The sequence below is a fragment of the Microbacterium halotolerans genome (assembly GCF_003569805.1).
In the GTDB taxonomy this organism is placed as follows: Bacteria; Actinomycetota; Actinomycetes; order Actinomycetales; family Microbacteriaceae; genus Microbacterium; species Microbacterium halotolerans.
Window position 1 is genome coordinate 471800 of sequence record NZ_KZ984052.1, and the last position, 115343, is coordinate 587142.

The following is a 115343-nucleotide window of genomic DNA, read 5'->3' on the forward strand; positions in this document are numbered from 1 at the left end:
GGTCACGGCCGGTGCCCGCTCGAAGCACGTACCCCGCCTGTGGCCGGACTACGGTGCCTTCTGCGCCTTCCTCGATCCCGACCGCAACAGCACCGAGGCCCGTTCATAAGCTGCCGAGTGCGCGCTGAAGTCCCGCACACCAACCGTTCGGTCGGGTGAAGCCCGGTCAGTCCGTTCGTTCCTGTGCGAGGTGGAGGGCGAGCGCGGTGCGGTCGCGCTGACCGAGTTTGCGCAGCAGTGTGGAGACGACGTTCTTCACGGTGCCGTGCGCCAGGTGCAGCTCGTCTGCGATCTCGACGTTGGGCAGGCCGCGCGCGACGAGGTCGGCGACTGCCCGTTCCGACTCGTTGAGCGCGGCGAGCGGCTTCGCTGAGGGCGTGGGAGACAGCGCCGCTCGCGCGACGCGAGGGTCGAGCACGAGCCCTCCGGCGGTCACCTGACGGATCGCGTCAGCGAGGCCGTCGGTGGAGACGTCCTTGAGCAGGAATCCCGCCGCACCTGCATCGAGCAGGTCGCGCACGGTTCGTGCGTCGTCGAAGGTGGTGAGGACGAGCACCGGCAGGCCGGGGTGGTCGACGATGCAGCGGCGCACCAGGCCGAGCCCGTCGAGTGTCGGCATCCGCGCATCGGCGAGAACGACGTCCGGAGCGACCTCGGGGATCATCGCGAGCGCCCGCAGCCCGTGCTCAGCTTCACCGACGACCTCGATGGTCGCATCGGTCTCCAGCACCATCCGAAGCCCGCGGCGCAGAAGCTCCTGGTCGTCCACGACGAGCACCCGAATGCGATTCATGCTGCGCCACCGGCAGATGACAGCGCCGCGGTGGCCGTTTCCGACGGCAGCGCGATCGCGAGCCGGAATCCTTCGAGTGTTGACGCGGTGGTCAACCGCCCGCCGAGGGCTTCCGCACGGGAGCGCAGCGACCGCAGTCCGAACCCCTCCGCCACGGCGGCGCCGACCGAGCCGCTCCCGCCGTCGTCCGCGATCACGGCGTCCACCCCGTCGGGCGCGACGGCCACGTGCAGTCGGACGACCGTCGCTCGGCTGTGCCGCACCACGTTGGTCAGTCCTTCCTGCACGAATCGCAGCAGCAGCAGCGACTGCTCGTGTGGCAGCGGCATGTCTTCGCCCTCGACTGTCACCGTGATGTCGATGCCGGTCCCGCGGAACGCCTCGGCTACCGCACCGAACGCTTCCGCATCGCCGAGTGCGGAGAGCTCCACCGGATGCATCGCGCGCACCAGACGGCGCATCGCATCGAGCGACTCTCCGACGATGCTCCTCGCGCGGGTGACCTCCGCCCGTGCCGCATCCGGCTCGTCGACACGGGAGACGTAGTCGAGCGAGAGACCGATCGCGGTGAGCCGATGACCGAGGTCGTCGTGCAGCTCCCGCGCCGTGCGCTCCCGTTCCTGTGCCAGCACGAGGTCTCGGTCGCTCTGCAGCCGTCTCTGCAGCTCGTCGTTGACCGCATCCAGCTGCACCAGCGCATCCTGCAGCGCGTCGCCCACACGAAGGCTGTCGCGCAGCACCACCGCGACGGCCGCCGCGATCCCGGCCAGGAGCGCAGCGCTGATCGCTTCGATGAAGATGGTCTCGGGAGGGCTTCCGGCACTCAGATGAAGCATGAGGACGAGGACGCCCAGCCCCGCGGCGTAGGCCCACAGCACGATGCCGGCGGTGAAGGTGACGCCCAGCACGAGACAGGCCGTCCAGATGATGCCGTAGTAGAGCATGCCGTTGCCAAGCGCGATCGTCACCGTCGCGAACGCGACGAACGCGACGGCGGCGATCCGGGATACCTGCGCCGAGCGGCGCCACATCACCCACGCGACGATGGCGGCGACGATCAGGACGGCGATCACAGCGCTCACACCCGGGGGCCTGACGGGAGCCGAGTACAGCGCCATCAACGCCGGCCCCGCGATGCCGATGCCAGCGGCGAGATCGAGCAGTCCGGTGCGAAGTGACGGGCCGCTGAGCATGAGTACCAGCGTATGCACGATCGGCGGGGATCACACGTGACTGCAGTCACGAAGCTCGCCCGGATCCGGTGGCCGCGGTCACCTCCGGCGATGACCGCAGCCCGGCGCGCACGGCCGCGTCGTTTCCGTAGCGTCCCGGTATGACGTCCTCTGCTTCCTCCGCCTTCCGCACCGAGCCTGCGCCGCCGCCCAGGCTCGGCACCGGACCGCTCGGCATGACACTGCGAATCATCATCGCGGTTGGGGTGCTCGCGGTCGCCAACATCATCGGCGGATTCCTGCCGAGCGTGTTTCTGCTCATCCCCGGTGCACTCGATCTGCTCTCCGGTTCATCGCCGTGGGGGTTCGCGGCCGCGTTCGTGCAGCAGGCGCTCGTCCTTGCCTTCGTGATCTTCGCCGTGTGGGCGTGGATGCGATGGGTGGAACGCCGGTCGCTTCGAGATGCAGGGTGGCGCTGGGGCCGCCGGTCGGTCCTCTGGTTGCTCCTCGGCATCGTCATCGCGGCGACCAGTCTCCTTGCTGTGACGATCGTGCTGCCCGCCACCGGATCCGTGCCTGATTCCCCCGCCATGTTCGGTGAGCCCGGCGCCGCGCCGTTGACGATCGCCCTGCTGATCGTGTACTACGTCGGGCTCGCCTTCCTGCAGCAGAGCATCCCGGAGGAACTGCTGTTCCGCGGCTGGCTGCTGTGGCGGCTTCGTCATCGGCCCGTCGTCGCCGTCGTCGTCACCGCACTCGCGTTCACCGTCATCCATCTCGTCTCCAGCGGCGGCCAGCAGTCCGCGTGGGAGCACGTGCTCTACCTCGCGTTGCCCTTCGGCTTCGCCGTGCTCGCGACGGGCATGCTGCTGTGGACGGGTTCGCTGTGGGCAGCGGTCGGCGTGCACGGCGGGTTCCACATCGGCAACTACATCGCGGCTTCGGTCCTGGCACCCGTCGACGCGGCCACGTCGTGGCTCGCCGTCGGCGGAGTCCAGACGGCTATCGGTCTGGTGCTCGTGGTCACCGCCCTCCGCCGCGGCCGGACCATTCTCGACGCACGCGACTGACGGCGACGCTGGAGGCCGTCTTAACGCTGGTGCCGGTACCGATGCACTCCGCCGAGTCATCCGGACGTGCGTGACGCACGGGCTGAGACAATGGTCGTCGTGACGACATCCCCGCACGAGTTCGATCTCGCCTCCATCGGCGATCGGCTCGTCGTCTCGGGCGCCCGCGCCGAACTCGAACACGCGGCGGCCACAGGTGCCATGGTCGTCACCGCTCCGCCCGGCACGGGAAAGACAACTTTCGTGCCGGCGCTGGTGGCGAATGTCCTCGCGCCGCGCGCATCCGGCCGCGTCATCGTCACGCAGCCGCGCCGAGTCGCCGTGCGTGCCGCCGCGCGACGGCTCGCTGAGCTCGACGGCACACCGCTCGGCGGTGCCGCCGGGTTCTCGGTGCGCGGTGAGAGCATCGTCGGCGCGGACACACGTGTGGAGATGGTCACGCCCGGCGTACTGCTGCGGCGTCTGCTCGCCGACCCAGCGCTCGACGGGGTCGCTGCCGTGGTGCTCGACGAGGTGCACGAGCGGTCCGTCGACGGCGATCTGCTGCTCGGCATGCTCGCCGAGGTGCGTGAGCTGCGCGAAGATCTGGTGCTGATCGCCATGTCGGCGACGCTCGACGCCGACGCTGTGGCCTCGGTCATCACACCGGATGGCTCAGCGCCGATCGTCGACATCCCGTCCCCACTGCATCCGCTCGCCGTCGACTACGCCCCGCACTCAACGCCGCGCATGGATACGCGCGGTGTGACGCGGGACTTCCTCGATCACGTCGCAGCGGTTGCGGTCGCCGGTCAGGCGGATGCCGACGCTGACGCGCTCGTCTTCGTTCCGTCGGCACGCGACGTCGACGAGGTGGTGCGCAGGATCCGCGGCCGCGCCTCCGGCGTGGAGGCCCTTCCCCTGCACGGGCGGCTCCCGGCGCGGGATCAGGACCGCGCCACGCGCGGCCGCACATCGCAGGGCGATGCGCCGCGCATCGTCGTCAGCACCTCGCTGGCGGAGAGCTCTCTCACTGTTCCCGGCGTGCGGCTGGTCGTCGATGCGGGTCTCTCCCGTGAGCCGCGGCGCGATGCCGCCCGTGCCATGTCGGGTCTGGTCACCGTGAGCGCGTCGCGCGCCAGTGCGGAGCAGCGTGCCGGGCGCGCCGCGCGACAGGGACCGGGCAGGGCGATCCGCGTCTACAGCGAAGCGGACCACGCCAGGATGCCCGCACTCGCCTCCCCTGAGATCCAGTCGGCCGATCTCACCGACGCCGCTCTGCTCCTCGCGGCCTGGGGGACGCCGTCGGCCGTCGGCATGCGACTGCTCACTCCCCCGCCTGCCGCTGCCATGGCCGACGCTGTAGCAGCGCTGCGCGCCCTGGAGCTCGTCGACTTTGCCGGACGCATCACCCCGCTTGGAGTGCGTGTCTCCCGGCTTCCCACCGGGCCGCGCGAGGGTCGTGCGCTCTTGGCAGCGACGAGCATGGACATCGATGTGCGAATCGCCGCCGACACCGTCGCCGCCCTCAGCGGGGGCTTCCGCGACGACGGCGCCGATCTTGTGCGTCTCATCCGCGAGCTGCGAGCCGACCGCGCGGTGGGAAGCTCTCGGTGGCGCGCTGATGCGCGGCGCCTCGCGCGTACCGTCTCCTCTGAGAACGCCGCCGGCGCACACGGAACAGGCACCGCAAGCGCATCGTTCGAAGCGCCGGGCGTGGTCGTGGCTCTCGCGCGCCCCGAGTGGATCGCCCGGCGCGTGGGAGCTGGTTCGCGTTCGTACGTCTTCGCCTCGGGAACCAGGGCCGCACTCCCCGACGGCAGCCCGCTCGCAGCGTCGGAGTGGATCGCCGCGTGGGAGGTGCAGCGCGCATCCGGGCGAATCGCCGACGACACCGGCGCTGTGATCCGGCTCGCCGCGGCGCTGAACGAAGAAGACGCGCGCCGCGCCGGCGCCGGTCTGCTGAAGCGCGAGCGCACTGCGCGGCTCGAGAGCGGTCGCGTGCGAGTGCGCGATGTCGAGAGGCTCGGGGCGATCGTGCTGTCGTCGACGCCGGTCACCGCGACGCAGGCAGACACGGTCCCCGCCCTCATCGGGCATGTGCGGGAGGTCGGGATCGAGGCGCTGCCATGGTCGGCCGCCGCTGTGAGCCTCCGCGCTCGCCTGTCGCTGCTGCATCGCGAGCTCGGCGCTCCGTGGCCCGACATGCGCACTGACACGCTCCTTGCGCGGCTGGATGACTGGCTGGTGCCGGTGATCGGATCGGCGGGAGCGTCCGTGAACGGCATCGATACGCTCCAAGCGCTGCGAGGAATGCTGCCGTGGCCCGACGCCGCCCGCCTCGAGGAGCTGGCGCCGGAGAGTCTCAACGTGCCCTCCGGCAACCGCGTCCGGATCACATATCCGGATCCGGATGATCCGGATGGCCGACCCGTTGTGGCAGTCAAGCTCCAGGAAGTGTTCGGGTGGGCGCGGACACCGAGGCTGCTCGATGGTCGCGTGGCGGTGCTGTTCCATCTCCTCTCCCCTGCGCGGCAGCCGCTCGCGGTCACCGACGACCTCGCGACCTTCTGGGATGGTGCCTACCGCGAGGTCCGCAGACAGATGCGCGGGCGGTACCCGAAGCATCCGTGGCCGGAGGACCCGTGGACGGCGCAGCCCACGGCGCGCACCACACGTCCCCTGCGGCAGTGAGACTGCCCTGATGATCCTCGGGTGGTCGAGCGGATCATCCGGCGGCGTCGGGCACCTCGCGGCGGTATGCTCCGCCGGTCATCTCCCTCCGGGCGGGCCGAGCACGAGCAGGATGACATAGAGCGCCACAACGGCGACCGCGATGAGTGCCACGAGGACCCACGCATGGCGAAGGAACCACCGCATGGTGCGGTCGTACCACGTGCGATCCTGCGGGTGATCGCTCTTCTCGAGGCGCCAGTCGCCGGTGAGCCGGCTTGTGCGGTGCAGCCATATCTCCATCGGGATCGTCGCGTACGGAATGATCGCACTGACGACCGCCAGCACACCGACGCCGATCGACCACCGCTGGTTGAACCCCACGAGGATCGCCGTCGCGCCGTACGCGAGGAACACGAACCCGTGGATGCCACCGCCGATGGTCACCACGATGCCAGGGGCCCCGACAGCACGGGCGATGAGCGCGGCGATCAGGATCGTCCAGGTGATGGCCTCGGCTACCGCGAGGAGTCGGTACAGGCGAGCGGGGGTTCGGAACACGGCACTCCTCGGGTCGGCTCCCGCCAGCCTAAGCGACACATCTCCGGCCCCACGCCACGGAGGTGAAGCTCCCCCTCAGCCGTCACGGTCTCCGTATGGAGGCGACTCGGGGTCACGCCCCGCGTCTGAAGCGCCGCCACCATCCGGGGCGGGTCGCCGGCGTCGTCGTGTCCGCGCTGTCGACGCTCGTGCCGCGCTCTTCGACAGCGCCGACAGAGCGCTGCGCCCGTCGTTCCCGCCACGCGGCCACGTCGGCCTCGACGTCGTGGGTCGGCGTCACGACGGGCGGCCCTCCCTCGAGCTGAAGCCGCGCGTGGCGTACCCGGGAGTTGAAGTCGTCGAGATGCGCCCGCACATCCGACTCCCGCGAGAACTGGTCGAGGGTCGCGTCCATGGCGTGGTGCTCATTGCGCAGCTGGATCGCAGGGGGCGCGATTCCGCTCAGCCCCTCATTCGCGATCTTCCGCCGGATCCACCAGTCAGGGTCGCTCGATCCGTCGAGTCCCTCGATCGGCTTGCCCGCACCAGGCAGGTCATCGAACTCGCCCCGGCGGATCGCCAGCTGGATCGCCGTCTCGACGGCTGCCCAGCGCTGCTCCTGCGTGACCCATCGCGGCGCTGCGGCGATGGCGCGTTCGCCCTCCGCACCACGCTCCTCTTCGCTCATGTCCTGTTCGGCGCGATACCTCGCTGCATCGGCTCTCGGATCAGACATGTCGCCACCTCCGCCGCCAGAATACGCCCGACCGACGACATTGCGACGAGTATCGCGTCCTCATTCCAGATTGGCGTGCCTCGGCCATAGATCGTCGGCACTGCTGCCGTCGCGCTGCCACAGTGCGTGGAAGAGTGCATCGCCCACCAGGACGACCGCCTGCTCGAAGAGCGACCCGGCGTACTGTGCCGATGCTTCGTTCGAACGGTCGAGCTTCGCTGCTGCCGGAATCAGGAGAAGATGATCGGCGATCTCCGCCAGAGGCGACTCAGAAGCCGTCGACATCGCCACGACGTCCGCGCCGACGCTCTTCGCCGTCGTCGCTGCGCGCACGACGCCGGCCGTAGTGCCTGAGCCGCTTGCGGTGAGCAGCAGATCGCCCTCCGCTATGGCCGGTGCAGTCGTCTCTCCCGCAACATGCACTGTCATGCCGAGATGCATGAGGCGCATCGCCGTCATACGCAGTGCCAGGCCGGAACGGCCGGCGCCCAATACGAAGATGCGGTTCGCATTGTGCACGGCGGTGACGATTCCGACATCGCTCGCACCGCCAGCGCACGCAACGCGTTCGATGAGCTGTGCGAGCTCGTTCGCAAGGAGCCGAAGTGCGGAGGAAAGTGTGTCGTCATCAGTGCTCACTCCCCCATCGTGCCCGATTCTGCGACAGTTCGGCTGCGCTCTATCGCAGCGGTGTCCACCCGAACGGCACCGCACCGTCGAGCAGCGCGTTCTCCTCGTCCGCTGACGCCGACCACCCCTGCGCCTCGCCCCTGCCGTCGAAGCCGCCCCGTGCAACCCGCATGCCGACGTCGTCATGATGCATACGAGGCCCGCCTCCCCGCCTGGTGGCGGCCCGCACGCTCCATGCGGCGTCATCGAAACCGCCGCCGCGGAACACCCGATAGTCGCCGTACCTGGCGGGATCGAGGAGGTCCCAGCACCACTCCCACGCGTTGCCGAGCGTGTCGAACAGGCCGAACAGATTGGGCAGCTTCCCCCCGACGTCCTGAGGGTGCGATACCTGGTCCGCTGCCGTCCACGCGATCTCATCGAGCGGCCCGTACTGCGGCTTCGTCGAGCCGGCGCGGCACGCATACTCCCACTCCGCCTCTGTCGGCAGCCGGTACCCGTCCGAGTCCACATCCCACGCGACCGCCTCGGCGTCGACACGATAGGCGGGGTCGAGACCCTCCCATTCCGAGAGCGCGTTGCAGAACCGAATGGCACGCTGCCAGCTGACGTCGACCGCAGGCCGCCGCGGATGCTCGCTCGGAACGCCGAGGAGATCAGCCATGAGCTCCTCGGTCACCGGGAACACTCCGATGGTGAACGGCTCGAGCTCGACCGCGCGGTGCGTCTTCCTCCGCGCGTCGTGCAGCGTCACCGTGCCGGCAGGAATCTGTGCCATATCGATGTCGGGCGTCATCCCACCAGTGTCCCGCAGGCCGTCGCGCCTCGTGCAACACTGAAGCCATGCCGGAGACGACGACCGATCCTCGTGAAGCGCGCAGGCTGCCGGAGACGCTGAACGAGTTCCAGAGTGCGGAAGGGCATCCGCAGTTCCGCGTGGACGTCGAACGGATCCGATTCTCGCCGTTCTATTCGCGCCTGTCCGCCGTCACCCAGGTGATCTCCCAAGCCGGCGCAGGCCTCGCGGTGCACAACAGACTGACCCACTCCGTGAAGGTCGCCGCCGTCGCCCGAGCGATCGCCACGCACCTGTTCACTCGCAGCGACGAGCAAGGTCGCATCGTCGCCGAACTCGGCGGCGCCCACGCTGTCGTCGTGCAGGCGGCGGCCGCGGCCCACGATCTCGGCCACCCGCCGTTCGGCCATCTCGGCGAGCAGACACTCGATCGACTCGCCCGCACACGGTTCGGCCTCACCGAGGGCTTCGAGGGCAACGCACAGACGTACCGCATCATCACTCGCCTCGATGAGCACGATCGTCCGGGTGTAGGGCTCAACCTCACGGCCGCCGTCCGCGCAGCCGTGCTGAAGTACCCGTGGCGGCGAGGGCAGGGCGGCGATCGACGCGGCGGCAGCAGCAAGTTCAACCACTACGCGATCGACGAGCCGGATGTCCGTCAGGCACTCGCCGCCTACCCGCTGATCGAGCCCGGCCAGCAGACGGTCGAATGCTCCATCATGGACATCTCCGACGACATCGCGTACTCGCTGCACGATCTCGACGACTTCTATCGCGCAGGGCTCCTGAACCCCGCAACGCTCTCCGCCGAGTTCCGCACCTGGCACCGCGAGCTGGTGCGGCTGCGTTCTCTCGATGAGGCCGCCCTCTCCGCCGATACGCGAACGCCGGGGCACTCCCTTGAGCTGCTGTGGCGGCAGCTGCGGCGCAAGGACGCATGGATCGCCGATCCGGATGCCTTCGCCGAGGCCGTGGCGAAGGTCTCGACCGAGGTGATCGACGGTCTCGTCGCCGAGCCGTTCGATGGGTCCCTGGCGAGCGAGAGGTCGCTGGCCAGGTTCACGACGGGGTGGATCGCCAGGCTGCAGTCGTCGATCGAGGTGCACAGGCACCCGGATATCCGCTCCGGTCACATCAGCCTCAACCGCCGGGCGTGGCACGAGGTCGCCGTGCTGAAGTTCCTGCATCAGCGCTTCATCCTGGAGCGTCCCGACCTCGCGGTCTACCAGCGCGGCCAGGCGAGCGTGCTCGAGCGACTCGTCGACGGATTCGCCGCGTGGCTCGACGACCCGCGCGACGCGCGCAGGGCACCCCGTCGGCTGATCGATCTCGTCGACCTCGCCACGGACGACTACCGTCGGCTGGCCCGCGACGCACCGGGGCTGGTTCAGCTTCGGGCAGGTGCCGACCTCGATCGGCGTGCCAGGGGCCGCGGCATCATCGACTACGTCGCCTCACTCACCGACGCACAGGCGACCTCGCTCGACGCGCTGCTGGCAGGTCGGACCGAGCGGCTCTGGGACGCCGGCCAAGGGCTGTGAGCCGTCGCTCCGATGCTTCAGGGGCCGACCGGCACCCAGTCTGCGTGCTTCGGCTCCCGTCCGTCTCCGGACGAGCGACCGGTGACGCGCCGTTTCACCCACGGCGCGACGTGCGCACGGTAGTACTCGCGCGTACCCAGGTGCGCCTGCGCGACGTCCGGAAGTTCCCACCAGGACGCGTCGGGGTGCATGCCCAGTGATTCGAGCACGCGTGCGGCGACCCGGTGATGACCGCGGAAGTTCATGTGCAGCCGGTCGGGTGCCCAGAAGGACGGGTCGCGCAGGCGTTCGTCCGTCCAGTTGATCGCCCACACGATGTCGTCGTCGGTTCGCAGTCGAGCAGTGGCTGCGGCCGTCAGAGCGTCGCCGCGGCGACGGATAACCCGCGACAGCGGGAGTCCGTCCGAGGGATCGGCACCGGCCAGCAGCACGGGAGTCACGCCCTCCTGTCGACAGCGCAGCACGACCTTCACGAACGCGTCGACGATGTGCTCGATCTTCGTCCCGGGACGCAGCATGTCGTTGCCGCCGCCGTTGAACGAGAGGTGCGTGGGCCTCAACGCCAGAGCCCGCTCCAGCTGCTCGTCGACGACGGGCCATGCGAGCCTGCCCCGGATCGCGAAGTTCGCGTACTCGATGGGTTCGCCGAGCTCGGCCGCCCAACCCTGTGCGACGAGATCCGCCCACCCGCGCGGCGTGCCATCCGGTCGCTCATCCCCCACACCTTCCGTGAAGCTGTCACCGATGGCTGCAAACCGAACGTTCGTCACTCCGCCATCCTACGAACAGAGCGGCTGTGCCTGAACCGTGCGGACACCCGTCGTTCCGGTGGGCCCGTCACGCCAGCCATCGTACGATGGCGGATGTGAGTTCTTCCGTCGTTCTTCCCGTCCGCCGACAGGACCGTCACGACTCTGGGAGCGGACGATGCCGCGTGTAGCCGCGCTGTACCGCTACCCCGTGAAGGGATTCACGCCGGAGCTCCAGGCCGAGCTGCGCGTGCAGTCCGACGGCCGAGTGGTCGGCGACCGGGTGCTCGCGTTCCGATTCGCTCAGGCGCTCCATCCGGAGACGCACGACGGCAGGGAGCACTGGCCCAAGAGCAAAGGGCTCGCACTGATGACGTTCCCGTCGCTCGCGAGGCTGCGCACCAGCTTCGACGACCGCGAACGGCGGCTGCGCATCGAGACGGACGGCACGGTGCTCGTCGACGCGGGGCTCGACGATGCGGGCCGCGCGGAGATCGTCTCGGCCGTCACCGAATACCTGCTCACCGCTCCTGACGCGAAGCGGCTGCGCCGCAGCGGCGTTCTGCCGCTAGCTCTCGTCGGAGACGGAGAGACGGCGCGGTTCCAGGACCGGCCGCGCGGATTCGTGTCATTGCACGCGAGGGCGAGCCAGCGCGAGCTGGGCGATGCGGGCGACGAGCGTCGGTTCCGCTCCAACGTGGTCATCGACGGCGTCGACGCCTGGCAGGAGCTCACCTGGCGGGGACGCGTGCGCATATCAGGAACGGCATTCCACGTGCAGCAGCCGATCGGCCGCTGCCTCGCAACGCACGCCAACCCGGACACCGGCGTTCGCGACGCCGACGTACTCGGCGCGCTTCCCCGGCTCAATGGTCAGCCTGACCCCACGATGGGGGTACTGCTGCTCCCGGATGAGCCGCTCCCAGAAGGCGGAGCTGTGATCCGCCTCGGCGATGAGGTCGTGCCGGACTGGGGCACGGAAGAACCGGGCCATAGACTCGAGGCATGAGCATCACGGCGCAAACCCAGGCGATCAACGACTTCTGGGTGGCAGCACGACTGCACGTCGATGATCTGCCGCTGGAGCCTGCGGAAGCGTGGGCGTTCGGTGCCACGCCCGAACACGCTGATCAGCTGCTCGCCCTCGTCCTCGACGGTACGAAGACCGGTACGGCAGCGGCACTCTGGGACCACGAGGCGACCGGTGAGCGCGTGCCCGAAGCCGGCGACCTCAGCATCATCCTGGATGGATCGGAGCTGCCGCGTGCGCTGATCCGCACCACGAGCATCCGGATCGTTCCGTTCGACCAGGTCGACGCGGAGCACGCGCACGCCGAGGGCGAAGGCGACAGAACGCTGACGGCATGGCGCGAGATCCACGAGCACTTCTGGCGCACCTACGGAGAAAGCGGCCGCGGCTTCGCGCCGGACATGCCCGTGATCTGCGAGCGCTTCGAACTGCTGTGGGCCGACACGTAACCACCTTTACCGCGAGCGTGCCGGTTGTGTCACCGAGTGGGCCGCGGCCCACTCGGTGCTGAGGGGTACGCTCGCGGGTCAGCGCCAGCCGAGACCGGGCGCGACGTGGGCGAGGATCGAGTCGAGGACGTGGGCGTTGTAGGCGACGCCGAGCTGATTCGGCACGGTCAGCAGCAGCGTGTCGGCCTCATGAACGCCATCGCCCTTCGGCGCTACCGGACCCGGATCGCGTCCAGCATCCGTTCCAGTGTGGGCCAGGCCTCCGCAACCCCCCGCTCCGCAGGCTCCAACGAGGCCGCGCGAAGCGCCGCCTCGTTCATCGCGCCGCTGAGGAGCGCGTGGCACGCGCCGATGGAGTCGATCTGAAGGGCACCGACGTCGTCGAGATCCGCGAGCGCGTCTCCCAGCAGACGCGCGGAGCCCTGAGCGTCGAGATCCCGCCACGCGCCCCAGCCCACGACGGCTGGAGCGTCGACCAGGAGGATACGCCGGACGTCCTCGCGCACAGAGGTATCCATAAATGCGCGACACCCGATCTTCAGGGCCTGCCAGGGATCGCTGATGCCTTGCGTCGCCAGCACGATCGCGCGAGCGACCTCGTCCTGCGCCCATGCGTGCACAGCGTCGAACACTCCCCTGCGGTTGCCGAAGTGATGGTAGACAGCCCCTCGTGTCACGCCCGCTCCCATCGCGATCTCATCGAGTCCGACGTCGGGATAGCCGCGCTCGGCGAGCATCTCTCTCGCGCAGTCGAGGATCCGGCGGCGTGTTGCGTCGCTTTCAGCCTTCGTCGCCCTGCCCATCGAGGCACCTCTCGTTCCTTGACACCTATTCATACACAGTGTAGGTATGTGGATACATACACACTGTATCTAACAGAGGGAGAGAGATGACAGTATCGAGCATCTACCCGGTCCTTATGACCGATCGCGTCGCCCACACCGCGGCGTTCTATCGAGAGCACTTCGGGTTCCAAGTCGTCTTCGAAGCCGATTGGTATGCGAGCCTGCGACGCGACAGCTGGGAACTCGCCATTCTCGACTGCGCACACGACACTGTGCCGCAAGCGATCCGGGGCTCCGCCGCAGGCGGCGTTCTCCTCAACATCGAAGTGGCGGATGTCGACGCCGAGTATCTTCGCCTAGTCGAGACAGGCGCACTGGACGCAGTGCTTCCCCTGCGCTCGGAACCCTTCGGACAGCGTCACTTCATCGTGCAGGGCCCGGACGGAGTGCTCATCGATGTCATCACTCCGATCGAACCCGACGAGGAGTTTGCAGCGCAGTTCGTGCCGGAGGCCGATGCCGTCGCTCAATAGCCCGGCGCGCATCTTCCGCAGGTGGCGCATAGGCCACGGGAGGAAGGCACGTGAATACGCGCCGATACGATCGCGACGCACGTCCCTCCCTCTGGGTCAGCGCCAGCCGAGGCCCGGGGCGACGTGAGTGAGGATCGAGTCGAGGACGTGGGCGTTGTAGGCGACGCCGAGCTGATTCGGCACGGTCAGCAGCAGCGTGTCGGCCTCGGCGATCGCCTCGTCGTGACGCAGTTCGTCGATGAGCACATCCGGCTCTGCGGCGTAGGAGCGGCCGAAGACGGACCGTGTGTTGTCGATGAGCCCGAAGGTGTCCTCTCCGTCGCCCGAGGCGAGGAAGTAGCGCCGATCCTCGTCCGAGACGATCGCGAAGATCGAGCGCGATACCGACACGCGCGGCTCGAAGCCGTGGTCGTGCTTGGCCCATTCCTCTCGGAACGCACGGATCTGCTTGGCCTGCTGCACGTGGAACGGCTCGCCCGTCTCGTCATCCTTGAGCGTCGAGCTCATCAGATTCATGCCCTGCTGCGCCGCCCACACCGCGGTCGCGTTCGAACCAGCACCCCACCACATCCGCTGTCGCAGCCCATCGCTGTGCGGCTCGAGACGCAGCAGACCCGGCGGGTTCGGAAACATCGGGCGCGGGCTGGGCTGCGCGAATCCCTCGCCCTCGAGCAGCCGCAGGATGATCCGCATCTTCTCGCGCGCCGCCTCCGCACCGGACGGGTCGTCCTCTCCCGCCTGGTAGCCGAAGTGCCGCCAGCCGTCGACGACCTGCTCCGGTGACCCGCGCGAGACTCCGAGCTGCAGCCGACCATCCGAGATGAGATCTGCGGCACCTGCGTCCTCGACGAAGTACATCGGGTTCTCGTAGCGCAGGTCGATCACGCCCGTGCCGAGCTCGATCTTCGACGTCTTCGCGCCGGCAGCGGCCAGCAGTGGAAACGGCGAGGCGAGCTGTCTGGCGAAGTGGTGCACCCGGAAGTACGCGCCGTCCGCGCCCACATCTTCCGCGGCCTGGGCCAGATCGATCGACTGGTGCAGCACATCGCTCGCACTCTGCGTGTGCGACTGCGGATGCGGCGTCCAGTGGCCGAACGAGAGGAAGCCGATGTTCTTTCGCGAAGCGTTCATAGTTCTATTCAACGCTATATATCTCGATCAATTCCCAGACGCGCCGTCGCGGCGCGTCGAGCCCCGCAGAAACACGCAGCCCCCGGCACCGTGACGATGTCGGGGGGCTGCGAAAGGGCCGGTTCAGATGACGCCGAAGGCGAGCATCGCGTCTGCGACCTTGCGGAAGCCCGCGACGTTGGCGCCGACGACGTAGTCGCCCGGCTTGCCGAACTCCTCGGCCGTCTCGAGCGTGTTCTGGTGGATGGAACGCATGATGTCGGTGAGACGCCCCTCGGTGTACTCGAAGGTCCACGAGTCACGAGAAGCGTTCTGCTGCATCTCCAGCGCGCTGGTGGCCACGCCGCCGGCATTGGCCGCCTTGCCCGGGCCGAATGCGACGCCCGCATCCTGGAACACCTCGACGGCTTCCGGCGTCGACGGCATGTTCGCGCCCTCGGAGACGGCGATCACACCGTTCTCGACGAGGCGCTTCGCGTCCTTCTGGTGCAGTTCGTTCTGCGTCGCGCATGGCAGGGCGACATCGACGGGAACCTCCCAGATGCTGCCATCGGTGACGAAGCGCGAGCGACCGCCGCGACGATCGACGTAGTCGGCGATCCGGCCGCGCTCGATCTCCTTGATCTGCTTGAGCAGTTCGAGGTCGACGCCGTCCTCGTCGACGATGTAGCCGGATGAGTCGGAAGCTGTGACGACGACGCCGCCCAGCTGCTGGACCTTCTCGATCGCATAGATGGCGACGTTGCCGGAACCCGAGACGCCGACACGACGCCCGTCGAAGGAAGTACCGCGCACCTTCAGCATCTCCTCCGCGAAGATCGTCGCGCCGTATCCGGTGGCTTCCTTCCTGACCAGCGAGCCGCCCCAGTCGAGGCCCTTGCCGGTGAGGACTCCGCCCTCGTACCTGTTCGTCAGACGCTTGTACTGTCCGAAGAGGTAGCCGATCTCACGTGCGCCGACGCCGATGTCGCCTGCCGGCACGTCCGTGTACTCGCCGATGTGCCGGTGCAGCTCACTCATGAACGACTGGCAGAAGCGCATCACCTCGCCGTCCGACTTGCCGTGCGGGTCGAAGTCGCTGCCGCCCTTGCCGCCGCCGATGGGCAGGCCGGTGAGCGAGTTCTTGAAGATCTGCTCGAAGCCGAGGAACTTCACGATGCCGAGGTTCACCGAGCGGTGGAAGCGGAGCCCGCCCTTGTACGGACCCAGCGCCGAGTTGTACTCGACGCGGAACCCGCGGTTCACCTGCACATTGCCCTTGTCATCGACCCACGGCACACGGAAGATGATCTGCCGCTCCGGCTCGCACAGGCGCGTCAGGATGCCCTGGTCGTTGTACTCGGGGTGACGCTGCTGCACGACGGCGAGCGAGTCGAAGACCTCGCGAACCGCCTGATGAAACTCCGGTTCGCCGGGATTGCGGGCCAAGACCGCATCGAGGGTCTTCTGAAGGGCAGGGTCGAGCATAGGGGTCCTTTCTGGATGTCAGTCAGCGGCTGATCCCTCCGCTACGGGCACCGTGGTGCTCTGCGCCGATCGGGGTGTGTCGGCGTGATGTGCGCGGGGACGTCAGGAGACCGACATCGTGTGTCGACGCACCCCAGCCGTCGGATGGTGCACCGCTGTCGCCCAGCGGAACGAGGCCCCGGACCGCGGCCAAGGCACCATCGACGCCCACTCTATGGCATCGCGGCCCCTGCAGAAGACCGCGCCCTCGGCCCGCTAGCGCGGGGGCCGCACCGGCCCGCCCGTGCCGGTCGCGGCAGGCTCGTCCGACAGTGAACGCCCCTTCAGGTCACTCAGCCCCCACGCGCTGGCGGCCGCGGCGGCGAAGCAGATCGCGAACACCGTGAACACCAATGGCGCACCGCCCAGGCTCAGCGCCCACGGTGTGAACAGCGGCGCGACGATCGACGCGATCCGCCCCACGGTGGCCGCGGCGCCCGCACCCGTGGCGCGGACGAGCGTGGGGTACAGCTCGGGGCTGACCGCGTACAGCGCACCCCATGCCCCGAGGTTGAAGAAGGAGAGCAGGCAGCCGTACAGCAGGATCTGCCACACCTCGCCTGCCGTGCCGAACAGCATCGCCGAGATCGCCGATCCCACCAGGAACACCGACAGGGTCGCCCGTCGGCCCCACACCTCGATCAGCCACGCGGCCATCGCGTACCCCGGCAGCTGCGCGAGGGTGATGATCAGGGTGTACCCGAAGGAACGCACCAGGTCGAAGCCCTGCGACACGAGGATCGACGGGATCCAGATGAACGCCCCGTAGTAGGAGAAGTTCACGAACGCCCACACCGCCCACAGCGCCGCCGTGCGACGTGCGAGTCCTCCGCGGAACAGGTCGGCCACCCCGACGCGGCGACCGGACGGCTGCACATCGGACACCTGCTGCAAGGGGCGGGCGCGGTCTCCTTCGAACTGCCGTACGATGCGGTCGGCCTCCGCCAGCCGCCCCTTCGATGCGAGCCATCGAGGCGACTCAGGAAGGCCCCACCGGACGGCCAGGGCGTAGAGCGCGGGAACCGCGCCGATCGCGAAGGCCCAGCGCCAGCCGTTCTCGAGCGGCACGACGAAATAGCCGATCACCGCAGAGGCGGTCCATCCGACCGCCCAGAACGCCTCCAGGATCACCACGAGCCTGCCGCGGATGCGCGCAGGGGCGAACTCGCTGACATATGTCGATGCGACGGGCAGCTCGGACCCGAGACCGAGGCCCACGATGAAACGGAGCACGAGCAGCATGCCCACTCCCCCGACGAGCGCGCTGGCACCGGTCGCGACGCCGTACACGAGCAGTGTGATCGCGAACACCTGACGCCTGCCCAGCCTGTCGGCGACGAGCCCGCCCACACTGGCGCCGACAGCCATCCCCACGAACCCCACCGACGCGATCAGGCTCTGCGTGGTGTCGTCCAGCGCCCATTCGCTGGCGAGCGCGGCGATGATGAACGAGATCAGCCCAACGTCCATCGCGTCGAGGGCCCAGCCGATTCCGGAGCCGCCGATCACGCGCCCGTGTCGACACGACAGCGGGAGATCATCCAGGCGTGCAGAAATGGTCATGGTGACCACTCTATTCGGACTGATCGCTTCTAAGGCGCGTCCGGATGATCCGCCGGATTCACACGAGCGCAGCCCGCAGCGTGTCGAGCCCCACGCCGCCGAGATCGAGTGCTCGCCGGTGGAAGTCGCGCAGCGAGAACCTCTCACCTTCCGCGGCGCGCGTTTCGTCACGGATCTGCTCCCAGATGCGCTGGCCCACTTTGTACGCAGGGGCCTGCCCCGGCCAGCCGAGGTATCGGTTCACCTCGAAGCGGACGAAGGCATCCGACATGTTCACGTGCTCGCGCATGAACTCGAGGGCGTAATCCGCATCCCACTTTCCGCGACCGTCCGGACGCTGCTTGCCGAGGTGCACACCGATGTCGAGAACTACGCGCGCTGCGCGGAAGCGCTGACCGTCGAGCATGCCGAGACGGTCAGCCGGGTCATCGAGGTAGCCGAGCTCATCCATGAGTCGTTCGGCGTACAGGGCCCATCCTTCCGCGTGGCCGGATGTTCCGGCCAGCAGTCGTCGCCACGAGTTCAGCCGCTCGCGGTTGTGCACGGCCTGACCGATCTGGAGGTGATGTCCGGGAACGCCCTCGTGGTACACCGTCGTCAGTTCGCGCCACGTGTCGAATTCCTTTACGCCCTCGGGAATGGACCACCACATCCGGCCGGGGCGAGAGAAGTCGTCCGTGGGGCCGGAGTAGTAGATGCCGCCTTCATGCGTCGGAGCGATCATGCACTCCAGGCGACGCATCGGCTCCGGGATGTCGAAGTGAGTGCGCCCCAGTTCGGCGACGGCACGGTCGCTCGTCGTCTGCATCCAGCGCCGCAGCTCCTCCGGCCCGTTCAGTTTGCGCGATGGGTCGCGCTCGAGGTGTGCAATGGCTTCGGCGACAGATGCGCCGGGGAGCACGCTGTCGGCCGCACTCTCCTGCTCGGCGACCATTCGCGCCAGTTCTTCGATGCCCCACTCGTACGTCTCGTCGAGGTCGATGCGGCTGCCGAGGAACCCGTGCGAGTGCATCGCGTACAGCTCACGGCCGACTCCGTCTCGTCCGGTCGCGGCCGGTGCCAGCTCGTCGCAGAGGAACGCTCCCAGCTCCGCGTACGCCGTTCGTGCCGCCTGACGCCCGCGGGTGAGGTCCGCCGTCACAGCGCCCGACAGCTCACGGTCGGCACCGAGAGAAGCGAAGAATCCGTCATCGGAGACGTAGCGCTCGTTCTGCGAGATGACCTGCCGAACCTGACGCAGCGCCGGCGTCTGTCCCGCCGAAATGCCTTCCCGCAGGGCGGTCGCATACCCCTGCAGGGCGCGTGGGATCGACGCCAGGCGTGCGGCGATGGTCGCCCAGTCGGCTTCCGTCTCGGTCGGCATCTGGTCGAAGGCGTCCCTGATGCGCTGCGGTGGGCTCTCGATCCCGTTCAGATCGCGCCGATACCAGCCCGACCGGTGCACCTCACGAAGATGGTCCAGTCCAGCCGCGAGATCCATCCGGGTGATCTCATCGACGTCGTCGGCGAGCCGTGCCTCATCGAGGGCGCGGCCCGCGACCCGCGCGGCGTCGTCAAGCGCGGCCTCGCCTTCCGGCGAGAAGTCCTCGAAGCGGTCCTGCCCTTCGTTTCGGCCGATTGCCGTGGCGACCGTCGGCAGCAGCCGGGCGATCGCATCGACCCAGTCGTCGGCGACGCGATCCACTTCGGTCTGCACGCGCGCGACCATCAGTGCGCCGCTTCGTCCCAGTTGCTGCCATGGCCCACCTGCACGTCGAGCGGCACGGAGAGCTCTGCTGCTGTCTCCATCCGGTGGCGCACGACCTGCTCGACTCGCTCCCATTCACCCGGGGCGATCTCGATCACCAGTTCGTCGTGGATCTGCAGCAGCACGCGAGAATCGAGCACCCGCAGATCGTCGTTGATGCGCAGCAGTGCGATCTTCATGATGTCGGCCGCGCTGCCCTGGATCGGTGCGTTCAGTGCAGCACGTTCCGCGTTCTCCCTGAGCACCCGGTTCGGGCTCTTCAGATCGGGGAACGGTCGGCGGCGGCCGAAGATCGTCTCGGTGTAACCCGTCTCGCGCGCCTGCTCGACCGATGCCCGCAGGTAGTCGCGCACGGAGCCGAAGCGTGCGAAGTAGTCGATCATGAGCTGCTTCGCCTCGCGCTGCTCGATGCGCAGCTGCTTGGCCAGGCCGAACGCCGACAGTCCGTAGACGAGGCCGTACGACATCGCCTTCACCTTCGACCGCATCTGCGGTGTGACGTCTCCGGGCTCGACACCGAAGACGTGCGAGCCGACGTACCGGTGCAGGTCCTCGCCTGATCTGAACGCGTCGATCAGACCTGGGTCGCCCGACAAGTGCGCCATGATGCGCATCTCGATCTGCGAGTAGTCGGCGGTGAGCAGCGTCTCATAACCGGAACCGACTTCGAAGGCCGCTCTGATGCGCGCGGATTCCTCCGTCCGCACCGGAATGTTCTGCAGGTTCGGATCCGTGCTGGACAGCCGCCCCGTCTGGCTTCCCGTCTGCACGTACGTCGTGTGGATCCGCCCCGTCTCATCTATGGCTCCGTCGAGCCCGTCGATGATCTGCTTCAGCTTGGTCGCCTCGCGGTGCTGCAGCAGCAGGCCGAGGAACGGGTGGTCGGCCTTCTCCTGCAGATCGGCCAGCGCCGCCGCGTCAGTGGTGTATCCCGTCTTCGTCTTGCGCGTCTTCGGCAGCTCGAGTTCGGTGAACAGCACCTCCTGCAGCTGCTTCGGCGAGCCGAGGTTCACCTCGTGCCCGATGGTGGCGTAGGCCTCCTGTGCGAGCGCTTCCGCACGCCCGCCGAGCTCACCGGCGAACGCCGAGAGCTTCTCGTGCGAAACGGCGACACCTGCCAGCTCCACGTCGGCCAGTGCCAGGATCGTCGGCATCTCGATGTCGGTGAACACAGGCTTCACGGAATCCGGCATCTCGTCGCGCAGCGGATCCGCGACCCGCACGGTGTACCAGGCGAGTTGGCCGGGCGTCGCACCGTCGTGCTCCGGCACGAGCTGAGACGGGTCGGCCTCCGGCAGCGTCTCACCGAGCAGCCGTTCCACGAGATGCGCGAGGGTCTTGTCGGGAAAGCTCGGTCTCACGAGCCATCCAGCGAGGATCGGATCGTAGGCCAGCCCTCGCAGCGGCGCGCCCGCACGCGTGAGAGCCTTCACCTGAGGCTTGGCGTCGGCGATGACCTTCGGAGCGTCGGAAGAGAGCCACTCCCCCAGAGATTCGGCCACTTCGGCAGACCACGATGCCTCGACGATCTCGTCGGCCGCGGCGAGCCCGATCCGATCCGGGAGCCCGTCCGCAAGGGTCAGTGCGAGTCCGACCTCCCCGGTGGCAGCACCCGCCCACGCCGCGATGTCTGCCGCCTCGAGCTGCTTCGGTCGGGGCGCCTCTGCCACTGGGGACGCTCCGCCATCGTCGCCCTCGGCACCGCCCGCCGCTTCGAATACACGCGGCAGCAGCGCCCGGAACTCGAGCTTGGCGAAGATGTCGCGCACCGCCTGCGAATCGAGGGGCTTCCTCTCCAGCTCGGCCACCGCCACGGGCAGTTCGACGTCGCGCAGCAGGCGATTGAGCCTGCGGTTTCGACGCACGTCCTCGATGTGATCGCGAAGGTTGCCGCCCACGACCCCTTTGATCGCCTCCGCGCCCTCGAGCACCGCATCCAGCGAGCCGAACTGATTCAGCCACTTCACTGCGGTCTTCTCGCCGACCTTCGGCACGCCGGGGAGGTTGTCGCTCGTCTCGCCGACCAGAGCGGCGATGTCCGGGTACATCGCCGGCTCGACGCCGTACTTCTCGAACACCGCAGCTGGGTCGTAGCGCTTCAGCTTCGACACGCCCTGCACGGAGGGATACAGCAAGGTCACGTCGTCGGTGACGAGCTGGATCGTGTCGCGGTCGCCCGAGCACACCAGCACGCTCCAACCCGCCTCGGCGCCCTGCGCCGACAGTGTGGCCATGATGTCGTCCGCCTCGAAGTCGGGCTTGGCGATGACGGTGACGCCCATCGCTTCGAGCGCCTCCTGCAGCAGCGGGATCTGGCCCTTGAACTCGGCGGGGGACTCGGCTCGATTCGCCTTGTACTCCGGGTACTCCTTCGTGCGGAAGGACTCGCGGGCCGTGTCGAAGGCCACCGCCACATGCGTCGGGGCCTCGGCTTTGAGCAGGTTGACGAACATCGACAGAAAGCCGTAGATGCCGTTCGTGTGCTGGCCGTCCTTCGTGGCGAAGTTCTCGACCGGGAGCGCGTAGAACGCCCGGTAGGCCAGTGAATGGCCGTCGACCAGCAGAAGGGTAGGCTTTTCGATGTCTGTCACCCTGCCAGCCTAACGAGGGGGACGGACTTTTCTTAAGGCGAGGAGCACCATGAGCGAAGTTGACGGCCTGACCTGGGCCAGAGGACGCGGGCTCGGCCCCCTCGGCGACAAGATGGGAATCGAGCTCGTCGAATTCGGTGTCGACCGCGCGGTCGCGACCATGCCCGTCGAGGGCAATCAGCAGGGCGTCGGGCTCCTGCACGGCGGCGCGTACGTCGTGCTGGGAGAGTCGCTCGGCTCCATGGCCGCCAACCTCCACTGCGGCCCCGATCGCCTGGCCGTCGGCGTCGACATCAACGCCACGCACACCTCATCGGCGACAGACGGCATCGTCACCGGCGTGTGCACACCGATCCACCTCGGCGGTTCCATGACGGTGCACGAGATCGTCATCACGAACGAGCAGGGCAAGCGCTGCTCCACGGTGCGCATCACGAACGCCATCCGCAACCGCCCCGGCTTCTCCTTCTACGGCACCGCATAGGGCATCCGGACGCAGAAGAGCCCCGCCAAAGCGAGGCTCTTCTCATGTCCACGCGCTGCGCGCGGAGGATCGGTTCGCAGGAGCGTCGATCGCAAGGCGGAGGAGGGAAGCGGGCCGAGAGCCCGCTGACCGACGACAACGCAGCGAGCGGCGTGCCTGCGGACCGATCAGCCCTTTTTCGGGGAGAGCTGCTCGATGATGGCCTTCGCAACGTCCTGCATGGTGAGGCGGCGGTCCATCGAAGCCTTCTGGATCCAGCGGAAGGCGTCGGGCTCGGCCAGGCCCATCTTCTCGTTCAGCAGGCCCTTCGCGCGGTCGACGAGCTTGCGCGTCTCGAAGCGCTCCACCATGTCGGCGACCTCGGCTTCGAGCGTGATGAGCTGCTCATGCCGCGCCAGCGCGATCTCGATCGCCGGCAGCAGGTCATTCGGAGTGAACGGCTTCACGACGTACGCGAGCGCGCCCGCCTCGCTCGCGCGCTCGACGAGCTCCTTCTGACTGAAGGCCGTCAGCAGGACCACAGGGGCGATATTGTTCTTGCTCAGCTTCTCGGCAGCGGAGATGCCGTCGAGCTGAGGCATCTTCACGTCCATGACGACGAGGTCAGGACGCAGCTCGGTCGCGAGCTGAACCGCCGTCTCGCCGTCGCCGGCCTCCCCGACCACGTCGAACCCGTTGTCGCGGAGGATCTCCACGATATCGAGACGAATCAGAGACTCGTCCTCCGCCACAACAACGCGTCGTGATGCGCCGGCCGTCGTCTGCTCGTCGTTCTGCTCTTCACTCACTGTCTCATCCTAAAGCCTGTAGTTCCGTACCGTCTGTAGGCGTCGCCGGTCCGGAGCACCCGTGGCAATAAGATTCCGGATCGCCTGCCCCGCCCGGGCGCGTCGCCCCTGTGACGTGCGTCCCAACTACCCCCGCGGCCCGATGCGACCAACACACCATGGGGGCAACGTTCTCGACACGACCAGCGTTCTCATAGCGGCCGAACAGTTCCCTATGTGACCAACGCTCCCCCGCCCCGCAGGGTTCGGCACGATCTGGTGCACGAAGTGCGCCCGATCGCCTGCCGAACCCGAGGACTCCAGAGAACGCAACGAGATTCTTCGGCCCTTCAGGCCGAAGAATCTCGTGCCGGCGGTGGGATTCGAACCCACACGCCCTTGCGGACAACGCATTTTGAGTGCGTCGCGTCTACCGTTCCGCCACGCCGGCTTGGGAACGAGCCTACCTGTGGGCAGGCTCGTTCCCGTGTGAAACCCGTGAAGGGTCAGCCCTGCTGGTACACCGGTGCTGCGCCGCCGACGGCGTCGCCCACCCTGTGCACGCGCAGATCGTTGGTCGAGCCTGCGATCCCTGGAGGCGAACCGGAGATCACGACCACGCGGTCGCCCTCGGAAGCGAGCCCCTGCTCGAGGAGGTAGTCGTCGACCTGGTGGAACATCAAGTCGGTGTGATCGACCATCTCGACCAGCGTCGAGGTGATTCCCCATGTCATCGCCATCCGGCGGCGGGTCTGCTCCACCGGCGTGAAGGCGACCATCGGAATGCGTGAACGCAGTCGCGACATGCGGCGAGCCGAGTCGCCCGACTGGGTGAAGACGCACAGGAACTTCGCCTCGACGAACTCCGCGACCTCGATCGCGGCCTTCGTGATCACGCCGCCCTGTGTGCGCGGACGATTCGTGAGCGACTCGATGCGGTCGAGACCGTGCTCCTCCGTCGACGCGACGATGCGCGCCATGGTGGCCACAGTGGTGACGGCGTGCTCGCCGACGCTCGTCTCGCCCGAGAGCATGACCGCGTCAGCGCCGTCGAGGATGGCGTTGGCCACGTCGCTCGTCTCCGCACGGGTCGGAACCGGGTTCTGGATCATCGACTCGAGCATCTGCGTGGCCACGATGACCGGTTTCGCCAGGCGACGCGCAAGCGACACGGCGCGCTTCTGCACAAGCGGAACCGCCTCGAGCGGAAGCTCGACGCCCAGATCACCGCGGGCGACCATGATGCCGTCGAACGCTTCGACGATGCCCTCGAGTGCGTCGACCGCCTGCGGCTTCTCGATCTTGGCGATGATCGGGCGGCGCACACCCTCCTCGTCCATGATCTCGTGGGCGCGCACGACGTCGGTTGCGTTGCGCACGAACGAGAGGGCGATGATGTCGCATCCCTTGCGGAGGGCCCAGCGCAGGTCCTCTTCGTCCTTCGCGCTCAGAGCCGGCACGTTGACGGCGACGCCTGGCAGGTTGATGCCCTTGTTGTTCGACACGGGGCCGCCGACGATCACCTTCGTGGTCACTACGGTGCCGTCGGTGTCGACGACCTCGACGCGCACCTTGCCGTCATCGATCAGCAGGAAGTCGCCCGGCTTCACGTCGGCAGGGAGTCCCTTGAAGGTCGTCGAGACGATCTCCTTGGTGCCGGCGACGTCGTCGATGGTGATCTTGAAGATGTCGCCCTCGGCCAGCTCGTGCGGGCCGTTCTCGAACTTGCCGAGCCGGATCTTCGGCCCCTGCAGGTCGGCGAGGACTGCAACGGGCTTGCTGAACTCAGCGGCAGCGCCGCGAACGTTGTCGTAGTTCGCGTCGTGGACCGAGTGGTCTCCGTGGCTCAGGTTCAGTCGGGCGACGTCCACGCCCGCCTCGATGAGTTCCCGAACCTTGTCTTTGGTGGAAGTCGCCGGACCGAGGGTCGCGACGATCTTGGCACGTCTCAAATTTCACACCTTCCGCACGTGTGTTGCCATGGCTCCGCAGCGCCCGATCCGCACGATGGGGCCGCAGGCCGTTTTACGGCCCGCCGAAACAGCGAGCCGCCTTCGCAATGCTACAGGCCGATCGGCGCGTCCGTGGGCTGCACGGGAACGGGCAGCGCCGTCTCGCCCATCAGGAACTCGTCGACCTTCGCCGCGGCCGCACGGCCCTCGGCGATCGCCCAGACGATCAGTGACTGACCACGGCCGGCGTCGCCAGCGACGAACACCCCGGCGGCGTTGGTCTGGTAGTGCTCGTCGCGCCAGGTGTTGCCGCGCTCGGTGAACTGCGCGCCGAGCTGCCCCTCGAGCGACTCACGCTCCGGGCCGGTGAAGCCCATCGCGATCAGCACAAGATCAGCAGGGATGTCGCGCTCTGTGCCGGCCTTGGGCACGCGCGCCCCATCCACGAACTCGGTCTCGGCCACACGCAGTGCGCGAACCTCGCCCGCGTCGTTGGAGATGAACTCGACGGTCGATGCGAGGTAGGCCCGCTCGCCGCCCTCTTCGTGCGCCGAGGAGACCTCGAATACGGTCGGCGCCATGGGCCATGGCTGGTGCTCGGGGCGTGTGTCCGCCGGACGCTTTCCGATCGCGAGATTCGTGACGCTCAGCGCACCCTGGCGGTGCGCGCTTCCGATGCAGTCCGCTCCGGTGTCACCGCCGCCGATCACGACGACGTGCTTGCCGTGCGCGCTGATCTGACCAGGAACCTGGTCACCGGCGGTCGCGCGGTTCGATTCCGTGAGGTATTCCATCGCGAAGTGCACGCCCTCGAGCTCACGACCGGGCAGCGGCAGATCGCGCGGCACCGTCGCACCCGTGGCGACCACGACGGCGTCGTAGCGCCCGCGCAGCTCCTCCCACGTGATGTCCTCGCCGATCGTCACTCCCGCACGGAAACGAGTGCCCTCGTCCCGCATCTGACGCAGACGCGTCTCGATGTGGTGCTTCTCCATCTTGAAGTCGGGGATGCCGTAGCGCAGCAGACCGCCGATGCGGTCGTCGCGCTCGTACACGGCCACCGTGTGGCCTGCGCGAGTGAGCTGCTGCGCGGCGGCGAGACCCGCTGGTCCCGAACCGACGACCGCGACGGTCTTGCCCGTCAGCCGCGCCGGCGGCTTCGGCTCGACCCAGCCGTTCGACACGGCCTCGTCGATGATCGACACCTCGACCTGCTTGATCGTGACGGCCGGCTGGTTGATGCCGAGCACGCAGGCGCTCTCGCAAGGTGCAGGGCACAGCCGACCGGTGAACTCAGGGAAGTTGTTCGTCGCGTGCAGACGCTCGATGGCGCCGCGCGCGTCGCCGCGCCAGGTCTGATCATTCCACTCCGGGATCAGGTTGCCCAGCGGGCAGCCCTGATGGCAGAAGGGCACGCCGCAGTCCATGCAGCGCCCGGCCTGGCGGCGGAGCACCGCTTTGTCTCCCGGCTCGTAGACCTCTTTCCAGTCCATGATCCGAACGGGAACGGGACGGCGTGCGGGGAGCTCGCGCTCCGTGGTCTTGAGAAAGCCCTTGGGGTCAGCCACGGGTCACCTCCAGGATTCGGTTCCAGACGACGTCGCCATCGGGATCGAGGCCCTCGTCGAGAGCATCCTGACGCGTCTGCAGTACGGCGGCGTAGTCGCGCGGCACGATCTTCGTGAACTCGGCCACGACAGTCTCAAGGTTGGCGAGCAGGCGCGCAGCCGCCTCGGATTCGGTGTGTTCGATGTGCTCGGCGAGCAGGTCGCGCAGAATCTCGACGTCACCGGAGCCGAGTTCGCCGAGGGTGAGCTCGCCGGACGCGAGCGAATCGCTGTTGACGAGCGAGGGTTCCAGGCGGTGCACGTAGGCCGTCCCGCCGGACATGCCCGCACCCAGGTTGCGTCCCGTGCCGCCGAGGATCACGGCGAGGCCGCCCGTCATGTATTCGAGTGCGTGGTCGCCCACGCCCTCGACGACGGCGGTCGCACCGGAGTTGCGCACGAAGAACCGCTCCCCCACGACGCCGCGCAGGAACATCGAGCCGCTCGTCGCGCCGTATCCGATCACGTTTCCGGCGATCACATTCTGCGATGCATCGAAGGTCGCCTGTCGTGGCGGTCGCACGATGACGCGTCCCCCCGACAATCCCTTGCCGACGTAGTCGTTGGAGTCCCCTTCGAGATTCAGCGTGATGCCGCCGGGCAGGAACGCTCCGAACGACTGTCCGGCCGATCCCGTCAGATTCACGGTGATCGACTCAGGGGGCAGCCCGTTCTCGCCGCGCGCCTTCGTGACGTGGTGGCCGAGCAGCGTGCCGACGGAGCGGGCGGTGTTGCGCACCGGCAGATCGATCGTGATGCTGCCTGTGCCGTCGATGACCTCGCGCGCGGCGTCGATCAGCTGCACGTCGAAGTGGGAGTCGAGCTCGTGGTCCTGCTTCCGCACTCGACGACGCGATTCACCATCGCCGAACTCCGGTCCGTAGAGGATCGGCGACAGGTCGAGACCGTCAGCCTTCCAGTGCGAGATCGCACCGTCGATGTCGAGCAGGTCGCTGCGCCCGACGGCCTCGTCGATCGAACGCAGCCCCAGCTCTGCCAGATATTCGCGGACCTCCTGAGCGATGAACTCCATGAAGTTGACCACGTGCTCCGCCTTGCCGGTGAAGCGCGAACGAAGCGTCGGGTTCTGCGTCGCCACGCCGACCGGGCAGGTGTCGAGATGGCACACGCGCATCATGATGCAGCCGCTGACCACGAGGGGTGCGGTGGCGAAGCCGAACTCCTCAGCGCCGAGCAGCGCGCCGATGACCACGTCACGACCCGTCTTCAGCTGCCCGTCGACCTGCACGGAGACACGGTCGCGCATGCCGTTGAGCATGAGTGTCTGCTGGGTCTCGGCGAGCCCCAGCTCCCACGGCGTTCCTGCGTGCTTGAGCGAGTTCAGCGGGCTGGCGCCGGTGCCGCCGTCATGGCCCGACACCAGGATGACGTCGCTGAGCGCCTTCGCGACGCCCGCGGCGACCGCGCCGATGCCCGACTGGCTCACCAGCTTGGTGTGCACCCGCGCGTCAGGGTTTGCCCGCTTCAGGTCGTGGATGAGCTGCTTGAGGTCCTCGATGGAGTAGATGTCGTGGTGCGGAGGCGGAGAGATCAGCCCGACACCGGCGGTGGCGTGGCGGGTGCGAGCCACCCACGGGTACACCTTGCCAGGCGGCAGCTGGCCGCCCTCCCCCGGCTTCGCGCCCTGCGCGAGCTTGATCTGGATGTCGTCGGCTTCGGTGAGATACATGCTCGTGACGCCGAAGCGCCCCGACGCGACCTGCTTGATCGAACTGCGCCGTTCAGGATCGCGCAGACGGTCCAGGTCTTCCCCGCCCTCGCCCGTGTTCGACTTCCCGCCGAGGCGGTTCATCGCGATCGCGAGCGTCTCGTGCGCTTCGCGCGAGATGGAGCCATAGCTCATCGCGCCAGTGGAGAATCGCTTCACGATCTCCGAGACGGGCTCGACCTCCTCGATCGGAATCGGCGTGCGCCCCTTCTGCTTGAACTGGAACAGGCCGCGCAGGGTCTTCAGCTCCGCCGCCTGGTCGTCGACGAGCTTGGTGTACTCGCGGAAGATGTCGTATCGCCCGGTGCGCGTGGAATGCTGCAGCCGGAACACCGTGTCGGGATTGAACAGGTGAGCTGCACCGTCACGGCGCCACTGGTACTCGCCGCCGGTCCACAGCCGCTCATGTGTTCGGGGCGCGCGGTCCGTCGGGTAGGCGAACGCGTGCCTGGCCGCAGTCTCTGCGGCGATCTCCGTCAGGCCCATGCCGGAGATCTTCGTCTCCGTTCCGGCGAAGTACTTGTCGACGAGCTCGTGCGACAGGCCGACCGCCTCGAACACCTGCGCGCCCGTGTACGAAGAGACGGCGGAGATGCCGATCTTCGACATGATCTTCAGCACGCCCTTGCCCAGTGCGTAGATCAGGTTCTTCACGGCCTGCTCCGCCGTGACGTCGGTGACGACGCCGCTGCGGACCAGCTCCTCGGCCGATTCCATCGCCAGGTAGGGGTTCACGGCACTCGCGCCGAAGCCCAGCAGCGTCGCCACGTGATGCACCTCGCGGACGTCGCCTGCCTCAGCGACGAGGCCGACCGCCATCCGGGTCTCGTTCCGGATGAGGTGGTGGTGTACGGCGGAGACTGCCAGAAGCGACGGGATCGGAGCGAATTCCGCATCGCTGTCACGGTCGGTGATGACGATGAACTGCGCACCGTTCGCGATCGCGCGGTCCGCCTCGCGGCACATCTGGTCGAGCCGCTTCTGCATGCCCTTCGCGCCGGCCGTGACGCGGTACAGCGCAGAGATCGTGACGGCCTCGCGTCCCGGCATCGAGGACGAGATGTGCTGGATCTTGGCGAGCTCGTCGTTGTCGATCACCGGAAAGTCGAGACTGATCGCCCACGCGTGCTCCGGACCCCACGTGCACAGGTTGCCCTCGCTGCCGAGCTTCGTGCGCAGACTGGTGACGACCTCCTCGCGGATGGAGTCGAGCGGTGGGTTGGTCACCTGTGCGAACTGCTGCGCGAAGTAGTCGAACAGCAGCCGTGGCCGCTTGCTGAGCACGGCGATGGGCGTGTCGGAGCCCATCGCGCCGATGGGCTCCGCTCCCTTGGCCCCCATCGGGCCGATCAGAATCTTCAGCTCTTCCTCGGTGTAGCCGAAGGTGCGCTGGCGGCGCCGGATGGAGGTGGCGGGGTGGACGAGGTGTTCGCGCTCCGGCAGGTCGGCCAGTCGGACGGTGCCCTTCTCGAGCCACTCGCCCCATGGCGCGACCGTGGCGATCTCCTTCTTCACCTCGGCGTCGGAGCGGATCCTGCCCTCCGCCGTGTCGACGACGAACATCGTGCCCGGCTGCAGGCGTCCGCGACGGGCGATGCGCTCCGGCTCGAACTCGAGCACGCCGGTCTCGCTGCCGATGACCACGAGGCCGTCGGTCGTGACCGTCCACCGCCCGGGGCGGAGGCCGTTGCGGTCGAGGGTCGCCACGACCTGCGTGCCGTCCGTGGCCAGCAGCGCGGCAGGGCCGTCCCAAGGCTCCATGAGCCCCGCGTGGTAGTCGTAGAACGCGCGTACGTCCGTGTCCATGTCAGGCTTGCGCTCGTAGGCCTCCGGCACCATCATCATCATCACGTGCGGCAGGCTGCGCCCGGTGAGCTCGAGCATCTCGAGCACCTCGTCGAACGAAGCGGAGTCGCTCTCGTCGTCGGAGCAGATGGGCAGGATCGGCTCGATGTCGCCGAGCAGCTCACTGGCGAGCTGCGACTGGCGCGCGCGCATCCAGTTGCGGTTGCCGCTGACGGTGTTGATCTCGCCGTTGTGTGCCATCATGCGCAGCGGCTGCGCAAGCGGCCATGACGGGAAGGTGTTCGTCGAGTACCGTGAGTGCACTATGGCGAGCTCGCTGGCGAACCGCTCGTCCTGCAGGTCGAGGTAGAACGGCTCCAGCTGCAGTGTCGTGACCATGCCCTTGTACCCGATCGTGCGGGCGGAGAGCGTCACGAAGTAGGCGCCTGCCTCGTGCTGGGCGCGCTTGCGGAGCCGGTAGGCGCGGCGGTCCAGCTCGATGCCGCGCAGCGGGCTGACGTGGCCCGCCTGAGCGCTGGCCACGAACACCTGCTCGATCGCCGGCTGAGCGTCTCGCGCGAGACGCCCGAGGTTGCCCGATTCGACCGGCACCTCGCGCCATCCGAGGACGTGCAGGTTCTCCGTTGCGGCGATGCGCTCGATCTGGCGCTTCTGCTTCTCCCGCTCGAGGCGATCGGTGGGCAGGAACGCCGCACCTGCGGCGTACTCGCCGACGGGCGGCAGGTCGAACGAGAGCTCGTCGCGGAAGAACGCGTCGGGCATCTGCACGAGGATTCCCGCACCGTCTCCCGTTCCCGCGTCGGACCCGATCGCTCCGCGGTGCTCGAGGTTGCGCAGCGCCTCCAGCGCGAGCGACACGATGTCGTGCCCCGCCTCGCCGCGAAGGGTCGCGACCATGGCCAGGCCGCACGCATCCTTCTCGAACTGGGGGTTGTACATTCCCTGGCGAGGAGGATACGCGCCGCTGGCGCCGTACGGAGGCTGGAACTGCATGTATCTACCGTCTTTCCGTCGGGGCTGAGAGAACGAAAGCGGATGACGGCCTCGCGCTGGGCCGCCATCCGCGCGATCGTACCCGTGTCCTTTCCGAAAGGACAGCAGAGCTTCTAGATCGTCACGTTGCTTGTGGCGGCGCGTCAGCGATGGCCTTCGACTCAGCGGGGTCGCTTACGTCGACGAAGTCATCTGTATTCGAGTGTATGTCGTCAAGGTTACGATCATGTTTCCCTGCGCGGTACGGCGACGGTTCGGTGCCCGTGTGCCTCCGTGTCTGCACGATGAGAATCACGATGCCGACAACAATAGCGGCAATCGACGCCCACACGTTCGTCCGCAGCCCGAACAGCACTTCGCTGGGGTCGATCCGGATGCTCTCCCAGACCGCACGACCCGCGCCGTACCAGATCAGATACACGGCGAACAGGCGCCCCCACTGCATCGCCAGCTTGCGGCCGGCCCAGAGCAGCACGATCACACCGAGAACGTTCCAGATCACCTCGTACGCGAAGGTCGGGTGGAACAGCGTGCCGGGTTCGAGGCCCACGGGGATCGCGGCGTTGTCGTCGTCGATCTCGAGCCCCCACGGCAGATCGGTCGGCAGGCCGAACAGCTCCTGGTTGAACCAGTTGCCGAACCGGCCCATCGCCTGAGCGAGCAGGAGGCCAGGCGCGAGCGCGTCGGCGAAGGTGAAGAATCGGATGCCGGTCCAGCGGCATCCGAGCCATGCGCCGATCGCACCGCCGATCAGCGCACCGTAGATGGCGATGCCGCCCTCCCAGATGGCCCACACAGAGCCGGGTTCCGAGAGGTTCCAGGGATTGGAGCCCTCACCGAAGTAGTAGTCGGGGTGGGTGACGACGTGGAAGGCGCGGGCGAAGACGATCGCCAGGGGAACAGCGAGCAGCGCGATGTCGATGACGATCCACGGCTCGGCGCCGCGCTTGGTCAGCCGACGGTTGGTGAGGATCGTCGCGGCGATGATGCCCGCGATGATGCACAGCGCGTAGATGTGGATCGTGAACTGGCCGAACGAGAACGGACCGATGTTCCACGGACCGAAGTTCCACGTCCAGGAATCGATCGGTGGGGAGGGAATGCTCGACAGGACGTTCGCCAGTGCGGAAGACAGCATGATCGCGAGTCTACTTCTCCAGATGTGGTGGGTTTACAGCGAACTATCGGCGCGTGCCTGCGACGAGTTCACGGGTCAGTTCTGCCACGGCGTCGACGCCGCCGTCCCGCAGCGCGCGCACGAGGGCCGTGCCCACGATGGCACCGTCGGCGTACTCGACGACGTCGTGCACCTGCTGAGCGGTCGAGATGCCGATGCCGACGCAGGCGCGGATGTCGCTGTGCTCGCGGATGCGGCCGACGAGGGCGCGCGCGGCACGGTCGAGCTCTTCGCGTTCTCCGGTGATGCCCATGGTCGACACCGTGTAGACGAACCCGGTGCTCGATGAAGTCACCATGTCGAGGCGTTCGTCCGAAGACGTCGGGGCGGCCAGGAAGATCCTGTCGAGCCCCGTGCGTTCGCTGGTGGAGATCCACTCGGGGGCGGCATCCGGCGTCACATCCGGTGTGATCAGGCCCGCTCCGCCCGCGGCGAGGAGATCGTCGGCGTAGCGATCGAGGCCGTACTGCACGACCAGGTTCCAGTACGTCATCACGACGACCGGCACATCGGTGCGCGATGCGACCTCCTTCACCGCGGTGAACAGATCGCGTGTGCGGAAGCCCGCTTCCAAGGCGGCGTTGGTCGCCTCCTGGATCACGGGGCCGTCCATCACCGGGTCGGAGTAGGGCGGACCGAACTCGATCACGTCAGCGCCGTTGTCCGCCAGCGCCACGGCCGCCTCGATGCTCGTGCCCAGGTCGGGGAAGCCGACGGGCAGGTAGCCGATGAACGCGCCGCGCCCCTCGTCGTGCGCCGCGCTGATCGCTGCCGCCACCCGGCTCATGCGATCTCCCCCTCGTCTGTCGGCGCATCATACAGATCGAAGTACTGCGCCGCGGTGTCCATGTCCTTGTCGCCGCGACCGGAGAGGCACACGGCGAGGATCGCGTCTTCGCCCAGTTCGCGGCCGATCCGGATGGCCCCGGCCAGTGCGTGCGCCGATTCGATCGCCGGAATGATGCCCTCGGTTCTGCTGAGCAGGCGCAGCGCCTGCATCGCGTCGTCGTCCGTTGCGGGGATGTAGGTGGCCCGCCCGATCGAGGCGAGCCACGAGTGCTCGGGACCGACGCCCGGATAGTCGAGCCCCGCCGAGATGGAATGGGACTCGGTCGTCTGGCCGTCGTCGTCCTGCAGCACGAACGTGCGGGCGCCGTGCAGCACGCCGGGGCGACCCCGCTCGATCGAGGCGGCGTGGCGCTCGGTGTCGACGCCCTCACCCGCTGCCTCGACGCCGTAGAGGGCGACGGATTCGTCGTCGATGAACGCGTCGAACATGCCGATCGCGTTGGAACCTCCTCCGACACAGGCGATCACGGCGTCCGGAAGCTGCCCTGCGCGTTCGTGCAGCTGCTCGCGGGCCTCCTCCGAGATGACCTTCTGGAAGTCGCGCACCATGGCAGGGAACGGGTGAGGCCCGGCCGCCGTGCCGAAGATGTAGTTGGTGTCCTCGACGCTGGCGACCCAGTCGCGATAGGCCTCATTGATCGCATCCTTGAGCGTTCGCGATCCGGTCGTCACCGGGATCACCTCGGCACCGAGCAGCCGCATCCTGGCGACATTGAGCGCCTGACGCTCGGTGTCGACCTCGCCCATGTAGATCCGGCACTCCATGCCGAACAGGGCGGCGGCCGTCGCCGTCGCGACACCGTGCTGGCCGGCGCCGGTCTCGGCGATCACACGGGTCTTGCCGAGGCGCCTCGTGAGCAGCACCTGACCGAGAACGTTGTTGATCTTGTGGCTGCCGGTGTGGTTGAGGTCCTCGCGCTTCAGGAAGATGCGCGCGCCGCCTGCGTGCTCGGCGAAGCGCGGCACCTCGGTCAGCGCCGAGGGCCGGCCGGCGTAGTCGCGCAGCAGGCCCTTCAGCTCCTCGGCGAACGTCGGGTCGGCCATCGCGTCGCGGTGCGCCGCGTCGAGCTCGTCGATCGCGGCGATGAGCGACTCCGGCATGAACCGTCCACCGAACTCGCCGTAGAACGGACCGGGCTGATCACGCAGATTCGTCACGCTCCCGCCTCCAGAAAACTCGTCAGGGTCGCTACGGGGTCGCCGGTGACCAGCGCCTCCCCGATGAGCACCACGTCGGCGCCGGCCGCACGGTAGTGCGCGACATCGGCTGGGGTCTTGACAGCGGATTCCGCGATCTTGATCGCGTCATCCGGAATGGACTCTGCGAGCCGCCCGAACAGGTTCTGGTCGAGCTCGAAGGTCGTCAGATCGCGAGCGTTGATGCCGATCAGCGGCGCGCCCAGCGTCGCGGCGCGCGCGACCTCGTCGGCCGAGTGCGCCTCGACGAGCGGGGTCATGCCCAGTTCGACGATCAGGCGGTACAGCTCCTGCAGCGTCGGCTGGTCGAGCGCTGCGACGATGAGCAGCACCAGGTCGGCGCCCGCCGCCCGCGCTTCGAACACCTGGTACGGAGTGGCGATGAAGTCCTTGCGGAGCACGGGCAGCGTCACGTGCTGCTTCACGACTGTGAGGTCGTCGAGCGAGCCGCGGAATCGGCGCTGCTCCGTGAGGACGCTGATGGTGCTCGCCCCGCCGAGCTCATAGGCGGCCGCCTGCGCCGCGGGATCCGGGATCTCTGCGAGCTGTCCGCGCGAGGGGCTCGCGCGCTTCACCTCGGCGATGATCTTCACCCGGTCGCTCGGTGCGAGCACCGCGACCGCGTCGCGTGCGGGCGCCAGTGCCAGCGCGGCCTTCTCCACCTCCGCGAGCGGTCGCTCCTCCTGGCGGGCCTGCGCGTCCTGCACCGACCCGTCCGTCAGATCGGCCAGGAGTGACATCAGTGCGCCTTCGACTGGTGCTTCGCGCCGTTCGCGCCGAAGCCGGCCTTCTTCATGATGAAGCCGACGATCGGACCGACGATGAACACGATCACGCCGACGATGAGCACGACCCACGCCTCGAAGAACAGCGCCACCGTCGCGATCGACAGGCCGATCAGCATCAGAAGGACGTTGGCCCATGCGGCCGGTGAATGGCCGTGTCCTGGATCGGCGAGGGGGTTGCTCATACGAATGTCCCTTTCGGAGTTGCGGGGTCGCCGTCGAGTCTATCGGTTCACGGAATGCGGCCGTGCGCGCTCAGCGGGTCGGGTCTTCGCCGTGGGAGAGCTCGTCCCAGGAGTCGATCGGATCCACGGGGCCGGACGAGGGCGCCGCTGGCGAGGTGTCGAAGCGACGGCCGCCCCTTCGCCAGCCGTGTGCCGTTGCGAGGGTGAGCAACCCGGCCAGAACCGCGACGACGGCGCCGACCAGGCTCACGGCAGGCCATGGACTGAGCGCGATCCCGGTGACGAGGTCCGCCACGGCTTCGACGCCGGCCAGCCCGGTGTGCTCGGTGACCGTGGTCGCGACGGCGGTGACGGGACGCTCGACCAGCACTGGCATGATCGCGACGGTCATCGCGACCCCTGCGGCGGTCGCCAGCACCCCGAGCGCGTAGCGCAGCACGCGTGCGACGAGCGTCAGCACGAGTGCCAGCGCGAGCACTGCCAGTGCGAGCGGCTGCACGATCGGGAGCGCGTCGGAGCCGGTCACCGGAATGTCGGTCTGCGCGACGACGGCCGTCAGCCAGGTCTGTGTCGTGCCGAGCAGCACAGTGCCGCCTGCGACGAGGAGGAGCACGACGGAGATGAAGCGTGCCCGACGAGCGATGAACCCGCCGGAGGTCATTCGTCGCCTGTGACGGGGATCAGGTCGCGCTGGACGTGCTCGCCGTCCGAGTCGAAGCATGTGCGGGTGCCGGTGTGGCACGCGGCGCCGGTCTGGTCGACCTCGAGCAGCACCGTATCGGCGTCGCAGTCGACGCGGGCGCCGACCACCCGTTGCGTGTGCCCCGAGGTGTCGCCCTTGCGCCACAGCTCGCCGCGGGAGCGCGACCAGTACACGGCGCGGCCCGTGGTGAGCGTGAGGCGCAGGGCCTCACGGTTCATCCACGCCATCATCAGCACGTCGCGCGTGTCGTGCTGCTGCACGATGGCGGGCACCAGGCCGTCGCTGTTGAAGGCGACGCCGTCGAGGCGTTCGTCCACGGTGCTCATCGGACGGTGACCCCCTCACTCGCCATGGCTTCCTTCACCTGCGAGATCGTCAGCTGACCGGAGTGGAACACGCTCGCGGCGAGCACAGCGTCAGCGCCCGCCGTGATCGCGGGTGCGAAGTGCTCAGGCGCTCCGGCACCGCCGGAGGCGATCACGGGAACGGTGGCGAGTTCGCGCATCGCCGAGATGAGTTCGAGGTCGAAGCCGTTCCTGGTGCCGTCGGCATCGATCGAGTTGACCAGCAGCTCGCCCGCTCCGCGCTCGATCGCTTCTCGTGCCCAGTCGAGGGCGTCGATGTCGGTCTCGGTGCGGCCGCCGTGAGTCGTCACGACGAACCCGGATGCCGTGCCGGGCGCGCGCTTGACGTCGAGCGAGAGCACCAGTGCCTGGGCGCCGTATCGATCAGCGATCTCGTCGAGCAGATCGGGACGGCGGATGGCCGCAGAGTTCACGCCGACCTTGTCTGCGCCGACGCCCTGCAGACGGGCGACGTCGTCGACGGAGCGCACTCCCCCTCCGACGGTCAGCGGGATGAAGACCTCTTCGGCCGTGCGCTGCACGACGTCGTACATCGTGGCGCGGTCATCGACGGTGGCCGTCACATCGAGGAAGGTGAGCTCGTCGGCGCCCTGGTCGAAGTAGGCGCTGGCCAGTTCGACGGGGTCGCCCATCTCGCGCAGGTTCTGGAAGTTGACGCCCTTGACCACGCGCCCCGATGCGACATCGAGGCACGGGATCACCCTGGTGGCGACATCGGCCATATCAGAGCCTCGCGTTGTGGATCTCGGTCACGAGCAGCGCGCGCGCACCCAGCTCGTAGAGTTCGTCCATCACTCTGTTCACGCTGTTGCGGGGCGTCATCACGCGCACCGCGACCCAGTCGAGGTCGCGCAGCGGGGAGATGGTGGGAGACTCCATGCCGGGAGCGATCGACGCGGCCCGGTCGATGAGGTTCTGCGGCAGGTCGAAGTCGAGCATCACGTAGCGGCGCGCGACGAGCACACCGCGAAGGCGACGCACGAGGCGGTCGACGCCCTCCGCCTGCTCCGGTGCCTGGATCAGCACGGCCTCCGATCTCAGCAGCACGTCGCCGAAGATCTCCAGGCCCGCTTGGCGCAGCGTCGTGCCGGTGGAGACGACATCCGCGACGGCGTCGGCGACGCCCAGGTCGACGGCCGATTCGACGGCACCGTCGAGGCGCACGACGTCGACCTCGATGCCTCGGTCGGCGAGGAACGATGCGACCAGGCCCGGATAGGCGGTGGCGACGCGCATGCCGGCCAGGTCGCTCAGCTCGTGGAAGCGACTGGGCGGCCCGGCGAAGCGGAAGGTCGAGCCGCCGAAGCCGAGCGCCTCGATCTCGGTCGCCGGCTCGCGGGTGTCGAGCAGCAGGTCGCGTCCGGTGATACCGACGTCGAGAGCGCCGGACGCGACGTATGTGGCGATGTCGCGCGGACGCAGGTAGAAGAACTCGACATCATTGGCGTCGTCGATCAGGTGCAGCTGTTTCGAGTCGCGACGGGTGGCGTAGCCCGCCTCATCGAGCATCTCGATGGCGGTCTGTGAGAGGGATCCCTTGTTCGGGACGGCGATGCGGAGCATGGTGGCCTTCGTTCGTGTCTACGGTTGGTTCATCCGGATCTGCTGGCGCCGATCACAGATGTCGGTAGACGTCCTCGGGGCTCAGGCCCTTGGCGATCATCATCACCTGCACGTGGTACAGCAGCTGCGAGATCTCCTCGGCCGCTTCGTCATCGGTCTCGTACTCGGCGGCCATCCACACCTCGGCGGCCTCCTCGACGATCTTCTTGCCGATCGTGTGGATGCCGGCGTCGAGCTCGCGGACCGTGCCCGACCCTTCGGGACGCACGCGTGCCTTCTCGGTCAGCTCCGAGAACAGGGAGTCGAAGGTCTTCACCCATCCAGGCTACCGGTTGCGAGGGGCCGCTTCGTTCATCCGGATGCCGAGCCGGGCACCGTTCAGCGCGGCGAATGACTGTGGGCACGCGCCAGTTCGCGCAGGTCCCCGATGGCGCTCTCGACGTCGGAGGCGCCGAACACGGCGGAGCCCGCGACGAACGTGTCGGCACCTGCCGCGGCCGCCTGCTCGATCGTGCCCGGTTGGATGCCGCCGTCGACCTGGAGCCACACCTCGGAGCCGTGCTTCTGCGCCTGCGAGCGCAGCTGTTCGATCTTGTGCATCGTGCCGGAGATGAACGACTGCCCGCCGAAGCCCGGTTCGACGGTCATCACCAGGATCTGGTCGAACTCGTCGAGGTAGTCGAACAGCTGCTCGGGGGGCGTGCCCGGTTTGATCGCGATACCGGCACGGGCGCCGATCTCGCGCAGCCGGCGGGCGAGGGCGATCGGCTCGCCCGCCGCCTCCAGGTGGAAGGTGACCGAGGCAGCCCCGATCTCCGCGTACCCCGGCGCCCAGCGATCCGGGTCGTCGATCATGAGGTGCACGTCGAGCGGCACGGGGCTCGTCGCCTGCACTCGCTCGACCATCTGCGGGCCGAAGGTGAGATTCGGCACGAAATGGTTGTCCATCACGTCGACGTGAACGAAATCGGCTCCCGCGATGCGGGCGAGATCTGCCTCCATGTTCACGAAGTCGGCGGAGAGGATGCTCGGGTTGATGCGCGGGGCGGCGGGAAGACTCACCCGCCCATTATCCCCCTCACCGTCAGCGGGTGCGCCGCAGCAGGGAGAGGAACATCGCATCCGTGCCGTGGCGGTGCGGCCACAGCTGTGCTCGGCCGGAGCCGTCTGCAGGTTCTGCGAGGTCGATCTCGTCGAGGGACACGGCGCGGATCGCTTCACGGGAGTCGAGCTCTTCGACAGCGTCACCCAGCTCGTCCGTGATGCGTGACACGACTGCGGCTGTCTCTGCCAGGTGGGGTGAGCAGGTGATGTACGCGACGACACCGCCCGGCTTCAGCGCCCGGATCGCCTCGCGCAGCAGCTGCTCCTGCAGCTCGGCCAGCTCCGCGACGTCCGCCGGCCGCTTGCGCCAACGCGCCTCCGGCCGGCGGCGCAGCGCGCCGAGCCCCGTGCACGGGGCGTCGACCAGGATGCGGTCGTACGTCCCTTGGCGTTCAGAGGCCAGTTCCCGTCCGTCCTGCTCCGCCACCTCGACGTTCCCTGGAACTGCGTCGAGCGCCCTGCGCACCAGCTCGGCCCGGTGCGGCGACAGCTCATTCGCATCGAGCACGGCGCCGCGCTCGCGCGCCTCCGCCGCCAGCAGCGCTGTCTTGCCGCCGGGGCCTGCGCACAGATCGAGCCAGCGCTCCGATGCCGGCGCCTCGATGCCGACTGCACCATCCGCTTCCCCCGCCTGGCGTGCGTCGGCCGCACCGAGGTCGAGGCGCGACAGCGCCAGCGCCACCAGCTGCGAGCCCTCGTCCTGCACCCGGATGCGCCCGCCGGATGACCGCACGAGCGGCTCAGGGTCGCCGCTCGCGGCGCTGAACCCTACGGGTGAGAACGGCGTGCGAGGCGCGTCGGGCTCTGCGAGCCCCGGCAGTGCGATCATCGTCACACGAGGCGAGGCGTTGTCCGCCTCGAGCAGCTCGACCAGCTCATCAGCCCGGCCTTCTGCGGCGAGTGCCCGCCGGAACGCCCTGATCACCCATACCGGATGCGAGTGGCGCGCCGCGAGCCGATCGTCGTCGGAGCGCGCCGCTTCCTCGAGGATGCTGATCCACTCGTCGAGCCCGCGTTCGGCGACCCTGCGCAGCACCGCGTTCGAGAATCCCGCGGCGCCTCGGCCGCCCGACTCACGCACCAGCTCGACGGACTCGTTGACGGCGGCGTGCCTCGCCACCCGTGTCGACAGCAGCTGATGCGCGCCGAGACGCAGTGCGTCGAGAACCGGTGCATCGATGTCGGCGGCATCTCGACGTGCCGCGGTCGCGATGATTCGGTCGTATGTGCCGATGCGCCGCAGCGTGCCGTAGGTAAGCTCTGTGGCGAGCCCCGCGTCCGCACCGTTCAGCCCCGCACGTTCGATCTCGCGAGGCAGCAGCAGGTTCGCGTAGGCGTCGTCGTCGGTCACCGCACGCAGCACGACGTATGCGACGCGGCGGGAGTTCTGCACGCGCGTGCGCGCGCGACCGCCGTCGCGCTGTGCACGGCGGTCGACGTCATCGCGGCGGTTCCGGACCGGCGCTCCATCGTCGCGTTCACGGGAAGCGTGCTCGTTCCGATTGTCACGCCGCGGCGGACCGGAACCATCGCTGCGGCGTGCCGGGCCATGACCGTTGGCCGAGTCTCCGGATCGTCCGCCGTTCATGAGCCGAGCCTGACGTCGCCGCGCTGGCCGCGGAACCAGTCCGCCGCATTCATCGCACCCTTGCCCGCAGGCTGCACCCGGGTCAGCAGCACGGCGCCGTCGCCCGTGCCTGCGAACACGCCATCCGCGGCCGCCGCGAGTTCGCCTGGCGCCAGTTCCGGTGCGTCGTCGGCCGGAGAGGCCTCGTGGATCTTGAACCTCTCCCCCGCGACGGTGGTGTGCGATCCGGGTTCCGGAGTGACGCCCCTGTGACGGTCGAGCACGTGTGCGGCCGGTTCTCCCCACCGCACCCGGCCGTCGTCGAGTGCGAGTTTGGCCGCGTGGGTCGCCTCACCTTGCTGTGGGTCCGCGGTCGCGGTGCCGTCTGCGATGCCCGCGACGACGTCCGCCACCAGCCGTGCACCGGAATCGGCGAGCTCGGCCAGAACGTCGGCTGCCGTGGCATCGGGGGAGATCTCGTGGCGCAGCTGCGCGTACACGTCGCCGGCGTCGAGCTCGGGCACGAGTCGGAACACCGCGGCGCCCGTCTCTCGATCGCCGGCGATCAGCGCCCTCTGCACGGGGGCAGCGCCCCGCCAGCGCGGCAGCAGCGAGAAGTGCAGGTTGATCCAGCCGTGCTCCGGCGCGGACAGCAGGGGTTCCCGCACGAGCCCGCCGTAGGCGACGACGACGGCGAGCTCGGCGCCCAGCGCGACGAGCTGCTCGGTCGCCTCGTCATCGAGACGCGCGGTCTTCAGCACGGGCAGGCCCATCTCGTCGGCGGCCTGTGCAACGGGCGACGGCGTCACCACCCGCTTCCGGCCGAGCGGCGCATCCGGTCTGGTGACGACCATCCGGATGTCATGCTCTGCCGCGTGCAGAGCTCGCAGCGTCGGAACGGCGGCCGCGGGAGTGCCCGCGAAGATCAGTCTCACGAAAATGTGCTCCGGTCATCGGTTGCGCGGCCGCCGAGGGCCGCAGGTGTCAGACAAGAATTCTAGTTCCGCAGGCCGTTGCGCTGCCGAGATGCGCACTTTTTCTTCGAGATCGCGTCAGAACCTGCGCATCTCGACGAGGAGTGCGCATCTCGGCAGCCGGGTCAAAGCTCGGGGTCGAGGACGTCGAGGCGGACGGTGAGGGTCGCGCTGGCGCGCTTGCGCCGGTCTTTGCGCCGGCGGGTGCTGACGGCCTCGGCGATCACCGACGCGCGCAGCGACGTCGCCACGGCGGCGCCGCGGGCGTAGTCGAACCGGAGGAGAGCGCGCTGGGCGGTCGGGCCGAAGCGTTCGCCCGATTCGAGGGGAACCGGGCCGAGCACGGCGTCGGACGGCAGATCGGGAATGTGCTCGCGCAGCTTCTCGATCGCGCGCTGCACCGCTGCCCCCACTCCCTCGACACGCGCCACCCGTGCGGCGGGCGGGAGGTGCAGCGGCGCGCGCTCAGCGAGTTCCTGGCGGGCGTACCCCGCATGCGTCCACGAGGCCAGTGCCCTGGCCACCGGCCCGTTCACGCCCGCGAGATGCACGGGCGATCCGGGGGCCGCGAGGGCCGCTGCGTTCGACCACCAGCGCAGGCAGGCCTCGCCGATGCGCAGATCGGGTGATTGCAGCATCCGCTCGCCGTCGAGCAGCAGCACGGCGCGGTAGCCGCCGTCGGCGACCGGCTCAGCTCCGCGCGTCGCGACGACGAGTGCGGGTTCCGGCCCCACCTCCAGCACCTGGTGCTCGCCGTCGGCGATGATCACGCGCGTGCCTGCGAATGCCCGACCCAGCTCGTCGGCCGTGCGCTCCGATCCGGATGATGACAGCCGCAGGCGGACGGATTCGCACTTCTGGCACGCCCAGTTGTGCGCGCCGCGCCCGCACCATCCGCACACGGGCACCGCGCCGCGCGACCTGGCCTGCAGCGGCCCCCCGCACGCCGCGCAGCGTGCCGGAGCCCTGCAGTCCGCGCACACCAGGCTCGGCGCATAGCCTGGGCGAGCCACCTGCACGAGAACCGGCCCCTGCTCGAGCGCCTCCTTGGTCGCGCGGAATGCTGCCGATGGCACGCGCGCGCCTCGTTCGTCCTCCCGTGTTCCGCTGAGGATCACGTTCGCCTTCTCACGCCTGGCGGCGGACACCTCGGTGACGTAGCCGATCTCAACGAGACGCTGCACATCGGACGAGCGGGTGTGCCCGGCGAACACGAGCGCGCATCTCTCGAGGCCCTGGCGCACGAGGGCGGCGTCGCGCGCATGCACGTAGGGCGCGAGCGGCTCCTCGTAGAGAGTGTCGCCGTCGTCCCAGATCGCTATCAGGCCCACGTCGTGGACCGGCGCGTAGACGGCGGACCGGTTGCCGATGACGACGCACGGACGCTCCTCGAGGGTGCGCAGATACCCCGCGTAGCGCTCGGGGCCGGACTGGCCAGCGTCGTGGCGCACCAGCGCGTCCGCGGGGATGTGCTCATCCGCTATCGACTGCAGACGGTCGAGGTCGCGATGATCCGGCACCGCGATGATCGCCGAGCGCCCGCCCGCCAGCGTGTCGGCCGCCGCTGCGACGAGCAGGCGCGCCCACGCGTCCGGCCGAGGCTGCGCGTTCACTGCGAGCCGCTCGGCTGACCGGATGCGGTCGGCGAGCCCGGGGAACGCCGCCAGTTCCAGCGTCGCCTCGCTGAGACCCGTGACGGTCGGCGATCCCCCTCGCTCGGCCGCCAGCCACGCTTTCTCCGCTCGCACCATCCGTTTCGGGATCGCCAGTCGCAGCACGTCGCCTGCCGAACCCGCAGCCCTGTCGGCGACGGCGCGCGCCAGCCGGTACAGCCGCTCCGGCAGCACCCGTGCCGTTGAGACGACCTGCTCCAGCTCGCTCAACGCGCGGCTGCCGTCGTCTTCTGCTGCGACCTCGACCACGAAGCCCTCCACGACGCGCCCGGCCGTGCGCAGGGGGGCTTTCACACGCACTCCGCTGACCACGTCGGGGACGAGCTCGTCCGGAATCGCGTAGTCGAACAGCCGGTCCAGCTGCGGCACGGGCGAATCGATCAGCACCCGAGCGATCGGGCGCGACCCCGTCACAGGCGTTCGCGGGAGAGCCGCCGCGCCGACCGTGGGTGACCAGCGTGCGCCGCGCCGACTCGCGCTCCGCCCGCCGACCGCATCAGATGCCCGCTGCGCGCCGCAGCGCCTCCGCGCGGTCGGTGCGCTCCCAGGTGAAGTCGTCTCCGTCGCGACCGAAATGGCCGTAGGCGGCGGTTGCGGCGTAGATCGGCCGCAGCAGATCGAGCTCTGCGATGATCGCGGCGGGCCGCAGGTCGAAGACCTGCTCGATCGCGGCGACGATCGTCTCATCCGACACCGAGCCGGTCCCGAAGGTCTCCACGTACAGCCCCACCGGGTTCGCCTTGCCGATGGCGTATGCGACCTGCACTTCGAGTCGGTCCGCCAGACCGGCGGCGACGGCGTTCTTCGCGACCCAGCGCATCGCGTACGCCGCCGAGCGGTCGACCTTCGACGGGTCCTTGCCGCTGAATGCGCCGCCGCCGTGGCGTGCCGCACCGCCGTACGTGTCGATGATGATCTTGCGCCCCGTCAGCCCCGCATCGGCCTTCGGACCGCCCAGCACGAAGCTGCCCGAGGGGTTGACCAGGATTCGCACGTTCGACAGGTCCAGCCCCGTCTCCTCGAGCACGGGCCGGATGACGACGCGCTCGATCGCCTCGCGCAGGTCGGCATGGGAGATGTCGGGATTGTGCTGCGTCGACAGCACCACGGTCTCGACCGTCTTCGGCACGCTGCCCTCATAGCCGAGTGTGACCTGCGTCTTGCCGTCGGGGCGCAGGAACGCAAGCTGTCCCGACTTCCTGACCGCGGTCAGCCGGTGCGCGATGCGGTGCGCGGCCCAGATGGCCATCGGCATCAGCTCGGGCGTCTCGTTGGACGCATAGCCGAACATGATGCCCTGATCTCCTGCGCCCTGGCGGTCGAGCTCGTCGCCGTCATCGCCGCCGCGGTGCTCGGAACTGGTGGTGACTCCGTCGCCGATCTCGCGGGACTGCTCGCCGACCGAGACCGTCACACCGCATGAGTCGGCGTCGAACCCCATGTCGGAGGACGTATAGCCGATGCGCCGGATGACGTCGCGCACGATCGTGGCGATGTCGGCGTAGCCCGACGTGCGGATCTCACCGGCGACGTGCACGAGGCCCGTCGTGACCAGCGTCTCCACCGCGACCCGCGCGTCAGGATCCTGCGCGAGCAGCGCGTCGAGGACGCTGTCGGAGATCTGGTCGCAGATCTTGTCGGGGTGGCCCTCGGTGACGGACTCCGAGGTGAACAGGCGCAGACTCATGGGGCTCCAGAATCGAAGAAGGTGGTCGCCGTCATTCTGACAGCGACCACCGACGTCCGGCGAACGTGTTGCGTTTCGTCGCGACGAGCAGGCTACTCCGCAGCGCGAAGGCGCAGCTTGTCCTGGTGGATCTCGCGCAGCGCGATCGTGAGGGGCTTGTCCTGGATCTCCGAGTCGACCAGCGGGCCGACGTTGTCGAACAGGTTCCCCTCGTGCAGATCCGTGTAGTAGTCGTTGATCTGGCGGGCGCGCTTCGCGCCGTACACCACGAGCTCGTACTTCGAGTCGACGCGCTCCAGCAGCTCGTCGATCGGCGGGTCGATGATGCCCTTGTTCTCGGTGGCCATGCCGCTCCTTAGAAGTCGTCGTGCCCGTTATGCGGGCGCATCTGCCAATTCTACGACCTGTTCCGCCGCTTCGGCGACGTCGTCGTTCACCACGAAGAAATCGAACTCCCGCTGCGCGGCCAGTTCGACTCGTGCCGTGCGCAGTCTGCGCGCCCGTTCCTCGTCGTCCTCCGTGCCTCGTCCCACCAGTCTCGTGACGAGTTCGTCCCAGCTCGGCGGCAGCAGGAACACCAGCGTCGCCGACGGCTCGGCGGCGCGCACCTGCCGTGCGCCCTGCAGATCGATCTCGAGCAGAACGGTCCTGCCGGCGCGCAGCGCCTCGTCGACCGGTCCGCGTGGTGTGCCGTAGCGATGGGTGTTGTGCACGGTCGCGTACTCGAGGAGTTCGTCGTTCGCGATCATCCGGTCGAACTCCGCATCGTCGACGAAGAAGTAGTGCGAGCCGTCGACTTCACCGGGTCGCGGTCGCCTCGTCGTCGCCGAGACGGAGAGGTGGATCTCCGGATGGGTGTCCCTGATCCGTGTGGCGACGGTCCCCTTTCCGACGGCCGTCGGCCCGGCGAGGACGAGCAGCCGGCTGCGCCCAGGGCGCGGCTCCGGTTCGGGGAAGCGCGTGTCGAGCCAGCCGCAGAGCCGGTCGCGCTGGCGCGGGCCCAGTCCGCCGAGGCGCTTCACGGGCGCGATGCCGACCTCGGCGAGCACACGGTCGCGCTTGCCGCGGCCGATCGCGGGCAGCGCGAGCAGGAAGTCCGTCACGCGCAGCGTACCGGCGGGCGAACGCGTATCAGCCTCCGCGCGGCGGAGCACCTCCTGGGGCGCCAGCACGCGGGTCCCGATATCGCGTTTGAGCGACGCCCTCGCCCTGCGCGCTTCGATCGCGCGGCGGGACGCGGCCGTTCGGTCGACCTCGGGCGGGTTGGCGCTGTCAACGGGCATCTCGCGCCTCCCGGTACTCCGCCGCGCGCGCGGCGATGGTATCGACGATGGCGTCAGGTCCCACCCGCAGCAGACTCCTGCTCTCCGAGGCCAGCACGTTGCCTGCCAGCGCTCCGAAACGCGGGACGAGATCTTCTGGTCCCGCGCCCTGGGCGCCGAAGCCCGGAGCGAGAATGGGCATCCCCGCCAGCACGTCGTCGGTGAGGCCGGAGGCCTCGCGGTCGATCGTCGCACCGACGACGAGCCCTGCAGACCCCAACGGCGCCCCGCCGCCCGCGGCGGCGACGTCGAGTGCGACCCGACGAGAGACCGTCGCACCGTCATCACCCGTCGCACGCTGCAGTGCTGCCGCCTCCGGGTTGCTGGTCGCGCCGAGCACGAACACGCCCTTGTCCGCGCGCAGCGCCGTTTCGATCGTCGCCGTCAGCGACCCGGCGCCGAGGTAGGGCGAAAGCGTGACGGTGTCGGCCTCGAGCGGAGATCCCGGCTCCAGCCAGGCGCTCGCGTAACCGGCCATGGTGCTGCCGATGTCGCCGCGCTTGGCGTCTGCGACCACGATCAGTCCGGCATCTCGTCCGGCGGCGAGTACGGCCTCCAGCGCTGCGAAGCCCGCGCTGCCGAAGCGCTCGAAGAACGCCACCTGCGGCTTGATCGCAGCCACGTGGCCGGCCGAGGCCTCCACCACGCGCAGGCCGAACCGCCTCAGCCCGTCAGGGCCCTGGTCCAGCCCCCACGCGTCGAGCAGCTCCGCATGCGGGTCGACCCCGACGCAGAGCGGCCCGAACGCGTCGAGCGCACGACGGAGCCGGAAACCGAAGTCCACCGTCACACCAGCGCCTTCCGTGCGATCTCGTACTCCTGCAGACTCGTCACCTCGAAGCCGCCGTCGACGGCATCCATCGCGCTCACGGCGGCACCCAGCGTGACGATCGTCGTGAACAGCGCCTTGTCTGCGGCCACCGCCGCCGCACGGATCTCGTAGCCGTCGGCTCGTGCCGACATGCCGCTCGGGGTGTTCACGACGATGTCGACGCGGCCGTCGTTGATCAGATCGACGATGTTCTCGCGCGCGTCGGAGTCGCTGTACTTCGCCACGACCTCCGTCGGGATGCCGTTGCGCGTGAGGATCTCGGCCGTGCCCTCCGTCGCGAGCAGCGTGAAGCCGAGCTGGTGCAGACGGTGCGCTGGCAGCAGCACGTCGCGCTTGTCGCTGTCGGCGACCGAGATGAACACGGTGCCCGAGTTCGGCACGCCGCCGTAGGAGGCGACCTGGCTCTTGGCGAAGGCGATCGGGAACGTCTTGTCGATGCCCATCACCTCACCGGTCGAGCGCATCTCAGGCCCGAGCACCGAGTCGACGATCTGGCCCGTCGCCGTCCTGAAGCGCTTGAACGGCAGCACTGCTTCCTTCACTGATACCGGGGTGCCGGGCGGCACCACCGTACCGTCGGCAGCCGGCAGCAGCCCCTCATCGCGCAGCGCTTCGATCGAGTCACCCGCCATGATCCGACTCGCCGCCTGGGCGAGCGGAATGCCGAGGGCCTTCGACACGAACGGCACCGTACGGCTGGCGCGCGGGTTCGCCTCGATCACATAGAGAACGCCTGCGCTGATCGCGAACTGCACGTTCAGCAGGCCGCGCACGCCGACCCCCTCCGCGATGGCGCGCGTCGCCTCGCGGACACGGGCGATCTCGTTGCGCCCGAGCGACATCGGCGGCAGAGCGCAGCTCGAGTCTCCCGAATGGATGCCCGCCTCTTCGAGGTGCTCCATCACGCCGCCGACGTAGAGCTCCTCGCCGTCGAACAGCGCATCGACGTCGATCTCCACCGCGTCGTCGAGGAAGCGGTCGACCAGCAGCGGCGCTTCCTCGCCGATGATCGCGCTCTCGGCGATCCGGAGGAAATAGTCACGCAGGCTGGGCGTGTCGTAGACGATCTCCATACCGCGACCGCCGAGCACGAACGACGGTCGCACGAGCACCGGGTAGCCGATCCTCTCCGCGATCTCGACAGCGTGCTCCTCGTCGACGGCGGTGCCGCTGCGGGGCGCGACGAGGCCTCCGCGCTCGAGGATCTCGCCGAACAGCTGACGGTCCTCCGCCATGTCGATCGCCGCAGGGCTGGTGCCGAGGATGCGGTAGCCGGCGTCCTCGATCCCCTTCGCCAGCGCGAGCGGAGTCTGGCCGCCGAGCTGGCAGACGACGCCGTAGATCTCGCCGGAACGGCTCTCGGCGTGCAGCACCTCGAGCACGTCCTCGAGCGTGAGCGGCTCGAAGTACAGGCGATCCGAGGTGTCGTAGTCGGTCGAGACCGTCTCCGGGTTGCAGTTGACCATCACGGTCTCGTACCCGGCGCCGCTGAGGGCGAAGGACGCCTGCACGCACGAGTAGTCGAACTCGACGCCCTGGCCGATCCGGTTCGGTCCCGAGCCGATGATCACGACCTTCTTGCGGTCGCTCGGGGTGATCTCCGTCTCGAAGTCGTACGACGAGTAGTGGTATGGCGTGAGCGCCGGGAACTCCCCCGCGCAGGTGTCGACCGTCTTGTAGACGGGGCGCAGGTTCAGCGCGTACCGCGTTTCTCGCACCTCGACCTCCGTCAGACTGCGCAGCTGCGCGATCTGCACATCGCTGAACCCGTGCTCCTTCGCGAGGCGCAGAGTGCGCTCGTTCAGCTCGTCCGCCCCGGACACGGCGTCGGCGACCTCATTGATCAGCACGATCTGGTCGATGAACCACGGATCGATCTTCGTCGCGTCGAAGACCTGCTCGGCCGTCGCGCCCAGGCGCAGCGCCTGCTGCACCTGCACGATGCGGCCGTCGGTCGGCGTCTGCATCGCCTCGAGCAGCTCCTCGACCGTGGCCGACTGTGCACCCCAGTGGAACGAGGAGCCGCGCTTCTCAACCGAGCGCAGCGCCTTCTGCAGGGCCGTGGCATAGTTGCGGCCGATCGCCATCGCCTCGCCCACCGACTTCATGGTGGTCGTCAGCGTCGGGTCGGCGGCTGGGAACTTCTCGAACGCGAACCGCGGCACCTTCACCACGACGTAGTCGAGAGTCGGCTCGAACGACGCGGGTGTGACGCCGGTGATGTCGTTCGGAACCTCGTCGAGACGGTAGCCCAGTGCGAGCTTGGCTGCGAGCTTCGCGATCGGGAAGCCCGTGGCCTTCGAGGCGAGGGCGGATGAGCGCGACACGCGCGGGTTCATCTCGATGACGATGATGCGGCCCGTCTCCGGATCGATCGCGAACTGGATGTTGCAGCCGCCGGTGTCGACGCCGACCGCCCGGATGATGTCGATGCCGATGTCGCGCAGCTTCTGATACTCGCGATCGGTGAGCGTGAGCGACGGTGCCACCGTGATCGAGTCGCCCGTGTGCACGCCGACCGGGTCGACGTTCTCGATCGAGCACACGACCACCGTGTTGTCGGCGGTGTCGCGCATCAGTTCGAGCTCGTACTCCTTCCAGCCGAGGATCGATTCCTCCAGCAGCACCTCGGTCGTGGTCGACTCGCGCAGACCGTCCCCCGCCATCCGGCGCAGCTCTTCTTCATCGTGTGCGAAGCCGGAGCCGAGGCCGCCCATCGTGAACGACGGGCGCACGACCATCGGGTAGCCCAGGTCATCGGCCGCTTCGAGCACCTCCTCCATCGTGTGCGCGATGCGGCTGCGCGCCACTTCGGCACCCGCCTCGACGACGAGCTCCTTGAAGACCTGACGGTCTTCGCCCTTCCGGATCGCGTCGACGTTCGCTCCGATCAGCTCGACGTCGTACTTGTCGAGGATGCCGTGCTCGTGCAGAGCCATCGCCGCGTTCAGCGCGGTCTGGCCGCCCAGCGTCGGCAGGATCGCATCCGGCTTCTCCTTGGCGATGATCGTCTCGATCACTTCGGGACTGATCGGCTCGACGTACGTCGCGTCGGCGAAGTCCGGATCGGTCATGATCGTCGCCGGGTTCGAGTTGACGAGGATGACGCGCACGCCCTCCTCGCGGAGCACACGGCAGGCCTGAGTGCCCGAGTAGTCGAACTCGCACGCCTGGCCGATCACGATCGGCCCGGATCCGATCACGAGGACGGACTGGATGTCGTCGCGCTTAGGCATGGGGGCCCTTCTTGCCGAGGTGGTCCAGGACCATGGCCTGGAACCGGTCGAACAGGTAGTTGGCGTCGTTCGGCCCGCCGGCGGCCTCTGGGTGGTACTGCACGGAGAAGGCGGGAATGTCGAGGGCGCGCATGCCCTCCACGACGTTGTCGTTGAGGCCGATGTGGCTGACCTCGATGCGGCCGAACCCGGCTGGGCTGTCGAAGACGCCCTCGATCGGGGCATCCACTGCGAAGCCGTGGTTCTGCGCCGTGATCTCGACGCGGCCTGTCGTCTTGTCGCGCACCGGCTGGTTGATGCCGCGATGCCCGAACGGCAGCTTGTATGTGCCGAGGCCGAGCGCGCGCCCGAACAGCTGATTCCCGAAGCAGATGCCGAAATACGGCAGTCCGTCGCGCAAGGCGGACTGCAGCAGCTCGACGTGCGCGTCGCTGGCCGCGGGGTCGCCCGGACCGTTCGAGAAGAACAGCGCGACGGGGTCGATCGCCCGGATCTCGTCGAAGGTCACGTGCTGCGGCATCACGTGCACGTCGAAGCCGCGGCGGGCGAGGTTGTTCACCGTCGCCTGCTTGATGCCGAGGTCGATCACGGCGAGGTTGCCGATCTTGTCGCCCACAGCCGGCGTCACCTGCACGGCGTCGACGGACACCTGGGCGGAGAGGTTCTGCCCTGCCATCTCCGGCGCGGCGGTGACGGCGCGCAGCTGCTCGTCGGCGGCGAGGTCGGCGGCGGCGCCGGAGAACACGGCGCCGCGCATCGAGCCGTCGGACCGGATGTGCCGGGTGACCGCACGGGTGTCGATGCCGCTGATGCCGACGATGCCGTCGCGCTGGAGGGCGGTTTCGAGGGGTTCCTCGGCGCGCCAGTTCGATACGACGCGGGAGGGGTCGCGCACGATGTAGCCGGCGACCCACACGCGGCGGGACTCCGGGTCCTCGCTGTTGACGCCAGTGTTGCCGATGTGCGGTGCGGTCTGCAGCACGATCTGGCCGGCGTACGACGGATCCGTGAGGGTCTCCTGGTAGCCGGTCATCCCAGTGGTGAAGACGACCTCGCCGACCGTGGTGCCGCGTGCGCCGTAGGCGTAGCCGTCGTAGCGGCTGCCGTCCTCCAGCACGAGCACCGCACGGTCGCGGTCAAGAAGAGTAGAGGTCACTGCTCGGCTCCTGTGTGTTGTGCCGACAGATCGTCGATCGCGCGGACGAGGGCGTCCGGCGAGTCCGTCTGAAGGCGGATGTAACTGTCGCAGATGGTGTCGTCGTCGCCTCGCCACGCGACGAGCACGAGCCCGTCGCGCTCCACGACGCGGTCGATGGTCCATGTCGCCCTGCCCGCACCTTCGATGCGGTCGGCGTCGAGGAAGAGGGAGGGCGTGCCGGGCATGTCGAGCGCGACACCGGATGTCGTCACGGTGACCGTGACGCGGGATCGGAACGCCAGATGAGGCGGTGCGAGCCGATCGAGCGGCGCATCGTGCCGGGTCGTCGCGACATACAGCCCGTCGAAGACGGCGGTGGTCTCGCCCCGTGCCTGCCCCAGCGGCACCCGGATCTCCGCTGAGACCCGTCGTCGTCTGCGCCATCCCAACCACATCAGCGTCAGCACCAGGGCGATCACGCCCGCGAAGAACGCGATACCGGGCAGGTACGCAAGCATCAGGCGTTCTCCTGCTCGACGATCTCGCCGTCTGCGAGCGTGGCACGCCCCCGGTGGATCGTCCACATCGTCCTGCCGGGCAGTTCGTCGCCGAGGTATGGGGAGTTCTCGCTGCGGCCGCGCAGATCGGCCGCGGTGAACACACCCTTCACGCTCGGATCGTACAGCGTCAGCTCCGCGGCCCCGCCTTCGGCGATGTCCTCGCCGTGGCCGGGCAGCTGACCGATCCCGGCCGGCTTCTTCGACATCACGCGCGCGACGTCGGCCCAGTCGAGCAGCCCCGTCCCGACCATGGTCTTGTGCACGACCCGCAGTGCGCTCTCGAGGCCGACCATGCCGTGAGCGGCTGCGTGCCATTCGCACGACTTGGATTCCTCGGGGTGCGGCGCATGATCGGTGGCGACGATGTCGATGGTGCCGTCGGCGAGGCCAGCACGCACGGCCTCGACGTCTTCGGCACGGCGCAGCGGCGGGTTCACCTTGTAGCGGGCGTCGTAGCCGCGCACCTTCTCGTCGCTGTAGAGCAGGTGGTGCGGCGTGACCTCGGCTGTGACGTCGATGCCACGGGCCTTCGCCCACCGGATGATGTCGACTGAGCCGGCCGTGGAGAGATGGCACACGTGCAGTCGCGAGCCGACGTGCTCCGCGAGCAGCACGTCGCGGGCGATGATCGATTCCTCGGCGACGGCGGGCCATCCCGCCAGCCCCAGCTCGGCAGAGACGACGCCCTCGTTCATCTGGGCGCCCTCGGTGAGACGAGGGTCCTGCGCGTGCTGGGCGATCAGACCGCCGAAGCCCTTGACGTACTCGAGCGCTCGGCGCATCAGCAGGGGATCCGCCACGCATGAGCCGTCGTCGCTGAACACGCGCACGTTCGCCCGCGACGACGCCATGGCACCCAGCTCGGCGAGTCGCTCGCCCTTCTGACCGACCGTCACGGCGCCGATCGGCTGCACGGTCGCGTAGCCGGCCGCTTCGCCCAGCGCCAGCTCCTGCTCGACGACACCGGCGGTGTCGGCCACTGGCACGGTGTTCGGCATCGCGAACACGGCTGAGAACCCGCCTGCGGCCGCGGCGCGCGTGCCCGTGAGGATCGTCTCGCTGGCCTCGAACCCCGGCTCGCGCAGGTGCACGTGCAGGTCGACGAGGCCTGGCAGTGCGACCAGGCCGTCCGCATCGATCCTGGTCGCTCCTGCGCGGCTCAGACCCGTGCCGATCTCGGCGATGCGTCCGCCGTCGACGATGATGTCCGCCCTGTGTGATCCTTCGATCGCGGCCCCGGTGATGAGAAGAGTCTCGCTCATCGTCCCTCCTCATTCATCGTCTGATCCGTCCCGCGCTCCCCCGAAAGAAGCAGGTAGAGCGCGGCCATCCTGACCGATACCCCGTTCGCGACCTGTTCGAGCACCGTGGAGCGACCTGAATCGGCTGCGGCCGGGGATATCTCGAGGCCGCGGTTCATCGGGCCGGGATGCATCACAATCGTACCGCCGGTCAGTCGCTCGAACCGTTCGCGGCCGAGCCCCCAGCGACGCGAGTACTCGCGCTCCGACGGGAAGAACGAGGCGTTCATCCGCTCGAGCTGAATGCGCAGCATCATCACAGCGTCCTGGCCGGCCGCAAGAGTCTCGTCCAAGTCGTAGCTGACGTCGACGGGCCATGCCGACAGGTCCTGCGGGAGCAGCGTGGGAGGTGCCACCAGTGTGACGTGCGCTCCTAGCGTCGCCAGCAGCCACACGTTCGAGCGCGCGACCCTGGAGTGCAGCACGTCGCCGACGATCGCCACCCGCACACCGTCGAGGTCGCGGCCGCGGCTCGCCGCACCATGCAGACGCCTGCGCATCGTGAAGGCGTCGAGCAGCGCCTGAGTCGGATGCTCGTGCGTGCCGTCGCCCGCGTTGACGACGCCGGCCGAGATCCAACCGCTGGTCGCCAGCGTGTGAGGCGCACCCGACGCACCGTGACGGATCACGACGGCGTCTGCGGCCATCGCCTGCAGCGTCTGGGCCGTGTCCTGCAGACTCTCGCCCTTCGAGACGCTGGAGCCCTTGGCCGAGAAGTTGATCACGTCGGCGGAGAGCCGCTTGGCGGCGGCCTCGAAGGAGATTCGTGTGCGGGTGGAGTCCTCGAAGAAGAGATTCACCACGGTCTTCCCCCGCAGCGTCGGGAGCTTCTTCACTTCGCGGCTCTGCGTATCGGCCATGTCCTCTGCGACGTCGAGGATCCGGATGGCGTCGGCGCGAGAGAGCGTGCGCGTATCGAGCAGATGCCTCATTCGGTGCCCTCCTCGATCGTGACGTCGTCGACGCCGTCGACCTCGGCGAGCCGGACGTTCACTCGCTCCGAGCGGGCGGACGGCAGGTTCTTCCCGATGAAGTCGGGCCGGATGGGCAGTTCGCGGTGACCGCGATCGACGAGGATCGCGAGACGCACAGCGGCGGGGCGGCCGATGTCCTTGAGCGCGTCGAGCGCCGCTGAGATGCTGCGGCCAGAGAAGAGCACATCGTCGACGAGCACCACGACCTGGCCGTCGATGCCGGTGCGCGGGATCTGCGTCGGCCGCGGAGCGCGGGTGGGGTGTCGCGACAGATCGTCGCGATACATCGTCACGTCCAGAGCACCCGTGGGCACGGCGACGCCGGCGAAGCGTTCGATCAGAGCGGCCAGCCGCTCGGCGAGATTCACTCCCCTGGTGGGGATGCCCAGCAGAACGAGCCCCTCCGCGCCGCGATTGGCCTCGAGGATCTCATGGGCGATCCGGGTCATGGCCCGGCTGATATCGGCTTCCTGAAGCACTGCTCGCGTGCCCATCCGCCACTCCCTTCTCCGCCTCACTGGACGGTCTTAAAGGTTCGGTGGGATCAGTCTACCGTGTCGCCTGCGCACAGTCGGGTGCCGGGCTCACGAGCGGGTGCCGGGCTCGCGAGATGCGCACCTTTTCGACGAAGCCACGTCAGAACCGGCGCATCTCGACGAGAAGTGCGCATCTCGGCAGCGCGGTCAGTTCGCCTTTTCGATGCGTGCGAGCACGCCGTGCACGAACCCGCTGGACTCGTCAGTGGAGAGCTCCTTGGCGAGTTCCACGGCCTCGTTGATCGCCACGGCGGCGTCGACCTCGTCGTTGCAGAGGATCTCCCATGCCCCGATGCGCAGCAGAGCGCGGTCGACTGTGGGCATCCGGTCCAGTCGCCATTCACGGCTGTGCGTCTCGATCTGCTCATCGATCTCGTCACCGTTGTCGATGACGCCGTCGACGATCTCACGGGCATACAGCCATGACGCCTGTCGCTCGGGCTCGCTTGCGGCGCGCTCGGCGGCGGTCGCGAGTGCCTGCGGCAGCGTATCCCCGCGGACGTCGGCGGAGAACAGGATGTCGAGGGCGCGCTTGCGCGCCTTGGTGCGTGCGCTCAATGGTCAGTCGTTCACGCGGCCGAGGTAGTCGCCCGTGCGGGTGTCGACCTTGACCTTGGTGCCTTCGTTCAGGAACAGCGGCACCTGGATCTCGGCGCCCGTCTCCACCGTGGCCGACTTGGTGCCCGCGTTGGAACGGTCGCCCTGCAGACCCGGCTCGGTGTAGGTGATCTCGAGCACGATCGACGGCGGGAGCTCGATGTACAGCGGCTGACCGTCGTGCATCGCGATCGTGACGATCATGTTCTCGAGCATGAATCGCGAGGCGTCGCCGACGACCGCCGCAGGCACGTTGATCTGGTCGTAGTCGCGCTGGTCCATGAAGAAGAACGAGTCGCCGTCGTTGTACAGGTACTGGTAGTCGCTGCGATCGACAGTCTGCACGTCGACCTTGGCACCCGCGTTGAACGTCTTGTCGATGATCTTGCCCGAGACGACGTTCTTCATCTTCGTGCGGACGAAGGCCCCGCCCTTGCCCGGCTTCACGTGCTGGAACTCCACAATGCTCCAGAGCTGGCCGTCGATCGAAAGAACGACGCCATTGCGGATGTCTGCGGTGGATGCCATGAAGGAGATTCCGTTTCGTCTCGTGTCGAGTTGCCAGGGCGCGCGGCCCGACAACCCATTGTACGGGTTGCCGCATGTGCTCCCCCGCCCCGCGCGTCTCTTCATTTCTGGCACGAATCTGCTGGGCCACCCATCCGGAGATGTGCCAGAAATGAAGAGTTGGGGCGTCAGAGGGAGGTGGTGGTGCGGATGGGGGGCTGGGGATCTTCGGCCACCTCGAGGTAGGCGGCGTACAGGAGGGACTCATCTGGGGCCTGCAGCACGGTGGGTTTGGCGATGTCGTCGAGCACGATGAACCGCAGCATTCCGGCGCGGGCCTTCTTGTCGCGCTGCATCGTCGCCAGCAGCTGCTTCCACGCCCCGATCCGGTAGGTCGTCGGCAGCCCCAGCGACTCGAGCACGGCTCGGTGCCTGTCCACGGCGGCGTCTGAGAGCCGCCCGGCCAGCCGGGAGAGCTCGGCGGCGAACATCATGCCGATGGAGACCGCTGCGCCGTGTCGCCACTGGTAGCGCTCGGCGTGTTCGATCGCGTGGCCGAGCGTGTGCCCGTAGTTCAGGTGCTCTCGCACACCGGACTCACGGAAGTCCTCGCCGACGATGTCGGCCTTCATCCGGATGGCGAGCTCGATCGTCCGGCGGAACTCGTCGCTTCCGACGTCCGTCGCTCGCTCGGGGTCGGCCTCGATGATGTCGAGGATCTCCGGATACCGGATGAAACCCGCCTTCACCACCTCGGCGTATCCCGCGACGGCCTCATTGCGAGGAAGGCTCGCGAGCAGGTCCAGATCGCACAGCACGACGTGCGGCGCCCAGAACGCACCGACGAGGTTCTTGCCCTCGGCCGTGTTGACGCCCGTTTTGCCGCCGACCGCCGCGTCGACCATGCCGAGAACCGTGGTGGGAACCTGCACGACCTTCACGCCTCGCAGCCAGCTGGCCGCCACGAACCCGGCGAGATCGGTCACCGCGCCGCCGCCGAAGCCGATCACCGCGTCGGTGCGGGTGAAGTCGGCCTGCCCCATGATCTGCCAGCAGAACGAGGCGACCTCGATGCGCTTGCCCTGTTCAGCATCCGGGATCTCCGCCAGCAGCACCTCGCGCTCGCTCAGCAGGCTCTCGCGCAGGGTGTCGGCCTCCTTCTGCAGCGTCGGGGGGTGCACGACGAGCACCTTCTTGGCGTTCTCCGGCAGCGCCTCGCGCACTTCGGCGACGAGCCCGCGGCCGATCCTGATGTCGTAGCCCGTCGCGCCGCTCACGCGGATCTCCGTGACATCGCTCATTCGGATTCCTCCTGCTCTCTGACCCAGTCGACGATGCGATCGACGACGTGCTGGATCGGGCCCGTCGATGTGTCGATCTCCAGTGTGGAGACCGCGCGGTACGTCGGCATGCGCTCGTCCCTGATCCGGATCCACTCGGCGAGCGGGTCGCTGTCGCTGCGGTTGAGCAGCGGTCGCTTCTGACCGCGCAGACGCCCGGCGATGGCCGTGTCGGAGACGGTCAGCAGCACGACCCTGTGGCCGGACAGTGCCTCCCGCGTGCCGTCGTGCGTCAGCGAGCCGCCGCCGAGCGCGACGACGCCGTCCTGTGAGAGCGAGGCGAGAACCGCTTCGTGCTCGTATGCACGGAACGTCGTCTCACCCTGCTCGACGAAGATGTCGGCAATCGGACCGTGCTGCTGCACGACGATCGAATCGGTGTCTCTGAACGGCACGCCGAGCATCTTCGCCGTCTTGCGGCCGATCGCGGACTTCCCGGCACCCATCGGGCCGACCAGCACGAGCAGCGGACGCACGGGTGCCCCCTGTTCGAACGGGCCCGGTAGGGCGGTCGGTGCGTCGTCCGTCATGCGTCCGGCGCGACGGAGTCGTCGTTCGTCGTGCGCAGCTCGTCAGGGATCGCAGCGAGGTAGCCATCGAGATTGCGGCGCGTCTCGGCCAGCGAGTCACCGCCGAACTTCTCGATGACGGTCTCGGCGAGCACGATGGCGACCATCGCCTCGGCGACCACGCCCGAGGCCGGCACGGCGCACACATCGGAGCGCTGGTGGTGAGCGGTGGACTCCTCGCCCGTGGCGACGTCGACGGTGCGCAGTGCACGCGGCACGGTCGCGATCGGCTTCATGGCCGCACGCACGCGCAGTGCCGTGCCCGTCGACATCCCACCCTCGGTGCCGCCTGCACGACCCGACCCGCGCCCGACGCCGTCGTCGGTCACGAACAGTTCGTCGTGCGCGGCCGAACCGCGGCGGCGCGAGGTCTCGAACCCGTCGCCGACCTCGACGCCCTTCATCGCCTGGATGCTCATCAGCGCCTGGGCGAGCTTGCCGTCGAGCCGTCGGTCCCACTGCACATGAGAGCCGAGCCCCGGCGGGAGCCCGTACGCAAGCACCTCGACGACGCCGCCGAGCGTGTCGCCTGCTTTGCGGGCGTCGTCGACTTCGGCCACCATCCGCTCGCTCGTCGCGGCGTCGAAGCACCGCAGCGGGTCGGCGTCGAGTGCGGCGACGTCATCCGGATGCGGCAGCGCAGAGCCGTCGGGCACCCGCACCGGGCCTATGGAGAGAGTGTGGCTGACGAGTCGGATGCCCAGCTCGCCCAGGAACGAACGGGCGACGGCGCCGAGAGCGACACGGGCAGCCGTCTCTCGGGCGCTGGCGCGCTCGAGAATCGGGCGGGCCTCATCGAAGCCGTACTTCTGCATGCCGACGAAGTCGGCGTGCCCAGGGCGCGGGCGAGTGAGCGGAGCGCCGCGGCCCCGGGACTTCTCGGTGAGTTCGACGGGAGCAGCGCTCATCACCTCGGTCCACTTCGGCCACTCGGTGTTGCCGATGCGCAGGGCGATCGGGCTGCCCATCGTGTAGCCGTGTCTGACGCCGGAGGAGAGCGTCAGCTCGTCCTGCTCGAACTTCATCCGGGAGCCGCGGCCATAGCCCAGTTTGCGACGCTGCAGATCCTGTTGGATCTGCTCGGCGAGGAGCGGGACGCCGGCGGGCAGACCCTCCATAACGGCGATGAGTTCGGGGCCGTGCGATTCGCCGGCCGTCATGACACGGAGCATAGGCTCCATCTTCCCATGCGTTCGAGGCGTGCTGCGCCACGGCCGCGGGTATCTCGTGGGTCAGCGCGGACCGGCGAGTGCCTCGCGCATCGCCGCGAGCACGGCTTCCTCGCCAGGGAGCGGCTCGCTGCGCTCCCCCGACACGAAGATGCGCACCTGCAGCACGGCCTGGTGCAGCAGCATGCCGAGCCCGGAGACGACGTCTGCCTCCCAGCGACGCGCGAGCGCGGACGGCCACGGGTCGTAGGCCACGTCGAACAGCGTGCCGCCCGTGCCCGCAAGGCGGACGAGGTGCTCGGCCGGCATCTCCGCTCCTCCGGGGAGCGTGGCGATCGTGACATCGGCGGCGCCGGTGACCGCGTCGAATGCCGCGGCCTCGACCCGGATTCCTGCCCTCTCCCCCAGCTCGACCAGCGCCGCCGCACGCTCGGCACGGCGGGCGACCACCTGCACCCGGCGTGCGCCGGACTCGGCCGCCGCCACGAGCGCCGAGCCCGCGGTGGCACCGGCTCCGAGAATCCTGACGTGCTCTGCGCCGCCGAGCTGCACCTCGTCCAGTGCGCGCACGATGCCGCCGACGTCGGTGTTGAACCCGCGCGGTCGGGCTGCGGTGCCGTCACCGGCGAAAAGCAGCGTGTTCACCGCTCCGGTCAGCTCCGCGTGCCTGTCGCGGGCGCGAGCGGCGGCGAATGCGCCCTCCTTGAGCGGCATCGTGAGCGCGAGCCCGCGCCACTCCCCGTTCAGGGAGGCCAGGGCGGCATCGAGACCGGCACGATCGACCCTCCGCCGGTCGAAGGACCAGTCGAGTCCGAGCGCTCGGTGCGCCGCAGCGTGCAGCTGCGGCGAACGGCTGTGGTCGATCGGGTCGCCCCACACCGCGAGACGGCTGCCTCCGTCGATCGGTGCGGTCACGTGCGACTCATTCCGAAGCGCGTCCTGCATTCCGCTCGCTCCTCAGCATCCGGCGTCGGGGTTCTCCGAGCACCACTGCACCCACTCGGAGACGTTCTGCTCGTGTTCGGCGTAGTCGGTGGAGAACTTCGTCTCCCCGGTGTTCAGATTCACGCTCACGAAGTACAGCCACGGCCCGTCGACCGGATTCATGGCGGCGTCGATCGCAAGATCACCGGGGTTCGAGATAGGGCCGGCAGGCAGCCCGACGTGCATATACGTGTTCCACGGGTTGTCGTCGTTGCGCGCCTCGGCCGATGTGGACGCGGAGCCTGCGTGCGCCTCGCCGTAGCCGTACTGCACGGTCGAGTCCATCTGCAGGAGACCGTTCGTGTCGCCCCATGTGTCGGAGTCGAGCCGGTTGTGGATCACGCGGGAGACCTTGTAGAAGTCGTCTTCGAAGCGCGCCTCGCGCTGGATGATCGATGCGATCGTGAGCACCTCGTGCACGTCCTCGTCCGACACACCCGCCGAGTCGAGCGACTCCCTGGTGCGGTCGACGAGCCGCTGCACGACGTCCTGTGCCGAGGCATCCGGATCGAAGGTGTAGGTCGCGGGGAAGAGCCAGCCCTCGAGGCTGTCGGCGTCCACGCCGTACTGCGACGGGTCCGCCGTCGCCTCCTCGAGGTCGGAGGCCGACACCTCGATGCTGTCGGAGATGCGGGTGATGGACGCCTCCACCGTGAGCCCCTCCGGCAGCTGCACCGTGTTCTCCTGACGGTTCTCAGGATCGTCCAGCGCTTCGACGACCGCAGCGCTGGTCATCTTCTGCTGCAGCTGGTACACACCGGGGTACAGCTTCGGATTCAGCTCGTTCTCGCGCAGGTAGCGGGTGAAGGAATCGGACTCGAGTGTGACGCCCGCGTCGAACAGCTTCGGAGAGATGGCTTCGCCCGTGTCGCCTTTGTCCACCGTGATGAACACTTCGCCGGATGCCTCACCCTCCTCGTAGTCGTGCGGGCCGTCCAGACCGAGCACCTCCTGGATCCGGTCCCCGTAGGTGCTCCAGGCCCACACGCCGCCCGCTGCAAGCCCGCCCACGAGCACGAGCACGATGATCGCGGCGATCAGGCAGCCCTTGCCCCGTCTGCGCGGGCGCTCCTCTGGTTCGCTGTGCAGCAGTGCCTCGATCGAGCTGCCCTCGGGCATCGTTCGCGCGGGACCGGCCGGCGCGTCGCTGCGAGTTCTGCGTGTGGCGGCTGAGCCGCTCTCCGCGTCCTCACGCGCGACCCGCTTCGTGCCGTCGGCTGCCGCAGCCTCGGCCGGATCGTCGGCGTCCTCGTGCCGGAGAGACGTTCCGAGGCCGTTGCCGTCAGCTTCCGGCGTCGCCTCGTTCGCTCCGTCTCCGGCACCCTCGCGTCGATCCGGCGAGACAGACGCCGTGGGGCCGGGCTCGGCCCGTTCCGCGGCAGAGTCGGGACCGCTCGTCTCCTCGCCCGTCGCCGGGCCGGCCGAGGCGGCTTTCCCGGTGGGCTCCGACGCCTCGACTCGCTCGGTGCGGCGGTTGTCCGGGGGCGCCGCGTCGGCGTCGGTCGGGGCCGACGCCTCACGCTCATCCGGAACGTCTGCCGCCGATTCATCGGCCTGCTGCGCCCGTGCGCGCTCGCGCGCCTCACGGCGCGACAGCGGCCGGCCTGGCTCGTCGGGCTGCGGGTCGTCGGTCATCTGCGTCACTCCGGGAGGGAAACGGGCTCGCCGGCGGGGGCGCCGGTGCTCTTCTCACTGTCGACCGCGTGCTGCAGGAGCACGACCGCGGCCACCTGATCCACTACCTTACGAGACCCTTTCTGGCTTCTCCCGGATTGCCGCAGCGCCTGATGGGCCGTGACGGTGGACAAGCGCTCATCGACGAGCCGAACCGGCACCTCGCCGCGCGCGGCCAGTTCCGCGGCGAAGTCACGGGCATCCTGAGTCGACGGAGTGTCGTCGCCGCGAAGGTTGAGCGGCAGCCCCACGACGAACTCGATCGGCTCGTACTCGGCAGCGATATCGAGGACGCGGGCGATGGCTCGCTCGTCGCGCGGCACAGTCTCCACCGGCACGGCGAGCATGCCGTCCGGGTCGACGCGAGCGACGCCGACACGGGCCTTGCCGGGGTCGATGCCGATGCGGACGCCCCGCCGGAAGTCCGTCACGACTGCAGTGCCTCCGCCGCCCGTCGCACAGCCTCGAGCGCGGCGGGGATGGCCGCCGCGTCGGTGCCGCCGCCCTGAGCGAGATCGGGTTTGCCGCCGCCGCCGCCGCCGAGCACGGAGCTTGCGGCCTTGGCCAGGTCGCCGGCCCTGGCACCCGCGTCGCGAGCCCCCTCGTTCGTGGCGACCACGACGACGGGGCGACCGTTCGCCTCGCCGACGAGTGCCACGACCGCCGGCTCCGAGCCGAGGCGCTCGCGCACCTGGGTGACGAGGCTGCGCACGTCGTCACCTGAGGAGACGGCACCGATCGACTCCGCGACGAGGGCGACGCGTCCGGCGGCTGCGGCCCTGCCGGCAAGCTCGGGAACACGCTGCTGCAGCGCCTGCTGCTCGAACTGCGCGATCTTCTTCTCAGCGGCCTTCAGGTTTGCCGCGAGTTCTGAGACGCGCTCGGCGAGCTTGTCCCGCGGCGTCCTCAGCGAGCTGCTCAGCTCGGTGACGAGGGCGCGTTCACGGGTGAGTTCGCGGAAGGCGTCCTGGCCGACGAGCGCCTCGACGCGACGGTTCGCCGCGCCCACGGAGGACTCGCTGGTCAGCGAGATGAGCCCGACCTCCGCGCTGGACGACACATGCGTGCCCCCGCACAGCTCGCGCGACCACGGTCCGCCGATGTCGACCATCCGGACCTTCTCGCCGTACTTCTCGCCGAAAAGCGCCGTGGCGCCGGCCGACTTCGCATCGTCGAGCGACAGCACCCGAGTGGAGACCTCGAGGTTCGCGCCGACCGCGTTGTTCGCGATCTCCTCGATCTCGCTCTTCGTCGCGTCGGAGAGGGCCTGCCCCCAGGAGAAGTCGAAGCGCAGGTAGCCGGCTCTGTTGAGGGAGCCCGCCTGGGTCGCTCCCTTGCCGAGCGTGTCGCGCAGGGCGGCGTGCACGAGGTGCGTTGCGGAGTGCGCGCGCTCTGCCGCGCGACGGTTGGCGGCGTCGACGACGGTCGTGGCCGGCTGGTCGACGCCGACCTCGCCGCTCGTGACGAGCACCGTGTGGCTGACGAGCCCCGACACGGGTCGCTGCACATCGAGCACGTCGAGTTCGTAGCCGGGGCCGACGATCGTGCCCTTGTCGGCGACCTGACCGCCCGACTCCGCGTAGAGCGCGGTCTCCGCCAGAATCACCTCGGCGGTCTGCCCGGTGGTCGCCGACTGAGCGGGCGAACCATCGACGATGAGGCCGAGCACGCTCGTGGACGTCTCGAGGTCGTCGTAGCCCGTGAAGACCGTCTCCCCCTTGGCCCGGAACTGGCTGTACACGCCGACGTCCGCGATGGCGCGCTTGCGCGATCGGGCGTCATCCTTCGCGCGCTGCCTCTGCGCCTGCATCAGGCCGTCGAACGCATCTCGGTCGACGGTGAGGCCAGCCTCCTCCGCGATCTCGACGGTGAGGTCGATCGGGAAGCCGTACGTGTCGTGCAGCAGGAACGCCTGGTCGCCGGCGAGGCCCTTCCTTCCCGCGGTGGCGGCCTTCTCGACGGCGGTGTCGAGAATCGTCGATCCGGCACTCAGCGTGCGCAGGAAAGTCTCCTCCTCCGCGAAGGCATAGGCGGAGATCCTGTCCCAGTCGGTCTCGAGCTCGGGATAGGTCTGCTTCATCGCATCGCGCGATGTGGCGAACAGCTCCGGGAAGGTCGCTTCTTCCACGCCGAGCAGGCGCATCGAGCGCACCGTCCGGCGCATGAGCCGGCGCAGGATGTAGCCGCGCCCTTCGTTCGCGGGTGTGACACCGTCCGAGAGCAGCATCAGCGACGAGCGCACGTGATCGGCGATCACGCGGAAGCGCACGTCGTCTTCGCGCGCGGCTCCGTAGCGCCTGCCGCTCAGCTCGCTGGCGCGGTCGAGCACGGGACGGACCTGGTCGCTCTCGTACATGTTCTCGACGCCCTGCTTCAGGAACGCGACGCGCTCGAGCCCCATGCCGGTGTCGATGTTCTTCTGCGGCAGGCCGCCGACGATGTCGAACTCCGTCTTGCTGCGCACGTTCTCGAGGCGGTCCTGCATGAACACGAGATTCCAGATCTCGATGAACCGACTGTCGTCCACCGCCGGCCCGCCGTCGCGTCCGTACTTCGGCCCGCGGTCGAAGAAGATCTCGGAATCGGGACCGCCCGGCCCCGGCTGGCCGGTGTGCCAGTAGTTGTCCGCGCGGCCGAGACGCTGAATGCGCTTCTCATCGAGTCCGATGACGTTGCGCCAGATGTCGTGCGCCTCGTCGTCCGTCTCGTAGATCGTGACCCACAGGTCCTTCTCGTCGAAACCGAGTCCGCCGTCCGAGTCGCTCCTGGTCAGCAGCTCCCATGCGTACTCGATGGCGCCGCGCTTGAAGTAGTCGCCGAAGGACCAGTTGCCCAGCATCTGGAAGAACGTGCCGTGCCTGGCGGTCTTGCCGACCTCTTCGATGTCGTTCGTGCGGATGCACTTCTGCACGTCGGCGATGCGCGAGTGCGCAGCAGGAACCACGCCCGTCAGATACGGGATGAACGGCACCATACCTGCGACGGTGAACATCAGCGTGGGGTCATCGCTGACCAGCGACGCCGACGGAACGATCTGGTGGTCGTTCTTCTCGAAGTAGTCGAGGTAGAGCTGCGCGATGTCGGCGGTCTTCATAAGTGCGTGTCGTGTCCTTGCTGATGCGAGCGGGGCCGGGCCGCGCGAAACGGCCTCGTAGTGGATCGCTGGTTCAGGCGTCGCGCCGACCCTGCTCGGCGTAGTACGCCTCGCTGAGCCGGTCGGTGAACTCCGTCACCCGTGCGTCGACCCTGCCGAGCAGCTCGTGCCCGCGCGGATCCTTGTTCATGAAGTGGGCGGCGACGAATCCGCCGATGATGCCGAGCAGGAACCACAGCAAGCTTTTCATGTCGCCCTTCCCAAGATGTGCGTTCTGACCATCGTACCGACCGATAGTGTGCGGAGAGTGACGAGAACGCCGTTCCCTCGATCCGTGCTCCTCGCCGCACTCGGGCCGGCCGCCGATGCGCTCCGTCCGGAGGTCGCGCAGTACGCAGCCGGTCCCGGTGACGGCGTCGCGGTCTGCGACGGTGTGTTCGCAGTCGCGGGGAGCCGCTGGGGTCGCCTCGGTCTGCTGGCGCGGCCGTTCGTCGGCTCCCACCTGATGATCACGTCCTACGGCGCCGACGTGCCCTTCCACGTGGAGAACCGGCTCGAGCAGGGAGTCGACGGCGTCGCCGAACTGCATGCGACGCGCACGTTCCGCTTCGCGCAGCGCACGGAGACGTTCGTCGACGTGCTCCGCGTCGGAGAGCAACCGGGTACCCTGGTGAACCGGCTCGGCGCAGCACAGCGCGTAGAGCTGACTCTGCGGTGCGAGGCGACGCCCGAGGGACACCTCCGGCTGCGGTCGGAGCGCGCAGTGCTGAAGCTCGGGCGCCTGCGCATCTCGCTGCCAGGCCTCTTCTCCGTGAGTGTGCAGGTCGAAGACGGCTTCGATGACGACACCGGATGCCAGACAGTTCGTGCGCTTGCCAGGAACCCGCTGCTCGGCACCGTCCTGACGTACCGTGGCAGCTTCCGCTGGCACATCCGCCGCCCCTGACCCGCCGGCTTCCGGCCCGGCCCTGCCGACCCCGGATCGCTTCCCGTGTGCCGAGTTGCGCCAGAACGTCGGCGGAATCGCAGTTCCGCGCACCGGATCTGAGGCGCAGCCGCGGCGCAGGACGCACGAAGGGCGCCGGGGTGCTCCCCGGCGCCCATCGACGACCGCGTCAGCGAGCTGCGTAGTACTCGACGACGAGCTGCACGTCACACGTGACGGGGACCTCGGCGCGCTTGGGACGGCGGACCAGCTTGGTCTGGAGCTTGTCGAGCTCGACCTCGAGGTAGCCGGGGACCGGGGGCAGCACCTCGGCGTGGCCGCCGGCTGCTGCGACCTGGAACGGCTCGGTGCCCTCGCTGCGCTCCTTGACGTGGATCGTCTGGCCCGGCTTCACACGGAACGACGGACGATCGACGATCTTGCCGTCGACGAGGATGTGACGGTGCACGACGAACTGGCGAGCCTGCGAGGTCGTGCGGGCGAAGCCCGAACGCAGCACGAGCGCGTCGAGACGCATCTCAAGCAGCTCGACGAGGTTCTCACCGGTCAGACCGTCGGTGCGGCGCGCCTCGTTGAAGGCGATGCGGAGCTGCTTCTCACGGATGCCGTACTGCTCGCGCAGACGCTGCTTCTCCTTGAGACGAACCGCATAGTCGCTGTCGGACTTGCGCTTCGTCCGGCCGTGCGGGCCGGGGCCGTAGGGGCGCTTCTCCATGTAGCGAGCGGCCTTGGGCGTGAGCGCAACGCCGAGCGCGCGGGAGAGGCGAACCTTGCGGCGGTCCTGGGACTTCGTAGTCATGATTCCTTTCACGTGGCCGCGACTTTCGCGTGCCTACGGACGTACATCCCCGCTTCTCCGGATGACGGCGTACGCCGGACTGCCGTCTGGATCATGCAGCGGGGTGTGCCCGAAGTTCGAGCCGATCAAGCTTACCAGACAGACGAACGGTCGGCGTGCACGGCGCTGATGGTGCGAGCGTTCAGACGACGAGCCGAGAAACTCGCCCCGTCCACGAGGCGGGAGAACACCGAAGCAGCTGCTGCAGCCTGCGTGGCCCGCCGAAAATTCCGCGCATCATCGGCGTCGCCCGTCAGGCACCGCCGATGATGCGCCGGATCTTCTCCAGCCGTTCACCGATCTCACGCTCGCCGCCCAGCGGGCGCGGTTCGTAGTAGCGACGGCCGCGCAGCACATCCGGGAGGTACTGCTGCGCCACGACGCCGATATCGCTGTCGTGCGGGTAGGCGTAGCCCTTACCGTGGCCGAGGCGCTTCGCGCCCGCGTAGTGCGCGTCGCGCAGGTGGAGCGGAACGGGCCCCATCTTTCCGGCACGAACATCTGTGAGGGCCTGATCGATCGCGTTGATCGTCGCAGGCGACTTCGGCGCCGTGGCGAGGTAGATGGTCGCCTCGGCAAGCGGAATGCGCCCTTCCGGCATGCCGATGAATGCCACGGCGTCGGCTGCAGCGGACGCGATCTGCAGCGCCCGAGGATCGGCGAGACCGATGTCTTCCGCCGCGTGCACCACGAGGCGGCGCGCAATGAACCGAGCGTCCTCCCCCGCTTCGATCATCCGCGCCAAATAGTGCACGGCGGCATCCGGATCCGAGCCGCGGATCGATTTGATGAACGCGCTGATGACGTCGTAGTGCTCGTCGCCCTGGCGGTCGTAGCGCAGCAGCGCCCTGTCGACCGCCTGTTCCACATGACTCTCGGTCACCCGTGTGACCGGGAGACCCTCACCGTCCGGTGCCTCTTCCGCCTCGGCGCGCTCCGAAACGCTGACGCCTGCCGCCGCCTCGAGGGCCGTCAGCGCCCGACGGGCGTCTCCGCTGGCCAGCTGGATCAACCCTGCCCGCGCTTCCGGCGCCAGTTCGACCTGCCCCTGCAGCCCCCGTGCATCGGTGAGCGCACGGTCGATGAGCGCTCCGAGATCGTCGTCGGTGAGCGGCTTCAGGGTGAGCAGCAGCGAACGCGACAGCAGCGGAGAGATCACGGAGAACGACGGATTCTCTGTCGTCGCCGCGATGAGGATGACCCACCCGTTCTCAACGCCCGGGAGCAGTGCGTCCTGCTGAGCCTTGGTGAAGCGATGGATCTCGTCGAGGAACAGGATCGTCGACTGGCCGTACAGGTCGCGCTGATCGAGCGCTTCCTTCATCACCTCTCGCACGTCCTTCACCCCGGCGGTGATCGCCGAGAGCTCGACGAATCGACGACCGGATGAGCGCGCGATCGCCTGCGCAAGCGTCGTCTTCCCGGTGCCGGGGGGACCCCACAGGATCACCGAGACCGTTCCCGGCTTCGCCGCAGCGGGGTCTGCGAGCGCCACGATCGGCGACCCCGGCTTCAGAAGATGCGCCTGCCCGGCCACTTCGTCGAGAGACACCGGACGCATCCGCACGGCGAGAGGCGTCTGGCCCGTGAAAAGTGCGGTGTTCGTCACTCCTTCAGCCTACGCGGGGCATCGGACATCGCGACGTGACGGTAGGCTCGTCGCGTGGCACACGGCAAGTCGAAGACGCAGCGCGAGGAGCGCGAACGCGCCCAGCGGTACATCGCCCGCACCTCGATGCATAAACAGCAGCAACGGCGCAGGAAGCGAGACAACATCGTCGCCTCGGCTGCAGGAGCCATCGTGCTCGCGGCCGCGATCGGTGCACAGATCGCCTATTACGGCGCAGGACCGGGCGTGGCGGAGCTCGAACCCGCCCCGACGTCCACGACGGATGTGCCCTCTCAGGAGCCCACGCCGCTGCCGCTCGGCGAGTGAGCAGACCCGGATGCCCCGCACCGCAGCGGGCATCCGGCAGACATTTCCGCACGCGAATCCCGTAGGCTGGGCCCGTCCCTCGTCCTTTCTGCGGTTCGCCGCCCAAGGAGCCCCAAAGTGAGCACCCCCGACCACACCAACGACGACAGCACCACGCCGGAGCACTCGGCCGCGGCGCCGGCCGAGACACCGCAGCCCGCCGCCGCGACGACCGCTCCGGAGATCGATCCGAACGCGACGCAGACCGACGCCGAGGCGACAGCGTCCGCGGTGGAAGCGGCGACGGACGACGCGGAGTCGACGCAGGTCTCCTCTGAGGAGGCGCAGGCCCAAGCGGAATCCGCTGAGGCCCCGGCGCCCGAAGTCGCGCAGGACGCACCGGATGAATCGGCTGGCGAGAAGATCGCCTCTGCCGACGCGTCGTCGACAGAGGCAGAACCCGCCGGAGCATCGCCTCTGGCCGCTGAGGCCCCGCAGAACGCCTCGAACACAGGGACCGCGGGCGAATCGACGGCTGCCGCAGACGCACCTGAGTCGGCTCCCGCCGCACCGATTCCGACACCCGCCGCGGTGCCGAGGCCGATGCCCCGCCCCACACCGGCGGCGGTCCCCCACCCCAACGCCCCCGTCGCTCCCACAGCACCCGCCGTGCCGACGACTTCTGCGGCGGAGGCGGAGCAGTGGGGCCGCATCGAATCCGACGGCACCGTTGCCGTCCGCGAGGGCGACGACTGGCGCGTCGTCGGCGAGTATCCCGATGGCACGCCGGAAGAGGCACTGGCCTATTTCGTACGCAAGTTCAACGATCTCGAGGTCCGCGTCGTCACGCTCGAACAGCGTCATGCAACCGGCGGTGCATCCGCCTCCGACCTGCGCAAACAGGCTGCCGCGCTGAAGGGCGAGGTCGTCGGTGCCGCGGCCGTCGGTGATCTCCTCGGTCTCGCCGGCCGCCTCGACGCACTCACCGCTGCGCTCGCCGAAGCGAGCGAGGAGGAGGCCGCGGCCAACCGTGCCGCCCTCGACGCAGCCATCGCCGAGCGCGAGTCCATCGTCGTGAAGGTCGAGGAACTCGCGGCCCGCGATCCGAAGCAGGTGCAGTGGAAGCAGGCCTCGGCCGAGCTCGACACGGTCTTCGCGGAGTGGCAGAACCACCAGAAGACCGGTCCGCGCCTTCCGAAGTCTGTGGCTCAGGCGCTCTGGAAGCGGTTCCGCGATTCGCGTGCGACCTTTGAACGCAATCGCCGCGCGTTCTTCGCCCAGCTCGACGAAGAGCACAAGACTGCTCGCGACCGCAAGGCGCGCATCGTGGAGCGGGCCGAGGCGCTCGCGCCGCAGGGCGAACAGGGCATTCCCGCCTACCGCGCACTCCTCGACGAGTGGAAGGCCGCTGGCCGTGCCGGCCGCAAGACCGACGACTCGCTGTGGGCGCGTTTCAAGACGGCAGGCGATCTGCTGTACGGCGCCCGCGCCGAGCGCGACGCTGCCGAACAGGCGGAGTCGCAGCCGCGCATCGCCGCTCGCGAGGAGCTGCTGCGCGAAGCGGCAGCGGTCTCCGATGAGAAGGATCTGGTCAAGGCGCGCAAACTGCTCACGAACATCCAGGACCGCTGGGAGGACGTCGGCCGCATCTTCCCGCGCGAGGCGGAACGCGCCCTCGACGGCAAGATGCGCCAGATCGAGCAGGATCTGAAGCGTCGTGAAGAGGTCGACTGGAAGAAGAACGATCCCCGCACCAGGGCACGCGCGAACGACATGTCCCAGAAGCTGGAGGACGCGATCGCCGCGCTCGAAGCGGATCTCTCCGCCGCTGAGGCAACAGGCGACAGGCGCAGGATCGACAAGGCGCGCGAAGCGCTCGAGGCACGGCGCGCCTGGTTGCGCGCAATCGGCTGACACAGTTTCCTCAACAGTCGCCTCTGGCCGCGTGCCGGGGGCGACTGTTCTCCACAGGGGTTCCGAATGAGACCGGGGCGCGCGAGCCTGGAGTCGTGACCAGCCACCTCATCCGGATCGAGCGGCTCAGCCAGACGGAACTCTGCGCCGCGCGTCTCGACGGCGACGTGTTCGAGCTCGGCGGCGGCTACATGCCGGCAGACGCCGTCGACGCACCGGCTCTTCGCGCAGCGACGCTGCGCGAAGTCTTCGGCAGAGACCTCGTCGCGGTGGGTATGAGCGCGGCGTGGGTGCACGGCGCCACCGACTCCGAGCCGATCGTGCACGTCGCACAACCGCTGAATGCCCACCGCGATCCGCGCCGCGAGCCCGGGCTGCGGGTGCGCGATCGGCCGGCCGCCCCCGGCGATGCGATCGGTGTGGACGATATCGCCGTGCTGACAAGAGCATGCACACTCGCCGATCTCGCATTGGCCGCTGCTGCGGTCCGAGACGACAGGCCTCGGCGGCTGTCGGCCCACTCGGCGGGCCCGTCGCTGCACCAGGCCATCGCCACGCTCGCCTCCGACCGCAGCACGCTCGGCGATGCCCTCGCCTGGCTCGACGCGCATCTCACGCCGCACAAGCGCGACGCGCTGCGACTCCTGAACTCCCTTGGCGTCGATGCCGCTGCCGCCCCAGAGGCGGAGCGGCCTCGTCAGCGCACTACGCCGAGGTGACCCGGTACACGTCGTAGACGCCGTCGATGCGGCGCACGGCGTTGAACACCCTGTCGAGGTGCACGGAGTTGCCCATCTCGAATACGTACCGGCTGATGGCCAGGCGCTCACGAGTCGTCGTGACACTGGCGGAGAGGATGTTGACATGATGCTCGCTGAGCACGCGCGTGATATCAGCGATGAGGGCAGCCCTGTCGAGTGCCTCGACCTGGATGTGCACGAGGAAGACGCTGCGTTCCGACTCGCCCCACTCGACCTCTATGAGTCGTTCCGAGTCCTTCTTCAGCGCCTTCACGTTCGTGCAGTCCACTCGATGCACACTCACACCGGAGCCGCGCGTGATGAAGCCCACGATTGCGTCGCCGGGCACCGGCGTGCAGCACTTGGCGAGCTTGACGAGGATGTCCGCGTCGCCGCGCACGAGCACGCCCGATTCGTTCCCGCTCGACGGCCGCCGTGTGGCCGGCAGATCGATCGGACCGGTGACCGGCTCGCTCGTCTCGAGCAGCCCTCCCACCTTCTCGAGCACCGACTGCGTCGACACGTGCCCCTCGCCCACCGCGGCATACAGAGCGGAGACGTCGTCGTAGTGCAGCAGGTGCGCCGCCTCGCCGAGCGAGTCCTTCAGCCGCTTCAGCGGAAGGTGATGGCGCCTCATCGCACGCAGCAGCGAGTCCTTGCCCTGCTCGATGGCCTCGTCGCGGCGCTCCCTGGTGAACCAGCCGCGGATCTTGTTGCGCGCACGGGTGCTCTTGACGAAGCCCAGCCAGTCCTGGCTCGGTCCGGCATCCGGGTTCTTCGATGTGAACACCTCGACGACGTCGCCGGATCGCAGCTCCGTCTCGAGCGGGACGAGGCGCCCGTTCACCTTCGCCCCCATGGTGCGGTGACCGATCTCCGTGTGCACCGCGTACGCGAAATCGACGGTCGTGGCACCGGCAGGAAGCCCGATCACGCGCCCCTTCGGCGTGAAGACGTAGACCTCCTTCGCGCCGATCTCGAAGCGCAGCGAATCGAGGAACTCACCCGGGTCCTTCGTCTCCGCCTGCCAGTCGGAGATCCGTGCGAGCCACGCCATGTCCTGGCCTGACGCCCGCTCATCGAGTTTGCCGCCCGTGGCGTTCATCCGCTCTTTGTACTTCCAGTGCGCGGCCACGCCGAACTCGGCCTGCTGGTGCATCTCCTCCGTACGGATCTGGATCTCGACCGTTCGCCCGCCGGGGCCGATCACGGTCGTATGCAGCGATCGGTAGAGGTTGAACTTCGGAGTGGCGATGTAGTCCTTGAACCGGCCGGGCAGCGGCGTCCAGCGCGCGTGGATCGCGCCGAGGATCGCGTAGCAGTCGCGCACCGTCTGCACGAGCACCCTGATGCCGATCAGGTCGTAGATGTCGTCGAAGTCGCGGCCGCGCACCACCATCTTCTGGTAGACGGAGTACAGCTGCTTCGGCCTGCCGCCGACGGAGCCCCGGATGCGCAGCTGCTGCAGATCAACGGAGACGTCGTCGATGACGCGGCGCACGTACTCCTCGCGTTTCGGCGTGCGCTGCTTCACGAGGGCATCGATCTCGTTGTAGATCTTCGGGTACAGCACCGCGAAGGAGAGGTCCTCCAACTCGCTCTTGATGGCCTGGATTCCGAGCCGGTGCGCCAACGGCGCGTAGATTTCGAGAGTCTCCGTCGCCTTCTTCTTCGCCTTCTCCGGCGGCACGAATCCCCACGTGCGCGCATTGTGAAGGCGGTCGGCGAGCTTGATGACGAGGACCCGGATGTCCTTGCTCATCGCGACGATCATCTTGCGGACCGTCTCGGCCTGAGTGCTGTCGCCGTACTTGACCTTGTCGAGCTTGGTCACGCCGTCCACGAGCAGTGCGACCTCATCGCCGAAGGTCTCACGCAGTTCCTCGAGCGGATAGCCGGTGTCCTCGACAGTATCGTGCAGGAGGGCGGCGGAGATGGCGCGTGGGCCCAGGCCGAGACCCGCCAGGATCTCCGCCACCGCGAGAGGGTGTGTGATGTACGGCTCGCCGCTCTGCCGCTTCTGCCCGCGGTGCTTCTCCTCGGCGACGGAGTACGCCTTCTCGATGATCGCGAAGTCGCCCTTGGGGTGGTTCTGGCGTGCGATGGCGACGAGCTTGGCGACGTCGGCGTGCCGGGGAGCACGGGAGAAGATGCGCGGCACGAGGCGGCGCAGGCTCGGGCTCGAGGCCGTATCGGTCATTCAGCGCCTCCCCGTGTTCCCATTCCGTTCATCCTACGCCGAGACGAGGGGCGTGCCCGACCGCTCGGATCGGACACGCCCCTCGTCATCGCACCGCCTCAGTTCGCGACGCGGGTGTCGCGCGAACGGGCCTCCAGCGTGCGTGCGTCGCGCTGCCGGATCGCGGACTCGCGCTCCCGCATCAGCGAGTACAGCGGAGCCGCGACGAACAGCGTCGAGTACGTCGCAACCAGGATGCCGACGAAGATCGCCAGCGAGATGTCACTGAGGGTGTCGGCGCCGAGCCAGAGAGCGCCGATGAACAGGATCGCGGCGACGGGAAGAGCGGCGACGACCGAGGTGTTGATCGAGCGCACCAGCGTCTGGTTGACGCCGAGGTTGACCGATTCGCCGAACGTGCGCTCGGAGTTCTCGCCGTCCTCGTGCGTGTTCTCGCGGATCTTGTCGAACACGACCGTGGTGTCGTACAGCGAATACGCGAGGATCGTGAGGAATCCGATCACCGCCGCGGGCGAGATCTCGAAGCCGGAGAGCGAGTACACGCCGATCGTGATGACGAGCACGTCGACCAGACCGATGATCGCGGCGACCGACATCTTCCACGTGCGGAAGTAGACCATCAGGATGATGAACGTCAGTGCGAGGAAGATCGCCAGGCCCCACAGCGACTGCTTGGTGACCTCTTCGCCCCAGGACGGTCCGATGAACGATGACGTCACCGCGCTCGTCTCGACGCCGTATGCGTCAGCGAGGGCCTTGGTGACATCCTGCGTCTGCGCATTGTCGAGTTCCGAAGTCTGCACACGGATGTCGCTGCCGCCGACGGTCGTGACCGTCGCGATGGCGCCGGGGATCGTGTCGGAGACAGTGTCCGATCCGATCAGCTGATCGGTCGTCGACGGGTTCGAGATCGTGAACTGCGAACCGCCGGTGAACTCGATCGACCACTCCACACCGCGCAGAAACGGCATCGCCGCCGACACCGCGACCAGTGCGAGGGCGATGATGAACCAGACGCGGCGCTTTCCGACGAACGGGACCGCGGACTTCCCGGTGTAGAGGTCGTTACCCAGCTGATTCATCGAGCGCATCAGGCGTCGCCTCCCTTGTTCGTCGAACCGCCTCGCACGGCGGGCTCCGCTTCCGCGAGCTTTCGCTCAGCGATGGTCTGACGCCGTTCGGCCTCGCCGCGCGACTTCTTCGCGCTGACGGTGGACGCGACGGGCTTTCGGAACTGCGCCCTGCCCCGGTAGACCGCACCGAGAGCGGTCGGATCGAGGCCGGAGAGCCGGTGACCACCGCCGAAGAAGCTCGTGCGAGACAGCAGCTGCATGACCGGATGGGTGAAGATCACGAAGATCAGGATGTCGAGGGCGGTCGTGATGCCGAGCGTGAACGCGAAGCCCTTCACCGTCGCATCCGCCAGGATGTACAGCACGACCGCGGCGAGCACGTTGATCGATTTCGAGATGAAGATGGTGCGCTTGGCACGGTTCCAGCCGTCCTCGACGGCGCCCGTGACCGATTTTCCGTCGCGGAGCTCGTCTCGGATGCGTTCGAAGTACACGATGAACGAGTCGGCGGTGAATCCGATCGTCACGATCAGTCCCGCGACGCCCGCAAGTGACAACCGGTATCCGAGTCGCCACGAGAGCAGACAGAGCAGGATGTACGTCAGCACGCCCATCACCATCAGAGAGGCGATGATCACCGTGCCCAGGACGCGGTACTGCGCCAGTGCGTAGAGGGCGACGAGCGCGAGGCCGATGAGGCCCGCGATCACTCCGATCTCCAGCTGCTGCTCACCGAGCGTCGCCGAGATGGTGTCGCTCGAGACGACCTCGAAGCTCAGCGGCAGTGCGCCGAACTTCAGCTGGTCGGCGAGCGCCTTGGCGCTGTCCTCGTCGAACGCGCCCGAGATGCTGGGACGGCCGTCCGTGATGACGGCATTCATCGTCGGTGCCGAGATGACAGAGCCGTCGAGCACGAACGCGAACATGTTCTGCGCACCCTGGCCCTGCTGCGCGTACAGACGCTTGCTGATGTCGCCGAAGGTCTTCGTGCCCTCGTCGTCGAAGCGGAGGTAGACCTCCCAGCGGCCGTTCTGCGGGCTCGTGCCGCTGGTGGCGTCCGTGAGCGCGTCACCGGTGATGTCGACGGGACCGAGAATGTACTTCGCCTGACCCGTCGGGTCGCACGCGACGATAGGCTCATCCGCCGGCGCATCCGCCGGGTTCACGTCGGGGTCGGCGCAGTCGAACGCGTTGAAGCGTGCCGCGAGGTGCTCCGAGACCTGATTCGGGTCATTCGGCGCGGTCGGTTCGGCGGTCGGCGTCTTCGCCATGCTGTCGTCCGGCGTGGGGTACGGCGTCTCCTCGCCGTCTTCGCCGACGAACGATGTGCCGCTGCCTGGGCCTGCGATCACCTCGCGCAGCTCGAGCTGGGCGCTCGACTCGATGCGTTCGCGCGTCTCGTCATCGATCTCACCGGGCATCTCGACGACGACGTTGCGGCCGCCCTGCGTCGTGACCGACGACTCGGAGACGCCAGAGGCATCGACGCGCTGACGGATGATCTCGACAGCCTGCTGCAGCTGCTCAGACGAGGGGTCAGCGCCTTCGGTCTGCGCTTCGAGGATGATCTGGGTGCCGCCCTGGAGGTCGAGTGCCAGTTCCGGCACCCAGGATGATTCTTTGAACCCCAACACGCCGAAAGCATTGGCGCCGGCGAGAACTGCGGTGAGGACGAGAAGTCCGATCAGGGCGCGCCACGCTCGGCGCACGGGAGTAGTCGGTGCCACGTAGAGGCCTTCGCTGGTCAGGGAGGAGGTGGGGAGAGGTTACTTCTTGTCTTCGTCTTCGGAGCCTGGCAGCTTCTCGACGCCCTCACCGTTCAGCGTATACGTACCGTCCGCGGACTCCACTTCGAGGTCGCTGTCTGCGCCCTCGTCGTCATCGGAAGCTTCGTCGTCGGGGCTCTCCTCGGGAGCGAGCTCGATCGAGTGCGCATGCAGGTCGACGACCACGCCTTCGGCGATCTCGATGCGCGCCGGCTTGGTCAGATCTTCCGCGTCGAACTCGACGATCGTGCCGTACAGGCCGGCGCGCGACATCACGCGAACACCCGGCACCATCTTCACCTGGCGCTCGGCCTCCGCTTCCTGTCGCTTCTTCGCCTGGCGACGGCTGTTGAAGATCATGAAGACCAGAAGCACGCCGAGGACGACGAAGAGCATGAGGGACATCGGGTCCATAGGAAAACAGAGCCTTTCAGAGGTGTGTCGTGCCGTCATCGGCACCGGTACGAGAATGCACCGCGGGTACGGCGTGAAATCTGCCGAAATTATAGTTCATCAAATTTAAGGGCCTCCTGGGCGCGAACGGCACCCATGTGATCGTACGCCTCAGGCGTCGCGACCCGCCCTCTGGGGGTTCGTCCCATGAAGCCGATACGCACCAGGTACGGTTCGACGACACTCTCCACCGTATCTGCTTCTTCGCCGACGGCCACAGCCAGCGTGCCCAATCCGACGGGGCCGCCCTTGAAGCGTCGTACCAGCGCGTCGAGCACTGCACGGTCGAGGCGATCGAGGCCGATCGCGTCGACGTCGTACAGCTCGAGGGCGGCTCTCACGTCTTCGATGGCCGGAGCGCTGCCACCGTGGTGCACGAGCGCGAAGTCTCGCACGCGGCGCAGCAGCCGGTTGGCGATACGAGGAGTGCCGCGCGAACGCTGCGCGATCTCGGAGCGTTCGGCAGCGCCCAGATCGACATCGAGCATGTCGGCGGAGCGACCGATCACGCGCTCGAGCTCCTCCGGCTCGTAGTACTCCAGGTGCGCGGTGAATCCGAAGCGATCACGCAGCGGATTGGGCAGCAGCCCCGATCGAGTGGTCGCGCCCACGAGCGTGAACGGCGCCAGTTCGAGCGGAATGCTGGTGGCACCCGCTCCTTTGCCCACCATGATGTCGATGCGGTAGTCCTCCATCGCCAGGTACAGCATCTCCTCGGCGGAGCGCGCCATCCGGTGGATCTCGTCGATGAACAGCACTTCGCCGGGCTGCAGGCTCGACAGCAGCGCCGCGAGGTCGCCCGCGTGCTGGATCGCCGGACCAGAGGACATCCGCAGCGGCGCGCCGGCCTCGTGCGCGACGATCATCGCGAGGGTCGTCTTGCCGAGGCCAGGAGGGCCGGCCAGCAGAATGTGGTCGGCCGCCCTGTCCTGGATGCGCGCGGCCTCGAGCAGGAGCTGGAGCTGTGCCCGCACCTTCTGCTGTCCGACGAACTCGTCGAGGCTGGCGGGGCGCAGCGCACCCTCGATAGCCAGTTCCGAGTCGTCGTTCGGCTGCGGACTCGTCACGTTGTCAGACATAGGCCCCCTCCGGAAGACGGCAATGCGTCGCCGCGCCTTCAGCCATTCGTCGTCCCCTTCGCCGGACCGAGAGCCGCCAGGGCGAGCCGCAGCAGCCCCTGCACGGAGGCGCGGTCGGCCTCACTCGCGCTGCCGGCGACCTGCGCGACGGCGTCTGCGGCGATGCGCTCCTGCCAACCGAGACCTGCCAGCGCTCGGACGACCTGGTCGGCCACGGCGGTGTCCGTCGTCGCGGGCGGAGCCGCTGTCGCAGGGGCAAGGGCGATTCCGTCGAGCTTGCCCTGCAGCTGCAGCGCGATCATCTTCGCCGTCTTCGGGCCGACCCCGCTCACCTTGCGGAATGGTCTGTCGTCCTCGGCCTGAACGGCCTCGGCGATCCGGTCGATCGTCAGCGTCGACAGCACGCCGAGTGCCGATTTCGGGCCGACCCCGGAGATTCCGATCAGGATGCCGAAAACCTCCAGCTCGGTGCGGTCGGCGAAGCCGAACAGCGTGAGCGAGTCCTCCCGCACGACCAGATTCGTGTGCAGTGCGAGCTCTTCGCCTTCGCGCGCCGTGCGCGCGACATCCGGCGGCACGAGGACGGAGAAGCCGACGCCGGAGACGTCGATGACGACCGAGTCGGCATCGGCGTGCAGCACCGGTCCGCGCAGAAGGGAGATCATCCTTACACCCTATTCAGCGCCGGGGACATCGGGCCCAGGCGCACCGCGCTGCGACCGTCAACGCCGTGCGGGCGCTCGCCCGGCGCGCTTCTCCGCCTCGGCCCATGCGCGCTGCGCCGGCGTGGCCGCCCCCGCTGCGGCGGCGCCCATTCCGGTGCCCGCGCCTGAACCGCCGCGCCACGCGTGGCACAGCGCGATGGCCACGGCGTCGGCGGCGTCGGCGGGTTTGGGCGGCGCGTCGAGGCGCAGCACGCGCGCGACCATGTTCTGCACCTGCAGCTTGTCGGCGCCGCCGTACCCGGTGATCGCAGCCTTCACCTCGCTCGGCGTGTGCATAGCCGCGGGAATCCCGTGCTCGGCAGCGAGCATCAGCGCGATGCCGGACGCCTGCGCCGTACCCATCACGGTCTGCAGATTGTGCTGCGCGAACACCCGCTCCACAGCGAGCACGGCGGGGTCGAACTCATCAAGAGCGCTCCGGATACCGGCCCCGATCGCGCGCAGACGCTCGGCCACGGGCGCGTCGAGGGGCGACCGCACGACCCCCACGTGCACGAGCCGTGCCGTACGATCCGGATCGACATCGACCACGCCGACCCCGCACCTGGTCAGCCCAGGATCGATCCCGATCACCCGCAGCGCATCCACACCCCCAGGCTACGCCGAACCGCCCCCGCTCCCCCGCAGGCATTCGGCTGAGCCTTCGCAGAATCCGTGTCCCGGATCAGCGATACGGCACACGAACGCCCCGTGGCCCGACAGGACCACGGGGCGCAGAGGTCGCGAGGATCAGTCCTCTTCGTCGTCCGAGGCCAGTTCGGCCTGCACCTCTTCCGAGATGTCGATGTTCGTGTAGATGTTCTGCACGTCGTCGCTGTCCTCGAGCGCGTCGATCAGCTTGAACACCTTGCGCGCTGTGTCGGCGTCGGCCGGTACCTTGACGTTCGCAACGAACTCGGCATCAGCCGACTCGTAGTCGATTCCCGCGTCGACGAGGGCCGTGCGCACGGCCACCATGTCGGTCGCCTCCGAGATGATCTCGAAGCCCTTCGGGTGCGCCTCGACCTCTTCGGCCCCCGCCTCGAGGGCCGCCATCATGACGTCGTCCTCGGAGGTGCCGCTGGCGCTGGCGACGATGACGCCCTTGCGCTCGAAGTTGAAGGAGACGCTGCCGGGGTCAGCCATGTTGCCGCCGTTGCGGCTCACGATCGTGCGCACCTCGCTCGCCGCGCGGTTCTTGTTGTCCGTCAGACACTCGATCAGCATCGCGACACCGCCAGCGGCGTAGGCCTCGTACATGATCGTCATGTACTCGACGGCCTCGCCGCCGATGCCTGCCCCGCGCTTGAGGGCGCGGTCGATGTTGTCGTTCGGCACCGACGTCTTCTTCGCCTTCTGCACAGCGTCGTACAGCGTCGGGTTGCCTGCGAGGTCGGCGCCGCCTGCGCGGGCTGCGACCTCGATGTTCTTGATCAGCTTGGCGAACGACTTGGCACGCTTGGCGTCGATCGCCGCCTTCTTGTGCTTCGTGGTCGCCCACTTGGAGTGTCCGGACATATGCCTCCTCGTACGTTGACGGCCGCAGCGCACGCCGTAGACGCACGCGTTCGGGCCTCGCACCATCTTACGCAGGTGGCGTCATCCGCCCATTCGACGCCTTCTGTACGGATCAGGACACGTAGATCGGCGTGCCCTCCGGCAGCGCCGCGAGCTTCGTGATCGCGTCGGCATCGACACGGATGCAGCCGTTCGAGATCGCTCCGCTGCGCACATCGTGGTAGTGGAACGCCGTGATCGCCACGTCCTGTCCGCCGAAACCGGCGAGCGTCGATGACTGCACCGACAGGTACACGATCGGGTGCCCCCTTGCGTACGCGAAGCTGGTCACCTCGGTCATCATCACGAACGAGCGCCCCTTCGGCGTCGGCGTCGCATCCGTGCCCCACGCGAAGTCGGTGGCGATCGTCTCGCGCCGGGCGTCATCGCCGGCGCCCGTGACGATGTCGACGGTGCCCGCGCCGAGATCGACTTCCACACTGCTGTCGAGCCCTTCCAGCTGCACGTCGTCGGCGCGCAGCCATCCGGTCAGCTGACCCGCATCGCCGTCACCCGCGCGGGCCTGGCGTCCGACCAGCAGCACCTTCACCCAGTGGTCGTGCTGCTCGATGACGGGAACCACGGTGCCGCCGTAGCGCTGCTTCTGCGGCAGCCAGGCGACAGGGTCCTCCGCGGGGTCGGCGAACACTGCGGCCCCATCCACCTCGTCCGGAGTGGCGGTGACACCGATCGCGGGCTCGTCCGGCGCGTCATCGACAGGAAGTGCGCCATTGACCATGAACACGTCGACGACCGGGTAGTCGTCGGCGCTGTAGCTGGAGCTGTTCTCGGCGGGCCCCGACGGCGTCGGGCTCGGGTCAACGGTGGCAGTCGGGGTCGGCGCGGGGTCTGCTGACGGCTGCGCGGTGATCCCACGCACCCAGATGACGGCAAGCGGAATCATCGCGACCACGACCAGAGTCGCCACGACGATCCCCGCGATCCCGACAGCGCGCTTCGACATAGGTCAATAGTGGCATGATCGAGGGATGAAGGTTCTGTCGATTCAGTCCGCCGTCGCCTACGGCCATGCCGGCAATTCCGCAGCTGTCTTCCCGATGCAGCGCATCGGCGTGGAGGTGCTGCCGGTCCACACCGTGAACTTCTCCAATCACACCGGCTACGGTGCGTGGCGCGGCCCCGTGATGGACCCTCAGGACGTCTCGGATGTGATCACGGGTGTCGAGGAGCGCGGCGCATTCGGCGATCTCGATGCCGTGCTCAGCGGGTACCAGGGCTCCGAGGGCATCGCAGACGTCATCATCGACGCCGTCGCCCGTGTGAAGGCCGTCAATCCGAAGGCGGTGTACGCCTGCGATCCGGTGATGGGCAACGCGAAGTCCGGATGCTTCGTCGCCCCGGCGATTCCGGATCTGCTGCGCGAGAAGGTCGTGCCGGTGGCCGACATCATCACGCCGAATCAGTTCGAGCTCGGCTACCTCACCGGCACCGCGCCCGACACCATCGACTCGACTCTGGCGTCTGCCGATGCGGCACGGGCGATGGGCCCGCGCACAGTGCTCGTCACGAGCGTCGAGCGCCCGGATCGCGACGAGGGAACGATCGAGATGATGGCGATCGACGACGAGGGCGCGTGGATCGTGACGACCCCGCACCTGCCGATGAAGGCGAACGGATCCGGCGACGTGACGGCGGCGCTGTTCACCTCGCACTATGTGCTGACCGGTTCGGCTTCCGAGGCGCTTGCGCGCACCGCGTCGAGCGTGTTCGGCGTGCTCGAGGAGACCCACGCTGCCGGTTCCAAGGAACTGCGTCTCGTCGAGGCGCAGCACCACTACGCAGATCCCCGTCTGGAGTTCGAGGTCCGTCGCCTGCGCTGATCCGCGCTCGGTCGACGCGGCCGTCAGAGGGACTCGCCGATGATCCGTGCCGCCGTGTCATACGAGCCGACGTCGCGGCCGGCGAAGCCGAGCCGGAGGTATCGCGCCGTCGGCTCAGCCGGGAACCAATCGTCGCCGCTGGCGATGACCACTCCGCGCGCCTCGCACCGGCGCACCAGATCCGGCAGATCGGTGCCGTCGTCGAGCCTGACCCACAGGTGCAGGCCGCCGGGAGGTACGACGTCGATGCTCGCACCCGGCAGATGCGCACGCACGGCATCGACGAGCAGGTCGCGCCGCGACGCCAGCTGATCGCGCAGTCCTCGCAGGTGCGTGCGCCACGCCGGCTGCGTCACCACGTCCAGGGCGGCGGCCTGGAGCACACCGCTGACGTACATGGTCTGCGCCTGCAGATCGGCGAGCAGCCGCTCGCGCAGGGGGCCGCGGGCGATCACGGCGGCGACCCTGATGGCGGGCGAGACGCTCTTGGTCAGCGACCGCACGTACACGACGTGCCCTGCGTCGTCCTGCGCGGCGACGGGCGACGGCTCGGATGTGATCCCGAAGTCGTGCGCCCAGTCGTCCTCGATCATGAATGCCCCCCGAGCGCGGACGACATCGAGCACCTCGGTCGCCCGCGACGGTGTCCACTGCGCGCCCGTCGGGTTCGCGAACGTCGGTTGGGCGTAGAAGCCGCGTGCGCCGGTCTCCGCGAAGGCGCGGTCGAGCGCATCCGGATCGGGCCCTTCCGGCCCCGACGCCACGGGACGCAGCGTCACGCCTGCCTGCGAGGCCGCCAGGATCGCGCCCCAGTACGTCGGCGATTCGATGAGCAGGACGCCGCCCCGCCCCGCGATGCTGCGGAACAGCGACCCGAGCGCGATCTGACTGCCCGGCGTGATGATCACGTCCTTCGCCGCCGGGGCCGCCAGCGCCGTCGGCACCGACCGGCCCAGTTCAGCGGCGAACCAGGATCGGAGCTCCGGCATGCCCGCCGGCGACTGGCGGACCGTGGCGGCCTCGCCGCGCGCTGCGCGGATGAGCGCGGATCCGACCAGCCGTGCCGGCAGCAGTTCGCTGTCCGGGTACCCTGAGTTCAGCTCGATGACATCAGCCGAAGAGGAGCGCTGCGCCGCCAGCACAGACGGAAGCCCGTGCTCCGGTGAGCCGAGCGCCGCGGTCTGCCAGTCGAAGTCCTGGATGTGCGCGCGCCGCACCGACCGGACGAACGCTCCCGCGCCAGGGCGAGTCTCGATCAGTCCCAGCGTCACCAGGGAACGCAGCGCCCGCTGCACGGTCACAGGGCTCGCGGCATGCCGCCTGGCCAGGTCTCGTGTCGACGGCAGTCTCGCACCTGACGCGGCGGAGGCGATCCATCCGCGCAGGTCGTCGACGATGCGATCACTGCTATCGTGTTTCATGACACGTAACGATAGCGCTACTCTTCACCTACGCAACCCGATACTCGACAATCGGCGCGGTCTCGGCTGGGGCCTGCTGGGGGTCAGCGCCTTCTCGTTCACCGTGCCGCTCACCCGCATCGCCGTCGAGGCCGATCGGATGTCGCCGCTGTTCGTCGGCGCGGGGCGTGCCGTCGTCGCGGCGGTTCTGGCTGGAGCAGCGCTGCTCCTCACCCGACAGCGCTTGCCGCGCGGCCGGGAATGGTTGAGCGTCGCCATCGTCGCAGCGGGAGCGGTCGCTGGTTTCCCGCTGCTGACCTCATTCGCACTCACCCAGACATCCGCTGCTCACGGCGCGGTCGTCATCGCGCTGCTGCCTGCGGCCACCGCGGTCGTGGCCGTGCTGCGCACCCGCGAGCGACCGCGACCTGCGTTCTGGGGCGCCGCTGTCGCGGGGGCAGCGGCCGCTGTGACGTTCGCCGCTCTCCAGGGCGGCGGACTCGGTCGGCTGCACGGCTCCGACGCGCTGCTGTTCGCCGCCGTCGCGGTCTGTGCCGTCGCCTACGCGGAGGGCGGGGTGCTCTCACGGACGCTCGGCTCCTGGCAGACGATCTCCTGGGCGCTCGTGGTCGCCTCCCCCGTCATGGCAGCCGCCACAGGCGTCGCCGTTGTGGATCAGCCTCCGAGCGCCACCCCAGTGCAGTGGGCGTGTTTCGCCTATCTGTGCGCAGTGAGTATGTTCCTCGGCTTCTTCGCCTGGTATCGGGGGCTCGCAATCGGACCCATCTCGCAGGTCAGCCAGGTGCAGCTCGCGCAGCCGGTGATGAGCATCTGCTGGGCCGCACTGCTCCTGCACGAACGCATCACACCGGCAACGCTCCTCGGTGGCGCAGCCGTCGTCGCGTGCGCCCTGATCGCGGTGCGGACGCGTTCCGGTGGGCATGCACCGCCGGCGCCGGCGCGACGCTGATCGGTCAGACGCCGACGCGGTCGAGGAACCGGCGGTGGAAGCGGGTCTCCCCCGTCTCCTCCGGGTGGAACGACGTGGCCATCGCCTGCCCGCTCTCGACCGCGACGACTCTGCCGTCGACGTCGGCGAGCACCGCGACATCCGGCCCGACCTCCTCGACCACAGGTGCTCTGATGAAGACCGCATGCACGGGCTCCGTGCCGAGCGCCGGTACGTCGAGCTCGGTCTCGAACGATTCGTTCTGTCTGCCGAAGGCGTTGCGCCTGACGGCGATGTCGAGACCGCCGAAGGTCTGCTGGCCCGAGATGCCGTCCATCAGCCGGTCGGCGAGCAGGATCATGCCCGCGCATGTTCCGAACACCGGCAGGCCGCCGCGGATGCGTTCGACGATAGGTGCGCGCACGTCGAAGGCCCGCGCCAGCTTGTCGATCGCCGACGATTCCCCGCCCGGCAGTACGAGACCGTCGATCCCGTGCAGATCATCCGGCCTGCGCACGAGCGCTGTGCGCGCCCCCAACTCCTCGAGCACCGCGACGTGCTCGCGCACGTTCCCCTGCAGCGCGAGCACTCCGATGCGGGGCGTCACCACCCCCGATCGGCCAGACGATGCGGGGCGGGGATGTCTGCGACGTTGATGCCGACCATGGCCTCGCCCAACCCCCGCGAGACCTCGGCGACGGCAGCCGGGTCGTCGTACAGCGTGGTCGCCTTCACGATCGCCTTCGCCCTGGCCGCGGGGTCGCCGGAGCGGAAGATGCCGGAGCCCACGAAGACTCCGTCTGCGCCGAGCTGCATCATCATGGCGGCGTCGGCAGGGGTTGCCACGCCGCCTGCCGTGAACAGCACCACGGGCAGCTTGCCGGTGCGGGCGATCTCCGAGACCAGCTCGTACGGCGCCTGCAGCTCCTTGGCCGCAACGTACAGCTCGTCGTCGCTCTTCGATGCCAGCGCCCGGATCTCACCAGTGATCTGCCGGATGTGCCGCGTCGCCTCCGAGACGTCGCCGGTGCCGGCCTCACCCTTGGAGCGGATCATCGCCGCTCCCTCGGTGATGCGACGCAGCGCTTCGCCGAGGTTCGTCGCTCCGCAGACGAAAGGCACCGTGAACGGCCACTTGTCGATGTGGTTGACGTAGTCCGCGGGCGAGAGCACCTCCGACTCGTCGACGTAGTCGACGCCGAGCTCCTGCAGCACCTGCGCCTCGACGAAGTGCCCGATGCGCGCCTTCGCCATCACCGGGATCGACACCGCGTCGATGATGCCGTCGATCAGGTCCGGATCACTCATCCTGGCCACGCCGCCCTGGGATCGGATGTCGGCGGGCACGCGCTCGAGGGCCATCACGGCCACCGCTCCCGCGTCTTCGGCGATCTTCGCCTGGTCTGCGGTGACGACGTCCATGATGACGCCGCCGACGAGCATGTCGGCAAGGCCTCGCTTGACGCGTGAGGTGCCGGTTTCTGCCTGGGTCATGGTGCTCCCTCTCGAACGGATGTTTTGTCCTAGGCCAAAGCGTACCTGCTGCGAACGGTAGGCTCGCACCATTCGTCACACAGCGACACGGGAGAGTGGATGGCCGATTCGATCGAGGGCACGACCGCGGTCGAGATCGCCGGCAGCGTGCGCTCGCTGATCGAACGCGGACGCCTCTCCCCCGGCGAGGTGCTTCCACCTGTCCGTACCCTCGCCGACCGACTCGGCGTCAATCGCAACACCGCCACCGCGGCATACCGTCGGCTGGCAGAGGCCGGTCTGGTGATCGCCGCGGGCCGAGGCGGTACCCGTGTCGCCGCTCCGGAGGAGGTCGCGCGCGAGGGATACTCCGACACCGCGCTGCGGGACGTGGGCAACGGCAATCCGGATCCGACTCTCATTCCGGATCTCTCCGGTGCGCTCCGAGCGGTCGTCGGCCGGCCCGTGCTGTACGGCGCACCCGTCGTCGACCCCGACCTCGAGGCGTGGTCGCTGGAGACGATGGCCGACGACCTCGCTCCGTCCGAGATCCGGGTCAGCGTCACCAGCGGCGCGGCCGACGCGCTGGAGCGGCTGCTGGCCGGCTCGCTCTCCCGCGGCGATGCCGTGGCGATCGAGGACCCCGGCTTCCTCACCGGCATCCACACGATCCGCGTCGGCGGCTTCACGGCCATCGGTGTTCCCATCGACGATCAGGGCATGACACCGGATGGCCTTCGCCGCGCGCTCGAACAGGGTGCGCGAGCGGTGATCTGCACACCGCGGGCGCAGAACCCGACAGGCGCCTCAGTCTCGCCAGAGCGAGCCGCGGAGCTGCGGGAGGTGCTCGCACGGCATCCGTATGCCCTCGTCGTCGAGGACGACCACTTCTCACTGCTGTCGGCGCGACCGTTCCGCTCGATCGTGCCGATGACGCACCGCCGCTTCGCCCTGGTGCGCAGCGTGTCGAAGTTCCTCGGGCCGGATATGAGCCTCGCGCTCGTCGCCAGCGACCCGCACACCGCGAAGCGACTCGGAATGCGCCTGCGTCCAGGCACGGCGTGGGTCAGCCACCTGCTGCAGCGCCTGTCCCTGGCGCTGCTCACCGACGACGACGTGCGCACGCAGATCGCTGCGGCAGGCGAGCACTACGCCTCCCGCAATGCGGCGTTCTGCCGAACCCTGGCGGTCCACGGCATCGACTGCTCTCCCGGCGACGGGCTCAACGTGTGGGTGCCGGTGGCCGCTCCGGCCCCTGCGGTCTCCGAGCACCTCGAGCTGCGCGGTTGGCTGGTGCGCACCGAGAACGAGTTCCGAGTCGCAGGCACATCAGACCACGTCGCCTCGCATCACATCCGCGTCACCGCCCACGCTCTCAGCGACGCCGATCAGCGAGCTCTCGCGGCCGACATCGCGACCGCGCACCTCCCGTGAACCGCGCTCTGCCGCGCTCGGAGTCGTGTCAGCACGCGCGTAGGGTGGAAAGGTGCCGCTCGCCCCTCCGCTTCGCCGCCAGAGAGTGGCGGACCGACCGCGCTGCGCGGAAAGCGGGCGCTGATGGACCTCCGTGAACTGTTGGACCGTGCCGAGCTCGGCCTCTCGGTCATCGTCGCTGCGCCAGGGGCACTGTCCGCACCGGTGCGCAGCGGCTACATCACAGATCTCCCCGACCCCGGTCGCTTCCTGTCCGGCGGCGACGTCGTTCTGACCAGCGGTCTCTGGCTGAGTGTGCCCGATGGTGCTGCGCGATTCGTCGGAGCACTGGCGTCGAGCGGAGCCTCGGCGGTCGTGCTCGGCACCATCGAGATCGGCGTGGTGCCCGCCGAAGTCGTCGAGCTGTGCAGGCAGCACCGCGTCTCCCTCCTCACGATCGCCCCCGGCGTGTCGTTTCGCGATGTCGCCTCAGCCATCGCCGACGCGCAGCCCGAATCGCTCGCCGGTGCGGCCTCACGCAGCGCAGAGTTCCGCCGAAGACTCTCCGCCGTGCTCGCACATGGAGACGGCCTCGATGCCCTGCTCGCGCTCGGCAGCGAGGCGCTCCGAGCCGCGTGCTGGATTGCGGACGACCGGGGCACCGTGGTCGCCGGACGCGCGCCTTCCGCTGAGGTGTCAGGGAAACTCTGGAACGACGTGGTCGTCAGCGGGAACGAGCAAGCGGCGACGCACGGTCACAACGCCTCCGCGGGACTGCGCATCGGCGACGATCCGCCGGTCGGTGTGCTCTGCTTCGTCGGGCATCCGCCACCAGGTCTCGACGGCGAGCCAGCTCTCGAACTGGGTGCCCTCCTCGGCGCTGTCAGGGTGGAGATGGAACTCGCGCTCCGTTGGCGCAGGGCGCGCAGCGCTCAGACGGGCGAGCTCTTCAGCCAGATCGCATCGCACGAGGCGTCGCCGGGCATCATCTCGGCACGTCTGCGTTTGGAAGGTCTCGATCCGCAGGCCGAGACCGTCACGATCGCTGCTCGGACCGATGATCGCGGGTTCCCTGTGGATACGGTCGCCGCGCTCCTCGAACGTTCCGCGGCGGCCGCCGGGCTCACGGTCCTCTCCACGGACTTCGGGGGCACCGCACTGCTGCTCGTCAACGGCGACGGCGCAGAGGAGTGGGTCCCTGGTCTGACAGATCTGCGCGACGCGGAGGCCGACGCGCTCCTCGGCGATCGCCGTCTCTTCCTGGGTGTGGGCGATGCGATCAGCGGGGTCAGCAGGCTCGCCTCGAGCCTGCAGACCGCCTCCACCCGCCTCGATTCCGCGCCGACCGGCGGCGGTGAACCCGTGGTCGTCGCCACCGCAGTGCACGTCGGGGGCTTCCGCGCGCTGCTGCACCTGCTCGGCGACGGGACCAGGCGCGGTTTCGCCGACGAAGTCCTCGCCCCGATCCTCGAGTACGACCGGCGCAACGATGCCGATCTCATCGCCACGCTCCGCGCCTTCCTCGACGGCGACGGCGCTTGGCAGGAGACCGCCAGAGCGCTGCATCTGCATCCGAACACGCTGCGCTACCGGATGGCACGGATCAGGGAGCTCACCGGGCGCGACGTGGCGAGGCTGAGCGACCGAGTCGATCTCTTCCTGGCGCTCGCCTGTCTCGACGACGCCTGACACGCCCGACCTCTTCAGCCTGCGACAGCGCGCGACGGCACGGGCGCGCCGATCGCTTCGGCGTGCGCCCGGATCTCGGCGAACAGCGCTCGTTTGCCTTCGGTTCCGAGGAACGACGACGCAACGGCATTCGCAGCAAGCTCGCCTTCGACGGCATCGTCGACGACGCCGGCATCTCTCAGCGCGGCCATGTTCGCATCGAGGTAGCCTCCGAAGTACGCGGGATCGTCGCTGTGCACGGAGACGACCAGGCCCTCGTCGAACATGACGGGCAGCGGATGCTCCGCCAGATCGTGCGGTGCCGTGCGCAGAGCACGATTCGACAACGGGCACACGGTCACCGGCACTGCACGGCGACGCAGCGCAGCCATCAGCTCCGCGTCCTCGAGCGCTCTGATGCCGTGGTCGATGCGCTCGGCACCGAGCACATCGAGCGCCTCCCACACGTAGTCGGGTCCGCCTTCCTCGCCGGCATGCGCAACACGGCGCAGCCCCTCGGCGGCCGCGCGCTGGAATGCGTCGGCGAACAGCGAGGGAGGGAATCCCACCTCGCTGGAGTCCAGGCCGACGCCGATGAACGCATCGCGGTATGGCAGAGCCTCTTCGAGGGTCGCCAGCGCCGCAGCGCCGCCGAGGTGGCGGAGGAAGCACAGAATCAGTGCACCGTCGATGCCGTAGGCCTCACGCCCCCGAGCGATTCCGTCGGAGAGACCGCCGATGACCACAGCCATCGGCACACCGCGAGCGGTGTGGCTCTGCGGATCGAAGAAGATCTCCGCGCGGCGCACTCCGGACTCCGTTGCCCGCGCGAGGTAGGCGAGCATCAGCTCGCAGAAGTCCTGCTCGGTGCGCAGTACATCGAGATGCTCGTAGTACACGTCCAGGAAGTCCTGCAGGCGCGAGAAGGAGCAGCGGGAGCGGAGCCGGTCGGCATCGGTCGTGGGCAGGTCGATGCCGTTGCGCTCGGCGAGCCTGAGCAGAAGCGGCACTTCGAGGGTTCCCTCGATATGGACGTGGAGTTCAGCCGTCGGCCACATGTCGCCATCCCTCGTGAAGAGTCGATCGCCGCGGATCACACGGCTCCTCACAGCCAATCAGTCGTCGCTCCCGCATGCATCGTCCATTCACCCAAAGCCCGCACACCCACGCATGCACATCGTCGTCCGATCGCCCAGTCGTGACATCCATCCGCCTCTCTCCGGTCATATCCCTGAAACCTGCTGAACGGTTCGACAACGGATCGGCGCGCACAGGGGGCACGGTTTCGGTCGATCGCACATGGTGCGCTCGCTCTCCACCGAGTTGGATGGAAGCAGGGCCCGCTCAGCAGGCACCTGCGCCGTCCCTCCCGAACGGCGATATGGCACGCACGCGCGCTCCTGCCGCGCTTGACAGACATGAGGTTCGATGTGACCGTCACCACCACTTCTCGCGGGCGCCGCCTCGCAGCCGCCTTGGGCACCGCAGCAGCCGTCGCGCTCGTCCTGACCGCATGTTCCGCATCCGACGGAGGCGCGGAATCATCGGACGGCTTCGGCGAGGCGGACATCCAGCTGTCCTGGCTGAAGAACCAGCAGTTCGCCGGTGAGTACTTCGCCGATGCCGATGGCCTCTTCACGGATGCCGGATTCGACGCGGTCACCCTCACCGCCGGCGGCTCGGGCGCGACGAGCGCCGAGGCCGCGGTCACCACGGGCAAGTCCCTGGTCGGCATCAGCGCGCCGCTGATCACCGCGCCGGCGATCGAACAGGGCGCCCAGGTGAAGATCATCGGCACGCTGTACCAGGTCAATCCCTTCGCCGTCGTCTCCCCTGCCGACGCCCCGCTCGAAGCCGCCGCGGATCTCGAGGGTGCGACCATCGCGGTGAGCGACTCGAACACACTCGTCTGGAACGCCTTCCTCGCGGCCAATGAGCTGGACGACTCCGACGTCACCACCGTTCCGCTGTCCGACACGAGCATGCTCACCACGGGCCAGGTCGACGGATACCTCGGCTACAGCACGACGGGCGCCACCGCGCTGACCAATTCGGGCTTCGACGCGGTCGAGTTCCTGCTCGCAGACGAGGGCCTCCCCATGATCGGCGAGTCGATGATCGCCTCGCAGGACGCGATCGATAACGACCGCGAGGCGCTCGTCGCCATGATGACCGCACTCGTGCAGGGCTGGCAGGCCTCGCTCTCCGATGCGGAGCGCACCGTCGACCTCGTCGTCGACGACTACGGCAAAGACCAGGAGTACGACCGTGACGCCGTCACCGTCGCGGTCGAGAAGCAGAACGAACTCATCTCGACAGCGGAGACGGACGCGAACGGGATTCTGACGATCTCCGACGGTCTGCAGCAGGGTACGGTCGACTCGCTCGCGCTGGCCGACATCGACATCGAGGCGGCGGATCTGTTCGACATGTCGATCCTCGAGGACGTCTACGAGAGCGCCCCGGACCTGCGATGACAGCATCCGCAGGCTCGATCGGCGACGCCGCTGGGAGCGATGGTGCCGGCATCATGCTGTCCCAGCTGGAGAAGTCGTTCCGCACGGGCAGAGAGACAGTCCGGGCCCTCGACGGCGTCGAACTGTGCACCGACCGCGGGTCCTTCATCTCGCTGCTCGGCCCGTCCGGATGCGGCAAATCGACGGTGCTGCGCATCCTCGCCGGACTCGAGAAACCGGATGACGGGGCCGTCTCCGTGAACGGCGCCTCGGTGCAGCCCGGCCAGTCCGCCTCGGGGATGGGGATCGCGTTCCAGGACTCTGCGCTGCTCCCCTGGCGCTCGGTGCGGAAGAACATCCGTCTCCCGCTGGAGATCCAGCGTCGACGCGACGACGAGGGGATCGATGCTCTGATCGATCTCGTCGGCCTCTCCGGCTTTGAGAACGCACGCCCCGCGCAGCTGTCCGGCGGAATGCGACAGCGCGTCTCCATCGCACGCGCACTCGCCGTGAGCCCCGACTTCCTGCTGCTGGACGAGCCGTTCGGGGCGCTCGACGATATGACCCGGCAGCGGCTGAACCTCGAGCTGCAGCGGATCTGGACGGAGCGGAGCGCGACGACGCTCATGGTGACCCATGGCATCTCCGAGGCGGTGCTGCTCTCGGACGTCGTCGCGGTGATGTCGGCCCGCCCCGGTCGCATCATCGAACTCGTGCGGATCCCCTTCGAGCGCCCGCGCACCATGGAGATGATGCGCACCCCGGAGTTCCACGAGATCGTCGATCACCTCTCCGGACTGCTGTTCCACAAGCACCAGGCCGAGCGCTGATGAGCTCAGCGCAGACGACAGCACGTGCGATGCATCTCCCACGCATGCGTGAAGCGCTCGGCCATCCTTGGATCGGCGGAACGGTGGGCATCGTCCTGCTGATCGTCGTATGGACGATCGCGACGTCGCTTCTCGACAGCACATCGTTCCCGACGCCTGCCGCAGTGGCGTCATCGGTCGTGCGCGACGGCTGGGGCTTCTACTGGACGAACCTGTCTGCTTCCCTCTCGCGCGCCGGACAGGGGTACCTGTGGGGCAACCTGATCGCGCTCTTCATCGCCGGGTCGGTGCTCGTGCTGCCGCGACTGGAAGAGCTTGTGACACAGCTCGGCGTCATCTCGAACTGTCTGCCGATCATCGCGGTGGGCCCGATCATCATGGCGATCTTCGGTGGAACGGCGTCCGCCGTCTTCCTTGCGGCGCTGCTGGTGTTCTTCACGACCCTCGTCGGCTCGCTCCTCGGTATGAAGGCTGCCACGCCGACGGCACTGGATCTCGTGCGCGCCTACGGCGGCGGACGTTGGACCCAGATCAGGAAGGTTCGACTCATGGCCGCGGTTCCGGCCATCGTCACCGCGCTGCAGATCGCGATCCCTGGAGCCCTCCTCGGCGCGATCGTGGGCGAGTATCTCGGCGGCATCGATCAGGGCATCGGCGTCGCGCTCAACGCCGCACAGCGCCAGATCATGCCCGATCGGGTCTGGGCGCTGTCGATCATCGCCGGTCTGATCTCTCTCGCGGGCTACGGCCTCGTCGCTCTGATCGGTCGGCTCCTGACGCCCTGGGCGAAGGAGGTGCGCGCATGAGAGCCGCTCTGTCGCTCACGCTGCGTCGGCTGAGCGTGCTGCTTCTGGCCGTCGTCGTCGCGCTCGTGCTCTGGTCGCTCTTCCTCGCGGCGTTCGACATCAGCCCGCTCATCGGCAAGTACCCGTGGGACGTGTTCGCCTATCTCTTCACGGAAGAGACCGCCGAGGCGAATCGCGCGGCGGTAGCCGCGAACCTCAGCATCACCGTCCGCGACGCCGGCGTCGGATATGTGGTCGGCCTGCTGTTCGCGTTCCTGCTCGCCGTGCTGTTCAGCGTCTCCCCGATGCTCGAACGCATCGTCATGCCGACTGCCATGGTGCTGCGTTCCATCCCGCTCATCGTGCTCACTCCGCTCATCACGCTGATCTTCGGAATCGGGCTGAGCGGCGTGACCGCCATCGTGCTGATCGTCGTCTTCCTGCCGTCGCTGGCGAACATCCTCTACGGTCTCCGTTCCGTCACCGCGGAGCACGGTGACCTCGTGCGGGCCTATGGCGGGAACGCATGGACGGTGCTGCGTATGGTCGCCCTCCCGACGGCCGTGCCCGCCGCACTCGCCTCGGCGCGCGTGGCGATCCCCGCGGCGGTCACCGGCGCGATGATCGGCGAATGGCTCTCAACCGGCGAGGGCTTGGGCGGGTCGATCTCCCGCGCATCGGGCAGCTTCGACTACACCCACATGTGGGCGGCAGCGGTGTCGATCACCGCGGTCACGATGCTCGCATACGCGGTGATGTCGATCGTCGACTCGCTTGCCACCGAACGTCTCGGCGTCGCACCGTGACGGCGTACGCGCTCGAGGACCGAAGCGCCGTCACGAGTGCGCGCCTCGGCGCGGGCATCGGCTGTGACGCACAGGCCGCAGATGAAAGGACCACACCGTGAACGAACTCACTCTCCGACTCTGGGACGGAACCGCGGATCGCGGAGTCGTCCGGCTTGCGTGGGACGGGGACGCCATCCTCGCGGCCGAGCCAGCAGGCGATGACGCGGACGACGATCTGAGCATCGTCCCGGGTCTCGTCGACACGCATGTGCACCTGGGCTACAACGCCTCGTCTGTGCCCGCTGACGCTTCGACGTGGCCGATCATCACGCCGCCTGAGGAGCGCTCCCTCCACATCGCGGCGAACGCGATCTCCTGCCTGCGCGCCGGTGTGACCACCCTGCGCGATCTCGCCGCCGACTCCGTGCAGATGGCGGTCGAGCGCGCCTTCGATGACGGTGTCATCGAGGGGCCCCGTCTGCGCACACACGGCATGGTCGGCATGACCGCGGGGCATGGCGACCTGTTCGTGCCGCCGCGCTACCGAGTGCGCGACGCCGTCGCCGACAACCCTGACGAGTGCCGGAAGCTCGTGCGCACGTGGGCGCGCGAGGGAGCGGACGGAGTGAAGATCTACACGTCCGGCGGCGTGCTCTCGATGGGAGACAAGGTCGGCTGGCGCAACCAGACGCGCGAGGAGATCCGGGCGACGGTCGATGAGGCGCATGCGCTCGGCATGGCCGTCGCCGCTCATACTCACACGGCCGACGGCGTGGATATCGCACTCGCCGAGGGCGTCGACTCGATCGAGCACGGCACGGGCATCGAGGAGCGGCACTTCGGAGAGCTGCTCGAGCGCAACCTCCCCGTTGCTCCGACGCTCCTGATCAACGACATCATCGCGGAGGCCAGGCGACCGGTCTCGGCCGAGGCTCAGGAGAAGGCCAAGGGAGTCGTCGCGCTGCGCGACCGGAACTTCGATGCCGCGGGTCGTGCCGGCATTCGATTCGTGCTCGGCACCGATGCGTCAGGTCAGTTCGTCGACTTCGGAGATCAGATGCAGGAAGTCCGTTCCATGGCTGCGGCCTTCGGCTGGTCAGCGGAGCGCGCACTTCGTGCGGCCACGTCCGATGCCGCCGACGCCATCGGCATGGGCGGACAGGTCGGAACGCTCACCGAAGGTTTCGGAGCGGACTTCCTCATCGTCCGGGGCCGCCCATGGGAGGACATCTCGACCCTGCAGCGAGAGAACATCGTAGCCGTCGTGTCGCGCGGACGTCTCGCCGCGGGAGCGCTGCCCGCCTGAGCACCCCGTCTCCTCGATGCCTCGGGGAGACGACCGCAGAACGGTCGCCGATGCTGCGCGCCGACATGCGCGCGAAGGCTCCGCTATGCCGGCCAGGCCTCGGCGATCGCGTGGCGGACGTCGCCGAGCATCTGCGGCAGCGCCTTCGTACGGCCGATGATGGGGAAGAAGTTCGCGTCGGACTTCCACCTCGGCACGATGTGCTGGTGCAGATGCTCCTCGACGCCGGCGCCGGCGACCTCGCCCTGGTTCATCCCGATGTTGAATCCGTCGCAGCGCGACGTGGCGCGCAGAACGCCCATCGCAACCCGGGTGAGGTGCGCGATCTCCGCGACCTCGTGGTCGTTCGCCTCGTCGTACATGCCCACATGCCGGTAGGGGCATACGAGCAGGTGACCCGAGTTGTACGGAAACAGATTCAGCAGCACGTACGCGTTGTCTCCCCTGTGCACGATCAGGCCGTCCTCGTCCGACTTGCCCGGCGCCGCGCAGAACGGGCAGCCGCTCCCCCGGTTGACGTCGGCGCCCGCCTGGATGTACGCCATCCGGTGCGGCGTCCACAGTCGCTGGAACGCGTCGGGCGTGCCGCCGAACTCGCTCTCCGGCTCGAGCTGGGCGTAGTCGTCGCGGGGGTCGGTCACACAGACTCCTGCACGGCGTCGGTCTCGCTCAGCACGAGCTGCTTCCGTTCGATCAGTCCGCTGATCAGCGCGACGGCTTCGTCGAGGGGAATGCCGTTGCGCTGCGAGCCGTCGCGGAAGCGGAACGACACAGTGCCAGCTGAGCGGTCCTGCTCGCCGGCGATCATGATCACCGGCACCTTCTGCGTCGTGTGCGTGCGGATCTTCTTCGGCATCCGGTCATCGGAGTGGTCGACCTCGACCCGCACCCCGGCTGCGCGGAACTTCTCGGCCGCGTCGTTGAGGTAGTCGCCGTACTCGTCGGCGACGGGCACGCCCATGATCTGCACCGGCGCGAGCCAGAGCGGGAAGTCGCCGGCGTAGTGCTCGAGCAGGATGGCGAAGAAGCGCTCGATCGAGCCGAACAGCGCACGGTGGATCATGATCGGCCGCTGCTTCGATCCGTCCGCAGCCGTGTACTCCAGCCCGAAGCGCTCCGGCAGGTTCGGGTCGACCTGCACGGTCGACAGCTGCCAGACGCGACCGAGGGCGTCACGGGTCTTCAGATCGATCTTCGGTCCGTAGAAGGCGGCTTCGCCTGGCACCTCGACCAGCTTCAGTCCGCTCGCCACCGCGACGTTGCGCAGCGCGTTCGTCGAGTACTCCCAGAATTCCTCGGAGCCGATCCACTTCGACTTCTCGTCGTCGCGCATCGACAGTTCGAGCTCGAAGTCGTCGAGCCCGAAGTCGCGCAGCATCGAGATGATGAACTCGAGTACCTTCGTGACCTCGCCCTCGAGCTGCTCGCCGGTGACGAACAGGTGCGAGTCATCCTGCGTGAAGCCGCGCACACGGGTGAGCCCGTGCAGTGCGCCGGAGAGCTCGTTGCGGTACACCGTGCCGTTCTCCGCGTAGCGCAGCGGCAGGTCGCGATAGCTGCGCGCGCGCTCCTTGTAGATCGTGATGTGCATCGGGCAGTTCATCGGCTTGAGGTAGTAGTCCGCCCCCTGCTTGGTGACGTGGCCCTCCTCGTCGCGCTCCTCATCCATCCGGATCGCCGGCCAGATGCCGTCGCCGTAGGTCTCCAGGTGCCCGGAGGTCTCGAACAGGTCGCTCTTGGTGATGTGCGGTGTGTAGACGTAGGAGTAGCCGCCCTCGATGTGGCGGCGCCGGGCGTGCTGCTCCATCTCGCCGCGGACGATGCCGCCGCGCGGGTGCCACACCGACAGACCGGATCCGATCTCCTCGGGGAACGAGAACAGGTCGAGCTCGCGACCCAGCTTGCGGTGGTCGCGCTTGGCAGCCTCGGCGAGGCGCTCCTTGTACGCGACCAGATCGTCTTTGGTCGCCCATGCGGTGCCGTAGATGCGCTGCAGCTGCGGGTTGTTCTCGTTGCCGCGCCAATACGCACCTGCGATGCGCAGCAGGTCCCAGCCGTTGGCGACCATGCGCGTCGACGGCACATGCGGGCCGCGGCAGAGGTCGCCCCACACCGTCTCGCCCGTCTTCGGGTCGACGTTGTCGTAGATGGTCAGACCGCCCGCACCGACCTCGACGCTCGCGCCCTCTGCAGCTTCCTTCTTGCCGCCCTTGAGATCGATCAGCTCGAGTTTGAACGGCTCGTCCTTCAGCTCTGCTCGGCCCTCGTCGTCGGTGATCGAGCGGCGCACGAACCGCTGCCCGGCCTTGACGATCCGCTGCATCTCCTTTTTGATCGCTTTGAGATCATCCGGGGTGAAAGGCTCATCGACCTGGAAATCGTAATAGAAGCCGTCGGTGACGAACGGTCCGATGCCGAGCTTTGCTGCCGGGTTGATGCGCTGCACCGCCTGCGCGAGCACGTGCGCCGTCGAGTGGCGCAGGATGTTCAGGCCGTCCTCGCTGTCGATCGTGACCGACTCGGTCGTCTGCGTGTCCGTGACCTCCGCGGCGAGGTCGGTGAGCGTGCCGTCGACGCGCATGGCGACGACGTTCTTTTCGGGGAACAGATCGAATCCTGTGGTCACCAGACGATTCTACGAGCCATCGCCTGCGGTCACGAACTCGGAGCCGAGCGTCGCGAGCTATCCGTCGCCCCTGCTGTGGCGCAGAATCGCGGAGGAACAGCAGAAGCTCGGAGCCGTTGGCACCTTTCGCTCCGAGGTTCTGCGCATTCTCCGAGGTTCTGCTGGCGCGTATTCGTCGTGTTCCGGCGCCGCCCGCGGGCCGCTCAGGTGCCTGGCAGGGTCCTGCCGAACATCGATGCCGTATCGCGCGCGCTCGGAGTTCCCGCATCGAGGTCGGCTCCGGCCTCGATCAGCAGGCCGACGATATCGTCGTATCCCTTAAACACGGCACCGGCGACGGGCGCCTGGCCACGGTCGTTGAGTGCGTTCACATCGGCGTCGCGCTCGATGAGCCCCGCGACCAGCTCGGTGCGGCCGTTGTAGGCGGCGAGCATCAGCAGCGTGTCTCCCAGCGAGTTCGTCAGGTCCGCATCGACGCCCTGGTCGATGTACGCGAGCAGCTGCGCGTCGCCCTCGCGGGCGAGGTCGAACATCCGGTTCCCGAACTCGACCACCTCGTCAGGCAGTTCCTCCGTCATGGCACCAATGCTATCGAGACCAGCAGTGGATTGTCTCCACCGCCGGGCGTACTCTGGCCGCAGGCGGGCGACCCGCCCGTTTCGGATGAGCAGAACGGACGGTTGTGAGATGGACGCGATGATGATGGACACGGCCTCCCCGAGCATGAAGATGCCGGGCATGGAGAAGATGGACATGTCGATGATGCAGGCGTGCATGGACGCGTGCTCCGCCTGCGAACAGGCGTGTACGGTGTGCTCGACTCAGGGCATGGACTGCGCGCCCGCCTGCATGAACACCGCCGATATGTGCAACACGATGATGCGGAGCATGATGCGCATGCAGGGCATGACGCCCGCGGCGATGATGTCGATGCTCGACGCGTGCATAGCGATGTGTCAGGTGGGCATGGACTCCTGCATGGAGCACGCCGACACCAGCGACGTGTGCCGGATGTGCGCTCAGGCCTGCAAGGCGTGTATGGACGCGTGCATGCAGATGCGCGAGTCGATGATGGCCTCAGCCTGACGACCGTCGTTCAGCTCAGCGGCGCCACGTTGTACTGCACGCGTCCGACCGCGAGCACGTCGTAGTCGCGGTGCAGCGCGACGGGCGCGCCCACCGTGACGTCCACAGAGCCTGCGTGCCAGACGGTGCGCGTAGCACCCGTGAGCTCGCGCAACCCGATCGTGCCGTCGACGCGGTCGATCTCCGTCACGATCGCGTCGGCCCAGCGGGTCGGCGTCGCCGACGCCAGACGCGCCTGGATCAGGTGCAGCGAGTGACCCGGGGCGAGCGAGGAGCAGACACCGCCGTGCGCGCACATGCACACCGCACGCTCCGTCACCTCGACGGACGAAAGATGTGGCAGCGGCGTGTTCACGGGGTTGCTCCTCAGGATCGGATGCTCCGAGGCTACGTGCGTCGATCAGCGCCCGTCATCTCACGCGAAACACACCGCAACATTGCGGCAGATGAGACGAAGCTCCCGAGGCGTCGAGTGCTTCGATTGAGAGCGGATGACGAGACTCGAACTCGCGACCCTCACCTTGGCAAGGTGATGCGCTACCAACTGCGCTACATCCGCACAGGAACCAGTGCTCCGGACGAAAAATCCCCGGCAGCGCCGGGGATGAAGTCGTCGTGCGCGATACTGGGATCGAACCAGTGACCTCTTCCGTGTCAGGGAAGCGCGCTACCGCTGCGCTAATCGCGCCTGTGAAGGCTGTTCAGTTGAAAGAGTGGAGGTGGCGACGGGATTCGAACCCGTGTAAACGGCTTTGCAGGCCGGTGCCTAGCCTCTCGGCCACGCCACCGCGGGGGGATCGATGACCCGCGTGCCGATTCCCTCCGAAGAGGAAGCCTGACACTCGAGCGGATGACGAGACTCGAACTCGCGACCCTCACCTTGGCAAGGTGATGCGCTACCAACTGCGCTACATCCGCATCGCCGTCCGGTTCGTTTCCTCACCGGCGACTCGTAAAACTATACGCATTCGTGTCGTCTTCGCCAAACCGAGCGGGACACCCGGGCGCGTCACGCGCCGTTCCGCGGACGTTCACCGCGCTGCCTCGGTTCCGGATAGTTCCACACCTGCTCCGATCGTGCGATCTCGGCCGGGCGGGAGCAAGATGGAGTGACGACGGCGCCACCGAGGAGAAGAGGCCGGAATGAGCAACGACGAGCACGACCCGCGCGTACAGGTCCTCGACGCCGGCGAGCCGTGCACCGACGTGGAGGTGCTCGAACCGCGGTCCGTTCCGCTGGGCGGACCGCGCGCGATGCCGGTGTCGCGCACGCTTCCGCAGCGCCGACGCTCGCTCGTCGGTTCGTGGTGCTTCGTCGACCACTACGGCACGGACGATGTCTCGCGCACCGGCGGCATGCATGTGCCTCGGCACCCTCACACCGGCCTCGCGACCGTCTCGTGGCTGTTCTCCGGCCGCGTCGATCACCTCGATTCCGGCGGGAACGCCGCCACGATCCGGCCGGGCGAGCTGAACCTGATGATCGCGGGCCGCGGCATCACGCATCAGGAGATCTCCACGCCCGACACAACCGTCCTGCACGGCGTGCAGCTCTGGTACGCGCTGCCGGAGGCGACGCGCTTCGGTGACAATCACTTCGAGCACTACGCGCCGCCCTCGGTGACGACTGTGCCCGGGCTGACCGCTCGCGTCTTCATCGGCTCGCTCGCCGGCTCGACCTCCCCCGTCGAGACCCGCACGCCGGATCTGCTCGGCGCCGAGCTGATCCTCTCCCCCGGTGCCGACGTCACCGTCGAGGTGCGCACCGACTTCGAGCTCGCCGTGCTCGCCGAGACCGGCGACATCCGGGTCAACGGCACGCAGACGGCGCAGCACGGGCTGGCCTACGTTCCTGCGGGATCCGATTCCCTCCGGCTCTCGGCGGGAAGTTCGGGAGCGCGCGCCGTTCTGCTCGGCGGCGTGCCGCTCGGCGAGCAGATCGTGATGTGGTGGAACTTCGTCGGCCGCACGCATGAGGAGATCGAGGAGTTCCGTCGTCGTTACCAAGCGGAGCTCGGCTTCGAGCCCGCGAACTCCGATGATGCCGACGCTCCCCCGCTGTTCGGCGACTTCCCGCCGGAGCAGCCGGCGCCGCTTCCCGCGCCTGCTCTGCCGAACGCCCGCCTGCGCCCCCGCGAGTAGCCTCAGCCGACGCGAGACCGTGCCCAGAGCGTCCGTCGCACGCCGACGGTCAGCTCCCGCCGCGGAACATCGCCGCGAGCTCTTCGGGTATCGGTGCACCGCGCAGCCCCCGCTCCGGGTCGTGCACCGTCCATACGCGGGTCTCGAACCCCTCCACGCGCACCTCGCCGTCCTTCGTCAGCGTGTGCCTGATGTGGAAGCTCTTGGTGCCGAGTTCGACGATCTCACTGGTGATCTCGACGTCGTCGCCGTAGCTGCACGGCGCTCGGAAGGTCGCCTTCGTCTCCACCAGCGGACATCCGGCTCCGCCATGGGAGGCGAGCATCTCCTGCTTCGGCATCCCCGTGGCTTCGTAGAGCATCGTGGTGCCGTGGTCGAACCAGCGGAAGAACTGCGGATTGAAGACGATTCCCGCCGGATCGCAGTCACCCCATTCGACCCGCCGAGAGAGGGTGTTCTTCAACATGCGCATCGCCTTTCCATCTGCATCGGCGCTCGACGGGCGGTGAGCCCGGCTTCACTGTCGCCGACGACACGTCTGCTCTGCCGGATGACCCGGCTCGCCTTCGAGTCTCCCACTGCGACGTACAAGCGCGCCGCCTCGCCCGGAGTCCGAGGAGACGCAGCCTACGCAGTCAGCGTCTTCCGGTAGTCCTGCGCGGCCGCGCTGATCGGCGTGAGTGCGACCGTCACCCTGATGGCCACCTGCTCATGGGGCTCGACTCTGCCCGGACTGCGGCTGCCTCCGCCGTCCTCGCCCCAGATCAGGGTGAGCTCGGTTCCGTCCTCGATGGACTCGTCGATGCTGCCGAGCGACATCATCAGGCGCTCGCCGTAGCTGTACGCCGGGTAGGTGGCGTGCCCGACCAGCTCGCCATCCGATCCGAGCACCTTGTCGTAGTGCAGCCTGCCCGTCGCCGCAACGGGCAGATCGATGTGCTTCGCCGTGGGACCATCGTGCACGAGGCGGGCGTACACGTTCGCGAAGTCCTCGGGGTTCCACACCAGGGTCACCTTGCGGCGATGAGGCTGGTCAGCGAGCTTCTCCAGTGCCTCGCGACCGACGAACTCGTGGTCGAACTTGATGATGTGGCCGTAGTTCAGGTCCCACGGCGTCGCGTAGTAGTCCTCGACGTTCGGCGAGTAGTAGCTGCCGCCGAGCGCCATGCGCGCTGACGCACTGCGATCGGAGAGCCACTCACGGTACCCCTTCAGTGCGGGGCTCGAATACACGGCTGAGAAGGGCACGGCCCACCAGCCGGACTCCATCACCGTGCTGAAGTACGCCAGCGATCCGATCCGGCGCAGCCCGTGCTTCTTCCCCGCTTCGACGAGCGCGCGCTTGACGACGTCGCGATCCTCCCACGGCCCCGAGAGCTCCAGTCCGTACACGCCGCCCATGCTGTGCCGCATGGCACGAACCGAACGACCGGCGATGGAGATCTCACCGGCACGGAAGAACTTGATCTCCGGCAGCTCACCGCCGTGCAGTTCGCTGAGCAGCGCGTAGGCGTTCGGCCCCTCGACCTGGTAGCGGTAGAAGTCGCGCTTCTTCTCCTCGTTCAGCGACCAGAGCGGGTCGAGCCTGGAGCCGACGTCGAGAGCGCTGATCTCCACGTTGTACTCGACCCAGTCAGTGGTCGCAGGGTTGCCCACGACCGCGAGATCACCCTCGTCGAGGTAGTACAGGATGGCGTCCCCGATCACGTGCCCCTCTGGCGAGCAGGCGACGAACTGCTTGGCCCGCCCCACGGCGAAGGTGGCGAACGAGTTGATCGCGAGCGACTCGAGCAGCTTCACGGCATCCGGTCCCGTCACCCGGAGGCTGTGCATGTGGTAGCTCTGATCATGCAGAGCGACGCCCTCGCGCCACGAGAGCTGCTCGTCGCGCCACGTGGTGTACTCCTGGCGGACGCGGTCGTTCGGCATCATCACGCCGAAGATGTTGAGCGCGTTCTTCGGCGCCAGCGAGTAGAGATGGTCGACGATGCCCCGCGGGCCGTCGACGATCGACTGAAGGGTGTTCTCGGGCACGGCGTCCTCCTCGTTGAGCATGTGCTGACGTAGTTCCGACCGTAGGCCGCGCCCGCGCACGTAGACGTGCGTTTCCCTTTGATCGGAAAAGCCGTCAGTCGTCGCCGCGATCGCGAACAAAGGCGTCGAACCCGGGAATGGTGAAGCGCAGGCTTCCATGCCCTGCGGGCTCGATGATGCCCTTGCTGATCAGCGACGCTCGGGCCACGCCCAAGTCGCCGGAGCGAACTCCCATGCGCTCGGCGATGTCGCGCCGTGCGACGATGTCTCCTTCCAGCTCGGCCATCGCACGCATGAGACGACGCTCGTATCCCGTGGCGACGTCCCAGCGGGCCCCGAACATCGACCCCATCTGCGCATCGACCTCCGCCGAGCTGCGTTCCACATCCGACAGCGTGATCTCCCCGCCCGTCCCGGGACGGGCCGTCTCCCACGCGGCGGCGCCGATGACCTGAAGCGCCTGCGGATAGCCGTCAGCGCGCGCCACGGCAGCGGAGATCGCCTCATCGCGCCAGGTGACGCCGAGCTGACGCGCAGGCTCGACCAGCACCGCCTGGGACGTGTTCTCGTCGAGTTCGGACAGGATCGTCTCGTGTGTGCGCTCTCCGAAGGTGGCAGCCCGAGTCAGCAGGCTCTTCGTCTGCGGCAGGCCCGCACCGACGACCGCCAGAGGGAACCGCTCGCGTTCAGCGTCCATGTTCTGAAATGCGTTCATCAGCAGTGCGACATCGCGGAGCGCGGCAGGATCGGGGGAATGATCGCTCCCGCTTCGCGGATCGAGCGGGGCGTGCAGTTCGTCCAGCACGATCAAAAGGCCTGCTCCCCCGCGCCGGCGCACCGCGTTCGACGCTTCGAACAGGAGATCCTCGATATCGGTGAGGGCCACCGCTGCGGATGCGTCAGCATCGGCCGCAGGGCCGAACTTCGCTTCGACCGAAGCGACGCCCAGGTGGAAGCGGACGCCCAGTTCCTTGAACCGCTGGCGCGTGTGCGGCGAGTCCAGCACGTCGGCGCGTTCGAGCGCACTGCGCACCTTCATCGCCAGGTCACGCAGCACGGGCTGACGCTTCACGCCCGCGGCCCAGACCACAACGAATCCGTCGACGGCCGCCTGGTCGGCCACATCCCGGAGCAGGGAGGTCTTCCCCAGACCTCGCGGCCCCGTGACGATGGTGAGCGGACCCGCCATCTCGCCGAACGCGATCACCCGTGCCAGGCGGTCTCGCAGGGCTCGGCGCTCGTCGTCGCGCCCGACGAACACGCGCGGACGACCTCCCGGAGTGTACGGATTCGGCAGCATGCCCGCACCTTACATCGATTTATACATTGACGAAATATAAATCGGTGTAAGTGCAGTTGGAGTTCCCTCCCTTGCTCGCGGCCTGTCAGAGCGCCTCGCACCCCGAGACGACCGCCTCGAGGCCGTCGTTCAGCCCGGCCATGTCCATCCTTGAGACGGATGTGACGACGTCGCCTCCCGCCTCGGAGACATCCGGAGCCTCCTTCATCACATGGCCGTTCATCCCGCCCAGGAGCGCGCCTACGCTGCCCGCCTCGTGAAACGCGGGCTCTTCGCCGAAGCTCCCCCATTCGTTCGCATCCCCGTGCTCATCGATCACGTACGCGGCCAGCGCGCAGGCGTATGAGATCCGTCGTTCCGGCGTGAGCTGTGCGTCGGCCAGCGGAACGACGGATGCCGCCTCGCACTCGGCTTCGATCGTCGCAAGTGCCCCGGGCATGGCGTCGATATTATGCGACGCGACGCCCTTCAGAATCTCGACCGAGGCTTCGCTCATCACAGCGTGGTCGGCGAGTTGGTATGCGCCCATCGCACCCAGCAGCCCTCCGATGGCGCCCAGCTCGATCGCCACGTCTTCTGTGTCCTCCCCGATCATCCGCAGATCCTCCCAATCCGCTGCGGACTGCAGCTGCTCCGCAGCGGATCCCGCGAGCCCGCATGCGTACGCGACCTGCCCGTCCGGCGTCACGTCGGGAGAACTGCCGCCCGGAGCCGACAGCGGGCTGGGCCCGCATGCAGTGAGCAGCCCGCCCGCGAATACCAGCGCAGCCGCCACGACGACGCCGTGCGCCCTGTTCCCCCTGCATCGCATACGGCAACGATATCGAGCACGGTGCGGGATGTCACACCTCGGGCAGACCCACCTTCGGTTTGGCCCACGAACGCCCGCGTGTGTCCTTCAGGATGTCGTACTCCGCATCGACGTGGGGCTCGATCGCACTGTACTTGTCGTTCGGCGCGCCGATCACGAGCTGGAACCCGAGGCCGCGCCACGCGCCGATCGCGCGTTTGGTGAAGTGCGCATCCGCTTTGATGAGCGCCTCGTCGAGGAACACCGGTGCGTACCTCGGGCGCTCGGCGTCGGCGTCGCCCAGCTGGTAGCGCAGCGCCGCCCCGACGATGAAGGCGATCAGCTCCTGCGACTCTCCGCCCGATTTCTCGCCGATGTGGTCGTAGAGCGCGACGTGCTCCTTCGTGACCGCGTCGATCTTCTCCGCGCTCACCCTGACGTGGCCGCGCACGTCTACGAGATCGGCGAAGTCGGGCGACGTGCGCCGGATGCGCGCGATCAGCCTGGCCATCCGGTCGTAGATCCGCTCGCGTTCGTCCTCGTTCGCCGTATCTGCGATCAGCGAACGGACTTCGCGCAGCTCGCGCCGGAACCGGCGCCGCACCTCGGACGACGTCTCTCGCGCGACGATCTGCAGGCGATGCGCGTCGTCGTAGAACGGCAGCTCCTGCATGATGCGGTTGACGGGCTCGATGCGCTCCCGGATCTCGCGGAGCGCGCGCCCGAGCGCGGAGTCGAGATTGGTGAGGTCGTTGCCCGAGAGACTGACCAGGCTCTCCCGCCACTCGGCCTCCAGCTCGTGCAGTCCGCTCGTCTCGAGCTCGGCGAGGATGCGCTCGAAGTCCGAGAAGGATCCCTCAGGGTCCGCCGTCAGGTTCGGGTTCGGCCATGCCTCAAGGAAGCCCTCCAGGGTACGGCGCAGCGCGTCGCGCTGTTCGGCGAGGGTCGCCTGCGCGGCCGCCTGGTCTCCGATCAGCTGCTTCGCCGCCGTCGAGAGTGCGGCGTCGAACCGTTCCAGCTCTGCGGCACGAGTCGTCGCCTCCTGCCCAACCGGCGGCGCGAAGCGGTCGTCGAGGTAGGCACGCTGGGCGTCGGTGAGCTCGCGCTCCGCTTGAGTCGCCTCGTCGATGCGCTGCTGCGCCTCGTCGACCTCGTCGGTGATCGCGGCCCAGCGCTGCGCGATGCGCTCCTGCTCGGCCCGGGCACGGCCGGTGTGCTCCTGCAGCGACTGCAGCTTCTTCTTCGCCGCCCGTATCTGGCGCTGCAGGTCCTGCACCTTGGGATTGTCCACCGTGACCTCGTCGATGACCGCGGCCCATCTATCCCGCTCGCCGCTGACGGCGACGACGTCGATCTCACTCCAGGCGAGCTCGCGGATCCGGCCGTATGCGGTGAGGCGTGAGTCGAGGTCGTCGAGCGCTGCGGCCGCGGCGAGCTCGACCTGCTTCTGGTCGGCGAGTCGGGCGCGCGCCGCATCGAGGCTGCGGTTGATGCTCGCCATGCGCCGCCGATTCGAGAAGCCCAGCACGTTCGCCCTGCCGTGCCCGCCGTGCGCACCGCGGCTGCCGTTCGACATCTGCCCGGCGATCGTGAGCGCCGACGGATGTGCGTCGAGCTCGTCAGGGGAATCGACGCACACGAAGCCGAACTGGCGCTCCAGACGGTCCTGCAGCCAACCGACGAAGGAAGACTCCCGATAGTCGAGTCGGCCGGGCAGCGTCGCCGGATCGAGGCTGCGTGCCGCGCCGAGGTCGGACTCCGCGCCCTCGTAGCGCACCCGTACGGGCGTGCGCACCCGGTTGATCGCGGCTCGGAACGCGGCCAGGCGGCGCCGATCGATCAGGAGCGTCGTCGCGAACCCGCCGAGAGCGAGCCCCACGGCTTCGCTCCATGGCTCGAACTCGGTGCGCACCTCGATCAGCTCACCCACGAACGGCAGATCCTCCGGCATCAGACCAGCCGCGTCCGCGAGCGCCTCACGGGAGTCATGCAGCGCCTGCGGGATGCTGTCGGCGCGGCCCCCCGCTCGTCGGGCGTCGTCCTCGAGTGCCGCGACCTCCCGTTCGATCTCGCGAGAGGCGCCGCGCGCCTCGGCGTATGCTTCACGCGCTGCGCGCTTCAGATCAGGATCGTCGAGCGCTTCAGCGGCTTCCGTCTGCAGCGCGGCGAAAGCACGAGCAGAGGAGACGTCCGCGCCGAGCTGTGCGATCGTCTCGTCGAAGCGTGTGCGCTCTGCCTCGACCCTCGCCATGCGACGTTCGGTCTCACGCAGCTCCCGCTCAGCGGTGTGCAGTCGGTCGCCGCCCGCACCACGGAGCACCTCGGCGAGCCCGTCGCGCTCCGATTCCGCCGCCGCGGCCAGCGATTCCTGCTCGTTCACGACATCGTCGGCCTCGCGCTTGGCGCGCTGCAGCTCCCGTTCGGTCTCGCGCAGCAGCCCGAGGCGCTTGTCGTCTCGCCACAGCGATGCGATCGACTCCGGATCGGAGAACACCCCGATCTCGTCGATCAGTCGCAGCCGCTCGGCCGACTCCTCGATCCTCTCCCGCATACCGCGGATGGGCGTCAGCGCACGCACCTGCTTGCGCGCCGTGACCATGCGCTCCCTGGTCGCATCGAGCTCATCGAAATGGCTCACGACCGCGTCGGCAGTGGCCAGCGTCTCGGGTTCGGAGAGCACCATTCGCTTGTACAGGTCGTCGACGGTGGTGATCTGCTGCCCCGCCTGGATGCGCGCCAGCAGACTCATCGCCTTCGTGCCGGCACCCGCTGCGCCTATGCCGAGGGCCGAATGCAGCCGCGCGGTGAACTCCCGCTCGGTCGCCACGGTCTCGAGGCCCGTCTGACGAACCGCGTGATCCGCGAGACGAAGTGCCGCCGCCGCCTCCAGATCGGTGACGTCGAACGCGCCGTCGACCGTGGCGCGCACGCGCACCGTGTCGTCCACGGTACGGGCCGCCGCCGGGATGTACCAGGCGCGCACAGCGCTGAACTGCGAGCCGTCGTAGTCGGTCCAGGTCATGGCGACGGCAGTCCAAGTATCGGCGCCGTCGCCGCGGAGCACTCGCATCTGGGTGCCGTTCTCGGTGCGCGATTCGTCGATCTTGCCACGACCGTAGGACAGGATGTTGCGCTGGTCCTCACCGCGGGGGCGGCCGGTGACGCCGCCGTTGGACGCACCGTTGAACGGCGTCGTGTGCGGCATCATCAGCGCGATGTAGGCGTCCATCAGCGTCGACTTGCCTGATCCGGATCCGCCGACGAGCAACGTCGCCCGCGGCGAGAACCGCACTCGGTGCGCACCGTCGTAGCCGCCCCAGTTCACCAGCTGAAGCTCGTCGGCGACCCATTGCTGGCCGCGGGACTCGGCGGGAATCATCCCGAACAGGGTGTCGAGCATGGTCACGATGCGGCCTCCTCTGCGTTCTCGGTGTGCAGCCACGAGGCGAGCTCACGCAGTCGATCGGCGCTGAGCACGATCTCCACCAGAGGGCTGATCAGGAAGCGACCCTCCGACTCCTCCTCGACGATGCCCTCTTGGCGCAGACGCGCCAGCGCGCCCCTGACGGCGCGCTGTCTGCGGGCGACGTCGCCGTCGGTGTCGGTGAAATAGCTGAGCACGGTCTGCTCTACCTCCTCCACGTCCACGCGCGCCTGTCTCTCCCCCGCGGTCGACTCGCGCTGGTAGACCGTGCGCAGATACACGAGCACGAGGGTCTCAGCGCGCGAGTACGCCTCGTCGCGCAGCAGGATCGGCACGTCGAGTTCGTCGGATCGCACCTGCTGCTTGTACGCGACCCCGCGCGATGTGTCGACGACGAGGCGCACGAACAGGTCGTGCAGGCGCGACTCCACCAGCTGCTGGTTCTCGATCAGCACCGACCAGTCCTCTTTGCTGCGCTCGGCGAGGAGGTAGCGTCGCTGCAGCAGCCGCACCAGCACACGTCGCACCTCGGGCGCGAGCACGCCGCGGTCACCCGCGAAGCACTCGTCGGGGTCGCTCTCCATCGGAACGGGCGAGATGAAGGCTTCGTCCTCTGCGGCGGCGGTGTCAGTCATCGTCTGCGTCCTTCACGGTACGGGCGGTCACGGAGCCGAACGCGAAGCGGCGACGCGTGCCGTCGGGGCGGAGAGCCTCGACGATCGACACGTCGCCGCCGTCGGTCATGCCGTTGCGGTGGGCGATCTCGAGCAGGCCGACCAGATCGACAGGGCGGCGGCTCGACGCGCCGGTGAACGCGTCGCCGAGGTCGAATTCGCCATCGAGGGCGGAGACGTACGCCTCCAACTCGCCGTACATCGGGCCGCCCCAGTCGCGGGTGTCGGCGTCGACGAACTCCGCTTCGGCTTCGCCGAGCGCGAGTGGCTCGGGCGTACGGGGCGGCCGCGGGTCGGACAGGGTCTGACGCAGGTGGCCGACGCCTGCCGCCGGCAGGCTGCGCAACGGCTCGACGCGGTCGGCGGCGCGCGACGACGACATCCACGTCTGCATACCGCTCATCACCTCGCGCAGCAGTTCGTCGACCTCGCGGTCGCGCGCGGGGTCGTGCGTGCGCACCTGGGCGGTGATCACGTGCGACGCTCGCCGCTGCGCCGTGAGCACATCGGCGACGCCCTGCTCGACGCGCTTGGCGATCGCGTGCAGCTCGCCGCGCTGGTCCGCCGCGAGCAGCCGTGCGAACGGCTGCGCCAGCAGGTCGTGCACCTGTTCGGTGAGCTGGTCGATGTGCTCCGGATCGCCGATCAGCCCCAGCGCGCCGACGAAGGCGCGGCCCTCTGGCGTCTGCTGCATGATGTGCTGCCCGCGGTGCAGGTACTCGCGCAGCACGTCGCCGGTCGGCCTGATGTCTCGACGCAGCTCGGCGACCACGTCGCGCTGCATCGCTTGGATCGATTCCGCCACGCGGGAGAAGTCTGCCGGCAGTTCGCGGGAGAGGTGGAGCACGTTCTCCGCCTCCTCCAGCAGCTGCTCATCGTCTACGGGGTCGACCTCGCCGCGCATCAGCCGATCGATTTCGGCATCGATCTCGGCGCGCTCCGCCGTGAGCCTGGCGATCCGGGTGTTCGGGTCGGTCTCGGCGTCCTGCGTGAGCTGGTCGACGGAGTCAAGCAGGGTGCGCACGCGCGATCTCGACACGCGAGCGCGTCCGCCGCCCGTCCGCCCCGCGATCTCGAGCGCACCGACCGCCTGGGCCGAAAGGCGGTACACCTCTTGAGCTTCCTCGATCTGCGGCACGAGCCATCCGACGCGCACCCAGTAGCGGCAGATGTCGCGGCCGCCTCCTGCGGGAACGCGCCGCTCCCCCTCGTCGTAGCCGACCGCGCGCAGTTCGTCTGCGATCTCTCCGACCTCGACGTGCGCATCCGACACGGCGACAGCCGGACGGTCGACCGTGAACACCAGCGAGAGCGCCGTCACGACGAACGGCGCGTATCGGCCGTGCAGCAGGTCGAGAGTCGGGTTCCGGAATGCCGCAGCCGCACGCTGGTAGGCGGTCTCAGAACGCGAAGTGGTCATCCTCACCAGATTACCGGTGTGCAGTCCTGTGCACGTTCCCGCACGGCTGAGCGGACTTCGAGCACGTCACCGAAACGGCATCGGTCTGCTGCCGGGTTCCCGCACTCGGAGGGTGCGGGAACCCGGCAGCAGACCGTGCTCAGGCGCGGCGGGTGCGAAGAGACCCGGCAACGACGCCGAGCACGAGCAGGACCGTTGCAACCGTCACGATGCCGATGGGCGCGGCAGCACCGGTCACGGCGAGCTCCGTCGCATCTGTGCCGTTGTGCTCTCCGTCGGTCGCCCCGCTCGCGTCGATGTCGTCAGCATCCACCGAGACGTCCGTGTCGGTCGAGACATCCGAGTCCGTCGAAGCGTCACCGTCAGCGGAGGTGTCCGTGTCCGTCGACGCATCGGCGTCGGTCGAAGAGTCCGCATCGGTGTCGGTCGACGTCGAATTCTCCTCGGCGGTGTTCGTGACGGTGATCCGGATGATCTGATCGCCTTCGATCGTCGAGGTCTCGGCATCGATGACGGGCTCGCCCCACTCCACGCCATCGATTGTCGGCAGATCGACTTCGCCGACCGTCACGAGAGTGCCCTCCGGGATGTCTTCCGGCCCGACGGCCGGCTCGCCGTCGGCGCGAACGGTGAGCTCTCCCACGACGTCGTCGTAGCGATACTCCACCGTGAACTCGGTGTCCGCAGGAACGAGTGCAGATGCGTCGCCGGTGACGACCTTCACGACGTCGAACCCGCCGACTGCCGGTTCCTCTGCCGGCTGCTCGCAGCCGAACAGCGGGTCGCCGACCCACGGGTAGTTGTGCTGCTCGTTCCCCGTGCCGCGCGTGGTGATGTCACCGCCGGCGTAGACGCGACCGTTCGTCGACGCCGTGATGTCGAACGAGCCGCTGGGCGCCAGCAGCGACCCCAGGACCTGGCTGCTTCCGCCGATCGTGACGTCGGTGGCGTCGGTGAAGTTCCACAGGATGCGCGCGGCCGCCCCGCCGATGCCTGCCCCGGACGGATCATCGAGTCGCGTGCCGTCGAAGCCCATCCAGTACGGCGAGAGTTCGGCTTGTCCGCCGACGACATTCACCAGGATGGCTGCGTTCTCGGGGATATCGTCGAAATGGAGCTCGGCGCCGGTCGACAGATCGGCCGCCGTGATGTCGAAGACCTGAAGATCCTCACCTGGAACGCCGGTGAAGGTGATCGTGTTGCCGAGCACGGTCGTCGCAGCGTTCGAGCCGAGTTCGCCCAGCCGCGACGAGGCGTCGGCGATATCCGTGCTGAAGTCAGCGTACGGGGCGACCGCCGCAGCAGCGCCCAGACCCTCCTCCCGGGGCGCACCGTTGGTCTCGATGGCGCCTGAAGCCGTCTCTCCCACTCTCACGCCACCGCCGCCTTCGACGAGGGCACCCACATCGACGCGTGTGCCGTCCGCGATTCCGAGGCTGCCGCCGACGGCCAGCATGGTGTCCCCTCCCGCGGGGGCGATGCCGGAGCCCACGCCGACCGAACCGACGTTGAACACTCCTCCGGTCTTGTCGATGTTCGCGTCGCCGGCGACCACCAGCAGACCTTCTGACTCAGCGGCAGCGTCCAGCACGGTGTAGTCACCGCCCGCGTACACGGCGACGCCGCTGTCGGTGAACGTCGGCTCGTTGCCGATGTCCGGCATCTCATCGATCGCCGGACAGCGATCGACTGCTGCAGCCGAGGCGGGTGCGGCGCTCAGCACCACACCGCCTGAAGCCACGAGCGCGAGTGCGGCCGCGGCGCTGATCGCGCGGAAACGGGTACTACTGATCACAGATATCTCCAAGGGAAAACAGCTTCGAGTCTCGGGTGCACGAACCGCACCCCGCCTTATATAAGACTGCGGATGTCCGATTTCATCACGCGAATCGCGAAAGCTCCTGTGCGCGCCGCCTCACGCCGACGTCGCAGAAGGACTCGTCTGCGAACGCGCCGGGACCGCTGACGGGTTGCGGATGCCTCGGATCCAGACGACCGGCGGCGCGCGACCGGCCTCGACGTCAGCCGATCGAGCTCTCGACGAACAGGACGAGCTCCGCCGCCACGTCGTCGCGCGTCTCCGGTTCGTTGTGCACCTCGTGTCGGAATCCCGGGTATACGACCGTGCGCACATCGGTGACTCCGGTCCGCACCAAGCGGTTCGCGACGTGGTACGCGCCCTCACCGAAGTTCGTCACAGGGTCCTGGTCCCCCGCGAGGATGAGGACGGGCAGGTCGGCGCGGATGGTGCCGTACCACTCCGGGGCGTTGACCGCGTCGTACAGCCCGACGAAGCCCCGCATGAAGCGCACTGACATCGGAGCGCCGAAGTTGTTCAGCGGATCGACGCCGTGGTCGCGCACGACATCCGCATCTCTGGCCACCCAATCGGTGGGCCCCGCACCATCGCCGTAACGATCGAGGAAGCCGTCGAAGAGCTGTCCGACCAGTTCTTCCGACGCCGGGGAATCGTCGCCTTCAGCCGCGACGAGTGCACCGCGATCCAGCACATTCTCCATGCCGTGCATCTGCGCGGCGATTCCGCACAGCGCGAGGCCGTCGAGCCCACCGTTCTCCCCCGAGGCGAGCGCTCGAGCGATCATCGACCCCCACGAGTGGCCGAACACGACGTACGGCAGGTCGGGATGGCGCTCGCGAACGAGCCCGAGCAGCGTGCGCTCGTCCTCTACGACGGTCGTCGCGGCATCCGCACCGGCGTCAGCCCACACGCCGGAGAGCATCGCCGTGCGACCGTGCCCTGCATGGTCGTCCGCCGCGACCACGAAGCCCGCATCGAGCAGTGCATCGATGAGCGGGAGGTAGCGCCTGGAATGCTCGCCGAGGCCGTGCACGATCTGCACGATCGCCCTGGCCGGGCGGGTCGGCTCGTAGATCCAGCCCTGAATCATGTCACGCGCATTGTGCGATGCGAATTCGACCTCGTGAAGTGCCATCACGTCCTCTTCATCCTGCTCCGCCTCGGTGCGAAGTCGTCGCCATGCTACCCACCAGCACAGCGCGAGCACTCGGATTCGAACGCCGGATGCACGAACGTGCACCTGATGGGCGCTGCCGCCGACGCGACTGGTGCACGGCATCGCCTGGGACGTCGAGCTCTGCGCGCACGATGGGATGACCGCATCCGGGCATCCGGGCATCGACCAGGGCTTCTCTGCTCAGCTGCGGGGCGGCTCGGAGGACGAAGCGGCCGTCATCGTCGCGAGCGGCGACGACGACGTTCGAGTGCCGGCGGCGGAAGATGCTCCGGGCGGCGCGGATCGCCGAGGTCTACCATGCAGCGGACGCGTCAAGACGGATCTCTGCGGTGAGACCCCCGTCCTGCCCCGATGTCAGACTGAGTGTTCCGTTGTGTGCGTCGGTGATGGCACGGACGATGGCGAGGCCGAGTCCATGGCCCTCTCCTCGTGTCACTGTTCGCCCGCTGCCTCGGAAGAACGGTTCAGAGAGCTGCTCGATGGCTCCTGCGGAGACAATCGGGCCGGAGTTGGCGACCGTGATCAGCGCAGACTTCGAAACGGGATCATATGCAGTGGTGACGGTGATCCATCCGTCCCGTCGGTTGTACTGGATCGCGTTGCGCAGCAGATTCGACAGCGCATGCCGGAGCAGGATCGGGTCGCCGCGCACCCACGCGTCCTCGATGCGAGTGGTGACGATCAGCCCTGTTTCGCGGGCCTCGTCTTCGTGCGCCGCGACTGCGGCGGCCACAGTCTCGGTGAGGTTCACGGCTTCCCAGGAATGCAATGCACTGCTCGCGCCGGCGAGGTCGAGGAGTGCTTCGATGATGTCGATGTTCGACTGGTTGACGTCACGGATGCGTTCGGCCAGCGAACGAAGCTCGCGAGCATTCGCCTCGGGGTCGGCCAGCGTGACGTCGATCATGGTCTTGACGGTCGTCAGAGGGCTGCGCAGCTCGTGAGAAGCGTTCGCGGCGAAGCGCTGCTGTGCCTCGAAGGACTGTTCCAGGGAGGAGAGCATGCGGTCGAAGGTCTCGGACAGGTCACGGATCTCATCCCGTGGCCCGTCCATACTGACGCGGTGGTTGAGACGACCGGTGGCTGCACGACTGGCGGCGGTGTTGATCGTGGCCAGCGGTCTGATGATGCGCCCTGCCATCACCCACCCAAGTACGCCGCCGAGGATGACGAGGACGGCAAGCGCGGCGGCGGATGCGAGAAGGATGTTGTCGAGGACGTCGTCAGCCGTTCTGATCTCGAGGGGCTGAGTCGGCCCGGACTCGATGATGTCGGAGTCGGGGACCATCGCCGGATCGAACTCGGTGGCGTGGCGTATCTGCAGCTCATAGTTGGGTACGTACCGCATATACAGATAGAGCAGCGCGATGAACACGATGCCGCATACGGCGACGAGGCCGGCGTAGCTCGCGCACAGGCGCATGCGGATCGTGAGCCTGCGTCTGCCCGAGGCGGGTCGCTGTTCCCGTGTGGTCATGCGGTGGCGCCGAAGCGGTATCCGGCGCCTGGCACAGTCTGGATGACCCAGGGCTGTCCGAGGCGTTTGCGGAGGTTGGAGACGGTCACGCGGACGGTGTTGCTGAACGGGTCCGCATTGGCGTCCCAGGCCTGTTCGAGCAGGGTGTGCGCCCCAAGGGCTCCACCGTCGGCCTTCATCAAGGTGTGCAGGACGGCGAACTCCTTCGGACTGAGACGGATGAGACGGCCTCCGCGGTAGACCTCGCGGCGGAACGGATCCAA

Annotated in this window: 103 protein-coding genes, 5 tRNA genes and 1 pseudogene (1 of these 109 cut by a window edge); 22 read left to right on the forward strand and 87 right to left on the reverse strand. The window is 68.3% G+C overall.

Features of this window, described 5'->3' with window-relative positions; translation table 11 throughout:
• Positions 1-166: 166 nt before the first annotated feature.
• The gene (locus DZG09_RS11520) at positions 167-793 is read right to left on the reverse strand and encodes a response regulator transcription factor (RefSeq protein ID WP_119697854.1); all 627 of its coding nucleotides are present in this window, start codon (positions 791-793) and stop codon (positions 167-169) included.
• A complete protein-coding gene (locus tag DZG09_RS11525; RefSeq protein ID WP_119697855.1) occupies positions 790-1986 on the reverse strand; it encodes a sensor histidine kinase in 1197 nt (398 codons plus the stop codon). Before DZG09_RS11525 ends, DZG09_RS11520 begins: the two co-directional genes overlap by 4 nt.
• Before the next feature lie 140 nt (positions 1987-2126).
• On the opposite strand from DZG09_RS11525, the gene DZG09_RS11530 reads away from it, so the two are divergent.
• Positions 2127-3035 carry a CPBP family intramembrane glutamic endopeptidase gene (locus tag DZG09_RS11530; RefSeq protein WP_119697856.1) on the forward strand — a complete coding sequence of 303 codons (909 nt, stop codon included), beginning with the start codon at positions 2127-2129 and terminating at the stop codon, positions 3033-3035.
• Positions 3036-3125: 90 nt separating this feature from the next.
• Positions 3126-5708: an ATP-dependent helicase HrpB gene (gene hrpB / locus DZG09_RS11535; RefSeq protein WP_119697857.1), complete on the forward strand. Its 2583-nt coding sequence runs from the start codon at positions 3126-3128 to the stop codon at positions 5706-5708.
• A 78-nt stretch (positions 5709-5786) separates the two neighbouring features.
• Here hrpB and DZG09_RS11540 read toward each other — a convergent pair whose 3' ends face one another.
• The 4 genes from DZG09_RS11540 to DZG09_RS11555 form a co-directional block, all read right to left on the reverse strand.
• Complete coding sequence (locus tag DZG09_RS11540; RefSeq protein ID WP_119697858.1) at positions 5787-6248, reverse strand: DUF3817 domain-containing protein; 462 nt, start codon at positions 6246-6248, stop codon at positions 5787-5789.
• 112 nt (positions 6249-6360) lie between these two features.
• Positions 6361-6963 carry a DnaJ family domain-containing protein gene (locus DZG09_RS11545; RefSeq protein WP_119697859.1) on the reverse strand — a complete coding sequence of 201 codons (603 nt, stop codon included), beginning with the start codon at positions 6961-6963 and terminating at the stop codon, positions 6361-6363.
• A 60-nt stretch (positions 6964-7023) separates the two neighbouring features.
• A complete protein-coding gene (hxlB, locus tag DZG09_RS11550; protein ID WP_205529152.1) occupies positions 7024-7602 on the reverse strand; it encodes a 6-phospho-3-hexuloisomerase in 579 nt (192 codons plus the stop codon).
• A 40-nt stretch (positions 7603-7642) separates the two neighbouring features.
• Positions 7643-8389: a formylglycine-generating enzyme family protein gene (locus tag DZG09_RS11555; RefSeq protein ID WP_205529153.1), complete on the reverse strand. Its 747-nt coding sequence runs from the start codon at positions 8387-8389 to the stop codon at positions 7643-7645.
• A gap of 47 nt (positions 8390-8436) precedes the next feature.
• Between DZG09_RS11555 and DZG09_RS11560 the strand changes: the two genes are divergently transcribed.
• Positions 8437-9933 (forward strand): deoxyguanosinetriphosphate triphosphohydrolase family protein, encoded by a 1497-nt coding sequence (locus DZG09_RS11560; RefSeq protein WP_119697860.1) that lies wholly within the window; start codon positions 8437-8439, stop codon positions 9931-9933.
• Between the two features lie 17 nt (positions 9934-9950).
• On the opposite strand, the gene DZG09_RS11565 is transcribed toward DZG09_RS11560, so the two are convergent.
• Positions 9951-10703 carry an SGNH/GDSL hydrolase family protein gene (locus tag DZG09_RS11565; RefSeq protein ID WP_119697861.1) on the reverse strand — a complete coding sequence of 251 codons (753 nt, stop codon included), beginning with the start codon at positions 10701-10703 and terminating at the stop codon, positions 9951-9953.
• A gap of 157 nt (positions 10704-10860) precedes the next feature.
• Here DZG09_RS11565 and DZG09_RS11570 point away from each other — a divergent pair, with 157 nt between their 5' ends.
• Positions 10861-11691: an MOSC domain-containing protein gene (locus DZG09_RS11570; RefSeq protein WP_119697862.1), complete on the forward strand. Its 831-nt coding sequence runs from the start codon at positions 10861-10863 to the stop codon at positions 11689-11691.
• Complete coding sequence (locus tag DZG09_RS11575) at positions 11688-12161, forward strand: ASCH domain-containing protein (protein ID WP_119697863.1); 474 nt, start codon at positions 11688-11690, stop codon at positions 12159-12161. The genes DZG09_RS11570 and DZG09_RS11575 overlap by 4 nt, the downstream gene beginning before the upstream one ends.
• A gap of 78 nt (positions 12162-12239) precedes the next feature.
• On the opposite strand, the pseudogene DZG09_RS16905 reads toward DZG09_RS11575, so the two are convergent.
• Together DZG09_RS16905 and DZG09_RS11585 are read right to left on the reverse strand one after the other, a co-directional pair.
• Positions 12240-12350, reverse strand: a pseudogene (locus DZG09_RS16905) (LLM class flavin-dependent oxidoreductase); the annotation flags it as partial.
• Between the two features lie 23 nt (positions 12351-12373).
• Positions 12374-12964: a TetR/AcrR family transcriptional regulator gene (locus DZG09_RS11585; protein WP_119697864.1), complete on the reverse strand. Its 591-nt coding sequence runs from the start codon at positions 12962-12964 to the stop codon at positions 12374-12376.
• A gap of 86 nt (positions 12965-13050) precedes the next feature.
• On the opposite strand from DZG09_RS11585, the gene DZG09_RS11590 reads away from it, so the two are divergent.
• The gene (locus tag DZG09_RS11590; protein WP_119697865.1) at positions 13051-13479 is read left to right on the forward strand and encodes a VOC family protein; all 429 of its coding nucleotides are present in this window, start codon (positions 13051-13053) and stop codon (positions 13477-13479) included.
• A gap of 96 nt (positions 13480-13575) precedes the next feature.
• Here the strand turns inward: DZG09_RS11590 and DZG09_RS11595 are convergent, their stop codons facing one another.
• From DZG09_RS11595 to polA, 5 genes are all read right to left on the reverse strand, one after another.
• Entirely contained in the window at positions 13576-14610 is a 1035-nt protein-coding gene (locus DZG09_RS11595) for an LLM class flavin-dependent oxidoreductase (protein WP_119697866.1), read from the reverse strand.
• A gap of 123 nt (positions 14611-14733) precedes the next feature.
• Positions 14734-16077: an NADP-specific glutamate dehydrogenase gene (gene gdhA, locus DZG09_RS11600; RefSeq protein WP_119697867.1), complete on the reverse strand. Its 1344-nt coding sequence runs from the start codon at positions 16075-16077 to the stop codon at positions 14734-14736.
• A gap of 255 nt (positions 16078-16332) precedes the next feature.
• Positions 16333-17679: an MFS transporter gene (locus DZG09_RS11605; protein ID WP_119698013.1), complete on the reverse strand. Its 1347-nt coding sequence runs from the start codon at positions 17677-17679 to the stop codon at positions 16333-16335.
• A gap of 58 nt (positions 17680-17737) precedes the next feature.
• Entirely contained in the window at positions 17738-19387 is a 1650-nt protein-coding gene (locus DZG09_RS11610; RefSeq protein ID WP_119697868.1) for a DUF885 domain-containing protein, read from the reverse strand.
• Positions 19387-22017 (reverse strand): DNA polymerase I, encoded by a 2631-nt coding sequence (polA, locus tag DZG09_RS11615; protein WP_119697869.1) that lies wholly within the window; start codon positions 22015-22017, stop codon positions 19387-19389. Before polA ends, DZG09_RS11610 begins: the two co-directional genes overlap by 1 nt.
• A gap of 49 nt (positions 22018-22066) precedes the next feature.
• Between polA and DZG09_RS11620 the strand changes: the two genes are divergently transcribed.
• A complete protein-coding gene (locus tag DZG09_RS11620; protein WP_119697870.1) occupies positions 22067-22501 on the forward strand; it encodes a PaaI family thioesterase in 435 nt (144 codons plus the stop codon).
• Between the two features lie 167 nt (positions 22502-22668).
• Here DZG09_RS11620 and DZG09_RS11625 read toward each other — a convergent pair whose 3' ends face one another.
• From DZG09_RS11625 to DZG09_RS16630, 39 genes are all read right to left on the reverse strand, one after another.
• On the reverse strand, positions 22669-23289 hold the full coding sequence (locus DZG09_RS11625; protein WP_087055433.1) for an ANTAR domain-containing response regulator: 621 nt from the start codon (positions 23287-23289) through the stop codon (positions 22669-22671).
• A 347-nt stretch (positions 23290-23636) separates the two neighbouring features.
• A tRNA-Leu gene (locus DZG09_RS11630) sits at positions 23637-23719 on the reverse strand.
• 55 nt (positions 23720-23774) lie between these two features.
• Positions 23775-25220, reverse strand: coding sequence for a pyruvate kinase (gene pyk / locus DZG09_RS11635; protein WP_119697871.1), 1446 nt, complete (start codon positions 25218-25220; stop codon positions 23775-23777).
• 110 nt (positions 25221-25330) lie between these two features.
• On the reverse strand, positions 25331-26788 hold the full coding sequence (locus tag DZG09_RS11640; protein WP_119697872.1) for a glutamate synthase subunit beta: 1458 nt from the start codon (positions 26786-26788) through the stop codon (positions 25331-25333).
• Positions 26781-31355, reverse strand: a complete 4575-nt coding sequence (gene gltB / locus DZG09_RS11645; protein ID WP_119697873.1) for a glutamate synthase large subunit — start codon at positions 31353-31355, stop codon at positions 26781-26783. Before gltB ends, DZG09_RS11640 begins: the two co-directional genes overlap by 8 nt.
• Positions 31356-31476: 121 nt before the next feature.
• Entirely contained in the window at positions 31477-32493 is a 1017-nt protein-coding gene (gene lgt / locus DZG09_RS11650; protein ID WP_119697874.1) for a prolipoprotein diacylglyceryl transferase, read from the reverse strand.
• 43 nt (positions 32494-32536) lie between these two features.
• Complete coding sequence (trpA, locus tag DZG09_RS11655; protein WP_119697875.1) at positions 32537-33319, reverse strand: tryptophan synthase subunit alpha; 783 nt, start codon at positions 33317-33319, stop codon at positions 32537-32539.
• The gene (gene trpB / locus DZG09_RS11660) at positions 33316-34482 is read right to left on the reverse strand and encodes a tryptophan synthase subunit beta (RefSeq protein WP_205529165.1); all 1167 of its coding nucleotides are present in this window, start codon (positions 34480-34482) and stop codon (positions 33316-33318) included. Before trpB ends, trpA begins: the two co-directional genes overlap by 4 nt.
• A gap of 53 nt (positions 34483-34535) precedes the next feature.
• The gene (gene trpC / locus DZG09_RS11665; protein ID WP_119697877.1) at positions 34536-35318 is read right to left on the reverse strand and encodes an indole-3-glycerol phosphate synthase TrpC; all 783 of its coding nucleotides are present in this window, start codon (positions 35316-35318) and stop codon (positions 34536-34538) included.
• Complete coding sequence (locus DZG09_RS11670) at positions 35318-35548, reverse strand: HGxxPAAW family protein (protein WP_119697878.1); 231 nt, start codon at positions 35546-35548, stop codon at positions 35318-35320. Before DZG09_RS11670 ends, trpC begins: the two co-directional genes overlap by 1 nt.
• 70 nt (positions 35549-35618) lie before the next feature.
• Positions 35619-36209, reverse strand: coding sequence for a Trp biosynthesis-associated membrane protein (locus tag DZG09_RS11675; RefSeq protein WP_119697879.1), 591 nt, complete (start codon positions 36207-36209; stop codon positions 35619-35621).
• The gene (gene hisI, locus DZG09_RS11680; protein WP_119697880.1) at positions 36206-36577 is read right to left on the reverse strand and encodes a phosphoribosyl-AMP cyclohydrolase; all 372 of its coding nucleotides are present in this window, start codon (positions 36575-36577) and stop codon (positions 36206-36208) included. The genes DZG09_RS11675 and hisI overlap by 4 nt, the downstream gene beginning before the upstream one ends.
• On the reverse strand, positions 36574-37338 hold the full coding sequence (gene hisF / locus DZG09_RS11685; protein ID WP_119697881.1) for an imidazole glycerol phosphate synthase subunit HisF: 765 nt from the start codon (positions 37336-37338) through the stop codon (positions 36574-36576). Before hisF ends, hisI begins: the two co-directional genes overlap by 4 nt.
• 1 nt (position 37339) lies before the next feature.
• On the reverse strand, positions 37340-38179 hold the full coding sequence (hisG, locus tag DZG09_RS11690) for an ATP phosphoribosyltransferase (protein WP_119697882.1): 840 nt from the start codon (positions 38177-38179) through the stop codon (positions 37340-37342).
• 52 nt (positions 38180-38231) lie between these two features.
• Positions 38232-38495 carry a phosphoribosyl-ATP diphosphatase gene (locus DZG09_RS11695; RefSeq protein WP_119697883.1) on the reverse strand — a complete coding sequence of 88 codons (264 nt, stop codon included), beginning with the start codon at positions 38493-38495 and terminating at the stop codon, positions 38232-38234.
• Positions 38496-38557: 62 nt separating this feature from the next.
• A complete protein-coding gene (gene rpe, locus DZG09_RS11700; RefSeq protein ID WP_276116230.1) occupies positions 38558-39241 on the reverse strand; it encodes a ribulose-phosphate 3-epimerase in 684 nt (227 codons plus the stop codon).
• Positions 39242-39263: 22 nt separating this feature from the next.
• Positions 39264-40871: an RsmB/NOP family class I SAM-dependent RNA methyltransferase gene (locus DZG09_RS11705; RefSeq protein ID WP_119697885.1), complete on the reverse strand. Its 1608-nt coding sequence runs from the start codon at positions 40869-40871 to the stop codon at positions 39264-39266.
• Positions 40868-41785, reverse strand: a complete 918-nt coding sequence (fmt, locus tag DZG09_RS11710) for a methionyl-tRNA formyltransferase (protein ID WP_119697886.1) — start codon at positions 41783-41785, stop codon at positions 40868-40870. The genes DZG09_RS11705 and fmt overlap by 4 nt, the downstream gene beginning before the upstream one ends.
• 164 nt (positions 41786-41949) lie before the next feature.
• On the reverse strand, positions 41950-43911 hold the full coding sequence (locus DZG09_RS11715; protein WP_205529154.1) for a primosomal protein N' family DNA-binding protein: 1962 nt from the start codon (positions 43909-43911) through the stop codon (positions 41950-41952).
• 82 nt (positions 43912-43993) lie between these two features.
• A complete protein-coding gene (gene metK, locus DZG09_RS11720; protein WP_119697887.1) occupies positions 43994-45184 on the reverse strand; it encodes a methionine adenosyltransferase in 1191 nt (396 codons plus the stop codon).
• A gap of 92 nt (positions 45185-45276) precedes the next feature.
• Positions 45277-45531 carry a DNA-directed RNA polymerase subunit omega gene (gene rpoZ / locus DZG09_RS11725; protein ID WP_087055452.1) on the reverse strand — a complete coding sequence of 85 codons (255 nt, stop codon included), beginning with the start codon at positions 45529-45531 and terminating at the stop codon, positions 45277-45279.
• Positions 45532-45558: 27 nt separating this feature from the next.
• A complete protein-coding gene (gene gmk, locus DZG09_RS11730) occupies positions 45559-46467 on the reverse strand; it encodes a guanylate kinase (protein ID WP_119697888.1) in 909 nt (302 codons plus the stop codon).
• Complete coding sequence (gene pyrF, locus DZG09_RS11735; RefSeq protein ID WP_119697889.1) at positions 46457-47296, reverse strand: orotidine-5'-phosphate decarboxylase; 840 nt, start codon at positions 47294-47296, stop codon at positions 46457-46459. The genes gmk and pyrF overlap by 11 nt, the downstream gene beginning before the upstream one ends.
• Positions 47293-50574, reverse strand: coding sequence for a carbamoyl-phosphate synthase large subunit (gene carB, locus DZG09_RS11740; RefSeq protein ID WP_119697890.1), 3282 nt, complete (start codon positions 50572-50574; stop codon positions 47293-47295). Before carB ends, pyrF begins: the two co-directional genes overlap by 4 nt.
• On the reverse strand, positions 50567-51730 hold the full coding sequence (carA, locus tag DZG09_RS11745; RefSeq protein ID WP_119697891.1) for a glutamine-hydrolyzing carbamoyl-phosphate synthase small subunit: 1164 nt from the start codon (positions 51728-51730) through the stop codon (positions 50567-50569). The genes carB and carA overlap by 8 nt, the downstream gene beginning before the upstream one ends.
• Complete coding sequence (locus DZG09_RS11750) at positions 51727-52230, reverse strand: PH-like domain-containing protein (protein ID WP_119697892.1); 504 nt, start codon at positions 52228-52230, stop codon at positions 51727-51729. The genes carA and DZG09_RS11750 overlap by 4 nt, the downstream gene beginning before the upstream one ends.
• Positions 52230-53534, reverse strand: a complete 1305-nt coding sequence (locus DZG09_RS11755; RefSeq protein WP_119697893.1) for a dihydroorotase — start codon at positions 53532-53534, stop codon at positions 52230-52232. The genes DZG09_RS11750 and DZG09_RS11755 overlap by 1 nt, the downstream gene beginning before the upstream one ends.
• Positions 53531-54505, reverse strand: a complete 975-nt coding sequence (locus DZG09_RS11760) for an aspartate carbamoyltransferase catalytic subunit (RefSeq protein WP_119697894.1) — start codon at positions 54503-54505, stop codon at positions 53531-53533. Before DZG09_RS11760 ends, DZG09_RS11755 begins: the two co-directional genes overlap by 4 nt.
• Positions 54502-55041, reverse strand: coding sequence for a bifunctional pyr operon transcriptional regulator/uracil phosphoribosyltransferase PyrR (pyrR, locus tag DZG09_RS11765; protein ID WP_119697895.1), 540 nt, complete (start codon positions 55039-55041; stop codon positions 54502-54504). Before pyrR ends, DZG09_RS11760 begins: the two co-directional genes overlap by 4 nt.
• 189 nt (positions 55042-55230) lie before the next feature.
• A complete protein-coding gene (gene nusB / locus DZG09_RS11770; RefSeq protein WP_119697896.1) occupies positions 55231-55641 on the reverse strand; it encodes a transcription antitermination factor NusB in 411 nt (136 codons plus the stop codon).
• A gap of 3 nt (positions 55642-55644) precedes the next feature.
• On the reverse strand, positions 55645-56208 hold the full coding sequence (efp, locus tag DZG09_RS11775; RefSeq protein ID WP_119697897.1) for an elongation factor P: 564 nt from the start codon (positions 56206-56208) through the stop codon (positions 55645-55647).
• Between the two features lie 167 nt (positions 56209-56375).
• A complete protein-coding gene (aroB, locus tag DZG09_RS11780) occupies positions 56376-57488 on the reverse strand; it encodes a 3-dehydroquinate synthase (protein WP_119697898.1) in 1113 nt (370 codons plus the stop codon).
• On the reverse strand, positions 57485-58057 hold the full coding sequence (locus DZG09_RS11785) for a shikimate kinase (RefSeq protein WP_119697899.1): 573 nt from the start codon (positions 58055-58057) through the stop codon (positions 57485-57487). Before DZG09_RS11785 ends, aroB begins: the two co-directional genes overlap by 4 nt.
• Entirely contained in the window at positions 58054-59268 is a 1215-nt protein-coding gene (gene aroC, locus DZG09_RS11790; RefSeq protein WP_119697900.1) for a chorismate synthase, read from the reverse strand. The genes DZG09_RS11785 and aroC overlap by 4 nt, the downstream gene beginning before the upstream one ends.
• Before the next feature lie 60 nt (positions 59269-59328).
• A complete protein-coding gene (locus DZG09_RS11795; RefSeq protein ID WP_240423978.1) occupies positions 59329-60180 on the reverse strand; it encodes a shikimate dehydrogenase family protein in 852 nt (283 codons plus the stop codon).
• 42 nt (positions 60181-60222) lie between these two features.
• Complete coding sequence (mltG, locus tag DZG09_RS11800; protein WP_119697902.1) at positions 60223-61884, reverse strand: endolytic transglycosylase MltG; 1662 nt, start codon at positions 61882-61884, stop codon at positions 60223-60225.
• A 5-nt stretch (positions 61885-61889) separates the two neighbouring features.
• The gene (ruvX, locus tag DZG09_RS11805) at positions 61890-62354 is read right to left on the reverse strand and encodes a Holliday junction resolvase RuvX (protein ID WP_119697903.1); all 465 of its coding nucleotides are present in this window, start codon (positions 62352-62354) and stop codon (positions 61890-61892) included.
• Positions 62351-65017, reverse strand: coding sequence for an alanine--tRNA ligase (alaS, locus tag DZG09_RS11810; RefSeq protein ID WP_119697904.1), 2667 nt, complete (start codon positions 65015-65017; stop codon positions 62351-62353). Before alaS ends, ruvX begins: the two co-directional genes overlap by 4 nt.
• 73 nt (positions 65018-65090) lie before the next feature.
• Positions 65091-65267: a hypothetical protein gene (locus DZG09_RS16630; RefSeq protein WP_162893296.1), complete on the reverse strand. Its 177-nt coding sequence runs from the start codon at positions 65265-65267 to the stop codon at positions 65091-65093.
• Between the two features lie 57 nt (positions 65268-65324).
• Between DZG09_RS16630 and DZG09_RS11815 the strand changes: the two genes are divergently transcribed.
• Positions 65325-65963: a DUF4166 domain-containing protein gene (locus DZG09_RS11815; RefSeq protein WP_162893297.1), complete on the forward strand. Its 639-nt coding sequence runs from the start codon at positions 65325-65327 to the stop codon at positions 65961-65963.
• A 169-nt stretch (positions 65964-66132) separates the two neighbouring features.
• On the opposite strand, the gene rpsD is transcribed toward DZG09_RS11815, so the two are convergent.
• Both rpsD and DZG09_RS11825 read right to left on the reverse strand, forming a co-directional pair.
• Complete coding sequence (rpsD, locus tag DZG09_RS11820) at positions 66133-66762, reverse strand: 30S ribosomal protein S4 (protein WP_119697906.1); 630 nt, start codon at positions 66760-66762, stop codon at positions 66133-66135.
• Between the two features lie 292 nt (positions 66763-67054).
• Positions 67055-68362, reverse strand: a complete 1308-nt coding sequence (locus DZG09_RS11825) for a replication-associated recombination protein A (RefSeq protein ID WP_119698015.1) — start codon at positions 68360-68362, stop codon at positions 67055-67057.
• A gap of 102 nt (positions 68363-68464) precedes the next feature.
• On the opposite strand from DZG09_RS11825, the gene DZG09_RS11830 reads away from it, so the two are divergent.
• From DZG09_RS11830 to DZG09_RS11840, 3 genes are all read left to right on the forward strand, one after another.
• Positions 68465-68737 carry a dioxygenase gene (locus tag DZG09_RS11830; protein WP_119697907.1) on the forward strand — a complete coding sequence of 91 codons (273 nt, stop codon included), beginning with the start codon at positions 68465-68467 and terminating at the stop codon, positions 68735-68737.
• A gap of 117 nt (positions 68738-68854) precedes the next feature.
• Positions 68855-70630 (forward strand): DUF349 domain-containing protein, encoded by a 1776-nt coding sequence (locus tag DZG09_RS11835; RefSeq protein ID WP_338039997.1) that lies wholly within the window; start codon positions 68855-68857, stop codon positions 70628-70630.
• Between the two features lie 95 nt (positions 70631-70725).
• Positions 70726-71349: a hypothetical protein gene (locus DZG09_RS11840; protein ID WP_119697908.1), complete on the forward strand. Its 624-nt coding sequence runs from the start codon at positions 70726-70728 to the stop codon at positions 71347-71349.
• Here DZG09_RS11840 and DZG09_RS11845 read toward each other — a convergent pair.
• From DZG09_RS11845 to DZG09_RS11885, 9 genes are all read right to left on the reverse strand, one after another.
• Complete coding sequence (locus DZG09_RS11845) at positions 71336-73570, reverse strand: RelA/SpoT family protein (RefSeq protein WP_119697909.1); 2235 nt, start codon at positions 73568-73570, stop codon at positions 71336-71338. The two genes, DZG09_RS11840 and DZG09_RS11845, sit on opposite strands and share 14 nt — an antisense overlap.
• Positions 73571-73668: 98 nt before the next feature.
• Positions 73669-74661, reverse strand: coding sequence for a protein translocase subunit SecF (gene secF, locus DZG09_RS11850; protein WP_119697910.1), 993 nt, complete (start codon positions 74659-74661; stop codon positions 73669-73671).
• Positions 74661-76370: a protein translocase subunit SecD gene (secD, locus tag DZG09_RS11855; RefSeq protein ID WP_119697911.1), complete on the reverse strand. Its 1710-nt coding sequence runs from the start codon at positions 76368-76370 to the stop codon at positions 74661-74663. Before secD ends, secF begins: the two co-directional genes overlap by 1 nt.
• Positions 76371-76409: 39 nt before the next feature.
• Positions 76410-76814: a preprotein translocase subunit YajC gene (locus tag DZG09_RS11860; RefSeq protein WP_162893298.1), complete on the reverse strand. Its 405-nt coding sequence runs from the start codon at positions 76812-76814 to the stop codon at positions 76410-76412.
• 98 nt (positions 76815-76912) lie between these two features.
• Positions 76913-77941 carry a Holliday junction branch migration DNA helicase RuvB gene (ruvB, locus tag DZG09_RS11865; RefSeq protein WP_119697913.1) on the reverse strand — a complete coding sequence of 343 codons (1029 nt, stop codon included), beginning with the start codon at positions 77939-77941 and terminating at the stop codon, positions 76913-76915.
• 38 nt (positions 77942-77979) lie between these two features.
• On the reverse strand, positions 77980-78606 hold the full coding sequence (gene ruvA, locus DZG09_RS11870) for a Holliday junction branch migration protein RuvA (RefSeq protein ID WP_119697914.1): 627 nt from the start codon (positions 78604-78606) through the stop codon (positions 77980-77982).
• Positions 78607-78663: 57 nt separating this feature from the next.
• Positions 78664-79254, reverse strand: coding sequence for a crossover junction endodeoxyribonuclease RuvC (gene ruvC / locus DZG09_RS11875; RefSeq protein WP_240423982.1), 591 nt, complete (start codon positions 79252-79254; stop codon positions 78664-78666).
• Between the two features lie 141 nt (positions 79255-79395).
• Positions 79396-80163 (reverse strand): YebC/PmpR family DNA-binding transcriptional regulator, encoded by a 768-nt coding sequence (locus DZG09_RS11880; protein WP_119697915.1) that lies wholly within the window; start codon positions 80161-80163, stop codon positions 79396-79398.
• A 112-nt stretch (positions 80164-80275) separates the two neighbouring features.
• Positions 80276-81166 carry a L,D-transpeptidase gene (locus DZG09_RS11885; protein WP_119697916.1) on the reverse strand — a complete coding sequence of 297 codons (891 nt, stop codon included), beginning with the start codon at positions 81164-81166 and terminating at the stop codon, positions 80276-80278.
• A gap of 25 nt (positions 81167-81191) precedes the next feature.
• On the opposite strand from DZG09_RS11885, the gene pdxY reads away from it, so the two are divergent.
• Complete coding sequence (gene pdxY, locus DZG09_RS11890) at positions 81192-82043, forward strand: pyridoxal kinase PdxY (RefSeq protein ID WP_119697917.1); 852 nt, start codon at positions 81192-81194, stop codon at positions 82041-82043.
• Between the two features lie 23 nt (positions 82044-82066).
• On the opposite strand, the gene DZG09_RS11895 is transcribed toward pdxY, so the two are convergent.
• Positions 82067-83464, reverse strand: a complete 1398-nt coding sequence (locus DZG09_RS11895; protein WP_119697918.1) for an aminotransferase-like domain-containing protein — start codon at positions 83462-83464, stop codon at positions 82067-82069.
• Between DZG09_RS11895 and DZG09_RS11900 the strand changes: the two genes are divergently transcribed.
• Complete coding sequence (locus tag DZG09_RS11900; protein WP_119697919.1) at positions 83463-84413, forward strand: DMT family transporter; 951 nt, start codon at positions 83463-83465, stop codon at positions 84411-84413. The two genes, DZG09_RS11895 and DZG09_RS11900, sit on opposite strands and share 2 nt — an antisense overlap.
• A 4-nt stretch (positions 84414-84417) precedes the next feature.
• Here DZG09_RS11900 and pdxT read toward each other — a convergent pair whose 3' ends face one another.
• Both pdxT and pdxS read right to left on the reverse strand, forming a co-directional pair.
• Positions 84418-85002 carry a pyridoxal 5'-phosphate synthase glutaminase subunit PdxT gene (gene pdxT, locus DZG09_RS11905; RefSeq protein ID WP_119697920.1) on the reverse strand — a complete coding sequence of 195 codons (585 nt, stop codon included), beginning with the start codon at positions 85000-85002 and terminating at the stop codon, positions 84418-84420.
• A complete protein-coding gene (pdxS, locus tag DZG09_RS11910; RefSeq protein WP_119697921.1) occupies positions 84996-85886 on the reverse strand; it encodes a pyridoxal 5'-phosphate synthase lyase subunit PdxS in 891 nt (296 codons plus the stop codon). The genes pdxT and pdxS overlap by 7 nt, the downstream gene beginning before the upstream one ends.
• 99 nt (positions 85887-85985) lie before the next feature.
• On the opposite strand from pdxS, the gene DZG09_RS11915 reads away from it, so the two are divergent.
• Positions 85986-87299: an aminotransferase class I/II-fold pyridoxal phosphate-dependent enzyme gene (locus DZG09_RS11915; RefSeq protein WP_119697922.1), complete on the forward strand. Its 1314-nt coding sequence runs from the start codon at positions 85986-85988 to the stop codon at positions 87297-87299.
• Between the two features lie 123 nt (positions 87300-87422).
• Positions 87423-88967, forward strand: coding sequence for a PucR family transcriptional regulator (locus DZG09_RS11920; protein ID WP_119697923.1), 1545 nt, complete (start codon positions 87423-87425; stop codon positions 88965-88967).
• A 14-nt stretch (positions 88968-88981) separates the two neighbouring features.
• Here the strand turns inward: DZG09_RS11920 and DZG09_RS11925 are convergent, their stop codons facing one another.
• The gene (locus tag DZG09_RS11925; RefSeq protein WP_119698018.1) at positions 88982-90004 is read right to left on the reverse strand and encodes an adenosine deaminase; all 1023 of its coding nucleotides are present in this window, start codon (positions 90002-90004) and stop codon (positions 88982-88984) included.
• Between the two features lie 372 nt (positions 90005-90376).
• Between DZG09_RS11925 and DZG09_RS11930 the strand changes: the two genes are divergently transcribed.
• The 5 genes from DZG09_RS11930 to DZG09_RS11950 all read left to right on the forward strand — a co-directional run bounded on the left by DZG09_RS11930 (position 90377) and on the right by DZG09_RS11950 (position 95111).
• Entirely contained in the window at positions 90377-91423 is a 1047-nt protein-coding gene (locus tag DZG09_RS11930; RefSeq protein WP_162893299.1) for an ABC transporter substrate-binding protein, read from the forward strand.
• Complete coding sequence (locus DZG09_RS11935; protein WP_119697925.1) at positions 91420-92232, forward strand: ABC transporter ATP-binding protein; 813 nt, start codon at positions 91420-91422, stop codon at positions 92230-92232. Before DZG09_RS11930 ends, DZG09_RS11935 begins: the two co-directional genes overlap by 4 nt.
• Positions 92233-92276: 44 nt before the next feature.
• On the forward strand, positions 92277-93038 hold the full coding sequence (locus DZG09_RS11940) for an ABC transporter permease (protein WP_162893300.1): 762 nt from the start codon (positions 92277-92279) through the stop codon (positions 93036-93038).
• Positions 93035-93823 (forward strand): ABC transporter permease, encoded by a 789-nt coding sequence (locus DZG09_RS11945; RefSeq protein WP_119697927.1) that lies wholly within the window; start codon positions 93035-93037, stop codon positions 93821-93823. Before DZG09_RS11940 ends, DZG09_RS11945 begins: the two co-directional genes overlap by 4 nt.
• 97 nt (positions 93824-93920) lie before the next feature.
• The gene (locus DZG09_RS11950) at positions 93921-95111 is read left to right on the forward strand and encodes a metal-dependent hydrolase family protein (protein ID WP_119697928.1); all 1191 of its coding nucleotides are present in this window, start codon (positions 93921-93923) and stop codon (positions 95109-95111) included.
• Between the two features lie 83 nt (positions 95112-95194).
• Here the strand turns inward: DZG09_RS11950 and DZG09_RS11955 are convergent, their stop codons facing one another.
• The 3 genes from DZG09_RS11955 to DZG09_RS11965 all read right to left on the reverse strand — a co-directional run bounded on the left by DZG09_RS11955 (position 95195) and on the right by DZG09_RS11965 (position 98315).
• Positions 95195-95752, reverse strand: coding sequence for an HIT family protein (locus tag DZG09_RS11955; RefSeq protein ID WP_119697929.1), 558 nt, complete (start codon positions 95750-95752; stop codon positions 95195-95197).
• On the reverse strand, positions 95749-97692 hold the full coding sequence (gene thrS, locus DZG09_RS11960) for a threonine--tRNA ligase (protein ID WP_240423997.1): 1944 nt from the start codon (positions 97690-97692) through the stop codon (positions 95749-95751). Before thrS ends, DZG09_RS11955 begins: the two co-directional genes overlap by 4 nt.
• Positions 97693-97940: 248 nt before the next feature.
• Positions 97941-98315: an ankyrin repeat domain-containing protein gene (locus DZG09_RS11965; RefSeq protein ID WP_119697931.1), complete on the reverse strand. Its 375-nt coding sequence runs from the start codon at positions 98313-98315 to the stop codon at positions 97941-97943.
• Positions 98316-98433: 118 nt separating this feature from the next.
• Here DZG09_RS11965 and DZG09_RS11970 point away from each other — a divergent pair, with 118 nt between their 5' ends.
• The gene (locus DZG09_RS11970) at positions 98434-98823 is read left to right on the forward strand and encodes a four-helix bundle copper-binding protein (protein WP_240423984.1); all 390 of its coding nucleotides are present in this window, start codon (positions 98434-98436) and stop codon (positions 98821-98823) included.
• Positions 98824-98833: 10 nt separating this feature from the next.
• Here the strand turns inward: DZG09_RS11970 and DZG09_RS11975 are convergent, their stop codons facing one another.
• From DZG09_RS11975 to DZG09_RS11995, 5 genes are all read right to left on the reverse strand, one after another.
• The gene (locus DZG09_RS11975; protein ID WP_119697933.1) at positions 98834-99178 is read right to left on the reverse strand and encodes a hypothetical protein; all 345 of its coding nucleotides are present in this window, start codon (positions 99176-99178) and stop codon (positions 98834-98836) included.
• Between the two features lie 131 nt (positions 99179-99309).
• Positions 99310-99382 (reverse strand) — tRNA-Gly (locus tag DZG09_RS11980).
• A 57-nt stretch (positions 99383-99439) separates the two neighbouring features.
• Positions 99440-99511: transfer RNA gene (locus DZG09_RS11985), tRNA-Val, on the reverse strand.
• A 26-nt stretch (positions 99512-99537) separates the two neighbouring features.
• Positions 99538-99611, reverse strand: a tRNA-Cys gene (locus DZG09_RS11990).
• A gap of 57 nt (positions 99612-99668) precedes the next feature.
• Positions 99669-99741: transfer RNA gene (locus DZG09_RS11995), tRNA-Gly, on the reverse strand.
• Positions 99742-99966: 225 nt separating this feature from the next.
• On the opposite strand from DZG09_RS11995, the gene DZG09_RS12000 reads away from it, so the two are divergent.
• Entirely contained in the window at positions 99967-100965 is a 999-nt protein-coding gene (locus tag DZG09_RS12000) for a pirin family protein (protein WP_119697934.1), read from the forward strand.
• A gap of 49 nt (positions 100966-101014) precedes the next feature.
• On the opposite strand, the gene DZG09_RS12005 is transcribed toward DZG09_RS12000, so the two are convergent.
• The 11 genes from DZG09_RS12005 to DZG09_RS12055 all read right to left on the reverse strand — a co-directional run.
• Positions 101015-101431, reverse strand: a complete 417-nt coding sequence (locus DZG09_RS12005; RefSeq protein ID WP_162893301.1) for an acyl-CoA thioesterase — start codon at positions 101429-101431, stop codon at positions 101015-101017.
• A gap of 161 nt (positions 101432-101592) precedes the next feature.
• The gene (locus tag DZG09_RS12010) at positions 101593-102999 is read right to left on the reverse strand and encodes an aminomethyltransferase family protein (protein ID WP_205529155.1); all 1407 of its coding nucleotides are present in this window, start codon (positions 102997-102999) and stop codon (positions 101593-101595) included.
• 94 nt (positions 103000-103093) lie between these two features.
• Positions 103094-104299 carry an ATP-binding protein gene (locus DZG09_RS12015; protein WP_119697937.1) on the reverse strand — a complete coding sequence of 402 codons (1206 nt, stop codon included), beginning with the start codon at positions 104297-104299 and terminating at the stop codon, positions 103094-103096.
• Positions 104300-104384: 85 nt separating this feature from the next.
• Positions 104385-105110 (reverse strand): hypothetical protein, encoded by a 726-nt coding sequence (locus tag DZG09_RS12020; protein ID WP_119697938.1) that lies wholly within the window; start codon positions 105108-105110, stop codon positions 104385-104387.
• Positions 105111-105141: 31 nt separating this feature from the next.
• Positions 105142-108495 carry an ATP-binding protein gene (locus tag DZG09_RS12025; RefSeq protein ID WP_119697939.1) on the reverse strand — a complete coding sequence of 1118 codons (3354 nt, stop codon included), beginning with the start codon at positions 108493-108495 and terminating at the stop codon, positions 105142-105144.
• Entirely contained in the window at positions 108492-109148 is a 657-nt protein-coding gene (locus DZG09_RS12030; RefSeq protein ID WP_119697940.1) for a DUF4194 domain-containing protein, read from the reverse strand. The genes DZG09_RS12025 and DZG09_RS12030 overlap by 4 nt, the downstream gene beginning before the upstream one ends.
• Positions 109141-110607, reverse strand: coding sequence for a DUF3375 domain-containing protein (locus tag DZG09_RS12035; RefSeq protein WP_119697941.1), 1467 nt, complete (start codon positions 110605-110607; stop codon positions 109141-109143). Before DZG09_RS12035 ends, DZG09_RS12030 begins: the two co-directional genes overlap by 8 nt.
• Before the next feature lie 139 nt (positions 110608-110746).
• On the reverse strand, positions 110747-112402 hold the full coding sequence (locus DZG09_RS12040) for a choice-of-anchor A family protein (protein ID WP_119697942.1): 1656 nt from the start codon (positions 112400-112402) through the stop codon (positions 110747-110749).
• A gap of 226 nt (positions 112403-112628) precedes the next feature.
• Complete coding sequence (locus DZG09_RS12045; protein WP_119698019.1) at positions 112629-113561, reverse strand: alpha/beta fold hydrolase; 933 nt, start codon at positions 113559-113561, stop codon at positions 112629-112631.
• Between the two features lie 334 nt (positions 113562-113895).
• Complete coding sequence (locus DZG09_RS12050) at positions 113896-115080, reverse strand: sensor histidine kinase (protein WP_119697943.1); 1185 nt, start codon at positions 115078-115080, stop codon at positions 113896-113898.
• A protein-coding gene (locus tag DZG09_RS12055) for a response regulator transcription factor (protein ID WP_119697944.1) crosses the window boundary here: on the reverse strand, positions 115077-115343 show its 3' portion. It continues 399 nt past the right edge of the window; the window shows 267 of its 666 coding nt (coding positions 400-666); its start codon lies off the right edge, out of view; the stop codon is at positions 115077-115079. Before DZG09_RS12055 ends, DZG09_RS12050 begins: the two co-directional genes overlap by 4 nt.

Bases quoted from the DNA above. Each gene is read 5' to 3' on its own strand.
- DZG09_RS11520 (WP_119697854.1), bottom strand. From the start codon at position 793: ATGAATCGCATTCGGGTGCTCGTCGTGGACGACCAGGAGCTTCTGCGC.
- DZG09_RS11525 (WP_119697855.1), bottom strand. From the start codon at position 1,986: ATGCTCAGCGGCCCGTCACTTCGCACCGGACTGCTCGATCTCGCCGCT.
- DZG09_RS11530 (WP_119697856.1), top strand. From the start codon at position 2,127: ATGACGTCCTCTGCTTCCTCCGCCTTCCGCACCGAGCCTGCGCCGCCG.
- hrpB (WP_119697857.1), top strand. From the start codon at position 3,126: ATGGTCGTCGTGACGACATCCCCGCACGAGTTCGATCTCGCCTCCATC.
- DZG09_RS11545 (WP_119697859.1), bottom strand. From the start codon at position 6,963: ATGTCTGATCCGAGAGCCGATGCAGCGAGGTATCGCGCCGAACAGGAC.
- DZG09_RS11555 (WP_205529153.1), bottom strand. From the start codon at position 8,389: ATGACGCCCGACATCGATATGGCACAGATTCCTGCCGGCACGGTGACG.
- DZG09_RS11560 (WP_119697860.1), top strand. From the start codon at position 8,437: ATGCCGGAGACGACGACCGATCCTCGTGAAGCGCGCAGGCTGCCGGAG.
- DZG09_RS11570 (WP_119697862.1), top strand. From the start codon at position 10,861: ATGCCGCGTGTAGCCGCGCTGTACCGCTACCCCGTGAAGGGATTCACG.
- DZG09_RS11575 (WP_119697863.1), top strand. From the start codon at position 11,688: ATGAGCATCACGGCGCAAACCCAGGCGATCAACGACTTCTGGGTGGCA.
- DZG09_RS11585 (WP_119697864.1), bottom strand. From the start codon at position 12,964: ATGGGCAGGGCGACGAAGGCTGAAAGCGACGCAACACGCCGCCGGATC.
- DZG09_RS11590 (WP_119697865.1), top strand. From the start codon at position 13,051: ATGACAGTATCGAGCATCTACCCGGTCCTTATGACCGATCGCGTCGCC.
- DZG09_RS11595 (WP_119697866.1), bottom strand. From the start codon at position 14,610: ATGAACGCTTCGCGAAAGAACATCGGCTTCCTCTCGTTCGGCCACTGG.
- gdhA (WP_119697867.1), bottom strand. From the start codon at position 16,077: ATGCTCGACCCTGCCCTTCAGAAGACCCTCGATGCGGTCTTGGCCCGC.
- DZG09_RS11605 (WP_119698013.1), bottom strand. From the start codon at position 17,679: ATGACCATTTCTGCACGCCTGGATGATCTCCCGCTGTCGTGTCGACAC.
- DZG09_RS11610 (WP_119697868.1), bottom strand. From the start codon at position 19,387: ATGGTCGCGCGCGTGCAGACCGAAGTGGATCGCGTCGCCGACGACTGG.
- DZG09_RS11620 (WP_119697870.1), top strand. From the start codon at position 22,067: ATGAGCGAAGTTGACGGCCTGACCTGGGCCAGAGGACGCGGGCTCGGC.
- gltB (WP_119697873.1), bottom strand. From the start codon at position 31,355: ATGCAGTTCCAGCCTCCGTACGGCGCCAGCGGCGCGTATCCTCCTCGC.
- lgt (WP_119697874.1), bottom strand. From the start codon at position 32,493: ATGCTGTCTTCCGCACTGGCGAACGTCCTGTCGAGCATTCCCTCCCCA.
- trpA (WP_119697875.1), bottom strand. From the start codon at position 33,319: ATGAGCCGGGTGGCGGCAGCGATCAGCGCGGCGCACGACGAGGGGCGC.
- trpB (WP_205529165.1), bottom strand. From the start codon at position 34,482: ATGCCGGAGTCGCTCATCGCCGCGATCGACGAGCTCGACGCGGCGCAC.
- trpC (WP_119697877.1), bottom strand. From the start codon at position 35,318: ATGTCACTCCTGGCCGATCTGACGGACGGGTCGGTGCAGGACGCGCAG.
- DZG09_RS11670 (WP_119697878.1), bottom strand. From the start codon at position 35,548: ATGAGCAACCCCCTCGCCGATCCAGGACACGGCCATTCACCGGCCGCA.
- DZG09_RS11675 (WP_119697879.1), bottom strand. From the start codon at position 36,209: ATGACCTCCGGCGGGTTCATCGCTCGTCGGGCACGCTTCATCTCCGTC.
- hisI (WP_119697880.1), bottom strand. From the start codon at position 36,577: ATGAGCACCGTGGACGAACGCCTCGACGGCGTCGCCTTCAACAGCGAC.
- hisF (WP_119697881.1), bottom strand. From the start codon at position 37,338: ATGGCCGATGTCGCCACCAGGGTGATCCCGTGCCTCGATGTCGCATCG.
- hisG (WP_119697882.1), bottom strand. From the start codon at position 38,179: ATGCTCCGCATCGCCGTCCCGAACAAGGGATCCCTCTCACAGACCGCC.
- DZG09_RS11705 (WP_119697885.1), bottom strand. From the start codon at position 40,871: ATGAACGGCGGACGATCCGGAGACTCGGCCAACGGTCATGGCCCGGCA.
- metK (WP_119697887.1), bottom strand. From the start codon at position 45,184: ATGAGTCTGCGCCTGTTCACCTCGGAGTCCGTCACCGAGGGCCACCCC.
- rpoZ (WP_087055452.1), bottom strand. From the start codon at position 45,531: ATGGCCACCGAGAACAAGGGCATCATCGACCCGCCGATCGACGAGCTG.
- gmk (WP_119697888.1), bottom strand. From the start codon at position 46,467: ATGCCCGTTGACAGCGCCAACCCGCCCGAGGTCGACCGAACGGCCGCG.
- carB (WP_119697890.1), bottom strand. From the start codon at position 50,574: ATGCCTAAGCGCGACGACATCCAGTCCGTCCTCGTGATCGGATCCGGG.
- DZG09_RS11750 (WP_119697892.1), bottom strand. From the start codon at position 52,230: ATGCTTGCGTACCTGCCCGGTATCGCGTTCTTCGCGGGCGTGATCGCC.
- DZG09_RS11755 (WP_119697893.1), bottom strand. From the start codon at position 53,534: ATGAGCGAGACTCTTCTCATCACCGGGGCCGCGATCGAAGGATCACAC.
- DZG09_RS11760 (WP_119697894.1), bottom strand. From the start codon at position 54,505: ATGAGGCATCTGCTCGATACGCGCACGCTCTCTCGCGCCGACGCCATC.
- pyrR (WP_119697895.1), bottom strand. From the start codon at position 55,041: ATGGGCACGCGAGCAGTGCTTCAGGAAGCCGATATCAGCCGGGCCATG.
- efp (WP_119697897.1), bottom strand. From the start codon at position 56,208: ATGGCATCCACCGCAGACATCCGCAATGGCGTCGTTCTTTCGATCGAC.
- aroB (WP_119697898.1), bottom strand. From the start codon at position 57,488: ATGAGCGATGTCACGGAGATCCGCGTGAGCGGCGCGACGGGCTACGAC.
- DZG09_RS11785 (WP_119697899.1), bottom strand. From the start codon at position 58,057: ATGACGGACGACGCACCGACCGCCCTACCGGGCCCGTTCGAACAGGGG.
- aroC (WP_119697900.1), bottom strand. From the start codon at position 59,268: ATGCTCCGTGTCATGACGGCCGGCGAATCGCACGGCCCCGAACTCATC.
- mltG (WP_119697902.1), bottom strand. From the start codon at position 61,884: ATGACCGACGACCCGCAGCCCGACGAGCCAGGCCGGCCGCTGTCGCGC.
- alaS (WP_119697904.1), bottom strand. From the start codon at position 65,017: ATGAAGACCGCCGACATCGCGCAGCTCTACCTCGACTACTTCGAGAAG.
- DZG09_RS16630 (WP_162893296.1), bottom strand. From the start codon at position 65,267: ATGAAAAGCTTGCTGTGGTTCCTGCTCGGCATCATCGGCGGATTCGTC.
- rpsD (WP_119697906.1), bottom strand. From the start codon at position 66,762: ATGACTACGAAGTCCCAGGACCGCCGCAAGGTTCGCCTCTCCCGCGCG.
- DZG09_RS11825 (WP_119698015.1), bottom strand. From the start codon at position 68,362: ATGCGTCCGGTGTCTCTCGACGAAGTGGCCGGGCAGGCGCATCTTCTG.
- DZG09_RS11845 (WP_119697909.1), bottom strand. From the start codon at position 73,570: ATGACCGATACGGCCTCGAGCCCGAGCCTGCGCCGCCTCGTGCCGCGC.
- secF (WP_119697910.1), bottom strand. From the start codon at position 74,661: ATGCGCTCGATGAATCAGCTGGGTAACGACCTCTACACCGGGAAGTCC.
- DZG09_RS11860 (WP_162893298.1), bottom strand. From the start codon at position 76,814: ATGTCCCTCATGCTCTTCGTCGTCCTCGGCGTGCTTCTGGTCTTCATG.
- ruvB (WP_119697913.1), bottom strand. From the start codon at position 77,941: ATGTCTGACAACGTGACGAGTCCGCAGCCGAACGACGACTCGGAACTG.
- ruvA (WP_119697914.1), bottom strand. From the start codon at position 78,606: ATGATCTCCCTTCTGCGCGGACCGGTGCTGCACGCCGATGCCGACTCG.
- DZG09_RS11880 (WP_119697915.1), bottom strand. From the start codon at position 80,163: ATGTCCGGACACTCCAAGTGGGCGACCACGAAGCACAAGAAGGCGGCG.
- DZG09_RS11885 (WP_119697916.1), bottom strand. From the start codon at position 81,166: ATGTCGAAGCGCGCTGTCGGGATCGCGGGGATCGTCGTGGCGACTCTG.
- pdxY (WP_119697917.1), top strand. From the start codon at position 81,192: ATGAAGGTTCTGTCGATTCAGTCCGCCGTCGCCTACGGCCATGCCGGC.
- DZG09_RS11900 (WP_119697919.1), top strand. From the start codon at position 83,463: ATGACACGTAACGATAGCGCTACTCTTCACCTACGCAACCCGATACTC.
- DZG09_RS11895 (WP_119697918.1), bottom strand. From the start codon at position 83,464: ATGAAACACGATAGCAGTGATCGCATCGTCGACGACCTGCGCGGATGG.
- pdxS (WP_119697921.1), bottom strand. From the start codon at position 85,886: ATGACCCAGGCAGAAACCGGCACCTCACGCGTCAAGCGAGGCCTTGCC.
- DZG09_RS11915 (WP_119697922.1), top strand. From the start codon at position 85,986: ATGGCCGATTCGATCGAGGGCACGACCGCGGTCGAGATCGCCGGCAGC.
- DZG09_RS11920 (WP_119697923.1), top strand. From the start codon at position 87,423: ATGGACCTCCGTGAACTGTTGGACCGTGCCGAGCTCGGCCTCTCGGTC.
- DZG09_RS11925 (WP_119698018.1), bottom strand. From the start codon at position 90,004: ATGTGGCCGACGGCTGAACTCCACGTCCATATCGAGGGAACCCTCGAA.
- DZG09_RS11935 (WP_119697925.1), top strand. From the start codon at position 91,420: ATGACAGCATCCGCAGGCTCGATCGGCGACGCCGCTGGGAGCGATGGT.
- DZG09_RS11940 (WP_162893300.1), top strand. From the start codon at position 92,277: ATGCGTGAAGCGCTCGGCCATCCTTGGATCGGCGGAACGGTGGGCATC.
- DZG09_RS11945 (WP_119697927.1), top strand. From the start codon at position 93,035: ATGAGAGCCGCTCTGTCGCTCACGCTGCGTCGGCTGAGCGTGCTGCTT.
- thrS (WP_240423997.1), bottom strand. From the start codon at position 97,692: ATGCGCGTCGACGGCACGCTCACCGACCTCGCCGCGGAGGTCACGGAC.
- DZG09_RS11965 (WP_119697931.1), bottom strand. From the start codon at position 98,315: ATGACGGAGGAACTGCCTGACGAGGTGGTCGAGTTCGGGAACCGGATG.
- DZG09_RS11970 (WP_240423984.1), top strand. From the start codon at position 98,434: ATGATGATGGACACGGCCTCCCCGAGCATGAAGATGCCGGGCATGGAG.
- DZG09_RS12000 (WP_119697934.1), top strand. From the start codon at position 99,967: ATGAGCAACGACGAGCACGACCCGCGCGTACAGGTCCTCGACGCCGGC.
- DZG09_RS12005 (WP_162893301.1), bottom strand. From the start codon at position 101,431: ATGTTGAAGAACACCCTCTCTCGGCGGGTCGAATGGGGTGACTGCGAT.
- DZG09_RS12015 (WP_119697937.1), bottom strand. From the start codon at position 104,299: ATGCTGCCGAATCCGTACACTCCGGGAGGTCGTCCGCGCGTGTTCGTC.
- DZG09_RS12020 (WP_119697938.1), bottom strand. From the start codon at position 105,110: ATGCGATGCAGGGGGAACAGGGCGCACGGCGTCGTCGTGGCGGCTGCG.
- DZG09_RS12030 (WP_119697940.1), bottom strand. From the start codon at position 109,148: ATGACTGACACCGCCGCCGCAGAGGACGAAGCCTTCATCTCGCCCGTT.
- DZG09_RS12035 (WP_119697941.1), bottom strand. From the start codon at position 110,607: ATGACCACTTCGCGTTCTGAGACCGCCTACCAGCGTGCGGCTGCGGCA.
- DZG09_RS12045 (WP_119698019.1), bottom strand. From the start codon at position 113,561: ATGGCACTTCACGAGGTCGAATTCGCATCGCACAATGCGCGTGACATG.
- DZG09_RS12050 (WP_119697943.1), bottom strand. From the start codon at position 115,080: ATGACCACACGGGAACAGCGACCCGCCTCGGGCAGACGCAGGCTCACG.